Raw genomic sequence first — 115,343 nt, 5'->3', positions numbered from 1 at the left:
CGATAAACGCCGTGCACAGGTTTATCGCCAGCCATGCCCAACGGGTTTTTACCGCTTTGGCGACGGGCGCAAAGACATCTTCTTCGGCGCTCAGGCCCCCCATGCGACGCAGATCGGTGTCGGTTTCTTCGTAGACCACATCAACGATCTCATCGATGGTCAGGCGTCCCATCAGTTTGCCGGAAGGATCGATCACGGCGGCGCTGACCAGGTTGTCACGTTCAAAGGTGCGCGCCGCATTCTCAGAGATATCTTCCGGGGCAAAGGTCAGCGGATCGTCATCCATCACGTCGCTGACTTTACGCTGCGCGTCACTGAGCAGAATACGCGTCAGAGACAGCTCGCCGACCAGTATTTTATTCCGGTTCGTTACAAAGAGTTTGTCGGTGTTTTCCGGCATTTTTCCCAAACGGCGTAAATAGCGCTGCACTACCTCCAGCGTCACGTCCGGGCGCACGGTGATGACCTCGAACTCCATGATCGCCCCGACGCGATTCTTCTCGTAGTGCATAACCTGACGGACGCGGGCGCGCTCCTCTGGCGGCAGCGTCGCCAGCAGTCGCCCGGTGAGGTTACGCGGCAGGTGCTGAACGAGATAAATCTGTTCGTCAATGTCGAGGTATTGCAGCGCGTCCAACAGCGCGCGGTCGGTCATTTCATCAATCAGGTCATCCCAGACGTTTTCGGACGCTTCCAGCAGCACTTTGCCGCGTTTTTCATTCTCGACCAGCCGCCATAAGGCATGACGTTCTTCGGAAGGCAGCGCTTCAAGGGTATCCGCCAGGTCCGGCGGCGGCAGGTGAGCCACCAGCGCCCCTACCTCAGCAATATCGTCGGCCAGCGTACCGACATCATATTGCTCAGCCAGGGTGAGCTTGCCTGACAGGGCGGAAATAATCGCTTTATCGGTGGTGAGCAGCCAGATAAGACGCGCACGCTCTTCATCGCGCAGTCTGGCGCTGTTTTTGGTCATTGCGGACATTAATTATAAATCCATGAAATGAGATGCCATTAAGCATGGCGCGAGGTTATGTAAATAACAATAAACGGCGCCGCGAGTGGATAAAAAATCAGCATCATGCAGGGAATGGCAGGCCCGATAAGCGTCGCGCCATCGGGCAACCAGGCCGGATGCGGCTAATCCTTATCCGGCCTACAGGATCAGGCGGTACGCGCAACCGCATCGTGGGAGGCGGCGTCGCGTTCATCGCCGACCAGCTCACTCAACTGCCCGTTACGCATCTCCAGCAGGCGATCGGCGTGAATAAAGTAATGATCGTCATGACTGATCGCAAAGATGGTTTTGCCCATCTCCTGCATCAGCGGCAGCAGCACCTGATAAAATTCACGGCGGAAATGCGGGTCCTGATCGGCGGCCCATTCATCCAGCAGAATGATGTCACGCTCCTCCGCCAGCGCCAGCAGCAACGCCACGCGCTTTTTCTGCCCTTTCGACAGCTTCAGGTTCAGAATCCGGCCATCGCGTAGCTCCAGCTTGTGCGCCATTTTCAGTTGCTCAAGCCACTTTTCCACCAGTTCCGCTTTGGCCGGTTTGCCTTCCGGCCCCAGCAGTTGATCAAACAGCCAGACATCGGTAAACACAGCGGAAAAGAGTTTCCGGTAGTCCTCAGGACGCTCTGCGGAAAGCGTTTTGCCATCCAGTAAAATTTCGCCTGACTGAGGCTGGTACAGCCCCGTCAGCAGCATCGCCAGCGTCGATTTCCCGCTACCATTGCCGCCAATCAGAAACAGCAGTTCCCCGCGCTGGATGGTCAGGTTGATCGGCCCTACTGAAAACGCATTATCCTGATAATGGAAAACGACATTGCGTAACTCCAGCGTTTTCCAGTCAGGAAAGGCGTCAGGACGAGGAAATTCCGCTTTAAACGGCGCCAGCGAAAATTTATTCAGCTTGTTGAAAGCCACCTGCGCGGTGAGCAGCGTCGGCAACGCGCCAACCGCAGAGAGCAGCGGCGTGCGCAGGAACAGCAGCGTCAGCGAATAGATCGCCGCCACGTTGGTATCCGCCCAGCCCAGGCTGTTCGCCATCCAAAACACCAGACCAATCGCGCCCAGCATCATAATGTTTGACCAGTTAACGGCGCTCAGGTGGAACGTATCGGCGCGAATAATATGGTGGCGATACTCTTTCGCATCCGGGATATACGAATGGTTAAAGATATGTTCCGCGCGCTCACGGTTCAGGGTCAGCTCTTTGCGCCCTTCCAGCACCGTCTGAAAATCCTGATACAGCTTATCTTCCGTTTCGCGCAGCGTCGCCATGTGCTTATACACGCGCGCCACCAGCACAAACCCGCCCCAGATGGTGATTGCCATCCAGATTGCCGTCACCAGCAGCATTTTGGTGGATAACATCGCCAGATACGCGGCGGAACCCACCGTCAGGATGATCCCCTGAACCAGCTCCGGCAGGCGCACGAATGCGATCGTGATGTTGCGGATATCACTGGTTAACCCTGCCAGCAGCGAGGCGCTGCCCAGTTGTTCGATGCGCTCAACCTGCGTGTCCAGAATACGTTTGATAAATTCGCTGCGCAGGCGATAGACAAAATGGTGCCCTAACGCGGTTAAGGCCAGTTGGGAGCCCAGCGTCACCGCCATCAGTAAAAGCAGCAGCGCGAGAAATTCCGGCAGCACCATCAGCGTGGTATCCACCGTTTCGATGAGGCGCTGATTGATAAAGGCAATCAGACCAATCCCCAGCGCAGCGCTGGCGAGGCTGAGCGCCATCACGCTGATAAATGGCCAGCGATACTGCCGCCAGACAAGAAGAAGTAGTTCCATTCATACAACCCGGGCAAGGAATAACAGCCCGCAGTTTAAACATCTCAACGCCGACAGCAATAATAATTCTTATTTTTATTCTTTTTTACCCGCCTGGCGAAACGTCAGGTTGTAACGACAGTCCGCCGTCAGCGGATGAAAGCCCGCTTTAAGCGGTTGTATGCCGTGGTAAAACAGTCTCGATTCACCGCCCCAGACCACCACATCGCCGTGCTCCAGCAAAAGGCGTTTTAACGGATCGTTACGACTCAGGCCGCCAAACTGAAAAATGGCCGGAAGGCCCAAAGAAACCGACACAATCGGCGCGCGCAGATCCGGTTCGTCTTTATCCTGATGCAACGACAACTTTGAGCCGGGCGTATAGCGATTGATAAGACAGGCATCCGGCTGAAAATCAGCATAGCCCGCCGCGATCGCCGCGCGATGGCACAGGCTGGTAAAGACCTCAGGCAGCGGCGGCCAACGCCGCCCGGTTAACGGATCGACGGGAGAATAGAGATATCCGTGCTGATCCGTCGTCCAGCCGAGCTGACCGCAATTTGTCATCGCCACCGACATGGTATAGCCGCCGGGCGTTACCATCTGGCGAAATGGCGACTGCGCGGCGACCACCGCGATGGCCTCAATCAGCGATGGCGCCTCGCGAAAGGCGAAACGGCGCAAGATAACCGCGCCGGACGCCAGCGGCTCTTGCCAGGGTTCAGCATCCGCAAATAAGTCCAGCATCATTTATCCTCATGTCGCGCCTCTCGTTGCAGAAGCTGCGCCTTGCGCGCCACGCCCCAACGATAACCCGATAGCGCGCCGTCGCCGCGCACCACCCGATGGCACGGGATCACAATCGCCAGTTTATTTGCCCCGCAGGCGCTGGCAACGGCACGAACCGCCTTCGGCTTGCCAATTGCGCTGGCGATCTGCTGATAGCTGACGGTTTCCCCACAGGGAATCGTGCGCAGCGCCTGCCAGACCTGCTGCTGGAACGCGGTGCCCTGAATATCTAACGGCAGTGACAGCGGCATATCGCGTGCATTAATACTGGCGATAACCTGGCGCACGCGCTGCTGGAAAGGTCGATCAGCGGGTTCATCCTGCGCGGCGGGAAACAGTTCATGCAGGCTGGCAATAAGCCCGGCATCATCATCGCCCAGTAAAATCGCGCAGATTCCCCGCTCGCTCTCCGCAACCAGGCAGCGTCCCAGCGCACAATCCGCGAGGGCATAGCGAACGGGGAGATTATCGCCGCCCTTACGAAACTGCTTCGCCGTCATGCCGAGCGTCTCATCCGCTTTGCGATAGTAACTGCCGCTGTCGGGAAAACCGGCGTTCAGGATCGCTTGCGTTACCGTCTCTCCTTTCGCCAGCGCATCGCGCAGACGGCGGGCGCGCCAGGATTGCTGCCAGGCTTTTGGCGTCATTCCCGTCGTGGCTTTGAACAACCGATGCAGATGAAATGGGCTCATTGCCACCTGCTGCGCCAGGGCGTCCAGCGTGATGGGGGCATCCTGTTCCAGTAAACGACAGGCGTGCGTGATTTTATCCAGCTGATGCTGTCGGGCGTTGTCTTTGTCTGGCTGGCAGCGTTTGCAGGGGCGGAATCCTGCGGCCAGCGCCTGCTCCGCACTGGCAAAGAAACGAACGTTTTGCCGCAACGCGTGTTTTGCCCGACAGGACGGTCGGCAAAAGATGCCGGTGGTCTGTACCGCAAAAACAAACTGACCATCGGCGTCAGGATCGCGATCCAGCACCGACTGCCAGCGCGCATCGTCATTTATGCGTGAGAGATTTTTCATCATGGACTCCTTCATTAAGCATAGTGCTTAGTCTCAGTGTGTCCGTAAGTCAGCGCACGAAAACCCGAAATCTTGCTTTTTAATTTTTATCACTCACGAGGAAGCTTTTGAACTGCGGCGACATCCAGGTTTTAAAACCCTCGCCCTCTTTCATGATCATGTACACCGCCAGCCCTTCCCGGCGCACCACCTCTTTGGCCTTTTCCGTGCCGAGCACCATCAACCCGGTATCCCAGCCGTCCGCTTCCAGCGCCGTCGGAGCGATAACCGTCACGGAGACCAGATTGTGTTCTATGGGACGCCCGGTCTGCGGATCAATGACGTGAGACAGGCGCTTCCCGTCCAGTTCGTAATAGTTACGGTAGCTGCCGGAGGTACTGATGCCATGCCCGTTAATATCGACAATTGCCTGCACCGCGTTTTCTTGATCGGTCGGTTTTTGGATCGCCACACGCCAGGGCTGCCCCTGCGCATTCATGCCGCGACTGTTCAGGGCGCCGCCGACGGAGACCAGATAGCGGGCAATGCCTTCCTGTTCCATCAAGCGCGCCAGATGATCGGCCGCATACCCTTCCCCCACGGTTGAGAGATCGACAAACAGATCCGGCAGATCTTTTTGCAGATATTGTTGTCGCGCCTGATTGATAACCCGCAGATGTTGCAGCCCGGTCTTTGCTTTTGCGCTGTCAATCTGCGGCTGTGTGGGAACATGTATCGGCTGTTGCTCCGGGCCGAACCCCCACAGATTCACCAGCGGCCCCACGGTGATATCCATCGCGCCGTCGGTTTTCGCGCCAATGCGCAGCGCCGAGGTAATGATATCGGCCATTGCTTCGCTAACCGGCCAGGGAGAAAGACTTTGCGAATGGTTGAAGCGCATCAGCGCCGAGTCATTTTTGTACGTGGACAACAGCTGATCGTCGGCATCAAGCTGCGTCTGAATTCTGTTACGTAATTCCTCAGCACGGCTGGCGTCCACATCCACCACGCTGACCCGCCAGAAGGTGCCCATCGTTTTCCCTTCCAGTACGGTTGCAGCAGGTGACGCTGTATCAGCCGGTTTTGGGGCATCATCGCACCCCACAAAAAAGATCGTCGTGGCCAGCAGCGCTGCCCGACAAAAGGTCATTTCCATACGTGATTATCCTCATGCGAACGCGCGCAAGAGTACACCAAAAATCGCTATTTGTACGCCGTAAAAAACGCATTAAAAAAGGGCCCGCAGGCCCTTTAGTTGACATTGTCCGCAATCAGAACTGGTAAACCAGGCCCAGAGCAACGATGTCGTCAGTGCTGATACCCGCGTTACGGGTAAAGGTGTTGTCATCCAGCAGGTTGATTTTGTAATCAACGTAGGTAGACATGTTTTTGTTGAAGTAGTAGGTCGCGCCAACATCAACGTATTTCAGGATATCCTGATCGCCGTAGTTGGTGGTGCCGTTGGAGATGTCCTTACCTTTAGATTGCAGGTAAGCCACGGACGGACGCAGACCGAAGTCGAACTGGTACTGTGCAACCACTTCGAAGTTTTGCGCTTTATCAGCGAAGCCATAAGAGTCGCTACTGCCGTTCTGGGAAGAACCAAAGCGGGTTGCGTTGTAAGTCTGAGAGTACTGCGCTGCCAGGTAAACGTTGTTAGCGTCGTATTTCAGACCACCGGTATAAACGGTCGCACGATCGCCGCTGCCGTATACGCCAGCCGAATTCTGGTCAGCAGTACGTTTGGAAGAGGTGATTGCACCACCAACGCTGAAGCCTTCGCCGATATCATAGGTCAGAGATCCGCCGAAGCCGTCGCCGTTCTGTTTCAGCAGGCTACGACCATCCGCAACGTCGTTTTCACCGCTGGCGCTGCCGTTTTTACCCTGATACTGCAACGCAAAATTCAGACCTTCAACCAGACCGAAGAAGTCAGTATTACGGTAGGTTGCCAGGCCGTTAGCACGCTGCTGCATGAAGTTATCCGCACCGTAGGTGTCGCCGCCGAATTCCGGCAGAACGTCGGTCCAGGCCGTTACATCGTAGATTACGCCGTAGTTACGACCGTAGTCGAAGGAACCTGCATCGCCAAATTTCACACCAGCAAACGCCACACGGGTCCAGGAGTTGTTAGTGGTTTCAGCGTCGTTACCCTGAATCTGATATTCCCACTGACCGTAGCCGGTGATCTGATCGTTAACCTGGGTTTCGCCTTTGAAGCCGAGACGCATATAGGTCTGATCGCCGTCGTTGCCATCGTCATCAGAGAAATAGTGCAGACCGTCGACTTTACCGAACAGGTCCAATTTGTTGCCGTCTTTGTTATAAACTTCAGCCGCATTTGCTGCGCCTGCTACCAGCAGAGCCGGTACCAGGAGGGACAGTACTTTAACTTTCATGTTATTAACCCTCTGTTATATGCCTTTATTTGCTTTTTTATTGCCACTGCATACTGATTAACCCTCTTAACCAGTCGGCAATTTCATTCTCCGCAAAAATGCAGAATAATCCAACACGGATATGATACTAAAATCTTTAAAATGTTTCATTTATCGCCATAGGTGTTTCAAATTATTAATGGCATGGAACTTTTTTAAAAGCAAAAAATGGGACAAATAAGCACGAATCATCAAAACATATTTATTTTTCATTATAATTCAATGCATTATATTCATGAAAATCATAGCACTGAATGATAAAACAAAATCTTCACTCGCAACTAAAATAGTCAGCGCTATCATCATTAACTTTATTTATTACCGTCATTCATTTCTGAATGTCTGTTTACCCCTATTTCAACCGGATGCCTCGCATTCGGTTTTTTTTTACCCTTCTTTACACAACTTTTATCTTCTTGTGCTACCGGATTTAAATAATCACAACGGTTTACTACCCCCCTCGTGATAATCACCAGTCATGCCAACAAATAATTTCTTGTTATTTAGTGCTAAATTTTATTTCATTGTGTTTATATTTATACATCTGCGCCAACGCTGTACACGTTTTGCTTAGGGAAACGCCTTCGCGGCTCGGGCGGAAAAATGCAGCGTGTCTGATGAGCGAGAGTATGGAAATTCACACAGTACCCTTTATACTGCCCTTTCCTCTTTAGCGTTGTTTTAACAGGTCATAAACACGAATGAGTCAGTCTGATACAACGGTTTCTACCCGATTCTCCCTTCTGCCGGGAAGCATTACCCGTTTCTTCTTATTACTGATCATTGTGTTACTTGTAACGATGGGCGTGATGGTGCAAAGCGCGGTCAACGCCTGGCTGAAAGACAAGAGCTATCAGATTGTCGATATCACCCATGCTATTCATAAGCGCGTAGACACCTGGCGCTACGTGACCTGGCAAATCTATGACAACATTGCCGCGACGGCTAACCCATCCACGAGCGAGGGTTTGCAGGAAACGCGTCTGAAACAAGACGTCTACTACCTTGAAAAACCGCGCCGTAAGACCGAAGCGCTTATTTTTGGCTCGCATGACAGTTCAACGCTGGAAATGACCCAGCGGATTTCCACCTATCTCGATACGCTGTGGGGCGCGGAGAACGTGCCCTGGTCGATGTATTATCTGAACGGGCAGGACAACAGCCTGATTCTCATCTCCACCCTGCCGCTCAAGGATCTCTCCTCCGGCTTTAAAGAGTCCGCCATTGGCAATATTGTCGATTCCCGTCGGGCGGAGATGCTGCAACAGGCGAATGCGCTGGATGAACGCGAAAGCTTCTCTTCGTTACGTCGTCTGGCGTGGCAAAACGGCCATTACTTTACGCTGCGCACCACTTTTAATCAGCCGGGGCATCTGGCGACGGTTGTGGCGTTCGATTTGCCGATCAACGACCTGATCCCGCCGGGAATGCCGCTGGACAGCTTCCGCCTGGAACCCGACTCCTCAACCACGACGGTACGTAATACGGAGAAAGAGTCTCCAGACAGCGTCAGCATCAGCTTCAACAGCGCCAAAATTGAGATTTCTTCCGCGCTGAACTCAACCGATATGCGGCTGGTCTGGCAGGTTCCTTTCGGCACGCTATTGCTTGATACGCTGCAAAATATCCTGCTGCCGTTACTGTTGAATATCGGCCTGCTTGCGCTGGCGCTGTTTGGCTACACCACCTTCCGCCACCAGCCTGGCCGTTCAACGGAAGTGGCGACAAGCAATACCGCAAATAATGAACTGCGTATTCTGCGCGCGATTAATGAAGAGATCGTCTCCCTGCTGCCGCTGGGGCTGCTGGTGCATGACCAGGAGGCCAATCGCACCATCATCAGCAATAAAATCGCCGACCATTTGCTGCCGCATTTAAATCTGCAAAACATCACCAGCATGGCGGAGCAGCATCAGGGCATCATTCAGGCGACGATCAATAACGAGCTGTATGAAATTCGCCTGTTCCGCAGCCAGGTCGCCCCTCGCACGCAGATCTTTATTATTCGCGATCAGGTCCGGGAAGTGCTGGTGAACAAAAAGCTCAGGCAGGCGCAGCGTCTGTATGAGAAAAACCAGCAGGGCCGCGCCGCGTTTATGCAAAATATTGGCAATGCCCTGAAAGAACCCGTGCGGATACTGGCGATCAACGCCGCTGCCGCAGACACGCCGGAAAGCCAGAAGCTGGCGAACCAGGCGGATGTTCTGGTGCGTATGATAGATGAAATTCAGCTGGCGAATATTCTGGAGAATGATACCTGGAAAAGTGAGCCGACGCTGTTCTCCATTCAGGATCTGATTGACGAAGTGGTGCCGGACGTTCTGCCTGCGATTAAGCGTAAAGGTCTGCAACTGCTGATCAAAAACCACCTTAGCGCCAACGATGAACGCCGTGGCGACCGTGACGCCCTGCGCCGCATTCTGCTGTTGCTGATCCAGTACGCGGTCACAACCACGCAGATTGGGAAAATCACGCTGGAAGTCGATCAGGATGAGTCGGCTAAAGAACGCCTGACCTTCCGCATTCTGGATACCGGTGAAGGCGTGACGCTCAATGAGATCGACAATCTCCATTTCCCGTATATCAATGAAACGCAAAGCGACCGCTACGGGAAAGCGAATCCGTTAACCTTCTGGTTGTGCGATCAGCTGGCGCGTAAGCTCGGCGGGCATCTGAATATTAAAGCACGCGATGCGCTGGGGACGCGCTATACCGTACATGTTAAAATGACCCCGCATGACCAGCATGTAAATGATGAAGAGCGCTTGCTGGATGACGTTTGCGTAATGGTTGACGTCACCTCTAATGACGTGCGCAATATTGTGTTGCGTCAGCTGGAAAACTGGGGAGCCACCTGCATCACGCCGGATGATCGGCAAATAAGTCAAGAATATGATCTCTTTTTAACTGATAATCCGTCTAATCTTACTGCCTCCGGCTTGCTTTTAAGCGATGATGAGTCAGGCGTGCGGAAAATGGGTCCTGGCCAACTGCGCGTCAACTTTAATATGAGCAACGCTATGCAGGAAGCTGTACTACAACTGATAGAAGAGCAACTGGCGCAGGAAGAGATTCCAGAGTCGCCCCTCGGCGGAGATGAAAACGCCGAACTTCATGCCAGCGGTTATTACGCGCTCTTTGTAGACACAGTACCGGATGATGTTAAGAGGTTGTATACTGAGGCAGCGACCAGTGATTTCGCTGCGCTGGCGCAGACAGCTCACCGCCTGAAAGGCGTGTTTGCTATGCTTAATCTGGTACCCGGCAAGCAGTTATGTGAAACGCTGGAACATCTTATTCGTGAGAAAGATGCTCCAGGTATAGAAAAATACATCAGCGACATTGACAGCTACGTCAAGAGCTTGCTGTAGCAAGGTAGCCCAATACATGAACAATATGAACGTAATTATTGCCGATGACCATCCGATTGTACTGTTCGGTATTCGCAAATCACTTGAACAAATCGAGTGGGTGAATGTTGTCGGCGAGTTTGAAGATTCCACAGCACTGATCAACAACCTGCCTAAATTAGATGCGCATGTGTTGATTACCGACCTCTCCATGCCGGGAGATAAATACGGTGACGGGATTACCCTCATCAAATACATTAAACGTCATTTCCCGAGCCTGTCGATCATCGTTCTGACGATGAACAACAACCCGGCAATTCTGAGCGCGGTGCTGGATCTCGACATTGAGGGGATTGTGCTGAAACAAGGCGCGCCGACTGACTTGCCTAAAGCGCTGGCCGCGCTGCAAAAGGGCAAGAAGTTTACCCCGGAAAGCGTCTCCCGCCTGCTGGAGAAAATCAGCGCGGGCGGTTATGGCGACAAACGTCTGTCCCCGAAAGAGAGTGAAGTCCTGCGTCTGTTCGCAGAAGGTTTCCTGGTGACGGAAATCGCCAAGAAACTGAACCGCAGTATTAAGACCATCAGTAGCCAGAAAAAATCGGCGATGATGAAGCTGGGCGTCGAAAACGATATCGCGCTGCTGAATTACCTCTCTTCCGTCACGCTGAGCCCGGCGGACAAAGACTGATCAAACGTCAGGTGCCTGATGGCGTTGCGCTTATCAGGCCGACGTTGATGATTGCAGTAGGCCGGAGAAGGCGAAACCGCCATCCGGCCTTTTTTATGCCCGCGTCTTTCTCACCCGCTCCGCATACACCGCCAGCGTCTGCTTAAGCACATCTAACGTCACCGGCTTGGACAGGCAGCTATCCATACCGGACTCCAGACAACGCTGTTTCTCTTCCGCCAGCGCGTTAGCCGTGACGCCGACCACCGGCAGCGTCAACCCTAGCTGGCGAATGCGCTGCGTCAGGCGGTAGCCGTCCATATTCGGCATGTTGACGTCGCTCAGCACGATATCAATATGGTTTTTACTCAGCACGTTCAACGCATCGACGCCGTCATTCGCGGTCTTGCATTGATACCCCAGCGATCCCAACTGATCGGCCAGCAAACGACGGTTGATCGGATGATCGTCCACCACGAGGATCATCATGTCGTCATTCGTCGCGTCGGTTTTATCCGGCGCAGGCAGCGCCGTTGCAAGCGCGTCGTTATCAAGCTCAATACTGTAAATCCGCGCCAGCAGCGCAGGCAATTCATGCGGCGACGCCACGCTGTGTACCCACTCGCCCGGCGCTCTTTCCTGCGGAATACCAATATGGCGGCGACTGAAAACAACCGCCGCACGCCCCTGCCATGCCTGCTCCAGCACATCGTCCGTAATCAGAATATCTTCCGGCGCCGGTTTTTGCCCTTCGTAACGAAGCACATCGACACCGCTTCGCGCCAGGCTGGACTCAATAAAATGACACAGCGACGCGTTGCGTACCGCCAGCCAGCAACGCGTTTGAGCCAGCCCTTCGACGCCTTTTTTCTGCGGGTACTGCGCGCCATAAAGTGGAATGCGTAACGTAAACTGGCTGCCCATCCCGGGCTCTGAATCGACGGAGATATCCCCATCCATCATGCTGATCAGTTTTTCACAAATCGCCAGCCCCAGGCCGGTTCCCTGGAAATTACGCTGCACGCCGGTTCCCACCTGGAAGAAAGGATCGAACAAACGCACAACCTCTTTCGCCGGAATCCCCACGCCGGTATCGCGTACCTGAATACTGAGATAATCGCCATCACACTGCACATGCAGCACAATACAACCGGTATCGGTAAATTTGATGGCGTTACTCAGCAGGTTAGAAATCACCTGTTGCAGACGCATCGGGTCGCCGTTCAGCGCAACCGGTACATCCGGTTCAATAAAGCAGTACAGGCCAAGCTGTTTTCTCACCACCAGCGGTAAATAGTTGGCCGTAATATGGTTCATCACCTCACGCGGCGAGAACTCACGCGGTTCAATCTTCAACTGCTCGGATTCGATTTTTGAGAAGTCGAGAATATCGCTGATGATTTTCAGCAGCAGGCTGGAGGAGTTGTTCATCGCCGTAACCAGCCTGTCGACCCCTTTCGGCAACGCTTTGGTTTGCAGCAGATCGAGGTTACCGATAATCCCGTACAGCGGCGTGCGCAGCTCGTGGCTCACGGTCGCAAGGAACATTGATTTGGACTGGCTCGCCTGCTCCGCCGCCTGCGCCATCTCCTGCAACGACTCTTCCATTTTGACGCGCGCGCTCACATCCACCAGCACGCAAATCGCCACGTTTTCATTACGATAGCGCGAATGGACAAAGCTGATTTGCAGATTGGTATTGTTGCTGGTCAACACATCGACGAAGTTAACCTGCTGACCACAGATAATTTGCGTCAGCCTTTGCCGGTCCTCATGGGTGAGCATATTGAGGTAGGTATGCGCCAGTTCATTACTGAGAATATTGACCCCGTCAATGGTGCGCAGGATGCAGATCCCCACCGGCGCGGAAGCGACGATTTTCCGGTTAAACTGCTCATGCTCTTCCAGCCGCTGAGCATCGCTTTCCGCCGGAATAAAGATACGCCGTTCATACATACGCGCCAGCGTGAACAAGGCGGCGCCCACCAGCACATTCAGCAGAATGGCATTCAGAATCAGCATTCGAATATGCTCCAGCACCAGGTCGACCGGTACGGAGTAGACAATGCTGAGCGACGATGGCGGCAGACTTTTCTTCAGAACCAGCTCACGGAACCCTGGCGTGTAGCCAAACCAGGAGCGCTCCTGCATCCAGCGGGGTTCCGGCCTGATGTTGCTTTCCGGCCCGGTCAGCGAAATCAGCGGATGACCATTTTCATCGAGGATCGTCACCCCCATAGGCAAACTTCCCGGCGTGAAAAAGTTCTCCATCCGAATGGACTGCTCGACGCCCAGCAGCGCCTGCAAGCGGTTGGCCAGATAAACCGGCGTCAGGGCATAAAAATAGCCGATGCCGGGGCGCGGCCCCTGGCTAATCCAGAAAAGGTTATTCCCGCTCTCTTCCTGCGGGGCATTGCGGTACTTAACAATGCGCTCATGCAGCGTTTTCAGCGCATTATCACGTTCGACCGGCATATCGCGCAGGCCGAAATTCGCCATACAGAGATTGTCGCTGCCAATCAGGAAAACACGATTCAGATCGTAGGCCGCAGAAAAATTGTCGCGCCAGTAGCGCATAAACCAGGCCAGCGACTCCAGCGACCCGCGCCAGGCATTCCCCATCGCCGCACAGTCGGAGTCGGCAAACAGCGGCTCAAAATTGGGCACCACGGTTTTATCGTCGCGCGCCCGGCTGGACATCACGCCGTTTTCCGCCGTTAAGCGATTCTCGGCAATGTATTTAAGTTCTTTCATTACGTCAGACGTGCGCTGAATATAGCGCTGCGCCTGGTCGGAACTGAGATTGAATTCCTGACGGATTTCAGACTCTCTCTGATGCAGCGCATTGACGATGTAAAACACCGAAGCAAAAGCGATCAGCAGCCAGATCAGTAACGCCAACGCTCTGAACAGGTAGCGCGAAACTTTCAGGGTTGTACGAAAGGAAGCAAGGTATTTCAAAGGGGCGAAGCTCCGCCTCAGGCGATAAATAGAGTGTGGTTAAGGTAGCGGTAAATGCCCGGCGTCGCAATGCCCTCTCTTTGCGGGAATATGATATACCGCTGAGAAACCTGCGCCTCAACCCCCGATAATTGGCGTTTGCCTGATAAAGACCACACGGATGTCAGCATGCGCTACCTGAGACGGCTTTACCCGCGACGCTTACGCAATCAAATGATACTGATGGCTATCCTGATGGTCATCGTGCCGACGCTCTCTATTGGTTATATCGTAGAAACCGAAGGCCGATCAGCGGTCTTATCTGAAAAAGAGAAAAAATTATCGGCTGTCGTGCATCTGCTTGATGAAGCGCTGGGCGACAGCTTCACCCAGCAGGAAAATCTGCCGCGCGATGAGCGTATCCGCGCGCTGAATGCGCAGTTATCACCGGTCACTGAGCGTATCACCCGCGCGTTTCCGGGAATTGGCGCGGGCTATTACAATAAGGCGCTGGACGCCATTATCACCTACGCCCCTTCGGCACTGTATCAGAACAACGTCGGGGTCACTATCGCTCCCGATCATCCTGGCCGGGAGGTCATGAGTACCAACGCCCCGGTGGTATTTTCAGGCCGGCAGGTGCGCGGCGATATCCTCAACTCAATGATTCCGATAGCGCGGCATGGCGAGGTCATTGGTTATATCTGGGCGAATGAGTTGACCGAAGATATTCGCCGACAGGCCTGGAAAATGGATGTTCGTATTATTGCCGTTCTGGCGGCGGGGCTTATCAGCAGCCTGTTACTGATCATTCTCTTCTCACGCCGCCTGAGCGCCAATATCGATATCATTACTGAAGGCTTGCCTACTCTTGCGCAGAAAACGCCGGCCCAGTTACCCGATCTCCCCGGTGAACTGGGGCAAATCAGCCGCAGCGTCAACGCTCTGGCGCAGACACTGCGGGAAACTAAGACGCTGAACGATCTGATTATTGAGAACGCCGCCGATGGGGTTATCGCAATCGACAGACAAGGTAATGTCACCACGATGAATCCTGCCGCAGAGACCATCACGGGTTATACGCTGCATGAGCTGGCCGGGCGCCCCTACTCAACGCTGTTCGCCGATCCTCATTTCTCCAGCCCTGTGCTTGACACTCTGGAGAACGGCACTGAACATCTGGCTCAGGAAGTCAGCTTCCCCGCGCGTGACCGGACAATTGAACTCAGCGTCACCACCAGTCGTATTCATAACGCTGACGGTGAGTTGATTGGCGCGCTGGTGATGTTTTCCGATTTAACCGCCCGTAAAGAGGCGCAGCGCCGTCTGGCGCAAACGGAGAGACTCGCCACGCTGGGTGAACTGATGGCAGGCGTGGCGCATGAAGTGCGCAACCCGCTCACCGCCATCCGGGGTTATGTGCAGATTATTCGCCAGCAAATCAATCTGCCTGTACATCAGGAGTACCTGTCCGTCGTACTGAAAGAAATTGATTCTATTAATAAAGTCATCCAGCAACTGCTGGACTTCTCCCGACCGCGACAAAGTCAGTGGCAGCAGGTATCCATTAATACGCTGATCGAGGAGGCGTTGATCCTGGTGCAGACTTCCGGGGTGCAGGCGCGAATTAACTTCAATACGGAATTCAACGCCGCATTGCCCACGATCGTCGCCGATCGCGAACTGCTCAAACAGGTGCTCCTGAACATGCTTATCAACGCGGTGCAGGCGATAGGCGCGCGCGGCGAAATTCGTATCCGAACCTGGCGCTACACGACCACGCATCTGGCGATCGCCATTGAAGATAATGGCTGCGGTATTGACGTCGCTTTGCAGAAAAAAATCTTTGATCCGTTCTTCACCACCAAAGCGTCAGGAACCGGCCTCGGGCTGGCGTTAAGTCAGCGCATCATCAATGCGCATCAGGGCGACATATACGTTACCAGTATGCCCGGATGCGGCGCGACCTTTACCCTTATTTTACCGATTAACCCGCAGGAAACCTCGTCAGAATGAAAACTCGCTACCGTATTCTCATCGTTGATGACGAAGATAATGTTCGCCGTATGCTCGCCACCGCGTTTTCGCTGCAAGGGCATGAAACCCAGTGCGCCAGTAACGGTCAGACAGCGCTGCAACATTTTGCCGACACGCCGCCCGACGTGGTGCTGATGGACATCCGCATGCCGGAGATGAACGGCATTGAAGCGCTGAAAGTGATGCGCGCACAGCATCCACGGGTCCCCATTATTCTGATGACAGCCTACGCTGAAGTGGAAACCGCCGTAGAAGCACTGCGCAGCGGCGCATTTGATTATGTGATTAAACCGTTCGACCTCGATGAACTGAACTTATTGATTCAGCGGGCCTTGCAGCTTCAGGCCATGAAGCAGGAGATCCGCAGCCTGCATCAGGCGCTGAGCACCAGCTGGCAATGGGGACATATCCTGACCAACAGTCCGGGGATGATGGATATCTGCAAAGATACCGCGAAAATCGCGCTTTCCCAGGCCAACGTGCTCATTAGCGGCGAAAGCGGCACTGGAAAAGAGTTGATCGCCCGCGCCATTCACTATAACTCACGCCGGGCAAACGGCCCCTTCATCAAGATTAACTGTGCGGCGCTGCCGGAATCACTGCTGGAAAGCGAACTGTTCGGCCACGAAAAAGGGGCGTTTACCGGCGCACAAACGCGACGTCAGGGGCTGTTTGAGCGCGCTCATCAGGGAACGCTGCTGCTGGACGAAATAGGCGAAATGCCGCTGGTGTTACAGGCTAAGCTGCTGCGAATCCTCCAGGAGAGGGAGTTTGAACGCATTGGCGGGCATCAAACCATTCAGGTTGATATCCGCATTGTCGCCGCCACCAACCGGAATTTGCAGGAAATGGTGAAAGAAGGCACCTTCCGTGAAGATCTGTTTTATCGGCTGAATGTGATTCATCTGACGCTTCCTCCTTTGCGTGAGCGGCGGGAAGATATCCCCCTGTTGGCCAACCACTTTTTGCAGAAATTCAGCTCAGAAAACCAGCGGGATATTATTGAAATTGACCCTTCCGCTATGTCACTTCTCACCGCCTGGCCGTGGCCCGGTAATATCCGCGAATTATCCAATGTGATTGAGCGCGCGGTGGTGATGAACACCGGGGCGGTGATTTTTGCCGAAGACCTCCCTACCCAGTTCCGCCAGTCGGTGAGTCACGCCAGCGGAATAAAGCCAGCCCAACCCGGTGAACGGAACCTGAAAGAAGAGATTAAACGCGAAGAACGCCGAATCATTATGGAGGTTCTGGAGCAGCAGGAGGGAAACCGCACGCGCACCGCGTTAATGCTGGGCATCAGCCGACGCGCGTTGATGTACAAATTGCAGGAGTACGGCATCGATCCGGCAGGCCTCTGATACCAGAAGTTGCTATGCAGAATTTTGCACAGTGCGCAAAATTCTGCATAGCGCCTCACGCCCTCTCATCCCCCTTCCGTGAAAATTAATTTTTATATTCATCAGGTTAACCCTTCTCTTTTCGGTTTATTAATCCTGGCATCCCGCTTGCTATTCCTTTTGCGTACCCAAAATGGAGTATGCAAAAGGGAAACATAATGAAAACAAAACTGATTACCTTACAGAACGCCTCAGGCTTCTTTCGTGACGGCATGACCATCATGGTTGGCGGTTTTATGGGGGTAGGCACCCCGCCCCGCCTTGTTGAAGCCTTACTTGAATCCGGTGTCAGGGACCTGACGCTGATCGCCAACGATACCGCATTTGTCGATACCGGCATCGGCCCGCTTATCGTAAATGGCCGGGTGCGCAAGGTCATCGCCTCCCATATCGGCACCAACCCGGAAACGGGTCGGCGGATGATTGCCAAAGAGATGGAGGTTCAACTGGTTCCGCAAGGCACCCTGATTGAACAAATCCGCTGCGGCGGCGCCGGGCTGGGCGGTTTTCTGACCCCGACTGGCGTCGGCACCGTGGTTGAAGAGGGAAAGCAAACGCTTCAGCTCGATGGCAGAACCTGGCTGCTGGAGCGTCCACTGCGTGCAGATCTGGCGCTTATTCGCGCCCACTGCGCCGACCCGCTCGGCAACCTGACCTACCAGCTCAGTGCCCGTAATTTTAACCCCCTCATTGCTCTCGCCGCAGACATCACCCTGGTTGAGCCTGACGAACTGGTTGAAACAGGCGAGCTACTGCCTGACCAGATTGTCACCCCTGGCGCCGTTATCGACCACATCGTTATTCCACAGGAGAGCAAATAATGGATGCTAAACAACGTATTGCGCGCCGCGTGGCGCAAGAGCTGCATGATGGCGACGTGGTTAACCTGGGAATTGGTTTGCCGACGATGGTTGCAAACTACCTGCCGGATGACATTCACATCACCCTGCAATCTGAGAACGGCTTTCTGGGACTGGGGCCGGTCACGACGGCCCACCCGGATCTGGTGAACGCTGGCGGTCAACCCTGCGGCATTTTGCCCGGCGCGGCAATGTTCGACAGCGCCATGTCGTTCGCATTGATTCGCGGGGGCCATGTTGACGCCTGCGTACTCGGCGGGCTACAGGTGGATGAGCAGGCAAACCTCGCCAACTGGGTGGTTCCCGGCAAAATGGTCCCCGGCATGGGGGGCGCAATGGATCTGGTCACCGGCGCGCGCAAAGTGATCATTGCAATGGAACATTGCGCGAAAGACGGCTCGGCGAAAATTCTGCGCCAGTGCACCATGCCGCTCACCGCCCAGCACGCGGTGCATATGCTGGTTACCGAACTGGCTGTATTTCGCTTTATCGACAGCAAGATGTGGCTGACAGAAATCGCCGAAGGGTGTGATTTGGAAACCCTGCGGGCAAAAACTGAAGCGCACTTTGAGGTTGCGGCCGATCTGGTCATTCAGAGAGGTGACGCATGATTGGGCGTATTTCACGCTTTATGACGCGGGTCGTCAGCCGCTGGCTTCCTGATCCGCTGATCTTCGCAATGCTGTTAACCCTGCTGACGTTTGGGATCGCTCTCTGGCTGACGCCGCAAACGCCGGTCAGTATGGTGAGGTTCTGGGGCGATGGCTTCTGGAACCTGCTGGCTTTCGGTATGCAAATGGCGCTGATTATCGTGACGGGCCACGCCCTGGCCAGTTCCGGTCCGGTTAAAAGCCTGCTGCGTACCGCCGCTTCAGCCGCTAAGACGCCCGCTCAGGGCGTCATGCTGGTGACCTTCTTTGGCTCGGTCGCCTGCGTGATCAACTGGGGCTTTGGTCTGGTGGTCGGCGCAATGTTTGCCCGTGAAGTGGCCCGTCGCGTGCCGGGTTCCGATTATCCGCTGCTTATCGCCTGCGCCTATATCGGTTTTCTCACCTGGGGCGGCGGCTTCTCTGGCTCTATGCCCCTGCTGGCCGCAACGCCGGGCAACCCGGTAGAACACGTCGCGGGGTTGATTCCGGTTAGCGACACCCTGTTCACCGGGTTCAATATTTTCATCACGCTCGGCCTCATCGTGGTGATGCCGTTTATTACCCGAATGATGACGCCAAAACCCTCCGACGTGGTCAGCATCGATCCGAAATTGCTGCTGGAAGAAGCCGATTTTCAGAAGAAACTGCCGGCTGACGCGCCACCGTCGGAAAAACTGGAAGAGAGCCGCATTCTCGCGCTGATCATTGGCGCATTAGGGATTGCCTATCTGGGGCTCTACTTCGCCGAGAAGGGATTCAACATCACCATCAATACCGTCAATCTGATGTTTATGATCGCCGGTCTGCTGCTGCACAAAACGCCAATGGCCTACATGCGCGCCATCAGCGCCGCAGCGCGCAGTACCGCCGGTATTCTGGTGCAGTTCCCCTTCTACGCCGGGATCCAACTGATGATGGAACACTCCGGCCTCGGTGGCCTTATCACTGAATTCTTCATCAACGTCGCCAACAAAGACACCTTCCCGGTGATGACCTTTTTCAGCTCTGCGCTGATTAACTTTGCCGTGCCATCAGGCGGCGGCCACTGGGTTATCCAGGGACCATTCGTCATGCCTGCGGCTCAGGCGCTGGGGGCGGACCTCGGCAAGTCAGTCATGGCGATCGCCTACGGTGAGCAGTGGATGAATATGGCGCAGCCATTCTGGGCGCTGCCCGCCCTGGCAATCGCCGGACTCGGGGTACGCGACATTATGGGCTACTGCATCACCGCCCTGCTCTTCTCCGGGATCATTTTTGTCATCGGTTTGACCTTTTTCTGACGGCAACCACGCACTTTTAAGGAACAGAAGATGAAAAACTGTGTCATCGTCAGCGCGGCGCGTACCGCAATCGGCAGTTTTAACGGCGCACTGGCAACCACCAGCGCCATCGACCTTGGCGCCACCGTGATTAAAGCGGCGCTTGAACGCGCGCAGCTCGACCCGCAAAGGGTGGATGAAGTGATTATGGGCAATGTGCTACAGGCTGGTCTTGGGCAAAACCCGGCGCGTCAGGCACTGCTCAAAAGCGGCCTCGCAGAGACGGTCTGCGGCTTTACCGTTAACAAAGTATGCGGCTCCGGCCTCAAAAGCGTGGCGCTTGCCGCGCAGGCGATTCAGGCCGGACAGGCACAGGCGATTGTCGCAGGCGGTATGGAAAATATGAGCCAGGCGCCGTATCTGCTGGATGCCAAAGCCCGCTGGGGCTATCGCCTTGGCGACGGACAGCTCTCCGATGTGATCCTGCGCGACGGTCTGATCTGCGCCACTCACGGCTACCATATGGGGATCACGGCAGAAAACGTCGCCCGGGAATACGGCATCAGCCGGGAGATGCAGGATGAGCTGGCGCTGCTCTCACAGCGTAAAGCCGTTGCCGCTATTGATTCCGGCGCATTCCAGGCCGAAATTGTGCCGGTTAGCGTCACATCCCGTAAGAAAACCGTGGTGTTTGAGCGCGACGAGTTTCCGAAAGCCGATTCAACGGCGGAAGGTCTTGCTGCATTACGCCCGGCCTTCGACAAGGCGGGTACGGTAACGGCAGGAAACGCCTCTGGGATCAATGACGGCGCGGCAGCGCTGGTAGTGATGGAAGAATCCGCAGCGCTGGCGGCGGGCCTGACCCCACTGGCTCGTATCAAAGCCTACGCCAGCGGCGGCGTCGCCCCGGCGTTAATGGGGATGGGGCCGGTTCCCGCCACGCAGAAGGCGCTGCAACTGAGCGGTTTAACGCTTTCGGATATCGATCTGATCGAAGCCAACGAGGCGTTTGCCGCACAGTTCCTTGCCGTGGGTAAGACGCTCGGTTTTGATCCGCAGAAGGTGAACGTCAACGGTGGGGCTATCGCCCTGGGACATCCCATCGGCGCCAGCGGCGCGCGTATTCTGGTGACGCTGCTGCACGCCCTCTCTGCACGCGATAAAACGCTCGGGCTGGCCACGCTCTGCATCGGCGGCGGTCAGGGTATTGCGATGATAGTGGAAAGGATGAATTAAGGACTTGCGCCTTTGCCGGATGGCGGCCTGATAAGGCGTTTACGCCGCCATCCGGCAAAAAAAAGGAGGCGCAATGGCCTCCTTTCACACACAATTCACAATGCCGAATTACTCGTCAGCGTCATCCGCTGCGTCGTCATCGATTTCCGCTTCCGGGGCGATATCCTCGTCCCCTTCCGCTACGCTGCCGTCGATGGAGTCGAGTTCCTCATCATCCACCGGCTCAGCAACACGTTGCAGACCCACCACGTTTTCATCTTCCGCCGTGCGGATGAGGATTACGCCCTGGGTGTTACGGCCAACGACGCTGATTTCCGATACGCGGGTACGAACCAGCGTACCGGCATCGGTGATCATCATGATCTGGTCGGCATCATCCACCTGTACCGCGCCAACAACGGAACCGTTACGCTCGGTGACTTTAATGGAGATAACGCCCTGCGTGCCACGAGACTTGGTTGGGTATTCGCCTTCCGCCGTACGTTTACCGTAACCATTCTGCGTCACGGTCAGGATAGCGCCTTCACCACGCGGAATAATCAGGGAAACGACGCTGTCTTCGCCCGCCAGTTTGATGCCACGTACGCCGGTCGCGGTACGACCCATCGCACGAACGGCATCTTCTTTAAAGCGCACCACTTTACCGGCAGCGGAGAACAGCATGACTTCGTCGGAACCGGAGGTCAGATCCACGCCGATCAGCTCGTCGCCTTCGTTCAGGTTCACCGCGATGATACCGGCGGAACGCGGACGGCTGAACTCGGTCAGCGCCGTTTTCTTCACCGTACCGCTGGCGGTCGCCATAAAGACGTTAACGCCCTCTTCGTACTCGCGTACCGGCAGAATGGCGGTGATACGTTCATCGGCTTCCAGCGGCAGCAGGTTGACGATCGGACGGCCACGCGCGCCACGGCTCGCTTCCGGCAGCTGATAGACCTTCATCCAGTACAGACGGCCACGGCTGGAGAAGCAGAGAATCGTGTCGTGGGTGTTAGCCACCAGCAGACGGTCGATAAAGTCTTCTTCTTTTATACGCGCGGCAGATTTACCTTTCCCGCCACGACGTTGCGCTTCGTAATCGGTTAGCGGCTGATATTTGACGTAACCCTGGTGAGACAGCGTTACAACCACATCTTCCTGGCTAATCAGATCTTCGATATTAATATCGGCGCTGTTAGCGGTGATTTCAGTGCGACGCTCATCGCCAAACTGATCGCGGATCAGTTCCATCTCTTCGCGAATCACTTCCATCAGACGATCGGCGCTGCCCAGAATGTGCAGCAGCTCTGCGATCTGTTCCAGCAGCTCTTTGTACTCGTCGAGCAGTTTTTCATGCTCAAGGCCGGTCAGTTTCTGCAAGCGCAGATCCAGAATCGCCTGTGCCTGTTGTTCAGTCAGGTAATACTGACCATCACGCACGCCAAACTCCGGCTCCAGCCACTCAGGACGGGCAGCATCATCACCGGCGCGTTCCAGCATAGACGCCACGTTGCCCAGATCCCATGAACGGGAGATTAACGCCGCTTTTGCCTCTGCCGGCGTTGGCGCACGGCGGATCATCTCGATGATCGGATCGATGTTCGCCAGCGCAATCGCCAGCGCTTCAAGGATATGCGCGCGATCGCGGGCTTTACGCAGTTCGAAAATAGTACGGCGTGTCACCACTTCGCGACGGTGACGCACGAACGCGGAAATGATCTCTTTCAGGTTCATGATCTTCGGCTGGCCGTGGTGCAGCGCAACCATGTTGATACCGAAAGAAACCTGCAACTGGGTCTGGGAATAAAGGTTGTTAAGCACCACTTCCCCGACGGCATCGCGTTTCACTTCAATCACGATGCGCATCCCGTCTTTATCAGACTCGTCGCGCAGCGCGCTGATGCCTTCAACGCGTTTGTCTTTCACCAGTTCAGCGATTTTCTCGATCAGGCGCGCTTTGTTCACCTGGTACGGAATCTCATGAACGATGATGGTTTCGCGGCCGGTTTTCGCGTCAGCTTCCACTTCCGCGCGAGCGCGAATGTACACTTTCCCGCGACCGGTACGATAGGCTTCTTCAATACCGCGACGACCGTTGATGATCGCGGCGGTCGGGAAGTCCGGGCCAGGAATGTGTTCCATCAGCCCTTCAATGCTGATGTCTTCATCATCGATATACGCCAGGCAACCGTTGATCACTTCCTTCAGGTTGTGCGGCGGGATATTGGTGGCCATACCTACCGCGATACCGGACGAGCCGTTTACCAGCAGGTTAGGAATTTTGGTCGGCATGACGTCAGGAATTTTTTCCGTGCCGTCATAGTTGTCAACGAAATCCACCGTCTCTTTTTCGAGATCGGCCATCAGTTCATGGGCAATCTTCGCCAGACGGATTTCCGTATAACGCATTGCCGCGGCAGAGTCGCCGTCGATAGAACCAAAGTTGCCCTGACCATCCACCAGCATGTAACGCAGCGAGAAAGGCTGCGCCATACGGACGATAGTGTCGTACACCGCGGAATCACCATGAGGATGGTATTTACCGATTACGTCACCAACAACACGGGCAGATTTTTTATAGGCTTTATTCCAGTCATTGCCCAATACGTTCATGGCGTATAGTACGCGACGGTGTACCGGCTTCAGGCCATCTCGGACATCCGGCAGCGCACGGCCAACAATGACCGACATCGCATAATCCAGATAAGAGCTCTTCAGCTCTTCCTCAATGTTGACCGGTGTAATTTCTCTCGCAAGGTCGCTCATCTAACCGCTATCCCTCTACTGTATCCCGGATTCAAAGGTCGCAAATTATAACACAATCGCAATGAGACAGGTAAATGGAATGGTCTTCTACGGAGGCTTTATTCATCCCGTCGTGCTGATATACTCAGGCGACTTGCCAAATAAGGAGTAAAAGCGCCAATGAATGCCGAAAAACCCCCGGTGACGCATAACGTTGATCACGAAGAAATCGCCAAATTTGAAGCTGTCGCGTCACGCTGGTGGGATCTTGAGGGTGAATTTAAGCCTCTGCACCGCATTAACCCGCTGCGCCTGGGCTACATTGCCGAGCGTTCCGGCGGCCTGTTCGGCAAAAAGGTGCTCGACGTTGGCTGCGGCGGCGGCATTCTGGCTGAGAGCATGGCGCGTGAAGGTGCGACGGTAACGGGCCTGGATATGGGCTTTGAGCCTTTGCAGGTCGCGAAACTGCACGCGCTGGAAAGCGGTATTCAGGTTGATTACGTGCAGGAGACGGTTGAAGAGCACGCGGCGAAACATGCGCACCAGTACGATGTCGTGACCTGTATGGAGATGCTGGAGCACGTACCGGACCCGCAATCGGTCGTCAGGGCCTGTGCGCAATTAGTTAAACCGGGCGGTGAAGTCTTTTTCTCGACCCTTAATCGCAACGGCAAGTCGTGGCTGATGGCCGTGGTGGGGGCGGAGTATATTTTACGCATGGTGCCGAAAGGCACGCACGATGTGAAAAAATTTATTAAGCCTGCGGAGTTGCTGAACTGGGTCGATCAGACCGTGTTGAAAGAGCGTCACATGACCGGGCTGCACTACAATCCGATTACCAACACCTTCAAGCTCGGGCCGGGCGTTGATGTTAACTATATGGTTCACACTACCGCACAAGTTGACTAACTGCGTCTGTAGGCCGGATAAGGCGTTTATGCCGCTATCCGGCAATTTTGCCCGGGGCGCTGCGCTTGCCGGGCCTACAAACCATCGCCTACCAATCCTGAGTAGGATCGTCAGGGCAATTTTTGCGCCAGATCATAGGAACTTTTCCTGCCTTAGATGAAGAAATCAGCACTCGATCAAATTTTCATTTTTTTTTATGAATTATTGACATGCCCTCCAGGCCTTATAAGACGCGCACTTAGCGATTATCACCCTTTTGCAACCTCAATTTAACCTCAAAATCAACTCTTGTACTGAAAAGAATCCCTACTAGAATACTCACCATATAGCGTTTCATTTATCAGTTACCCCCTATATATAGTATTTATCCACAGACTTAGTCACAACGTGGCATTGTGGATAAACGGGGGATATTTTTTCTTTCACGGACAGGTAAAACCCACATGAATCAGAGTCTGCTGGTGACAAAGCGTGATGGTCGTACTGAACGCATCAATCTCGACAAAATCCATCGAGTTCTGGATTGGGCGGCAGAAGGACTGAATAACGTATCCATCTCCCAGGTTGAACTGCGTTCTCATATCCAGTTCTACGACGGTATCAAGACGTCCGATATCCATGAGACCATCATTAAGGCCGCTGCCGACCTGATCTCCCGCGATGCGCCGGATTATCAGTACCTGGCCGCGCGCCTGGCGATTTTCCACCTGCGTAAAAAGGCTTACGGCGAGTTCGAACCGCCAGCGCTTTACGATCATGTGGTGAAAATGGTTGAGCTGGGTAAATACGACAATCATCTGCTGGAAGACTACACGGAAGAAGAGTTCAAGCAGATGGATTCGTTCATCGTACACGACCGTGATATGACCTTCTCCTACGCTGCCGTTAAGCAGCTGGAAGGTAAATACCTGGTACAGAACCGTGTAACCGGCGAGATTTATGAAAGCGCGCAGTTCCTTTATATTCTGGTTGCCGCTTGCCTGTTCTCTAACTATCCGCGTGAAACCCGTCTCGACTACGTGAAACGTTTCTACGATGCGGTTTCTACATTCAAAATTTCTCTGCCGACGCCAATCATGTCCGGCGTGCGCACCCCGACTCGTCAGTTCAGCTCCTGCGTGCTGATCGAGTGCGGCGACAGCCTGGACTCCATTAACGCCACCTCCAGCGCGATCGTGAAATATGTTTCTCAGCGTGCCGGTATCGGCATCAACGCCGGTCGTATTCGCGCGCTGGGTAGCCCGATTCGCGGCGGCGAAGCGTTCCACACCGGCTGTATTCCGTTCTACAAACACTTCCAGACGGCGGTGAAATCCTGCTCTCAGGGCGGCGTGCGCGGCGGTGCGGCGACGCTGTTCTACCCGATGTGGCATCTGGAAGTGGAAAGCCTGCTGGTACTGAAGAACAACCGCGGCGTGGAAGGCAACCGCGTGCGTCACATGGACTACGGCGTACAGATCAACAAGCTGATGTACACCCGCCTGCTGAAAGGTGAAGACATCACCCTGTTCAGCCCGTCCGACGTTCCGGGTCTGTACGACGCTTTCTTCGCCGATCAGGACGAGTTCGAGCGTCTGTACACCAAATACGAAAAAGACGACAGCATTCGTAAGCAGCGCGTAAAAGCCGTGGATCTGTTCTCGCTAATGATGCAGGAACGCGCGTCAACTGGCCGTATCTACATTCAGAACGTGGATCACTGCAACACCCACAGCCCGTTTGATGCGCAGGTTGCGCCGGTACGCCAGTCCAACCTGTGCCTGGAAATCGCCCTGCCGACTAAACCGCTGATGGACGTTAACGACGAAAACGGTGAAATCGCGCTGTGTACGCTTTCCGCCTTCAACCTGGGCGCAATTAACAGCCTGGATGAGCTGGAAGAGCTGGCGGTGCTGGCGGTACGCGCGCTGGATGCGCTGCTGGATTACCAGGATTACCCTATTCCTGCGGCTAAACGCGGCGCAATGGGTCGCCGTACGCTGGGTATCGGCGTGATTAACTACGCTTACTATCTGGCGAAACACGGCGTGCGTTACTCTGACGGCAGCGCGAACAACCTGACGCACAAAACGTTTGAAGCCATTCAGTACTATCTGCTGAAGGCCTCTAACGAGCTGGCGAAAGAGCAAGGCGCATGCCCGTGGTTTAATGAAACCACTTACGCTCAGGGCATTCTGCCGATCGACACCTACAAAAAAGATCTGGATGCGATCGCCAACGAAGCGCTGCACTACAACTGGGAAGCGCTTCGTGAGTCCATCAAAACGCACGGTCTGCGTAACTCCACGCTTTCCGCCCTGATGCCGTCTGAGACCTCTTCGCAGATCTCCAACGCCACTAACGGTATTGAACCGCCGCGCGGCCATGTCAGCATCAAAGCGTCGAAAGATGGCGTACTGCGCCAGGTGGTGCCGGATTACGAAGGGCTGAAAGACCGCTATGAGCTGCTGTGGGAAATGCCGAGCAACGACGGCTACCTGCAACTGGTCGGTATCATGCAGAAATTCATCGACCAGGCGATTTCCGCCAACACCAACTACGATCCGACGCGCTTCCCGTCTGGTAAAGTACCGATGCAGCAATTGCTGAAAGATCTGCTCACCGCCTATAAATTTGGCGTGAAAACCCTGTACTATCACAACACCCGTGACGGTGCGGAAGATGCGCAGGACGATCTGGTGCCGTCTATTCAGGACGATGGCTGCGAAAGCGGCGCATGTAAGATCTAAGTTATTTTTGCCGGGTAGCGCTACGCTTACCCGGCCTACGGTTTTGTAGGCCCGGCAAACGAAGTGCCGCCGGGCGATACAATCTCAACAGGACTCACTTCAATGGCATACACCACTTTTTCACAGACGAAAAACGACCAACTCAAAGAGCCGATGTTCTTTGGCCAGCCGGTCAACGTGGCACGCTACGACCAGCAAAAATATGACATCTTCGAAAAACTGATCGAAAAACAACTCTCCTTCTTCTGGCGCCCGGAAGAAGTTGACGTTTCACGCGATCGTATCGATTTCCAGTCATTGCCGGAACACGAAAAACATATTTTCATCAGCAACCTGAAGTACCAGACGCTGCTGGACTCCATTCAGGGACGTAGCCCGAACGTGGCATTACTGCCGCTGATCTCCATCCCGGAGCTGGAAACCTGGGTAGAAACCTGGGCGTTTTCTGAGACGATCCACTCGCGCTCGTATACCCATATCATCCGCAACATCGTTAACGATCCGGCGGTGGTATTTGACGACATCGTCACCAACGAACAAATTCAGAAGCGCGCGGAAGGCATTTCTCACTACTACGATGAGCTGATTGAAATGACCAGCTACTGGCATCTGCTGGGGGAAGGTACGCACAACGTGAACGGCAAAACCGTCACCGTAAACCTGCGTGCGCTGAAAAAACAGCTCTACCTGTGCCTGATGAGCGTTAACGCGCTGGAAGCGATTCGTTTCTACGTCAGCTTCGCCTGCTCCTTCGCTTTCGCGGAACGTAAGCTGATGGAAGGTAACGCCAAAATCATCCGCCTGATTGCCCGCGACGAAGCGCTGCACCTGACCGGCACGCAGCATATGCTGAACCTGCTGCGTAGCGGCATAGACGATCCAGAAATGGCGGAAATCGCCGAAGAGAGCAAGCAGGCGTGCTATGACCTGTTTGTACAGGCCGCGCAGCAAGAAAAAGAGTGGGCGGATTACCTGTTCCGCGACGGTTCCATGATCGGCCTGAACAAAGATATTCTGTGCCAGTACGTCGAGTACATCACCAATATCCGTATGCAGGCGGTCGGCCTGGAGCTGCCGTTCCAGACGCGCTCCAACCCGATCCCGTGGATCAACACCTGGCTGGTTTCCGATAACGTCCAGGTGGCGCCGCAGGAAGTGGAAGTCAGTTCTTACCTGGTCGGCCAGATTGACTCGGAAGTTGATACCGACGATCTGAGTAATTTCCAGCTCTGATGGGACGCGTGACGCTACGTCTTTCCGGCACCGAAGTGCTGTGTCGGGAAGAACACCCTTCTCTGCTGGTGGCGCTTGAGGCGCATCAGGTTGAAGTGGAGTATCAGTGTCGTGCGGGCTATTGCGGCTCCTGCCGCTGCCGTCTGGTCGCAGGCCAGGTTGACTGGCTGACCGAACCGCTGGCTTTTATCAGCGAAGGGGAAATTTTGCCCTGCTGTTGCAGGGCAAAAGGCGATATTGAGATAGAGATGTAGCCTTGTCGGGTGGCGCTTACGCTTACCCGACCAGTTCACAGGCCGGGTAAGGCGAAGCCGCCACCCGGCTTTTTAGTGCTTATCCTTCAAAAACACCACCGCTTTATCCGGGAAATCGGTGAACAATCCATCCACACCCGCCTTGTTATACAGGATGTCATAAAGCTGATTAACATCCGTGGCGTAGTCAGGAAGCTGATCGGCGCGTACGGTGTAAGGGTGTACCACCATATTGTTCTGCTGCGCCTCTTTCACCATGCCGGTCAGCGTGATATGCCCGACCTTCGATTTTTCATCAATCAGCATATGGTAGTCCGGGCCGATCCCGTCAGCATAGCTGGCGATTTCTTTCATCGCGCCAGGCTTGAACATCCAGTCGTAGTTATAGTTAACCCAACTGCCGTCCGGCTGTTTTTGCTGAGTTTCATTCCAGTCGGTGTACGCAATCAACTGCACCAGATTGAGATCCATCCCCCTCTTCGGTTCCAGCTCATTCTTAATGCGCTTCAGCTCCGCGGCATCGAAACACTGCAAATAAACGTTATCTTTTTTACCGGTATAACCATACTTTTTCAGCACATCCAGCGTCTTAGCCGCAATATCCTTCCCTTCCTGATGATGGAACCACGGCGCTTTGATTTCTGGATAAATACCGATATTTTTTCCGGTCGAATGATTCAGCCCCTGAACAAACTCAATCTCTTCCTCAAAGGTATGCACGCGGAAATCTGATTTTCCCATCGGGAAACGGCCAGGGTAAGTCTGTACTTTCTTGCCGTTCTCAATATCAAAACCTTCGGTGAACTTCAGGGATTTAATTTCATCCAGTGTGAAATCAATGGCGTAGTAACGCCCGTCCTTGCGGGCGCGATTCGGAAAACGTTCGGCAACGTCGGTAACCCGGTCAAGGTAGTGGTCATGCAGGACGACCAGATGGTCGTCCTTCGTCATCACCAAATCCTGCTCCAGATAATCGGCACCCTGCGCATACGCCATCGCTTTCGCTGGCAGTGTGTGCTCCGGCAGATAGCCGCTGGCGCCACGGTGCGCAATCACGATTTTATCCGCAGCGATTGCCGCGCTGCTCACAACCATACCCGCCAGCATCAATGCCACGCTGAGATTTTTCAGTGTCGTCTTCATTCACTTAAGCTCCGTTGCGTTTCAACATCAGCTCTTCATGGTGGCGTTTTTCACCAATCATCACGATAATCAGCAGGATAACCGCCAGAACGCTGCCGCCGATCATCACCATGAAGCCGCCGTCCCAGCCGAAGAAGTCAACGGTATAGCCGACAATGGCGCTCGCCGCGACGGAACCGCCGAGATAACCAAACAGGCCGGTGAAGCCCGCCGCCGTACCTGCCGCTTTTTTCGGCGCCAGTTCCAGCGCGTGCAGACCAATCAGCATGACCGGGCCATAAATCAGGAAGCCGATAACGATCATACAGGCCATATCCACGGTCGGATTTCCTGGAGGGTTCAGCCAGTAAACAACTGTGGCAATGGTCACCAGCGTCATAAAGAACACGCCCGTTGCGCCACGGTTGCCACGGAACACTTTATCCGACATCCAGCCGCACAGCAGCGTACCCGGGATACCGGCATATTCGTACAAGAAATACGCCCAGGACGATTTATCCAGCGCAAAGTGTTTCACTTCTCTCAGGTAAGTCGGCGACCAGTCGAGGATGCCGTAACGCAGCAGGTAAACGAACACGTTCGCAATCGCGATGTACCACAACAGTTTGTTCGGCAGCACGTACTGCATAAAGATCTGTTTTGCAGTCAGCTCTTCTTCCGCTTTTTCGTTGTAATCATCCGGGTAGTCGTTTTTGTACTCTTCAATCGGCGGCAGACCGCAGGACTGCGGCGTATCGCGCATCAGCGCGAAAGCGAAAATCGCCACCAGGATCGCACCAAACGCCGGCATGTAGAGCGCGGCTTTCCAGTCATTAAACCAGGCCATCCCCAGCAGGAACAGCAGCGGAGGAATACCGCCGCCAACGTTATGCGCGCAGTTCCAGACGGAGACGATACCGCCACGTTCTTTCTGTGACCACCAGTGCACCATTGTACGACCGCACGGCGGCCACCCCATTCCCTGGAACCAGCCGCAGAGGAACAGCAGCACGAACATCACGGCAATGCTGGACGTGGCCCACGGCACAAAGCCCATAAACAACATCACGGCCGCCGCCAGAATCAACCCTGCGGGCAGGAAAACGCGCGGATTCGAGCGGTCGGAGACCGACCCCATGATAAATTTCGAAAAACCATAGGCGATGGAGATCCCGGACAGCGCAAAACCCAGATCGCCGCGCGAGAATCCCTGCTCTACCAGGTAAGGCATCGCCAGCGCAAAGTTCTTACGCACCAGATAGTAAGCGGCATAACCAAAGAAAATCCCCAGGAAAATCTGCCAGCGCAGCCGACGATATGTCGGATCAATCTCCGCTGCTGGCAAGCGCGTTTTATGTTGCGCAGGTTTAAAAATACTTAACATATGTAGCCTCCGTGGCCGTGTCTTATTAGAGGTAAACACCGCAGTTCGTTTAACTAACCAACCTCGCTGCTCCCAGTGTGGGCGCGATGTTAAGTAAAGATACCTGTCGTTAATGTGAATTACAGCACAGATTGTTACACATTTATGACAAATGTTCAGAAAAGCGCACGAAATCACGTTTCATTTTCGAATCATGAGCGATTATGCGCGAAATCAAACAAACCATGCTTTTTATGTGGCTAAATGATAAAAAACGAACTGTGAGGGATAACCATGAAAACTCGCGACTCGCAAACAAGTGACGTGATTATCATTGGTGGGGGAGCCACAGGCGCAGGGATCGCCCGAGACTGTGCGCTACGCGGATTGCGCGTTATCTTAGTTGAGCGCCACGATATCGCGACCGGCGCAACCGGCCGTAACCACGGCCTGCTGCATAGCGGCGCCCGCTATGCCGTTACCGACGTGGAATCTGCCCGCGAATGCATCAGCGAAAACCAGATTCTGAAACGGATCGCCCGCCACTGCGTTGAGCCAACGGACGGTCTGTTCATTACCTTGCCGGAAGACGAATTATCCTTCCAGGCCACCTTTATTCGCGCCTGCGAAGAGGCGGGCATTCGCGCCGAAGCGATTGATCCGCAACAGGCGCGGCTGATCGAACCGGCCGTCAATCCGCAGTTGATTGGCGCGGTGAAAGTGCCTGACGGCACTGTCGATCCCTTCCGGCTGACCTCCGCGAATATGCTGGATGCCAGAGAACATGGCGCAATCATTTTAACGGCGCATGAAGTCACCGGACTTATTCGCGAAGGCGCGACCATTTGCGGTGTGAACGTGCATAACCATCTCACAGGGGAAAGCCAATCGCTGCATGCGCCGGTCGTGGTGAATGCCGCAGGCATCTGGGGTCAGCGCATTGCGGAATACGCCGATCTGAGCATCCGCATGTTCCCGGCGAAAGGGTCGCTGCTGATTATGGATCATCGCATTAACCAGCATGTGATTAACCGCTGCCGCAAGCCGTCCGACGCCGATATTCTGGTGCCCGGCGATACCATCTCGCTCATCGGTACTACGTCGACCCACATTGATTACAACGAGATCGACAGCAACCGCGTCACTGCGGAAGAGGTTGATATTCTGCTGCGTGAAGGGGAAAAACTGGCGCCGGTGATGGCGAAAACGCGCATTTTGCGCGCCTACTCGGGCGTGCGTCCGCTGGTCGCCAGCGATGACGATCCGAGCGGTCGTAATGTCAGCCGCGGCATTGTGCTGTTTGACCATGCTGCACGCGACGGGCTGGACGGGTTTATCACCATTACGGGCGGTAAGCTGATGACCTACCGCCTGATGGCGGAATGGGCAACCGACGCGGTATGCCGAAAACTGGGCAACACTCGCCCCTGCGTCACCGCGCAAACCGCCCTTCCCGGCTCGCAGGAACCCACGGAAAACACGCTTAAACGCGTGATCTCGCTGCCCGCCCCGCTACGCGGTTCCGCCGTCTATCGTCACGGCGATCGTACTCCGGCCTGGCTCAGCGAAGGTCGCCAGCACCGCAGCCTGGTCTGTGAATGCGAAGCGGTCACCGCAGGCGAAGTGCAGTACGCCGTCGAAAATTTAACCGTCAACAGCCTGCTGGATCTGCGCCGCCGTACCCGCGTAGGCATGGGCACATGTCAGGGAGAACTGTGCGCCTGCCGCGCCGCCGGGCTGCTGCAACGTTTTAATGTCACTACCGCCGCTCAGTCTATCACTCAGCTTTCTGCGTTCCTCAATGAACGCTGGAAAGGCGTACAGCCTGTCGCCTGGGGAGACGCGCTGCGCGAAAGCGAGTTCACGCGCTGGGTTTATCAGGGATTGTGCGGTCTGGAGAAGGAGCACCAGGATGAAATTTGATACGGTCATTATGGGTGGCGGTCTCGCCGGATTACTGTGTGGCCTGGAATTGCAAAAACACGGTTTGCGCTGTGCGATCGTCACTCGCGGCCAAAGCGCGCTGCACTTCTCCTCCGGCTCGCTGGATCTACTCAGCACCCTGCCGGACGGTCAGCCCGTCACAAATATCACTGAAGGTCTGAATGCGTTACGCGAACAAGCGCCGACGCACCCTTACACCACAATTGGCGCGTCAACCGTTCTGGAACTGGCGCAGCAGGCGCAAGCGTTGCTGGAAGCGTCTGGCGCGCATTTACAGGGCGATGTACAACAGTCGCATCTGCGCGTTACGCCGTTGGGAACATTGCGCGCCACCTGGCTAAGCTCGCCGGAAGTGCCCGTCTGGCCGCTGGCCGCGCAACGCATTTGCGTCGTCGGCATCAGCGGTTTACTGGACTTTCAGGCGCACCTCGCGGCGGCGTCGCTGCGTCAGCACCATCTCACGGTAGAGACGGCAGAGATCGACCTGCCTGAACTGGACGTATTACGCGATAACCCGACGGAGTTTCGTGCGGTGAATATTGCGCGTTTGCTCGATAACGAAGAAAAATGGCCGTTGCTCCACGACGCGCTCTTACCGATAGCAAAAACCTGCGACATGATCATCATGCCCGCCTGTTTCGGCCTGGCGGATGACAGCCTCTGGCGCTGGCTCAATGAACGCCTGCCCTGCTCGCTGAATTTGCTGCCGACGCTGCCGCCTTCTGTGCCGGGCATTCGCCTGCACAATCGCTTGCAGCGCCAGTTTGTTCGTCAGGGCGGGATCTGGATGCCGGGCGACGAGGTGAAAAAAGTGACCTGCCGTAACGGCGTCGTGAGCGAAGTCTGGACCCGCAACCATGCCGACATTCCTCTGCGCCCGCGCTTTGCGGTACTCGCCAGCGGCAGCTTCTTCAGCAGCGGCCTGGTCGCCGAACGCGACGGCATTCGCGAACCCATTATGGGACTGGACGTTCAGCAAACAGCCACCCGCGCCGAATGGTATCAGCGTGATTTCTTTGATGCGCAACCCTGGCAGCAGTTTGGCGTCACGACCGATGATGCGCTGCGCCCCTCACTGGCGGGGCAGACCGTAGAAAATCTGTTTGCCATCGGCTCGGTGCTCGGCGGATTCGATCCGATAGCCCAGGGATGCGGAGGCGGCGTATGCGCGGTCAGCGCCTTACACGCCGCACGTCACATTGCAGAACGTGCAGGAGGTCAGCAATGAACGATACGAGTTTCGAGAGTTGTATCAAATGCACGGTGTGCACCACCGCCTGCCCGGTCAGCCGGGTGAATCCTGGCTACCCAGGCCCCAAACAGGCAGGGCCGGACGGCGAGCGCCTGCGCCTGAAAGACGGCGCGCTGTACGACGATGCGCTGAAATACTGCATTAACTGCAAACGCTGCGAAGTGGCCTGCCCGTCAGACGTTAAAATTGGCGATATCATCCAGCGTGCGCGCGCCAGGTATGACACTTCGCGCCCGTCGCTGCGCAACTTTATCTTAAGCCACACCGATTTAATGGGCAGCGTCTCTACGCCGTTCGCCCCGGTCGTCAATACCGCGACGTCGCTGAAACCGGTTCGTCAGTTGCTCGATTATGCGTTGAAGATCGACCATCGCCGTACGCTGCCGAAATACTCCTTCGGCACCTTCCGCCGCTGGTATCGCAGCGTTGCGGCACAGCAGGCGCAGTACAAAGATCAGGTCGCCTTCTTCCACGGCTGCTTCGTCAATTACAACCATCCGCAGCTTGGTAAGGATTTAATTAACGTCCTGAACGCAATGGGCACCGGCGTGCAGTTGTTAAGTAAAGAGAAGTGTTGTGGCGTGCCGCTGATCGCCAATGGTTTTACCGATAAAGCGCGCAAGCAGGCGGTGAGCAATGTGGCGTCGCTCAGAGAAGCGATTGGCGTAAAAGGCATTCCGGTTATCGCAACCTCATCAACCTGCACCTTTGCCCTGCGTGATGAATACCCGGAAGTGCTGGACGTGGATAACAGCGGGCTGCGTGAGCATATCGAACTCGCGACCCGCTGGCTGTGGCGTAAGATCGATGCAGGCCAGACGCTGCCGCTGAAAAAATTACCGCTGAAGGTGGTTTACCATACGCCGTGCCATATGGAGAAGATGGGCTGGACGCTCTATACGCTGGAGTTGCTGCGCCAGATCCCAGGTCTGGAACTGACCGTGCTGGACTCCCAGTGCTGTGGGATTGCCGGAACCTACGGTTTTAAAAAGGAAAACTACCCCACCTCGCAATCCATCGGCGCTCCGCTGTTCCGCCAGATTGAAGAGAGCGGCGCGGATATTGTGGTAACCGACTGTGAAACCTGTAAGTGGCAAATTGAGATGTCGACAAGCAAACGCTGCGAACATCCGATTACCCTGCTTGCCCAGGCATTAGGTTAAGCGCGTTAACGTCTTATCGGGCCTGCAAACCACGGCAGGCCCGATAAGCGCAGCGCCATCAGGCTACAGGGTTAACGACTCCACCACCTCAATCCAGCCATGTTCACTGGCAATATCCTGACCGTTTAACCACCGACGCACCATATTCAGCGCCATCATGGCGCAAACTTCCTGCCGCACCGCCAGACTGTAGCGGCTGGCGCTGAAATGCACGCGCAGGGCAAATGTCCCATCCGGCGTCGCCAGCGCGAAATTAAGATGGTCGTTTTCCAGCCCGGATACCGCCAGCGCCAGTCCGGCGTAGTGGTTGCTCCGTCGCTCTGTCGTCCAGTGCGCGGTCTGAGCCAGCGTCTCTTCCTGGGAAGGCACCACTTCGCTGGCAAGAATCGGCGCATTCGCACGGGAAAGCTGCAAAGCCAGCAGCCCGCTGGTGAACTGTTCGCTGAGCGTCAGGCTGAGCTGGCGCGTCTGCAAACAACGGGCGATTTGCGCAGGCAGTCCTTCCGTCCCTTCAAAAATCAGGTTCTGCCCTGCCACCCGCTTTACCTCCGGCCATAGCGCCAGCATCGCGTCCCGCTGCGCATCCGGGCCGGTGAGTTTCAGTTCAATAATCGGCATTGAAGAGCGATATCCCATCGTCACGCCCGCCGGTAGCGGCAGCGAATCGAGGCTCTGCGCCAGATCGCTTTCCGAACGTCCAAACGTAGTGAGTCGCAGACAAACCGGCGGTTCAGGAAGCGCAAAACGCGCACGCAGACGCGGCATAATTTCATGCTCGACCATCACCTTAAATTCAGACGGGACGCCAGGGGTAAAGAACATCAGGCAGCGATTTAGCTTCACCGCAAACCCACAGGCGGTGCCAACCGGGTTATTAATAAACTCGGCGCTGGCGGGCAGTTCTGCCTGCTTGCGGTTACTCGGCGCCATAACCCGCCCGCGCTCATGGAAAAAACGCTCCATCTCAGCCAGCCACGCGTCATGAAGCACCAGACCTTCACCTTTCGCCGTGGCGGCGGCCAGCGCGCTTAAATCATCGCTGGTCGGCCCCAGGCCGCCATTCACAATCAGCACATCAGCATGTTCGCTACGTTCGCGTAAAATGGCGACCAGCGCATCCAGATTATCTCCCACCGTATTTCGGCGTGATAACGGCAACCCCTGATTAAAGAAAAAATCGGCCAGCCAGGCGGCATTCGTGTCGACGATTTGCCCGTGCAACACTTCATCCCCGGTGGATAACATCTCCACGTTTAACATCGTGTTCTCCTGCTTCTATGATGAAAACACTATAACGCAAAGCCCGCTGGGGCGGAGTAAGAAACTCAGAGGAAACAAACCGGGAAAGAAGGCGATAGCATACAGGAAACGGCGCGACGGATGCCGCGCCCGAAAATCAGAAGCTGGCGTTAACGCCGACGTACGGGCCATCGGCAATCGCGTTGTCACGGTTACCGTCTTTACCCGCCAGGTTCAGATAGCGATAGCCCGCTTCAATGCTCAGCGGACGCATAATGGTAAAGCGCGCTCCGGCATTGGCTTCTTCATAGCTGTCGATGCCGCTGGACAGTGAATCTGGAGAGTAGTAATACTCGCCAAACAGACGGAAGCTGTCGCCGATTTTCCACTGTAACCCGCCGCCTACCGCCGCCGCATAGCCTTCATCGCCGTCGTTCGGATTGGTATAAACGCCTTTCCCGCCGACCGTTGCCAGCAGCGGCCCAACCGGAATATTCAGGCCGAGCCCCACGCCGGCAGCGTCGCCGTCGTCGTCGTTATGCATCCAGTTGCCGCTCAACGCCAGCCCGGTGGATTCAGTACCGAAACCTACGCCAACGTTGGTGTAATCTTTACCCGCCTGGCCGCTAATGCTCATCGCATTCGCCGATGCAGAAGCGAACAACAGTCCGGCAACGCCTAATAAAATGCTTTTTTTCATTTTCACCCTTTCCAGCAAAGAAATAAACAAAAGACCCCAAAACCGCAGGATTGTACTGCCAGGCGCAACAGAATCAATGAGCTAAAAAAGCGATCTAATAACATATTGTAACTAAACACTACCTTTCAGGTTTATTAAACGTTACAAGAAGAGGCGTTTAGCGCAGCAGTCATTGCCCGAGATCAATATTTCATTCACAAATATTTTCTACATTAGTTTCCGAAATTAAACGGAAATTAAACATTTTTTCTAACGATCGTCGGGAGATAAAGATGAGCAAAAAAGGACTCACCACCGCAGCAGGCGTGCCTGTCGCCCATAATAACAACGTTGCAACCGCAGGCCCGCGCGGCCCCATGCTGCTACAGGACATCTGGTTCCTGGAAAAACTGGCCCACTTCGATCGTGAAGTGATCCCTGAGCGCCGTATGCATGCCAAAGGCTCAGGCGCGTACGGCACCTTCACCGTCACGCACGATATTTCACGTTACACTCGCGCAAAAATCTTTTCGGAGCCCGGTAAAAAAACGGATCTGTTCCTGCGTTTTTCCACCGTGGCGGGAGAGCGCGGCGCGGCGGATGCCGAGCGCGATATTCGCGGGTTTGCGATCAAGTTTTACACTGAAGAGGGCAACTGGGATCTGGTGGGTAACAACACGCCCGTTTTCTATCTGCGCGATCCGCTGAAATTCCCGGATCTGAACCATGTCGTGAAGCGCGACCCACGCACCAACCTGCGCAATCCGACCTACAAATGGGACTTTTTCTCTCATCTGCCGGAATCGCTGCACCAGTTAACTATCGACTTTAGCGACCGGGGTTTGCCTTTCTCTTACCGTACTATGCACTGTTTCGGTAGCCACACATTCAGCTTTATCAACAGCGACAACGAACGTTTCTGGGTGAAATTCCACCTGAAATCGCAGCAGGGCATCGCCAACCTGATGGATGACGAAGCGAAACGCCTGGTGGCGGACGATCGCGAAAGCTCTCAGCGCGACCTGTACAACGCCATTGAACAGGGCAACTTCCCCCGCTGGAAATTCTACGTGCAGATCATGCCGGAAGCCGAAGCCTCGCAGGTGCCGTACAACCCGTTTGATCTGACCAAAGTATGGCCGCACGGCGATTACCCGCTGATTGAAGTCGGCGTGCTGGAACTGAACCGCAACCCGGAAAACTATTTCTCCGAAGTGGAACAGGTGGCGATGAATCCGGCGAACGTCGTGCCGGGGATTAGCTTCTCCCCTGACCGTATGTTGCAGGGGCGTCTCTTCTCCTATGGCGATGCGCACCGCTATCGTCTGGGCGTTAACCATCAGCAGATCCCGGTCAACGCCCCGCGCTGCCCGTTCCATAACTACCATCGTGACGGCGCGATGCGGGTGGACGGCAACAGCGGCAACGGCCCAACCTATGAGCCAAACAGCTTTGGCGTCTTCCAGGAACAGCCTGATTTCAGCGAACCGCCGCTCTCTGTCGAAGGCGCTGCCGCGCACTGGGATCACCGGGAAGATACGGACTACTTCAGCCAGCCGCGTAAGCTGTATGAGTTGCTGAGTGATGAAGAACATCAGCGTATGTTCGCGCGCATCGCCGGCGACATGAAAGATGTGCCGGAATTTATTCAGCAGCGTCAGATTGGCTTGTTTAGCGAAGTTCATCCTGACTATGGCGCGGGCGTCGCCGCTGCCCTGCGGGCGTTAAAAGAAGCGAAATAACCGTTTCCACGGGAGCTGCGGCTCCCGTGTTGCTTACATTACGGACGGTTAGCGCGCACCCACTCCTGCAATGCCCGGCGCGAAACTTTGATCCCGCCGTTTTTCAGCGCTGATGGCAACGTCAACCAGCGTACCGGCTGCTGAAAACGCGCCAGCTTGTCTTTCACCCATTCCGCGAGATCGACGTTCCCGGCCTGCGCGTCATATTCCACCACCGCCACCGGACGATGGCCGAACTCCCTGTCCTCTACCGGCACCACGAACGCCTGTAGAACATATGGATGCGCCGAGATAACGCGTTCCACCTCTTCCGGCTGAATGCCTTCCCCGCCGCTGAAGAACAGATTATCCAGCCGACCGGCAATCGTCAGCTTACCGTCGTTCAGTTCGCCGCGATCGCGGGTGGCGAACCAGCCTTCGCCGTTCACCAGCGGGATCAGCTTACCGTCGCGCCAGTAGCCTTCCGCCATGCTGGCAGCGCGCAGCCAGACTTCGTCATTCACGATTCGGACTTCCCGCCCCGGTAACGCCGCGCCGACATCGCCCAGGCCGTCGGCTTCTTTCGCGCACACCGTCGAGGCAAATTCCGTCAGGCCATAACCGCACCAGCAGCGAATACCCTGCGCGCGAGCCTGCTCCGTCAGTTCAACCGGGATAGCCGCGCCGCCCAGCAGTACCGCTTTCAACGTTACCGATGCCGGATTCTCCAGCAGCCGCCACAGCTGAGTGGGAACCAGGGACGCATGCGTACACCCTTGCAGCATTGCTTCCAGCGGCTGCTTCTCACGCACGGTCATTCGGGCGCCCGCAAACAACCAGCGCCACATAATACCCTGGCCGGAAACATGAAACAGCGGCAGCGATAACAGCCAGTCATCCCCATCGGCAAACGGCATCAGGGACAGCACCCCTTCCGCGCTGGCCAGATGCGCCTGGCAGGTATGCACTGCGGCTTTGGGTAATCCGGTTGAGCCAGAGGTCAGCGTCATTGAACTCAGCCGCGTCGGCTGCCAGTCTGCGGCGTGTTCGCCTGCCTCTTGCTGCATTTGCAGCGGTTGCAACGCCGGGAAGGTATTCTCCCCCTCCAGCAGCAAAGCAAACCGGAGCGTTAAGTCCGGCAGCAGCGCGTCGAGCAGCGGTTGTGGAAGCTGCGGGTTAACCGGCAGGACTCTTGCCCCGCATTGCAGTAAAGCCAGCCAGGCCAGCAGCGTTTGCGGGTGATTCCAGGCGCGCAGCATCACGCCGCAGCCTTCAGAGACACCCTGAGCGGCAAAACCGCTCGCCAGCGCGTCAATACGGGTACAGAGTGTGTGCCAGCTTAGCACTTCATCATTAAGGCGTAAGGCGGGCGCATCTCCCCGCACCTGCCGCCAGTGACGCCACGGCCAGTCATTAAAAGATGACGGCTGGAGGCCCGATACGCTTGCGCTATCGGGCATTTCCCGGAGGCTCATAGCAGCCGTTCCAGCGCATCGTCGCTAACACACGGCAAAGCGCTGCCCGGCCAGCGGCGCACCTGCTGGGTTTGCATCAGGCTTAGCGTATCCAGACCCGGAATGGTCTGCGGCGTCAGCCACGCGGCAATACGCGCCAGTTGCGTTAAGCCGAGGCTCGACTCGATGGAAGAGCTGATCACCGCCGTCAGTCCCAGCGTATGCGCGGCCTGTACCTGCTCGCGAACCTTTTCCAGGCTTCCGGTGAGCGTCGGTTTGATGACCACCGCGCTGACGCCCGCTTCCGCCGCAAAGACAAAATCGTCTTCACGCAGACTTTCATCCCAGGCAATCGCAATCCCGGTTTCACGCGCAAAAGCGCGGGAGTCGTCGCGGGTTTTACACGGTTCTTCGAGGAAGGCGATGCGGGCACGGTAGTCCGGGTTGACGTATTTCGCGAACTGCTGCGCTTTCAGCGGCGTCCAGGCGCGATTGGCATCCAGACGCAGATGCAGATCGGGAACCGCCTCCAGCAGCAGGTTGACCACCATTCCGTCGCGTACCGCTTCGTACAGACCGACTTTGATCTTGGCGACTTTCTCGCCATGCATATCAGCCAGTTGCAGCACCAGATCGTCTGGATCGCCCGTACACAGCGGCGCGGCGCGGTAATCCGCCGCCTCTGGCAACGTCCCCGCCGCCTCCGCCAGCGCACAACTAACGCCAAACGCCACGGAGGGCACTTCAGGCAACGTTGACTGGCCTTGCAGCCAGCCGTTAACCCAGTCCAGCAGCGCGGCCTGCGCCTCTTCCAGGGTTTCCTGGCTGAAACCCGGAAGCGGGGAGATCTCCCCCCACCCTTCGCGCTCGCCGTCGCACAGACGGACATACAGCCCGTCGCGAGTTTTTAACCGCCTGTCGCGCAGAACCACCCCCGCGTCCATGGGGATCTGCCAGCGGTACACCTGCGCGCTACGCATTACGGATTCCGTTTGAATTTGCTGAAATCAGGCTGACGTTTCTGGTTGAAAGCGTTACGGCCTTCCTGACCTTCTTCCGTCATGTAGAACAGCATCGTGGCGTTGCCCGCCAGCTCCTGTAGACCCGCCTGACCGTCGCAGTCGGCGTTCAGCGCGGCTTTCAGGCAGCGCAGCGCCATCGGGCTGTTCTGCAACATTTCGCGGCACCAGCGCACGGTCTCTTTTTCGAGGGAGTCCAGCGGTACGACGGTGTTGACCAGCCCCATATCCAGCGCCTGTTTAGCGTCGTACTGACGGCACAGGAACCAGATTTCACGCGCTTTTTTCTGCCCGACGATACGCGCCATATAGGAAGCGCCCCAGCCGCCGTCGAAGGAGCCGACTTTCGGGCCCGTCTGGCCGAAGATAGCGTTTTCCGCCGCGATGGTCAGGTCACACATCATGTGCAGTACGTGACCGCCGCCGATAGAGTACCCTGCGACCATCGCCACGACCGGTTTTGGGCAGGTACGGATCTGGCGCTGGAAATCCAGTACGTTCAGGTGATGCACGCCGGAATCATCCTGGTATCCGCCGTAGTCGCCGCGTACCTTCTGGTCGCCGCCCGCACAGAAGGCTTTCTCGCCTTCGCCGGTCAGAATAATAACGCCCACGTTGTCGTCATACCGGGCATCCGCCAGCGCCTGGATCATCTCTTTGACGGTCAAAGGACGGAATGCGTTGCGCACCTGTGGACGGTTAATGGTGATTTTTGCAATACCATCGGTGGATTTTTCATAACGAATGTCCGTGTAACCTTCGGAGCAGTCGTGCCATTCAACCGGTGCGTAAAGCATTGTTTCATCAGGATAGATCATAGTGTGTCCTTTAGTCAGAGACGCAGAATCTGAGCCAGACTGTCCACCACGCCTGCGGGATTTTCCCGATGCGCGTTGTGTCCGGCGTTACGAATCATATGGCAAGGTACAGACAACTCCGCCGCCAGCGCGCGGAATTTGCTGTCGCGTTCACCACATAAATAATAAAACGGAAATGTGCGCGCATTTAGCCGCGCGCGTAAATCAGGCTGTACGGCAAGCGAGGTTGCCTCCAGCATCGCCGCCAGCGTTTCGCCATTGTTCTGGCTGCGCAGCGCGACTAACGCCTCTCTTTGTGAAGCATCCAGCGAAGCGAAAACCGGTTGCTGATACCAGTCAGTAAACACGTCGCGCAGCGGTTCACGGCGAAAGCGCGCTGCCCAACGACCGTCAGACCGTCGGCGCGCGTCACGCTCAGCCTCGCGTTGCAGTCCCGGGTGACCGCCTTCAACCACCAGCCCGCAAAGACCCGGCAGAGTCTGGCACGCCGCCATCATCGCCACTCTGCCGCCGAGCGAGTAGCCGACCAGCCAGTATTTAAGTATGTTGTAACTAAATAATGTGTTACGCAATAAGTCGCACACATCAGCAAAGCCGCTGACACGAATATCGGCAGAATCGCCGTGACCAGGCAAGTCGATATACAGGCGCGAAAAGTCAGGAAACTGCTCACCGATCTGCTGCCATTCCCGGCAATCACCGGAAAATCCATGCAGGAAAACCAGCCAGGGAGACCCCGGCTGACCACCGTTCGCCTGCGCGCGCAGGATCATAGATGGCTCACCTGCGCCAGCAGCTGTTGCAGGGTTTGCGCCCCGTCGGTATCGTTCACGACCAGCTCAATCACCGTGGTTGTCGGCGTTCGCCAGGCGCCAGCCAGCGCCGCATCCAGCTCATCCCAGCTTTGCGGGCGGTGATATTTGAGGTTAAACATAGCCGCTGCGTGTTCAAAGTGGACGTTTTGCGGCATCAGGTAAAACCGCTCGCGCTCGCTCTGCGGTGTCGGCAACAAAGAGAAAATTTGTCCGCCGTTGTTATTCACCACAATCAGCACAAACGGCGCGGACACCTGGCGCAATAGCGCCAGTGCGTTGAGATCGTAGAGCGCAGACAGATCGCCGACGATAGCCAGCGTCGATTTCGCGCTGGCGCGCTGAACGCCCGCCGCCGTCGAGATCAAACCATCAATACCGCTGGCTCCCCGGTTGCTGTACACCGGGTAGCCCGCCGGTAGCTGCGACAGCGCGTCAATCAGGCGCACCACCAGGCTGTTGCCGACAAACAGTTGCCCTTGTTCCGGCAGATAGTCGCGAATGCGGTGCGCCAGTTGCGCTTCGCCGAACATATCGCGACGCGCGACAACCGCCTGCCACGCCTGCTCTGCCAGGCGCGGGATATCGACGCACCAGGGATGGCGTTTCTCCGCCGGATGCAGCTCCAGCCAGTCGGCGATTTTCGCCACCAGCCTGCGTCCGCGATGATGCGCCGGGTCCAGACGACCTTCGATATTATCAATAATCCAGTACTCTTCCGGCTCGCAGGCGGCCTGCCATTGCAGCAGGCGCTTTCCGGTCAGGCTGCTGCCGAGTTGCACCACAATTTGCGCCTGCTGAAGCTCAGTGACGGCCTTCGCATTACCCAGCCAGAGATCGGCGCACGGCAGCGGCTGCCCGGTTTGCGACAGCACGTCGCCAATCAGCGGCCAGCCCAGCGTCTGCGCCCAAAGCGCGACTTTCTTGCCCTCTTCCACGCTCATGCGCCCGGCCACCACTACGCCGCGTTTTTGCCGCCAGAAGAACCAGTCGCGCTGTTTGTCACTTTCCAGCCGACGCGCTTCGCGCAGCCAGGGTTTGTCATCCTGCCACCAGTCGCCAAGGCTCTGCTGCCAGGCAAGCCCCGTGTCGTCCATATCGCCATACAGCGGTTCCGCAAACGGGCAGTTGATGTGTACCGCGCCGGCATGCAGCGTCGCCAGGACGTTATCAAGGGTGGAGACCAGCCAGCGCGCGGAAATATCCTGCGTCGGGCGCGGCAAAGAGAGCGTCTGAGAAGGATGAGAAGCGAACATCCCGGCCTGACGAATCGCCTGATTCGCGCCGCAGTCAATCAGTTCCGGCGGACGGTCCGCAGTCAATAAAATCAGTTTTTCACCGGTAAGCCCCGCTTCAATCAGCGCCGGATAGAGATTTGCCACCGCCGTACCGGAAGTAACAATAACGGCAACGGGCTGCTTACTGACTTTCGCCAGCCCTAATGCCAGATGACCAAGACCACGCTCATCAAAGTGCGTGTGATGAATAAAGGCTGAATTTTCCGCTGCCGCCAGGGTTAAAGGCGTAGAGCGGGAGCCAGGGGCAATGCAAACATGCCTGACGCCGTGGCGAGTGAGTGCTTCCAGAATGACCGCCGCCCAGCGTCGGTTAAATGCGCTTACTGACATGAGATTGTCCGGTATCAATATTGCGACTCAGTATAAGGATCAGAAAAAATGGATTATTGATATGAGTCGGGAATATACACAAAATCATTCAGCAGACCGCCTGAAGGATGAGGTGTATGTGCGACTCATTAGCTTTCCATCTGTAATAACGTGCGTAGCCCGGCTGCTTTGTTGTCGATCTCTTGCCATTCCTGTTCCGGGTCAGACCCGCGCACAATGCCTGCCCCGGCATACAGACGAACAACGTTCGCCGCGACTTTCGCCGAGCGCAGCGTCACGCAGAATTCGCTTTGCTGTAAAGACAGATAACCCGCCGACCCGGCATACCACTCACGTTCAAACGGTTCATGTTGCTGAATAAACGCGCGCGCCCGTTCACGCGGAATCCCCGCGACGGCTGCCGTGGGCTGTAGCTGTAGCAAACAGAGCGTGTCGTCAGCCTGATTGAGCGCCGTCCAGATACAGCGGCGCAGATGCTGTACTTTGCGTAATCTGAGCACCTGCGGCGGCAAAACATCGAGCGAGTGGGTGCAGCTTTGCAGGCGCTGACAAATATCTTCCACCACCAGCATGTTTTCACGCTGGTTTTTATCATCCTTCATCAACCATTCGCCCAGTTGCCAGGCCTGATGGTCGTCGGGATGATTCGCCACCGTGCCGGCCAGCGCCTCGGTGCGCAATGCCGTTTCACGTCGCCGCCAAAGGCGTTCCGGCGACGAGCCAAGAAAGGCCCTTCCGGCGGAGAACGCCATAAAAAAATGGTAGCAGTTAAGGTTTAAACGGCGACTGGACGCCATCACGGCGGCGGCATTCACCGGATGGGAAAACTGCAAATCCGTCGCCCGCGCCAGCACCACTTTGTCGAGATCGTCTTCAGCGATAGTCTGCGTGGCAAGCTGAATCAGGCTGGTCCAGCCCGCTTTATCCGGCCAGTGCTGCTCGCCCGTCAGGTGCAGGCGCAGCGCCGGGATCGGCTTTACGCCCCTTAATGAAGAGAGAAACGCGATCGCCCGCCCGGCGTCTTCACGCAGTGAAACCGGGCTGTAGAGATACAGCCGCAGCGTTGCCACTGCGCCAGCGCGTCGCCATTCAAGACGCGGCAGCAGCAAATGCCCCTGCTGCGGTTCAAACGCATTCAGTCCCCAGATACGCAAATCGGATTGTGATTCATGCTGGCGGAGAAAGCGTTGCGCCTGTTCGAGAGAGGGGAACGTTTCAACGGCGCCGAGCACCGCGGCTTCTTCATCGCCGTTACGCTGTTGCCAGTAAAATTGCGGCCAGATGGCCTGACTGGCCAGCCAGCTTAATGCGTCAAACGCATCATTCAGAGGGAAAGGCACATCAACAATACGCATTCCTGGCGCCGCCGGTATCTCCTGCGATAACTGGCGCCGCAGATTTTCCAGCGCAGTAGTGATTGAATGCACGCGGACCTCTCCCTGTTAAAAACCTCACATTATACGGGGTACAGCGGAGAAAAAGCAGTACCCCCGTTTAGGGAGGAAATGCGATCCCGGTTACATTACCGCCGCGCCAGCAGTAGTCCCAGCACCAGGCCGACCGCCGCGCCTGCGCCAATCCCTTGCCAGGGTTTTTCATGCACGTAATCATCCGCTTTATAAACCGCCTGTTTTGCGCGGTAATAGTAGCTGTCAGACGCATGGCTGACGCGATTTTTTACCTCTTCAAGCGCCCGTTCTGCGCGTGCTTTTAACTCAACATATTTTTGATCGGCAGGATCGCCGGAGGAACGCAGCACCTCTTCCAGCGTTTCGCTCAGAAGTTCCAGGTCGTCATCAATACGTGAACCATAAGAATGAAAAGACATTATACTCTCCCTTTCGATTAACGTTCCCACTAACTATAGACAAAACCGGAACATCACACCTGGCTAACCTCACGCGCCATACCCATGTGCGGGATACCGTCTTCGTCATAAACGTCCGTCACCGGAACAAAACCGAATCGCGCATAGAAGGATTGCAGATGCGCCTGTGCGCCGAGGTAAAGCGCCTTCTCCGGCCAGTGTTGCTCGCAGGATGCCAGGGTCTGCGCCATAAGCTGTTGCCCCAGTTTTTCGCCGCGCAGCGCTTCGCTGACGATCACGCGCCCAATCACCACCGGCTCCAGTTCGTCGTCGCTTTTCAGAATCCTCGCATACGCTACCAGCTCATCGTTATGCCAGCCCAGGATATGACGGTTCTCCCCCACCAGGTCATCGCCGTCCACATCCAGATACGGACACTGTTGTTCAACCACAAATACCGCGCAGCGCAATTTCAGTAACGCATAGAGTTGCGGGACGGATAATTCAGAATGATGCAGGTCTTGCCAGTGAATCATGGTGCGCTCCTTTTACGTATTCGCTTTATACTAGCCAGAATATTTTTTAAACGTGTAATGAAATAATGGAATTAATTTTTTTAGGTACTTCTGCCGGCGTTCCTACCCGCACGCGTAATGTCACGGCAATATTACTGAATTTACAGCACCCGACGCAGGCGGGGCTATGGTTATTCGACTGCGGTGAAGGCACCCAGCACCAGATGCTCAACACCGCGTTCAACCCGGGTAAGCTCGATCGCATTTTCATCAGCCATCTGCATGGCGATCACCTTTTCGGTTTGCCCGGTCTGCTGTGCAGCCGTTCGATGGCGGGAAACGCACAGCCGCTGACGATTTACGGCCCCAAAGGCATTCGCGAGTTCACCGAAACCGCATTGCACCTTAGCGGCTCCTGGACTGATTATCCGCTGGAGATCGTTGAAATTACCGCCGGCGAAATTCTGGACGACGGTCTGCGCAAAGTGACCGCCTTTGCGCTTGAGCATCCGCTTGAATGCTATGGCTATCGGATTGAAGAGCATGACAAGCCCGGCGCGCTGGATGCCAGTGCGCTAAAAGCGGCAGGCGTGAAGCCCGGCCCGCTGTTTCAGGATCTGAAAGCGGGTAAAACCGTCACCCTGAACGATGGTCGCGTTATTAACGGCGCCGATTTTCTCGCGCCAGCCACGCCCGGGAAATCGGTGGCGATATTTGGCGACACCGCGCCATGCGCGTCGGCCATCACGCTGGCAAAAGGCGTGGACGTAATGGTACACGAAGCAACGCTGGATACCTCAATGGAAGAAAAAGCCAACAGCCGTGGGCACAGCTCCACCAGGCAGGCCGCGCAGCTGGCGCACGATGCCGACGTGGGCCAGCTCATCATTACTCACGTCAGCTCGCGTTACGACGACAGAGGCTGCCAACGCCTGCTGGCAGAATGTCAGGCGATCTTCCCCGCAACTGCGCTGGCTCACGATTTCGCCGTTTTCACGGTTTAACGCTCCATTTTTCTTCCTCAGTGCCGATAACAGAGAAAAGGCTGGCTTTCATATTGAGGATGCGATGGATAATTTCCAGAAAGATATTGATGACAGGGCTAACTTAACCCTGTCTAACCGCTTTGAATTGCTGTTATTCCGTCTCGGCACATCGCTGCATGAGCAGAAGTCGGAGCTATTTGGCATCAACGTATTCAAACTGCGCGAAATTGTGCCAATGCCCACATTTACGCGCCCTGCCGGAATGAAAGCCCCGCTTTTAGGTATGGTCAACATCCGCGATCAGGTGATCCCGGTCATCGACCTGCCCGCCGTGGCCGGGTGTAAACCGGAGAACGGGCTTAACATCCTGCTGATCACCGAATATGCGCGCAGCGTACAGGCATTTGCGGTGGAGTCCGTCGAGAATATTATGCGTCTGGACTGGCAGCAGGTGCATACCGCCGAGAAAGCGGTTAACGGCCGCTATATCACCAGCATTGCCTGTCTGGATGAAGACAAAGAGACCAACAACCTGGCGCTGGTGCTCGACGTAGAGCAAATTCTCTATGATATCGTGCCGTCAAATCACGACTTGCGCGCCACCAATTTGAAAACCAGCAAGTTCAACATCACGCCGGGTGCGGTGGCGATTGTGGCGGAAGATTCTAAAGTTGCCCGCGCCATGCTGGAGAAAGGGCTGAATGCGATGGAGATCCCGCATCAGATGCACGTTACCGGTCAGGATGCCTGGGAGAAAATCCAGCAACTGGCGAAAGAAGCGGAGGCGGAAGGCAAACCAATTAGCGAGAAAATCGCCCTGGTGCTGACCGACCTCGAAATGCCGGAGATGGACGGTTTCACCCTGACGCGTAAGATCAAAACCGACGAGCGCCTGAAGAAAATTCCGGTAGTGATCCACTCTTCCCTTTCCGGCAGCGCCAACGAAGATCATGTGCGTAAAGTTAAAGCGGATGGTTATGTCGCGAAGTTTGAAGTCAACGAACTGTCGTCGGTGATTCAGGAAGTAATGGAACGCGCCGCGCAAAACGTCAGCGGGCCGCTGGTCAGCCGTCAGTTGCTGAGTTAACGTCCTGACGTTCAGGGCATAAAAAAACCCGCCGTGGCGGGTTTTTTCGTTTCTGCTTTCGCTTACATCAGCGGCGTAGCTAACTGCACGATGCTAATCAGCGGTTGCGGGTAGATACCCAGCACCAGAACCAGCAGCGCGGAGATCAGAACCACAATACCGCCCGCGCTGTACTGCCAGTTAGACGGCGCATCACGGTTAAGCTGCTGCGGCGCGCTCAAATAGAGGCTTACCGCAACACGCAGGTAGTAGTAGAGACCAATCGCGGAACCGACCACCACCGCGGCAACCAGCCACCACAGACTGGCCTGCACACCGACCGCCAGGACATAGAACTTGCCGATAAAGCCCAGCGTCATCGGGATACCCGCCAGAGAGAGCATCATCACGGTCATCACCGCCGCGAGGATCGGACGATGCCAGAACAGACCACGGTAGGAGAACAGTGAATCGGCATCCGGGCCACGGAACGGGCTGGACATCAGGCTGACCACGCCGAACGCGCCGAGGCTGCTGAACAGATAACCGGCCAGATAGACGCCAACGGCTTCCATCGACATCTCGCCGCTTTGCAGGGCGATCAACGCCACCAGCAGATAGCCGAGGTGAGAGATAGAGGAGTAACCGAGCAGACGCTTAATGTTGGTCTGGCTCAGCGCCATCAGGTTACCGAAGATGATGGAGGCAAAGGCAATCACGCCCAGCACGATACGTACCGCTTCGCTGTCACCTACCGGCGCGTACAGGAACAGACGCATCACCACGCCGAAGATAGCGATTTTGCTCGCCGTCGCCAGGAAGGTGGAAACCGGCGCAGGCGCGCCCTGGTATACGTCTGGCGTCCACAGGTGGAACGGCACCAGCGAGAGTTTAAAGCCGAGACCAACAATCATCAGACCGAAGCCCGCCAGCAGCAGCGGTTCGTGCAGCATGCCGTCGCCGAGGCTCTTACCGAGCGCGACAAACGACAGGTTGCCAGACTGCGCGTACACCAGCGCCATACCGAACAGCAGGAAGGAAGACGCTGCGGCAGACAGAATGGTGTATTTGATACTGGCTTCCAGCGAGCGTTTCTGACGGAAGGCGTAACCAATCAGGCCAAACAGCGGCAGAGAGATCAGCTCAATACCGAGGAACAGCGCCGCCAGGTGGTTGGCGTTCGCCAGCAGAATACCGCCCAATGCGGCAATCAGCACCAGCAGGTAGAACTCTTCCTGGTTATCGTTATAGCCTTCAAGCCACGGATAGGCAAAGGTACAGGTGGCAAGACTCGCCAGCAGAACCAGCCCGGTGTAAAGCATGGCGAAACCGTCAACGCGCATCAGCGGGGTGACGTCCATCGCGCCCGCCTGGCCAACAAACCAGAGCGAAACCAGCGCGGCGTTAAGCCCAATGACCGACAGCGTGGCATTGAGGAAGTGATTGCGTCGCCACGCAATGGAGAGCATCACAACCACCACCGTCAAGCCGACGATCAGCAGCGGTAGCAGCGCAATCAGGTGTTGTGGAGTTATTGTCATGGCGATTTACGGCCTTGTAGTAGTAACGGAATTAACAAACCACTGCTGGATGTTGCTCATCGCAGAATGCGAGGTATCCAGAATCGGCTGCGGATAGAAGCCAAGCAGTACCAGAAGCACGACCAGCAACAGGATGATAAACAGCTCTCGCAGCGACATCCCTGGCATGTCCTGGCTGGCAATCTGGCTCTTCGCTTTACCGAAGTAAGCGCGATGCAGCATCGCCAGCGAGTAAACGGAAGCAAACACCAGACCAAAGGTTGAGATCACGGTAATGACCGGAACCACCTGGTAGCTACCGAACAGAATCATAAATTCGCCAACGAAGTTACCGGTGCCCGGCATACCGAGCGTCGCCACCGCGAAGAACATCGACAGCGCAGGCAACCATTTAATTTTGCTCCACAGACCGCCCATCATACGCATATCACGCGTATGCAGACGTTCGTACAGCTGACCACACAGGATGAACAGACCCGCTGCCGACAGACCGTGCGCAATCATCTGGATTACAGCGCCCTGGTACGCCAGCTGGCTGCCGGTGTAGATAGCAATCAGTACGAAGCCCATGTGCGAAACGGAAGTGTACGCAATCAGACGTTTAATGTCGTACTGGGTGAAGGCCATCCACGCGCCGTAGAAGATGCCAATCACACCCAGCCACATCGCAATCGGCGCAAACTCGGCGGAGGCGTTCGGGAACAGCGGCAGCGAGAAGCGCAGCAGACCGTAAGCCGCCGTTTTCAGCAAAATACCGGCGAGGTCAACGGAACCTGCGGTCGGCGCCTGGGAGTGCGCGTCTGGCAGCCAGCCGTGTAGCGGAACCACCGGCATTTTCACCGCAAACGCGATGAAGAAGCCCAGCATCAGCAGGTATTCCACCCCGTGCGACATCGGCGTTTTCAGCAGGTCTTCGTAGTTGAAGGTCCAGACGCCGGTCGCATTGTGGTGTACAAACACCAGCGCCAGGATGGCAATCAGCATCACCAGACCGCTCGCCTGGGTATAGATGAAGAACTTGGTAGCCGCCGTGATACGCGTTTTACCGTCAGAGGCTTTGTGCCCCCACAGCGCGATCAGGAAGTACATCGGCACCAGCATCATTTCCCAGAAGAAGAAGAACAGGAACATGTCGATGGCAAGGAACACGCCGATAACGCCGCCCAGAATCCACATCAGGTTCAGGTGGAAGAAGCCCTGATATTTTTCGATTTCATTCCAGGAGCAGAGTACCGCCAGAACGCCCAGCAGACCGGTCAGCACCACCATCAGCAGCGACAAACCGTCGATAGCCAGATGGATAGAGATGCCGAAGCGCGGGATCCACGGCAGAATGAACTCAGACTGCCACTGCGGAATGCCAGCGGCTTGCGTCAGTGAATAGCCGCCCTGCAACCACAGTTGCAGGCCAAGCGCCAGCGTCAGTCCCATGGTGATCAGCGCAATCCAGCGCGGCACCTTCACGCCGAAGCGTTCGGTCTGCCAGCACAGAAAGCCACCGATAAAGGGAATTAATATTAGCCAGGGTAGTAACATGGCGATCTTTATTCCTTGTTAAAGTCCCATCAGGACCTGATTTTCAACGAATTCTCACAACAGAAAATTCACTTCGGATTGCGGCCTTTTTTGCCCGGTGGCGCTAACGCTTACCGGGCCTACAGATTCCCGTAGGTCGGATAAGCGCCAGCGCCATCCGACATCAACCCACAATCCTCAAACTCAACGCAGTACCATCAACAGCGCCAGCACAACGACCGCACCGATGCTCATGGATGCCACATACCAGCGCAGATATCCGTTCTCGCTGAGCAGCAGGCCTTTACCTGCAAAGCGGGAAAGGATAGCCGGAACGTTCATCAGCGCATTGAGCGGGTCGCGTTTCAGCAGCCAGGCGACGCCGAGGAACGGCTTCACGAACACTTTGTCGTACAGCCAGTCGAAGCCCCAGGCGTTATACCACCAGGTGCCCAGCAGACGGCCCGGCGCACTGTTGGCGACAGAAGTCACCAGAGTACGTTTACCCAGCCACAGCCATGCGGCAATCAGGATGCCGACAATCGCAACCACGCCGGAGGCAATTTCCAGGGTCATCACACGACTATGCTCAAGCTCGGTCGTCTGCGGCAGCACCCCCTGCAACGGCGGCACAATCAGCGCGCCAACAAAGGTGGACAGTACCATCAGCACAATCAGCGGCAGGTGATGCGTAATCCCCTTCCCTGCATGAGCGTGAATTTGTTCTTTACCGTGGAACACGATGAAAATCATACGGAAGGTGTACAAGGAGGTCATGAACGCACCGACCAGACCTGCAACCATCAGATTGATATGACCATTCGCCATCGCGCCAGCCAGAATCTCATCCTTACTGAAGAAGCCGGCGGTAATCAGCGGCAGAGCCGACAGCGCCGCGCCACCCACCAGGAAGCAGAGATAAACCAGCGGAATAGACTTACGCAGGCCGCCCATCTTGAAGATGTTCTGTTCGTGGTGGCAGGCCAGAATCACCGAGCCGGACGCCAGGAACAGCAGCGCTTTAAAGAAGGCGTGCGTCATCAGGTGGAAAATCGCCGCATCCCACGCCTGGACGCCCAGCGCCAGGAACATGTAGCCAATCTGGCTCATGGTGGAGTAAGCGAGAACACGTTTGATGTCGGTCTGCACCAGCGCGGCGAAACCTGCCAGCACCAGCGTAATCGCCCCAACGATCCCCACCAGATGCAGCACTTCCGGCGTCATCAGGAACAGGCCGTGGGTACGGGCAATCAGGTAAACACCGGCGGTAACCATCGTCGCGGCGTGGATCAGCGCGGAGACAGGCGTCGGGCCCGCCATCGCGTCTGCAAGCCAGGTCTGCAACGGCAGCTGCGCAGATTTACCTACCGCGCCGCCCAGCAGCATCAGCGTCGCCCACATCAGCATGTTGTTGCCGTCGGCGAAGTGCGCTGGCGCCAGTTCCACCATTTCGCGGAAGTTCAGGGTGCCCAGTTCGTTGTACAGAATGAACAGCGCAAACGCGAGGAACACGTCGCCCACGCGGGTCACAACAAACGCTTTCATTGCCGCAGCGCCATTCTTCGGATCGGTGTAGTAGAAACCGATCAGCAGATAGGAGCACAGACCCACGCCTTCCCAGCCGAGGTACATCAACAGCAGGTTATCGGACAGCACCAGAATAACCATGCTGGCGATAAACAGGTTGGTGTAGGCGAAGAAGCGGGAGTATCCCTCTTCACCGCGCATATACCAGGAGGCGAACATGTGGATCAGGAAACCCACGCCGGTCACTACCGAGAGCATGGTCAGTGACAGGCCGTCCAGCACCAGGTTGAAACCGATGTTGAAATCACCCACCGACATCCACGTCCACAGCGGCTGGCTGAACGCCTGCTTGCCGTTAGCGAAGAAGTCAACGCCGACAAACGCCGTCACCAGCGCCGCCAGGCCAATGGAGCCGACGCCAACGGTCGCGGAAAGGTTTTCCGACCAGCGACCGCGAGAGAACGCCAGTAATACAAAGCCAATCAATGGCAGAATAATGGTTAAGGCAAGCATGTTCATCCACGCATCTCACTTACTGAATCGATGTTCAGGTTCTGGCGACGGCGATGAAGTTGCAGTAACAGCGCCAGGCCAATACTCGCCTCCGCAGCCGCAAGGCTGATGGCGAGAATGTACATCACCTGACCATCCGTCTGGCCCCAGTAGCTTCCGGCGACCACGAAGGCCAGCGCGGAGGCGTTAATCATGATTTCCAGTCCAATCAGCATAAACAGCAGATTGCGGCGGATAACCAGACCGGTTAAGCCCAGCACGAATAAAATCGCCGCGAGGATCAGTCCATGTTGTAAGGGGATCATGCGTGCTCCTCCGTTTTTCTTTTCGCGCTGTCACCAGGACGGTTGCTCAGCACTTCGCCCACACGCTCTTCGCGACCGACGTGGAAGGCAACAACCAGACCGGCCAGCAGCAGCATAGAGGCCAGTTCGACCGCCAGAACGTAAGGCCCAAACAGCGAGATACCGACCGCTTTGGCGCTAATTGGCGTACCGTCGATACCCTGGTCGTTGACGCCCAGAATGGCGTACACGATCACCACCAGCATGATGGCCGACAAAATCGCCGGGCCAATCCACACCTGCGGTTTCAGCCACTGGCGTTCCTGTTCGATTTCCGAACCGCCGAGGTTGAGCATCATGACCACGAACACGAACAGCACCATGATGGCGCCCGCATAAACGATAATTTCCAGCGCACCGGCAAAGTAAGCGCCCAGCGAGAAAAACACCCCGGAAATCGCCAGCAGCGAAATAATCAGATACAGCAGCGCGTGTACCGGATTGGTATGGGTGATGACTCGCAAGGTTGCGAGAATGGCGATCAGGCCACAGATATAAAAAGCGAACTCCATTGCCCTTCTCCTTACGGTAACAGGCTCTTGACGTCGATAGGCTTGGCTTCGTTCTCTGCTTCGCCCTTATCTTTGCCGTCGATTGCCATACCTGCCATCCGGTAGAAGTTATATTCCGGGTATTTGCCCGGACCGGAGATCAGCAGATCCTCTTTCTCATAAACCAGGTCCTGGCGCTTGTACTCACCCATTTCAAAATCGGGGGTGAGCTGAATGGCCGTCGTCGGACAGGCTTCTTCGCACAGGCCGCAGAAAATGCAGCGTGAGAAGTTGATACGGAAAAACTCAGGATACCAGCGACCATCTTTCATCTCTGCTTTTTGCAGAGAGATACAGCCTACCGGACAGGCTACCGCACACAGGTTACAGGCAACGCAACGCTCCTCGCCGTCCGGGTCGCGCGTCAGCACGATACGGCCACGGTAACGAGGCGGTAGATAGACCGGCTCTTCCGGGTACATCTGCGTTTCGCGTTTCGCGAACGCATGCAGGCCGATCATCCAGATACTGCGTACCTGGGTGCCGAAGCCTACTAACAATTCTTTTAAGGTCATGGTCTTTGTGCCCCTTATTGCGCCTGCCAGAGAATGACAGCCGCCGTTACCAGCAAGTTGATGAGCGTCAACGGCAGGCAGACTTTCCAGCCGAAGGACATTACCTGGTCATAACGAGGACGCGGTAACGACGCACGAATCAAAATGAACATCATCATAAAGAACGCGGTTTTCAGCGCGAACCAGATGAATGGCGGTAAGAACGGGCCATGCCAGCCACCGAAGAACAGCGTCACCATCAGTGCGGAGATAGTAACGATACCGATGTATTCCCCCACGAAGAACAGACCGAATTTCATACCGGAATATTCAATGTGGTAACCATCGGCCAGTTCCTGTTCGGCTTCCGGCTGGTCAAACGGATGACGGTGACACACCGCCACGCCCGCGATGGCAAAGGTGACAAAACCAAAGAACTGCGGAATAACGTTCCAGATATCAGCCTGGTTGTTGACGATGTCGGTCATATTAAATGAACCGGCCTGCGCCACCACGCCCATCAGGGAAAGCCCGAGGAACACTTCGTAGCTGAGCGTTTGTGCTGATGCACGCATCGCCCCCAGCAGCGAGTATTTGTTGTTGCTCGACCAACCGGCGAACAGCACCGCATACACCGCCAGGCCCGCCATCATCAGGAAGAACAGAATCCCGATGTTCAGGTCAGCGACAACCCAGGTCGGGCTAACCGGAACGATAGCGAACGCCAGCAGCAGCGAGGTAAAAGCGATCATCGGCGCCAGGGTAAAGATGACGCGATCCGAGAATTTCGGGATCCAGTCCTCTTTAAAGAACATTTTGATCATGTCCGCGACCAGCTGGAGCGAACCGCCCCAGCCAACGCGGTTTGGCCCATAACGGTTCTGGAACAGACCCAGCAGACGACGTTCGCCAAAGCTCATGAATGCCCCGCAGGTGACCACCACCAGCAGGATCACCACCGCTTTGAGAATGCTCAGCAGGATCTCGATCAGATCCGGTGTAATCCAACTCATTGTTGCGCCTCCTGCAGATTCTCAAGACGACCGCCCGCCAGAACCGGCGCGATGCCAGGCATACCCATCGGCAATCCGACCTGCCCTGCCGTTAAGCCTTCAGCGATTTCAACCGGCAGCGTTACCGTATTGCCGTCGTAGCTGAAGGAAACGCGCGTTCCCGCATTCACGCCCAACTTCGCGGCATCAGCCGGGTTGAGTTTGATGTACGGTTGCGGCATACGGCTCTGGAAGACCGGAGAACGCTGCGACATTTCGTCACTGCCAAACAGGTGATAGTACGGCGCGATACGCCACTGACCATCCTGTGCCTGGAAGCTGGCCGGAACGGTAGTGAAGTAATCAAGACCGTTTTCAGATGCTTCAATCAAACGCACGCCCGGATCGCCATGACGCAGTTTGCCGCCCACTTCATCCTGGAACTTGTTCCACGCCTGTGGGGAGTTCCAGCCTGGCGCCCAGGCAAACGGAATCTGCGAACGCGGCGCGCCCGGCTGGTTGTTCCCTTCCATTGAGAAGGCGAACATGGTGTCTTTATCCTGCGGCTGACGCGGCTCGTGAACGCTGATGTTAGCGCGCATCGCGGTACGACCGCTGTAACGGTGCGGCTCACGCGCCAGTTTCTGCCCGCGAATGCGGAAGGTCGCGTCCGGCGCGGCATCTTTAATGCCCGCCAGTTGCGGCATTGCGGCGATCGCGGCGTCAATAACGTGGTCCAGTTGCGTCCAGTCCACCTCGCGGTTCTGCACGGTGCTGTGCAGCGAGTGCAGCCAGCGCCAGCTTTCCAGCATCACGGTGTTGCTGTCGTAATAGGCCGGGTCATAAACCTGGAAGAAACGCTGCGCGCGGCCTTCGTTGTTGATGACCGTACCGTCGCTTTCCGCAAAACTTGCGGCGGAGAGCACCAGATGCGCATTCTCCATAATCGCCGTGCGCTGATGGTCAACCACCATCACCAGCGGCGCTTTTGCCAGCGCGGCATTTACGCGAACGGCGCTTGCATGACGGTGCAGATCGTTTTCCAGCACCACGACAGCGTCGGCACGACCGGTTTCCAGTTCGGTTAACGCGTCATCCAGCGAACCGCCGCCCATCATGCCCAGCCCCATGCTGTTGACCGAGCGAGCAATCATGGTGATGCCGACATCCGAACCACGGCCTTTCAGCGCTTTCGCCACGTTAGCGGCCGCCTGAATCACTTCCGCGCTACCGGCGTTGGTGCCGGAGATAATCAGTGGTTTCTTCGCACCTGCCAGCGCCTGAACGATGACGTCGATTTTGTTCTGCAAATCGCTGCTGATGCCGTCGACCACCGGTGCGCTGTCGTCCAGCGCATGAGCGATGGCAAAGCCTAAACGCGCCTGATCTTCCACCGGCGCACGGTAAGTCCATGCCGCGATATCGTCCAGACGGGTGTTGTCAACGTTGGTCACAAACAGCGGATGCTTAGCGCGCTGGCCGATGTTGAGGATGGCCGCAATCTGCCAGTCGGCCACTTTCTGGGCCGCCGCCATTTCACGCGCTTTGCCTTTCACCGCCTGGCGAACCGCCAGCGCAACGCGCGCGCCGGTCTGGGTAATATCTTCGCCCAGCACCAGTACTGCATCGTAAGATTCGATGTCACGCAGCGCCGGAGTATGAATGCCGCCTTCGCGCAGCACTTTCAGCGCCAGTTGCAGACGTTCCTGCTCGCCCTGAGCGATACCGGTATAGAAGTTATCCGCGCCCACCAGTTCACGCAGCGCGAAGTTGCTCTCAACGCTGGCGCGCGGAGAACCGATGCCGATCACCTTCTTCGACTGACGCAGAATATCCGCCGCGCCCTGCATCGCCTGCTCGGCGTTGAGGGTGATCAGGTCATCGCCACGACGCTGAATCGGCTGACGAGGCCTGTCTTTCAGGTTCACATAACCATAACCGAAACGACCACGGTCGCAGAGGAAGTAGTGGTTAACGGTCCCGTTGTAACGGTTCTCGATGCGACGCAGTTCGCCGTAGCGCTCGCCCGGGCTGGTGTTACAACCGATGGAGCACTGCTGGCAGATGCTTGGCGCAAACTGCATGTCCCACTTACGGTTATAACGCTCGGAGTGCGTTTTGTCGGTGAATACGCCGGTCGGGCAGATTTCTACCAGGTTGCCGGAGAATTCGCTTTCAAGCGTACCGTCTTCAGGACGACCGAAGTAGACGTTGTCATGCGCGCCATATACGCCCAGATCCGCGCCGTCTGCGTAGTCTTTGTAGTAACGCACGCAGCGGTAGCAGGCGATGCAGCGGTTCATTTCGTGAGAGATGAACGGCCCCAAATCCTGGTTGCGGTGAGTACGCTTAGTGAAACGGTAACGACGGAAGTTGTGGCCCGTCATCACGGTCATATCCTGAAGGTGGCAGTTACCGCCCTCTTCACAGACCGGACAATCGTGCGGGTGGTTGGTCATTAACCATTCCACCACGCTTTCGCGGAACTGTTTCGCTTCTTCGTCATCAATAGAAATAAAGGTGCCGTCGGTGGCAGGCGTCATACAAGACATCACCAGGCGACCACGCGTATCTTCCGCGTTTTGATATTGCTTCACCGCACACTGGCGGCAAGCACCGACGCTACCCAGCGCCGGGTGCCAGCAAAAGTACGGAATATCAAGGCCGAGGGACAGACATGCCTGTAGCAGGTTGTCTGCGCCGTTGACCTCATATTCTTTGCCGTCTACATGAATCGTAGCCATAGTCAGCATGCTTCCAGTTGGCTTAGTCAGGGACTAAGCGTTAATCGAATGACTTATCGCGATGCAGGGGTAAGCCCGCAATTACCAGCGCTCTTTCAGCAGGTTCGGCTGTATACCACCAATCACATGGGTATTGCTGAACGGCTGCTTGATGCCAGCTTCGAATTCTTCGCGGAAATATTTAATGGCGCTCTGCAACGGTTCGACCGCGCCTGGCGCATGCGCACAGAAGGTTTTACCCGGCCCGAGGAAACGACACAGTTGCTCAAGTGTCTCGATATCCCCAGGCTGGCCTTCGCCGCGTTCCAGCGCACGCAGAATTTTTACACTCCACGGCAGGCCGTCGCGGCACGGCGTACACCAGCCGCACGATTCGCGCGCAAAAAACTCTTCCAGGTTACGCACCAGCGACACCATGCCAATTTCGTGGTCAACGGCCATCGCCAGCGCCGTACCCAGACGGCTCCCCGCTTTACCGATGCTTTCAAATTCCATCGGCAGGTCGAGGTGCGCTTCGGTCAGGAAGTCGGTTCCCGCGCCGCCTGGCTGCCAGGCTTTGAATTTCAGGCCATCGCGCATACCACCGGCGTAATCTTCGAGGATCTCACGCGCGGTAGTGCCGAACGGCAGTTCCCACAGTCCCGGATTTTTCACGCGACCGGAGAAGCCCATCAGCTTGGTGCCTGCATCTTTGCTCTTCGAAATGTTCTGATACCACTCCACGCCGTTCGCGAGGATCGCCGGGACGTTACACAGCGTTTCCACGTTGTTGACGCAGGTCGGCTTGCCCCATACGCCGGAGCTTGCCGGGAACGGCGGCTTAGAGCGCGGGTTGGCGCGACGACCTTCGAGGGAGTTAATCAGCGCGGTTTCTTCACCGCAGATGTAACGCCCTGCCCCGGTGTGAACAAACAGTTCGAAGTCGAAACCGGTGCCCATGATGTTTTTGCCGAGCAGACCGGCTTCGGTCGCTTCCGCGATTGCGCGGCGCAGATGCACAGCCGCTTCGATGTATTCGCCACGCAGGAAGATGTAGCCACGGTACGCTTTCAGGGCAAAGGCGGAGATCAACATACCTTCCACCAGCAGGTGCGGCAGTTGCTCCATCAGCAGACGGTCTTTATAGGTGCCCGGCTCCATTTCATCGGCGTTACACAGCAGGTAACGGATGTTCATGGATTCATCTTTCGGCATCAGGCTCCACTTCAGACCGGTGGAAAAGCCCGCGCCGCCGCGCCCTTTCAGGCCAGCGTCTTTCACCTGATTGACGATCTCATCAGGAGACAGCCCGGTCAGCGCTTTACGCGCGCCTTCGTAGCCGTTTTTACTACGGTATTCGTCCAGCCATACCGGCTGCTTGTCATCGCGCAGACGCCAGGTCAGCGGATGCGTTTCGGGAGTACGGATAACGTTTTTCATTTATACCGCTCCAGTAGTTCGGGAATGGCTTCCGGGGTCAGATGGCTGTGAGTATCCTCATCAATCATCATGTTCGGCCCTTTGTCGCAGTTCCCCAGGCAACAGGTCGGCAGCAGCGTAAAGCGACCGTCAAAGGTCGTCTGCCCCGGCTTGATATTGAGTTTTTTCTCCAGCGCGGCCTGGATGCCCTGATAACCGGTGATATGGCACACCACGCTGTCACAGTAACGGATCACATGGCGACCGACCGGCTGGCGGAAGATCTGGCTGTAGAATGTGGCGACGCCTTCGACATCGCTCGCCGGAATACCCAGCACGTCGGCGATCGCGTAGATCGCGCCATCCGGCACCCAGCCACGCTGCTTCTGTACGATTTTCAGCGCTTCAATGGACGCCGCACGCGGGTCTTCGTAGTGGTGCTTCTCGTGCTCAATGGCTTCACGCTCTGCCGCACTCAGCTCAAAAGCCTCGGTTTGTGGTTGTTGATTCTCGTGCATAATTAGCGGTCCACATCTGACATAACAAAATCGATACTACCTAAATGAACGATCAGGTCAGACACCAGGCTGCCGCGCACCGCCACCGGAATCTGCTGCAAATGCGCATAGCTCGGGGTACGGATACGAGTACGGTAACTCATGGTGCTGCCATCGCTGGTCAGGTAGTAACTGTTAATACCCTTGGTCGCCTCTACCATCTGGAAGGATTCATTCGCAGGCATGACCGGGCCCCACGATACTTGCAGGAAGTGGGTGATCAGGGTTTCGATATGTTGCAGCGTGCGCTCTTTCGGCGGCGGCGTCGTCAGCGGGTGATCCGCTTTGAACGGGCCTTCCGGCATGTTATTGAGGCACTGCTCAAGGATGCGCAAACTCTGACGCAGCTCTTCGACTTTCAGCATCACGCGGGTATAGCAGTCGGACACGCCGCCGCCAACCGGGATTTCAAAGTCAAAGTTCTCGTAGCCAGAGTACGGACGTGATTTACGCACGTCGAAATCAATACCGGTCGCACGCAGCGCGGCACCTGTACAGCCCCAGTCCAGCGCTTCTTTCTTGCCGTAAGCGGCAACGCCCTGGGAACGCCCTTTCAGGATGGTGTTGCGCAGCGCCGCTTTCTCGTAGGAGTCCAGACGCTTCGGCATCCAGTCCAGGAAATCGCGCAGCAGGCGATCCCAGCCGCGCGGCAGGTCGTGCGCGACGCCGCCGATACGGAACCAGGCCGGGTGCATACGGAAACCGGTGATTGCTTCCACCACATCGTAAATTTTCTGACGGTCGGTAAAGGCGAAGAAGACCGGGGTCATCGCGCCGACGTCCTGAATAAACGTCGAGATGTACAGCAGGTGGCTGTTAATGCGGAACAGTTCGGAGAGCATAACGCGAATCACGTTTACGCGATCCGGTACGGTAATACCCGCCAGTTTTTCTACCGCCAGTACGTACGGCATTTCGTTGACGCAGCCGCCGAGGTATTCGATACGGTCGGTATACGGAATGTAGCTGTGCCAGGACTGGCGTTCGCCCATTTTCTCAGCGCCACGGTGGTGGTAGCCGATGTCAGGCACGCAGTCGACAATTTCTTCGCCGTCAAGCTGAAGAACGATACGGAATGCGCCGTGTGAGGACGGGTGGTTTGGACCGAGGTTGAGGAACATAAAGTCCTCGTTTTCGGTGCCGCGTTGCATCCCCCAGTCTTCCGGTTTGAAGGTCAGCGCTTCCATCTCCAGATCCTGCTTGGCTTTGGTCAGCTCAAACGGATCGAATTCGGTAGCGCGCGCCGGGTAGTCTTTACGCAGCGGATGCCCTTCCCAGGTCGGCGGCATCAGCAGACGCGTCAGGTGCGGGTGGCCGTCAAACGTGATGCCAAACATCTCCCAGGTTTCACGCTCGTACCAGTTGGCGTTCGGGAAGAGTTTGGTAAACGTCGGCACATGCAGGTCGTTTTCAGACAATGCCACCTTGAGCATGATGTCGCGATTGCGGTCTATTGAGATCAGGTGGTAGAAAACGGAAAAATCCGCAGCGGGTAATCCGTCGCGGTGCGTGCGCAGACGCTCGTCCATGCCGTGTAAGTCAAACAGCATGACGTAAGGTTTCGGCAGTTTCTTTAAGAAATCGCCAACTTCCAGTAATTGTTCACGCTTGACCCAAACAACGGGTACCCCGGTGCGGGTCGCCTGAACGGTAAAGGCATCCGGCCCAAAACGGTTGCGCAGTTCGCCAATGACCGGGTCATCCAGATGATCCCGGGTTTGCCATACAGCGTCTTGCGCGGTTAAGTCGGTCATATTGTTCACCATTGCAAATGGTCCGTGGTAGTCGGCAGTGCTTCGCGTTATTTATGTAGTGATAAGCGAAGTGAAGTCTGCTGCCGACAGGCGCAAATTAAATCTCGTCTGGTGTACGTAGATTCGTTACTGCAATGCGTTCGCCGCGTTTACGTTCGCGCTCTGACTGCATATTGGCGCGATAAACGCCCTGATCGCCAACCACCCAGGAGAGCGGACGACGTTCTTTGCCAATTGATTCCTGCAACAACATCAGCGCCTGCATGTACGCTTCGGGGCGCGGCGGGCAGCCCGGGATATACACATCTACCGGGATAAATTTATCAACGCCCTGCACAACCGAATAAATATCGTACATACCGCCAGAGTTAGCGCATGCCCCCATGGAAATCACCCATTTCGGTTCCAGCATCTGGTCATACAAACGCTGAATAACAGGCGCCATCTTGGTAAAGCATGTTCCCGCTACCACCATCAGGTCGGCCTGGCGCGGCGAAGCACGCAGTACTTCCGCGCCGAAGCGCGCCACGTCATGCACGGCGGTAAAAGAGGTCACCATCTCGACATAGCAGCAGGAAAGGCCGAAGTTATACGGCCAAATTGAATTCTTACGACCCCAGTTAACCATGTCATGCAGCGCGTGTTCGAGCTTGCCCATGTACACGCTTTTGTTGATTTCTTGCTCCAGGGGGTCGGTTACGATCTCCTGTTTTTGCAGGGGGTAACGGTCATTCTCACCGTTGGGATCTATGCGGGTGAGCGTATAATCCATCTTAATGCCTCGCGGTTAGCGTTGACGATTAGCGATACTGTTCGTTTCCGGGTTCATACGCTCGCGGCGTGAACGCGCGGGCGTCCAGTCCAGCGCGCCAATACGCACCAGATAAACCAGACCAGCCAGTAACACAAAAATAAAAATTGCAGCTTCCACAAAGCCTACCCAACCGCTTTCACGGATAGAGGTCGACCATGCGAACAGATACAGCGCTTCAACGTCGAAGATAACGAAGAACATGGCTACCAGGTAAAACTTGGCAGACAGGCGTAAGCGGGCGGAGCCGACCGAGTCGATACCTGATTCAAACGGGGTGTTTTTCGACCTCGCGCGCGCGCGACCGCCTAAAAACCAACCGCCGACGAGCATCAGGCAGCACAGGCCAATGGCAATAATAAGAAAGATAGCGAATGCCCAGTGATGAGCGATGATTTCAGTGGATGTTGACATACTCATTGCTTACTCATCAAAAGTAGCGCCAAATTCTCTGCTCTTTTCGGCAGATGAACGCCACATCGATTCATGGGGAGGAATAAAAAAAACCTTACAATCACTGTAGAAAATGATTAAACAGCTAATTGATGTGGTTTTTTACTCCTTTCTATAACCTTTTGTCAACTTTAACAAAAGTTCCCTCACATTAATTTACATCGACCCAACACCATTAACATTTAATGCCATTTTGACTGATTTCGATCGCATCACCAGCCCGAATTTAATGTTGTTGAATCGTGTCCGTTGTGAAGTAAATGAGATAATACACTCCTATTTTGACAGGATTTTACGCAGATGCCTCCCCCTAAATGGGAGTATTTTCTTGATCTGTGACACGCTTTTGTTAATCCGCCATAAAAAACAGCAACAATTTCTCTAGTTTTTTAACATGGAAACAAAACCAGACCGTCAGTGCCCATTTTTCATCCAAATTAACAGGTTAATGACTACTTACTGATTTTTTAGGCTTTTTCCCGCATTTACGTCCGAAACGCCGGTAAATTGTATAAAAAAAGAACCGCTGGATGTTTTTTCAGCATCAGCGGCCCTTTTTTACACTTACATTTTATAACGTTTTTTTTGTGACTGACTACTCAAAGTCACCTTCAACCATCAGCGAATCGTCTCCTCCTTCGGGAGTAAACTGACTGTATTGCCAGGGGTTTTGGTAACTGTCCATCGCCTGATAGATAACCTGCGCCAGTTCGTTCTGGCCTGATGGATCGCGACACAGTAAGTATTCCGTGTCTGGCAACGGCGGTAATCCATCCGCAGCGCCGAGCACGCGTAAATCCGGGCTCATCATCTCGACCGGTCGCGCGGTGATCCCCAGCCCGGCTTTTACGGCCGCGCGTACCGCCGCTAACGTTGAGGCCACATAGGCAAGGCGCCAGGGAATATTCGCCGCATTCAACGTCGCTAATACGATATCGCGGAACGGGCTGGGATCGTCTAACAACACCAGCGGGATCGGTTCTCCCTTCTGTAGCACATATTCCGCCGCGCAGTACCAGTGTGTCGGCGATGTACGCAGGTTCAGGAACTCGAAAGATCCCGGACGGTGCGTAGTAACAATCAAATCCACTTCCTGCGATTTCAGCATATCCACCATAAAGGCGTTACGTTTCACCCTCACATCCAGAGCAAGCTTCGGGTAAACCGAACTGATCCGATTGAGCAGGAAAGGCAATATCGTATCGGCGGATTCATCAGAAGCGCCAATTGTTAATACGCCCTGAAGATTGCTAAACATCAATGATGAGCACGCCTCATCATTAAAGCGCAGGATTTTTCTGGCGTAACCCAGAAGCTGAATACCGTGTTCAGTCAACAGCTTGTTACGACCATGACGGGCGAACAACTCCTTGCCCACAAGCTGCTCAAGACGCTGCATTTGCTGGCTCACCGCAGACTGAGTACGACATACCGCCGCCGCCGCAGCGGCGAACGTGTTCAGATCGGCAACAGCAACAAACGTTCTCAGCAGATCGAGGTCGAGGTTAATTATCGGACGATTTGCATTTATCATAATTTTTCACTTACTGGCGGGTCATACCATGCTGACCTGGTTAATGCTGTGTGTTCATAAACAAACAATTCCATTTGTAATGTGCTTCCCTCGCCGTTTCACTTGCGTAACCAAGTGAAAGTAAAAATGTATTTGGTGCTGCTAACAACCTCTTCTCCTTTCTTTTCGAATAATCCCAGAGGTCATTACCAGGGATATATCGAGGAGAAGACGCATACCTTTTTAGGTAACAACGGAATTCTGCTAAGGATAAACGTGTAATTTTGTAAATGTAAAAGAAGTTAACGGACATTTACCGACACAAAAAAAGCCTACTGAGCAACAAGTTAGTTATAGATGCTCGTCATAAAAATTAGCAGACAACGCAGACTGCGCACCATTTCCTGGGGCTTATCTTAACCCAAAACCACTATATTTATAAGCCTTAATACGAATAATCTGAAGCGTGATTATGTTATCTTAACTAAGAAAATTATGTATTATTAATCTCACCAGCAGGTGCTTTTTAAATATTAAATAATAATTAATTAAGATCGCCACTACTCATTAATTCTACTTAACAATAGATTTACACCCTAACGTTTACAGATCATGGCGATAACAGTAGTTTCGTAAAAGCATTCAGTATTTTCCTGATAATTGAGTTATGCTGACGCCGCTAACACTTTCCTCCCTGAGTTTAGACTATTTTTTAACAAAACATACAACCACACAAAAGCCCGATACTAAAAATAAAAAACCAATAAAATAAATAAAAGCAGTAATAAAAACTGCAAGAATGGCATTAAAGCAGGACTTAACAGCACAATCCCACACTAAGCCTGAGCAAAATCTTCTACTGCTGACCCTTCAAAACTCACCGCTGTGGGAGTACATTGTTCCGTGCTGACTTCCACGGCAGGGAGTGGCTATAACAGCTAAAAAGGTCAAGATTCATGTCCCCCATTGAAAAATCCAGCAAACTAGAAAATGTCTGTTATGACATCCGCGGCCCTGTTCTGAAAGAAGCGAAACGCCTGGAAGAAGAAGGCAATAAAGTTCTGAAACTGAACATCGGCAACCCCGCCCCTTTTGGGTTTGAAGCGCCTGATGAGATCCTGGTCGATGTCATCCGCAATTTACCAACGGCGCAGGGGTATTGCGATTCAAAGGGTCTGTATTCCGCACGCAAAGCGATCATGCAGCATTACCAGGCGCGCGGCATGCGCGACGTCACCGTAGAAGATATCTATATTGGTAACGGCGTATCCGAATTGATCGTGCAGGCAATGCAGGCGTTGCTGAACAGCGGGGACGAAATGCTGGTTCCCGCGCCGGATTACCCGCTGTGGACAGCGGCAGTCTCGCTCTCCAGCGGCAAAGCGGTACACTATCTTTGCGATGAATCTTCTGACTGGTTCCCGGATCTCGACGACATCCGCGCCAAAATCACGCCGCGTACCCGTGGCATTGTGATAATCAACCCGAATAACCCAACCGGCGCGGTTTACTCCAAAGAGTTGCTGATGGAGATCGTTGAGATTGCCCGTCAACATAATCTGATCATTTTCGCCGATGAGATTTACGACAAGATCCTCTACGACGACGCTGAGCATCATTCTATCGCCGCACTGGCGCCGGATTTGCTGACCATTACGTTCAACGGGCTATCCAAAACCTATCGCGTCGCCGGATTCCGCCAGGGCTGGATGGTGCTGAATGGGCCGAAAAAACACGCCAAAGGCTACATTGAAGGGCTGGAGATGCTGGCGTCAATGCGTCTGTGCGCCAACGTTCCGGCACAGCACGCGATCCAGACGGCGCTGGGCGGCTACCAGAGTATTAGCGAATTCATCATGCCGGGCGGGCGTTTGTATGAACAACGTAACCGCGCGTGGGAGCTGATTAACGATATTCCGGGCGTTTCCTGCGTGAAACCGCGCGGCGCACTGTATATGTTCCCGAAAATAGATGCGAAGCGCTTTAACATCCACGATGACCAGAAGATGGTGCTCGACTTCCTGTTGCAGGAAAAAGTGCTGCTGGTGCAGGGAACCGCGTTCAACTGGCCCTGGCCGGATCACTTCCGCATTGTAACGCTGCCTCGTATTGACGACATTGAAATGTCGCTGAGTAAATTCGGGCGCTTCCTGTCAGGATATCATCAGCTGTAACCGTAAACTGGCCGTCGGATGCAACGTGAGCAAGACGAGTATTTGCATCCGATGGCCTTCTCTGCGCACAATGACCCTCAGGTTGTCATCATGAAAAGGTCACTATGAAGCAGAGCCATTTTTTTGCCCACCTCTCCCGCCTGAAACTGATTAACCGCTGGCCATTGATGCGCAACGTGCGCACCGAAAACGTCTCCGAACACAGTTTGCAGGTGGCAATGGTCGCCCATGCGCTTGCCGCTATCAAAAATCGCAAATTCGGCGGTCAGGTCAATGCCGAGCGTATTGCGCTACTGGCGATGTACCACGATGCCTCTGAAGTGTTGACCGGCGATCTCCCGACCCCGGTGAAATACTTCAATTCGCAAATCGCGCAGGAATACAAAGCGATTGAGAAAATTGCCCAACAAAAACTGGTGGATATGGTTCCTGACGAACTGCGCGATATTTTTGCACCGCTGATCGACGAACATGCTTACAGCGAAGAAGAGAAATCAGTTGTGAAGCAAGCCGACGCGCTTTGCGCCTATCTGAAGTGTCTGGAAGAGTTATCGGCGGGCAATAATGAATTCCTGCTGGCAAAAACGCGACTGGAAAAAACCCTGGCGTCGCGCCGCAGCGAAGAGATGGACTATTTTATGGCGGTGTTTGTACCCAGTTTTCACCTCTCGCTGGATGAAATCAGCCAGGATTCGCCGCTATAAATCGTTTTGCCGGATGGCGCTATTCGCTTATCCGGCCTACAAATGTAGCAGTAGGTCGGATAAGACGTTTACGTCGCCATCCGGCAAAAAATCAAAACGGAAACAGCACCGGGATCATCACCACGCATACCGCCATAACGATTATCGTAAACGGCACCCCGATCTTAACAAAGTCGCTAAAACTGTAATTCCCCGGCCCCAGAACCAGCGTGTTTACCGGCGAGGAGACCGGCGTCATGAACGCCGCCGACGCCGCCATTGCCACCACCATCGCGAAAGGATACGGTGACACCCCCATCGACTTCGCTGCCGCAAGGGCTATCGGCGCCATCAGCACGGCGGTCGCGGTATTGGAAATAAACAGCCCGATGGTGGCGCACAGCACAAACAGACATGCCAGCATCATATAGGGGCCATAGCCGCCGCCGACATCCATCAATCCTTTAACGACCAGATCAACGCCGCCGGTCTTTTGCAACGCCAGCGCAAAAGGCATCATCCCGACAATCAGGATAATGCTCGGCCAGTGAATCGCTTTGTAGGAGCTTTCTGCATCAATACAGCGGAATTTCCCCATCAGCAGGCAAGCAATGATTGCTGCGATCGGGTTAGGGATCTCATCGGTCAACATCAGCGCAACCATCAGCACCAGACAGAAGATCGCATGCGGCGCCTGGCTGTGCGCCGGGGAGGCGTCGCTCACTTCCACAGGCATATTCAGCACCACGAAGTCACGGCCCTGCTTCGCCAGTTGACCAATCAGCTTCCAGTTTCCCACCACCAGAATAATGTCGCCCATTAACAGCGCTTCATCCGCAAGCGACCCTTCGATTGCTACGCCGTCACGCTTCAGACCGACGACATTCAGGCCATAGCGCGTACGAAAACCGATCTCGCGCACCGATTTGCCAATCAGTTCCGATTCGGGAATCAGGGAGATTTCCGCCATCCCCACGTCCAGCGCCTGATCGGAAAAATACTCGCCGCGTAAAACCATCGGCTCCAGCAGTTGCTCACTGCAAAATTCCCGGAGATCCACCTCTGCGGCAGACATATCGATCAGTAACACATCGCGGGCGCGAAATTCCGACACCCCATTGACGTTAACAATAACGCGCCGAAAGCGCCGCCAGCGTTCAACGCCGATAACGTTCGCGCCATAGCGCTCACGCAGCTTGAGGTCATCCAGACGCTGGCCGACCATCGGCGAACCTGGACGAATGGCAAGCCGACGAGCGCGACCGGTCAGACGGTACTCTTTGATTAAATCGCGAAAGGCGCGACGCTTCCAGCCATCACGCTGCTGCGACGCATCATCCCCTTTCAACATAAAGCGCATCACCAGCATGTAGATAATGCCAAGGAACAGCACCACCAGCCCAATCGGCGTGACGCTAAAGAAGCTAAAACCGTGCAGCCCTTCGCGCAGCAGTTCACTGTTCACCACCAGGTTGGGCGGCGTCGCCACCAGCGTCATCATGCCGCTGATAAGACCGGCAAAACTGAGCGGCATCATCAGGCGTGAAGGCGAGGTCTGCATACGCATAGAAACACTTAACACCACCGGGATGAAAATCGCGACCACGCCGGTTGAGCTCATAAACGCGCCAAGCCCGGCAACGGTGATCATCAGCAGCACCAGCATTTTGACTTCGCTGCTACCGGCCATTTTCACCAGCCAGGCGCCCATGACCGTCGCGACGCCGGTACGCACTAGTCCGTCGCCGATAATGAACAAGGCGGCAATCAGAACAACGTTAGGATCGCTGAAGCCGGAAAAGGCCTCTGAGATGCTCAATGTTCCACTCAGAACAAAGGCGACAATGACCAGCAAAGCAATCGCGTCCATGCGCACTTTGCCCGTCGCAAACAAGATAACGGCAATCGCCAGTAAGGAGAGAACCCATATCAATTCACCGTTCACAACATATCCTTGTTAAATGAGAGGGATGGACTGATTCTGCCATAAAAAAGCCCCAACAATGCGGGGCTAAATCATGTTCAGGTATTTCTAAGAACGACCACGTTTCCGTTGGGCTGTTTGGTCACGGAAATGTGCTCAAGGCTGCTCAGGGCAAAATCGACGTCCGCAATGCGGGGCGTGTCCTCAGGCGCATTGACCGCAATGACATGACACCCGGCGGCCAGCCCGGAGAGAATCCCGGCAGGCGCGTCTTCCACCACCGCGCATTCCTGCGGCGAGAGGCCGAGCAGTTGGGCGCCCAGCAGATAGGCATCCGGTTCCGGTTTGCCGCGTTTCACGCGCTCAGCGGTAACAAACACCTCTGGCGCAGGAAGGCCGGCCGCCTGATGGCGCGCCCGCGCAACCGGCATTGAGCCTGAAGTAACGATAGCCCAGGGGATACCGGCTTTATTGAGATGGTTCAGCAATTCGACCGCGCCCGGCAACGCCACAATCCCTGCCGTATCCGTCGCTTCTATCTGTTCCAGACGGGTAAACTCTGCGGCGATCTCCTCTTCCGGCTTTCCCGCCATGAAGTGTCGCAGAGAGGTGATAGCCTGCTTGCCATGAATAAAGCTCAGCACTTCATCATGCGTGAGGCCAAAACGATCGGCCCAGTTGCACCATGTCCGCTCTACAACGGGTAAGGAGTCAACCAACGTTCCATCCAGATCAAACAGAAAGCCTTTGCACTGCACGCTCACCCCCTCAGGCATTGATAATCTGATTAATTTCGTTCGAGCTCAGGTGATACTGGCGCGGGCAGGAGTGCCAGACATTCAGCATACGCTGGTATTTTTCCCACATCGGCGTCTGGGCATTAAAGCCATGCGTACCGGCATCAAAGTGGGTATAGCGCCCTTCCACGTTCACCATAAAGCGAACGTAGCCCAGATAACGCGCTTCGGTTGCGGCATCAAACCCGAGGAACGTCACGCGACGCTCGTCAATGGTCTGCGCGTCTTTCAGGTTAGTCCAGGACACATGTAAGGCGTGATACATCTCCATGATATCGATAATCGTGCGGCAGGTTTCTTCCTTCAGTTCGCCAAACTCACGATCCAGCTCACGCATCTGCAAGCCGTAGCCGCGTTCAATGATCGTTTGCAGACGGCGATAACGCTCGGCGTTGGTCGGGTCGAGCATGGTCATCATTTTGTACTGGTTAGACAAAATCAGACGTTGAGCGTTGGTCATTTCCATTTTGGGACTCCTGTATCACTCTACTGCGGTCAAAAAAAGAAGGCATTGGTATGCCTTCTTTTATATGCGTAATCAGGGGTCAATTACAAATCATCAAGGAAAGTTTTATCCAGTTGTTTGAAGGCGCGCTTAAGCGTGTCAGCTAATGCCTGGTAATCCGGCTTGCCTTCTACTGGCGACAACGCCTGCCCGGCTTCCTGCAATTTTCCCCGAACCTCATAGAACCAGTTCAGGATGGAAGGCGGGAGTGGCGTAACGGAGCGTTTTCCCAGCCACCACATGCCTTGCATCGGTAAACTGAGCGCAAACAGGGCTGTGGCAACCGCCGGGCCTAACTGACCGCCCAGCGCGATTTGCCAGCACAGCGTAAACACCGCGATCGGCGGCATAAAGCGAATGGCGTAACGCGTCATACGAATCACGCGGTTCTCAACAAAGACCGACGCAAGGCGCTTTTCCATCGGCCACGTCTTTGCGTAGTGCTGCCCCCGGCGAAACAAACTAAAAAAATTCACGGAGCGATTATCCGGTGTCGACATGGCTTTACCTCAACTTCACATATAAAAATTCAAAAATTTGTGCAAAACAACAACTACAAGGGACATCGTTCAAAACATTTTGTCATTGATACCCACTATCAGGTATCCTGTGTCGGCCTCTAAGGCCAGTAGTCCAAAATCATTGAGTCGTCAAATTTACATATAGTATGCCATTGGCTGAAAAATACGCAAAATGGCATAGACTCAAAGGTATTTCTTCCATCATGCCGAAAAAGATTATTGCGCATGATGTTAATCATAAACGTCAGCGTCATCATGCGTTACGCTCTATGGCTCACTGACGTTTTTTTAGCCACGTATCATAAATAGGTACTTCCATGTCGAGTAAGTTAGTACTGGTTCTGAACTGCGGTAGCTCCTCACTGAAATTTGCAATCATCGATGCAGCGAACGGTGAAGAATACCTTTCTGGTTTAGCCGAATGTTTCCATCTTCCTGAAGCACGTATCAAATGGAAAATGGACGGCAATAAACAAGAAGCGGCTTTAGGTGCAGGCGCCGCTCACAGTGAAGCGCTGAACTTTATTGTTAATACTATTCTGGCACAAAAACCAGAACTGTCTGCGCAGTTGACCGCAATTGGTCACCGTATCGTACACGGCGGCGAGAAGTATACCAGCTCCGTGGTCATTGATGACTCCGTTATCCAGGGCATCAAAGACGCTGCGCCGTTCGCTCCGCTGCACAACCCGGCTCACCTGATCGGGATTACTGAAGCGCTGAAATCCTTCCCGGAACTGAAAGAAAAGAACGTTGCAGTTTTCGACACCGCGTTCCATCAGACCATGCCGGAAGAGTCTTACCTGTATGCCCTGCCGTACAGCCTGTACAAAGAACACGGCGTACGTCGTTACGGTTTCCACGGCACCAGCCACTACTATGTGACTCAGGAAGCCGCAAAAATGCTGAACAAGCCGGTTGAAGAACTGAACATCATCACCTGCCATCTGGGCAACGGTGGTTCCGTTTCTGCAATCCGCAACGGCCAGTGCGTTGACACCTCTATGGGTCTGACCCCGCTGGAAGGTCTGGTGATGGGCACCCGTACCGGTGACATCGACCCGGCAATCATCTTCTTCCTGCATGACAACCTGGGCATGAACATCGATCAGATCAACAAAATGCTGACCAAAGAATCAGGTCTGTTGGGTCTGACCGAAGTCACCAGCGACTGCCGTTATGTTGAAGACAACTACACCGCTAAAGAAGATGCGAAACGTGCGATGGACGTATACTGCCACCGTCTGGCGAAATACATCGGCTCTTACACCGCGCTGATGGAAGGTCGTCTGGACGCAGTGGTCTTCACTGGCGGTATCGGTGAAAACGCGGCGATGGTGCGTGAGCTGTCTCTGGGCAAACTGGGCGTGCTGGGCTTTGAAGTCGATCACGAACGTAACCTGGCTGCCCGTTTCGGCAAATCTGGTTTCATCAACAAAGAAGGTACCCGTCCTGCGGTGGTTATCCCAACCAACGAAGAACTGGTTATCGCGCAAGACGCGAGCCGTCTGACTGCCTGATTTTACACCGCCAGCCTAGCTGGCGGTGCTGTTTTGTAACCCGCCTGAAACCGGCGGTAACGAAAGAGGATAAACCGTGTCCCGTATTATTATGCTGATCCCTACCGGAACCAGCGTCGGCCTGACCAGCGTCAGCCTTGGCGTCATCCGTGCTATGGAACGCAAAGGCGTTCGTCTGAGCGTCTTTAAGCCAATCGCCCAACCGCGCGCGGGTGGCAATGCGCCAGACCAGACTACCGCTATCGTTCGTGCAAACTCGTCTGTCCCGGCGGCTGAACCGCTGAAGATGAGCCACGTTGAATCTCTGCTGTCCAGCAATCAGAAAGATGTGCTGATGGAAGAGATCATCGCGAACTATCACGCGAACACCAAAGATGCGGAAGTGGTGCTGGTTGAAGGCCTGGTTCCGACGCGTAAACACCAGTTCGCTCAGTCTCTGAACTACGAAATCGCGAAAACGCTGAATGCGGAAATCGTCTTCGTGATGTCTCAGGGCACCGACACCCCGGAACAGCTGAATGAGCGTATCGAACTGACTCGCAGCAGCTTCGGCGGCGCGAAAAACACCAACATCACCGGCGTTATTGTTAACAAACTGAACGCACCGGTTGATGAGCAGGGCCGTACCCGCCCGGATCTGTCTGAGATTTTCGACGACTCTTCCAAAGCGAAAGTGGTGAAAGTCGATCCGGCTAAACTCCAGGAATCCAGCCCGCTGCCGGTTCTGGGCGCGGTGCCGTGGAGCTTCGATCTGATTGCAACCCGTGCAATCGACATGGCGCGTCACCTGAACGCTACCGTTGTGAACGAAGGCGATATCAACACCCGTCGCGTGAAGTCTGTCACGTTCTGCGCGCGCAGCATTCCGCACATGCTGGAGCACTTCCGTGCGGGTTCTCTGCTGGTGACTTCTGCTGACCGTCCTGACGTACTGGTTGCGGCTTGTCTGGCGGCAATGAACGGCGTGGAAATCGGCGCTCTGCTGCTGACCGGCGGCTACGAAATGGACGCGCGCATCTCTAAACTGTGCGAACGTGCTTTCGCAACCGGCCTGCCGGTATTCATGGTGAACACCAACACCTGGCAGACCTCTCTGAGCCTACAGAGCTTCAACCTGGAAGTTCCGGTTGATGACCATGAGCGTATCGAAAAAGTTCAGGAATACGTTGCTAACTACATCAACGCTGACTGGATTGAATCCCTGACCGCGACCTCTGAGCGCAGCCGTCGTCTGTCTCCGCCTGCATTCCGCTACCAGCTGACCGAGCTGGCGCGTAAAGCCGGTAAACGCGTCGTTCTGCCGGAAGGCGACGAACCGCGTACCGTTAAAGCGGCAGCCATCTGTGCTGAACGTGGCATCGCGACTTGCGTCCTGCTGGGTAACCCGGAAGAGATCAACCGCGTTGCCGCCTCTCAGGGCGTAGAACTGGGCGCAGGCATTGAAATCGTCGACCCGGAAGTGGTTCGCGAAAGCTATGTCGCTCGTCTGGTTGAGCTGCGTAAGAGCAAAGGCATGACCGAAACCGTCGCCCGCGAGCAGCTGGAAGACAACGTGGTTCTCGGTACGCTGATGCTGGAACAGGATGAAGTTGACGGTCTGGTTTCCGGTGCGGTTCACACCACGGCAAACACCATTCGTCCGCCGCTACAGCTGATCAAAACAGCGCCAGGCAGCTCTCTGGTCTCTTCCGTGTTCTTCATGCTGCTGCCAGAACAGGTTTACGTTTACGGCGACTGCGCGATCAACCCGGACCCGACGGCAGAACAGCTGGCTGAAATCGCCATCCAGTCTGCGGAATCCGCAATTGCCTTCGGCATCGAACCGCGCGTTGCAATGCTCTCCTACTCCACCGGCACCTCTGGCGCAGGCAGCGACGTAGAGAAAGTGCGTGAAGCGACCCGTCTGGCGCAGGAAAAACGCCCTGATCTGATGATCGACGGCCCGCTGCAATACGACGCCGCAGTCATGGCTGATGTTGCGAAATCCAAAGCGCCGAACTCTCCGGTTGCAGGTCGCGCGACCGTGTTCATCTTCCCGGATCTGAACACCGGTAACACCACCTATAAAGCGGTACAGCGTTCTGCCGACCTGATCTCCATCGGGCCGATGCTACAGGGTATGCGCAAGCCGGTGAACGACCTGTCCCGTGGCGCGCTGGTAGATGATATCGTCTACACCATCGCCCTGACCGCGATTCAGTCTTCACAGCAACAGCAGTAATCTGCTTTGTGTGCCGGATAGCGACGCTAAGGCGTCCTTATCCGGCCAGCACCTCATATCTAAGGTCTGGAAATAGCGATTATTTCCAGATTTTTTATGCCCGCCGAACCGGCATGAACGAAATCCGATTTTCCCGCTTAGCTGCGCTGTATCAATGAATAACTATTCCTCTGTTCGCATAATTATCTCTTTGCCTTGCAACAGGGATAGTGTGTTATGTCCGCAGTAACAGAATCGCAATCGCGGCCTGCCAAAAAATGGGCGATGCCCGATACGCTGGTGATTATTTTTTTCGTCGCCATTCTGACCAGTCTTGCCACCTGGTTTGTTCCCGTCGGAATGTTCGACAGCCAGGAAGTGCAGTATCAGGTTGACGGGCAGACGAAAACCCGCAAAGTGGTCGATCCCCACTCTTTTCGTATTCTCACCAACGAAGCCGGTGAAGCGCAGTATCATCGCGTCCAGCTCTTTACAACCGGCGATGAAAGACCCGGCTTAATGAATTTCCCGTTCGAAGGATTAACCTCCGGTTCTAAATTCGGCACGGCCGTCGGCATCATCATGTTTATGCTGGTGATCGGCGGCGCGTTCGGCATCGTCATGCGCACAGGCACCATTGATAACGGTATTCTGGCGCTGATACGCCATACGCGCGGCAATGAGGTGCTGTTTATCCCGGTGCTGTTCATCCTCTTCTCACTGGGCGGCGCGGTTTTTGGCATGGGGGAAGAGGCCGTCGCCTTTGCGATTATTATCGCACCGCTGATGGTGCGCCTGGGCTATGACAGCATTACCACCGTACTGGTCACCTATATCGCCACCCAGATTGGTTTTGCCAGTTCATGGATGAACCCCTTTTGCGTCGTGGTCGCGCAGGGGATTGCGGGCGTACCGGTCCTTTCCGGCTCAGGCTTGCGCATTGTTGTGTGGTTCGTTTCCACGCTGATTGGTCTTCTTTTTACCCTGACCTATGCCGCGCGGGTGAAAAAGAATCCCCATCTGTCGCGCGTCCATGAATCCGATCGCTATTTCCGTGAGAAGCAGGACGAAATCGCCCAACGTCCTTTCACAGCAGGCGACTGGCTGGTGCTGATTGTGCTGACCGGAGTGATGATTTGGGTTATCTGGGGAGTGATTGTTCACGCGTGGTTTATTCCTGAGATTGCCAGCCAGTTCTTCACGATGGGCGTGGTCATCGGCATCATTGGGGTTATTTTCCGCCTCAACGGTATGACGGTGAACATCATGGCCTCCTCGTTCACCGAAGGCGCCAGAATGATGATTGCCCCGGCCCTGCTGGTCGGCTTCGCCAAAGGTATTTTATTGCTCGTGGGCAATGGCGAGGCGGGCGACGCCAGCGTGTTAAATACCCTGTTGAACAGTATTGCTCACGGTATTAGCGGTCTGAACAACGCTGTCGCTGCATGGTTTATGCTGCTGTTTCAGGCCGTATTCAATTTCTTTGTCACCTCCGGTTCCGGTCAGGCGGCGTTAACGATGCCGCTTCTGGCTCCGTTAGGCGATCTGGTAGGCGTAAACCGTCAGGTTACGGTACTGGCCTTCCAGTTTGGCGATGGCTTCAGTCACATCATCTATCCAACGTCCGCATCGTTAATGGCGACATTAGGCGTGTGCCGGGTCGATTTTCGCAACTGGCTGAAGGTTGGCGCGACGCTGCTGGGGTTGCTGTTTATCATGTCCAGCGTGGTGGTTATCGGCGCGCAGTTGATGGGATACCATTGATCAAAAATGCCGGATGGCGACGCTGGCGCGTCTTATCCGGCCTACGAGTCAGGTTATTGTAGGCCGGATAAGCGGTAGCGCCATCCGGCAACAACACATCATTATTACAGCAGCGTTTTCGCCGCTTCCACAATGGCCTCTGCGGTCAAACCATACTCCTTCTGCAAGAAATCCTGCGTTCCGACCTGACCATAACGCTCTTTAACGCCGACGCGGCGCATGGGCACCGGGCACGTTTCAACCAGCACTTCAGCCACGGCCGACCCAAGTCCATTATGAATGCTGTGGTTCTCACAGGTGACGATTCGCCCGGTTTTCTCCGCGTAATTTTTTACCAGCATGCGGTCGATGGGCTTGAGGGTAAACATATCGATAACCGCCGCGTTCACGCCATCCTGCTCCAGCTGGCGCGCCGCCTCCAGCGCCTCGGCAACCATAATGCCGTTGGCAATCAGCGTGATATCACTGCCTTCACGCAGAACATTCCCTTTACCGATGGTGAACGTCGATCCCGGCGCATAAATGCTCGGGGCCTGTTTGCGGATAGTTCGAACCCAGTAAAAACCCTCAAGATCGATAAGCTGGCGCAAAATATCCTTAAACATGACGGCATCGGTCACTTCCAGCACGACCGAGTGCGCCAGCCCACGCACAATACCCATATCTTCAAAAGACATATGGGTGCCGCCGTTATGGCAGGCAGTCACGCCGGCATCCGACGCGATCACCTTGACGTTGTTGCGCTGGTAATCGAGCGACATAAACAGCTGATCAAAACAGCGACGGCTGGCAAAGGCGGTGAAGGTATGGACAAACGGTTTGCGTCCGGTGAGCGATAGCCCTGCCGCAGTGCCGATCACATTGGCTTCCATAATGCCGCAGTTGATCACATGCTGAGGATAATCCCTCGCAACGCCGTCCATCGCCATAGAACTCATGAGATCCGCCTCAAGTGCGATAATCTGGCTTCCGGCCTCTATCTGCTCCGCCACAAATCCGGCGTACACTTTACGCATTTCCATGCTCTCTTTTTGTCCCGCGGGTGCAACCTTAATCATGCGCGGCCTCCAGTTGGCGAATCGTCTCGTTAAGCGCCTTTTTCATCTCATCGGTCAGACGCAGGTGATGGGAGTTGCTTAATTGCTCCAGGTAGGGCACGCCCTGTCCTTTAATACTGTCGAGGATCACCACGCGTGGACGGGCACCCGCCGCCGGAACCGGCTGAACGACCTCCAGCAGCCGGGCAATGTCATCGCCTTTCACGGTGACAACATCAAAACCGAAAGCGCAGAATTTCCCTTCCAGATCGAACGGGCAAATAATCTCATCCAGTTCGCCGTCCAGCTGTTGCTTGTTCCAGTCGATAAACACCGTCAGGTTGTTCAGGCGATGATGGGCGATAAACTGAAACGCTTCCCAGCACTGCCCTTCATTCAGCTCGCCGTCGCCGACGATACAAAATACCCGATTCGGGCGCCCGGCAAGTTTGTGCGACAGCGCCATCCCCCCGGCAATCGAGATCCCCTGCCCCAATGAACCGGTCGTCGCATCCACGCCGCGCGTTTTTAACCTGTCTGGATGACTCGGCAGACGGGTGCCGTTCTGGTTAAGCGTGTTCAGTTCTTCTGTCGGAAAGTAACCTTTAATCGCCAGCGTGCTGTAGAGCGCCGGGCCAGCATGACCTTTAGACAGCACAAAGTAATCGCGCTCCGGCCAGTCAGGGTCGGCCGGGTCAATCTTCATCACCGCGCCGTACAGCACCGCCAGCGTCTCCACCACCGACATGCTGCCGCCGTAGTGGCCAAAGCCAAGCTGCGTCAATGACTTAAGAGTGGCAACGCGAATATCGCGCGCCAGTTGAGTAACTTCATTCACATTCATAATTTGGCTCCGGTATTCTCCTGCGTGTTACCCCCCGCAGATTTGTTTTTCGCAAACACGTTGTACGCCACCAGCAGCACGAACAACGCCACAACAAGCCCTGTGATGGCAAGCGGCGACAAGTAGCGCGCCAGATTGCCCAGCACAATCCCCACTGCGCCGAAATCAGCGTCTGAGAAGGTCGTATTCGCAAAGCCGATCGCCCCCAGCACGGGCAGCAGCAGAACGGGCAGGAAAGTGATCAACAGACCGTTGGCAAATGCGCCGATCATCGCACCGCGACGCCCGCCAGTGGCATTACCAAATACGCCAGCCGTCGCACCGGTAAAGAAGTGCGGCACCACGCCCGGCAGGATCAGCACCAGCTTCATCTGTCCGAGCAGGAACAGACCGACCAAGCCGCCGAGGAAGCTAAACAGGAAGCCAATCAGCACCGCGTTAGGCGCATACGGATAGACGACCGGGCAGTCCAGCGCCGGACGGGCGTTCGGCACCAGTTTTTCTGAGAATCCGGTAAAGGCCGGTACGATTTCCGCCAGAATCAGACGTACGCCCTGTAGGATGATGAACACACCCGCCGCAAAGGTGATCGCCATAATGATGGCGTAGACCAGGTAGTTCTGACCGCCGCTGAAGGTGCTCTCGACATATTCACGCCCCGCGCTCACCGCCATGATCAGATAGATAATCATCATGGTCAGAGAGATAGAGATCGAACTGTCGCGCAGGAAGCTTAAGTTTTTAGGCAGGTTCATCTCTTCGGTAGAGCGGGAACCTTTACCGCAAAGGCTGCCGATCCAGCCGGACAGCACATAACCCAGCGTGCCGAAGTGACCAAACGCGATATCATCAGTGCCGGTGATACGCTTCATATAGCGCTGCGCCAGCGCCGGGAAAAAGGCCATCACCAGCCCCAGAATCAGCGATCCGGTAAAGACGAGACCAACGCCGTCAAAACCGGCAACCGTCAGGATTACACCGATCATACAGGCCATATAAAACGTATGGTGTCCTGTCAGAAAGATGTATTTCAGACGGGTAAAACGGGCGACCACAATATTTGCCACCATGCCAAAGGCCATGATCAGCGCCGTAGACGCCCCGTATTTTTCCAGAGCGATGGAAACAATCGCTTCGTTATTTGGAATAATCCCCTGGATATTAAACGCATGTTCAAACATTCCGCCGAGTGGATTTAAAGACCCGACCAGTACCGTTGCGCCGCCGCCCAGTACAATAAAACCTAAAATAGTTTTAATCGTGCCTTTCACCACATCGGAAAACGCTTTTTTCTGCGCGACAAGGCCAATTAAGGCAATTAACCCCACCAGCACCGAGGGCACTTTTAAGATATCAACAACAAAATTCAGCGTTTCAAGGATAAACATATCCGCCTCGCTTGCAATAAGGTTATTGTTTGGCGAACCAGGCGCGCAGCTGCGCTTCAAGTTCATTAATATCGATAATGTTATTAATCACCACCAGTTGACTTTCCGGCACGCTGGCGCTGGCGGCAATATCTTTCGCCATGACAAACAGATCCGCAGCGCCAGGCGTCGCCGAGGAGAGATCGGAATGCTCAACATCGGCATCAATTTCAAGCTTCCTGAGCACTTTTTTAATATTCATTTCGACCATAAAACTACTGCCCAGGCCAGAACCGCAAATAGCCATAATTTTCATTATCATCACCTTCTTTTAAGTAGAGTACGCCCGCATCACGCAGGCGCGTAATGTGTCAGGTAATTCGGAATGCGTAATTAAATTAGAAACGTGCGATTATTGTTTTTATTTCCTCCAGCGACTTCGCCTGATGTAATTTATCCATATCGTCATCGCTGGAAAATAACTCTGCCAGCGCCGAAATCATTTCAATATGGCTGTGTTTGTCGGGTGCCGCGAGCATCACGATGATATCCACCGGATCGAACTCGCCCGCCCCAAATGAGACACCCTGCTCCAGCTTTAACAACGACAAGCCTAATCCCTTTGCTCCCTCTTCCGGTCGCGCATGCGGCATCGCCAGACCCGGCGCCAGAACGTAATACGCGCCCAGCTTATGATGCTGCTCAACAATCGCCGTCACATATTCAGGTGTGATAACACCAGCATCCAGCAGCGGTCTGGCGCATATTTCCAGCGCCTGCGGCCAGTTTTCCACTCTCGCCTGCCGCATGATGGTTGCATCAGTTAGCCAGTGATTGAGCACATATCCTCCTCGCGTGATTGCCAGATATGAGCAAACTTTATTCAAGCGCTGAAACCTTATCTGTGATCATATTCACAAAGATAGCGCTATCAAAAGTTATCAGTCAGATATGTGATAGCGCTATCAAAATACAATCAACGCGTGAAATCACAGCCTTAAACCGGATTTAAGGCGTATACTGCTATTCCCGTGAAGCGATGAATGACAATAAAAAAACATCTCAATACGTTGTAATTGCGCAGGAATCTGTATGTCTATAACTCGAAAACGGCGTAGTACTGGTAAGGTGACCATCGCCGATGTTGCTCAGCTTGCCGGTGTCGGCACCATGACCGTGTCCCGTGCGTTACGCACGCCTGAGCAAGTTTCCGATAAACTCCGGGAAAAAATCGAAGCCGCAGTGAATGAACTCGGTTACATGCCCAATCTTGCCGCAAGCGCGCTGGCTTCCGCCTCGTCACGGACCATCGCGATGGTCGTCCCGAACCTCACGGAAGCCGGTTGTTCAGAAATGTTTGCCGGACTTCAGCAAGTTTTACAGCCTGCGGGATACCAGATTATGCTGGCGGAGTCCCTTCACCATCTCGAACAGGAAGAGAAACTGCTGGAGACGCTGCTGGCCTCCAACATCGCCGCCGCCATCTTACTCAGCGTCGAGCACAGCGACACGGTGCGTCACTGGTTAAAAAACGCGTCGATTCCGGTGATGGAAATTGGCGCCATTCGTACCGATCCGATTGATATGAATATCGGTATCGATAACGTCGCGGCAATGTACGAACTGACCGAAATGCTCATTCAGCGCGGTTATCAGAATATTGGCCTGCTTTGCGCCAATCAGGAGCAGTGGATCTTTCAACAGCATTTGCAGGGCTGGTACAAGGCGATGTTGCGCCACCATATGTCGCCCAATCGCGTGATTAACGCCGCCCTGCCGCCAAACTTTTCCACCGGCGCCTCGCAGCTTCCCGAATTTATTCTGGCGTGGCCCGAGCTGGACGCGCTGGTGTGCGTATCCGATGAGCTGGCTTGCGGTGCGTTATATGAGTGCCAGCGCAGACGGATCAAGGTCCCTGACGATCTGGCGGTGGTAGGATTCGGCGACAGCGATGTGAGCCGGGTTTGTCAGCCGCCGTTAACGACAATGGCCGTACCGCATCGTAAGATAGGCCTTGAAGCCGGACGCGCGCTGCTGGAACGTCTGAAGGATGGCAACTGGAGCGATCGGAAACAGATCGCCTCCAGTTTATGCTTGCGGGATAGCTGTTAGAGACCTTATTCCGTCTCTTCTTGCTTCTCTTGCTTTGCCGATTCATTGTTGGCATTGCGGGTCATCCACAACGCCAGCGCTTTCAATGAGTCCGGGGTGAACTCATCGCAACGCGCCGTAATTTCTTCCGGCGTCAGCCAGCAGACTTCGCTGATCTCTTCTTCCTGAAGCGCGAATGGTCCATGAGAAACGCAGCTAAATAATCCGCCCCAGACACGGCAATTATCATCTTCAAAATAGAACTGACCGTGCTCAGCAAACGGCACGCCTGCGATACCCAGTTCTTCTTCCGCTTCACGTCGTGCAGACTCCAGCAGTTGCTCATCGGCCTGCACCACCCCACCTGCGGTGGCATCTAACATGCCGGGCAAAAAGTCTTTTGTCTCAGTACGGCGTTGAACCAGAATTTTGCCCATACCATCATGCACGACGATATACGTTGCACGATGACGTAAGCGCTGCGCTCGCATTTGCTCCCGGCTGGATTGCGCAATGACTTCGTTCTCTTCATTCACAATATCCACCCATTCAGTACTTGCCAAACGACGCTGTTCCACCATCAGGAAACCTTCTTTTTCTGGCGCTCTTACGGCGCATTTACAATTGTGGGGTAAATTACGGATTAATCGCGACCTGCGCAATGATACTTTGATCATTGAGTGCGATTACGCTCAAAACATTATCATCCAGAATGCCGTAGCTTGCTGCAAACCCACCTTTCGGGATGCTGACTGAGCCTGGATTAAAGTGATACAGTTCGCCGCGTTTTTCAGCGACCGGCAGATGAGTATGCCCATAAGCAAGAACGTCGCCCGCATTTAACGCGGGTACATTATCCGCCCCGAACAGGTGTCCGTGGGTCAGGAAGATGCGCCGGTTTTCCAGCAGCACTTGCTGCCACGGCGCGGTTATCGGGAAATGGAGCAGCATCTGATCCACTTCGCTGTCACAGTTTCCCCGTACCGCAATAATACGCGCCGCCTGCTCGTTCAGGCGTTCTGCCACCTGCGCCGGTGCGTAGCCTTCCGGCAGCGCGTTACGCGGCCCGTGATAAAGCACATCACCCAGTATCACCAGCCATTGCGCGCCACTTTGCGCAAACCGTTCAAGTACGCGCTCTGTCGCAGGTAACGAACCATGAATGTCCGATGCAAACATCAGTTTCATCACTCACTCCTCGTCATAAAAAACCGCTCTATGATACTGGATTATACGCGGATTATCAGCCTGAACGCTTTGCGGAAAGCGCAATAAAACGTTGAACGGAGGCGCGCTGCCACTGGAATGCTGCATATTCCGCCAGTGCCTCAGGAATCTCGTCGCCGTTCAGTACGAGGCGGTTAAGCATGAGCGCCAAATCGGTATCCGCAATACACCATTCGCCAAATAAATTCGGCTTACCGTGAGCGAGCAAACCACTGGCCGTCGCCACCAGTTTTGCCGCGCTCTCTTTCCCCGCTTCGCTCAACGGGCCTTTCCTGGCCGCCGCAAAGACCACATCCGTCGAACGTTCCTCGCGAATGGGCATTAAATCACTGCGTAACCACGCCTGAATCTGGCGCGCGCGGGCGCGTTTTTGCAGATCGTGCGGGTAGATGCGCTCCCACTGCGGCGGCGCAAAGCGATCTTCCAGATACTCGGTAATCGCCGACGACTCGCTAAGCTCAAAGCCATCGATTTCCAGCACCGGGACGCGGCGCGTTAACGCGTAGCCCTGCCATGAGGGCTGCAAATGCTCGCCGCTGCTCAGGTCAACGGTTTTGAGGCTAAAAGGCAGTCCTTTCTCCTGCAAGGCAACATAAACGGATAAGACGTAAGGAGAGAAAAAGTTAGCGTCTGACCAAAGCGTAATCTCGGGTTTGCTCATAATGTCCTCTTCGTTCTTTGGGCTTTCTCTCAAAATATAGAGTCTTTCGCATACTGTCACCTGATGAAAACTCATACTGAGCCCGGCAACAGAACGCGCAAGACTGCGGCCTTAGCAGAAGCCTGAGAGTCAGAGCGGATAACGCGGCCGGGTTCTCGTGTATCATGCAAAGGTTCAACCATGGAGGACGCCTGCAATGTCACAACCTGACGCTATTATTCGTATAAAAAACCTTCGTCTGCGCACGTTTATCGGTATCAAAGAGGAAGAGATCCTCAACCGCCAGGATATTGTTATTAACGTTGCCATTCACTATCCGGCGGAAAAAGCCCGCGTAAGCGAGGACATCAACGACGCGCTGAATTACCGCACCATCACAAAAAACATTATTCAGCATGTGGAGAGCAACCGATTCTCGCTGTTAGAAAAATTAACTCAGGATGTGCTCGACATCGCACGCGAACATCACTGGGTCACTTATGCTGAAGTAGAGATCGACAAACTTCATGCGCTGCGTTATGCCGATTCCGTCTCCATGACGCTCAGCTGGCGACGTTAAGCGCTATCCGGGAGGAAACATGCAGATTCTGATTACCGGCGGTACTGGCCTGATAGGACGCCACCTGATTCCCCGTCTGCTGGAGCTGGGGCATCAGGTGACGGTCGTCACACGGAGTCCCGATAAGGCGCGTCAGCTTCTCGACTCCCGGGTTGCGCTGTGGAAAGGGCTGGAGGACAGGCAGAACCTCAACGACATAGACGCCGTGGTCAACCTTGCTGGCGAGCCTATCGCCGACAAACGCTGGACCGCGCAGCAAAAAGAGCGTTTGTGTCAAAGCCGCTGGTCCATCACGCAAAAGCTGGCGGATTTGATCAACGCCAGCGAGACGCCCCCGGCCGCGTTAATTTCCGGGTCTGCCGCAGGCTATTACGGCGATCTGGGCGAAGTTGTCGTAACGGAAGAAGAGCCGCCGCATAACGAATTTACCCATAAGTTATGCGCGCGTTGGGAGCAGATTGCCTGTAGCGCGCAAAGTGATAAAACGCGCGTTTGTCTGCTACGCACCGGCGTCGTCCTGGCGCCGGAAGGCGGCATTCTGGCCAAAATGATCCCGCCGTTTCGCCTGGGGCTGGGAGGGCCAATTGGCAATGGGCGTCAGTATCTGGCCTGGATCCATATCGATGATATGGTAAACGGTATTCTCTGGCTGCTGGATAACGACCTGCGCGGTCCGTTCAATATGGTCTCGCCTTATCCGGTTCGTAATGAACAGTTCGCCCATGCGCTGGGCCATGCGCTGAACCGCCCCGCAATCCTGCGCGTTCCCGCGACCGTCATCCGCCTGTTAATGGGGGAATCATCGGTACTGGTGCTGGGCGGACAGCGCGCATTGCCAAAAAGACTGGAGGCGGCGGGGTTTTCATTTCGCTGGTACGATTTAGAAGAAGCGCTGGCCGATGTGATCCGTTAAACCATTCACCTGGTCACTGTAGCCATTCCGGTGGTAAGGTAGTATGCCTGACTTCTGGAATGGCGATTTTATGGCGATAATAACCACCTCCCGATTGACCCTCTCCCTTTTTCAACCTACTGACTGGTCCTTTTTTCTCGCACTGCGTGAAAACCCTGACATCATGCGTTATATGGCTGATATCACGCCGGAAAAAGACACTCGCCTGCTGTTCGCCCGTCGCCTCGTCTCAAAGCATACCTTCGTCATCCGCCTGCATAACAGCGATAAGCCTTTGGGCGACATTGGCTTACAAATTAGCCACCATTATCCGCAGGAAGCCGATATCGGCTATACGGTGCTCCCGGAAGCGCAAGGGAGAGGGATCGCCACAGAAGCCTTATATGCCGTCTGCGATTACGCCTTTACGCATACCAGCGTGAAAGCGATAAACGCCTATGTGCTGGCAGAGAATCACGCGTCTGTGCGCGTGCTGGAAAAGCGTGGTTTTACGCGGACTCAGGTGCTGGAAAACGCCTATGAGGTGAACGGCATCCGGTATGACGAATGGGTATACCGTCTGGAAAGCAAAATGGGGCGATAATCGCCGGATGGCGGCGATGCCTTATCCGGCCTACGTGTCGGCCCGGTAAGCACAGCGCCACCGGGCAAAATTGTTTCTCTGAGCGACGGATAAACCGCTACTTCAGCGAACCTTTCAGGAACTGTTGCAAACGCGGGCTTTGCGGGTTGCCGAATACCTGCTCTGGATCGCCTTCTTCTTCGATTTTCCCCTGATGCAGGAAAATCACATGAGTGGAAACATGGCGGGCAAACCCCATTTCATGCGTCACCACCACCATCGTTTTCCCCTCTTCCGCTAACTGCTGCATGATACGCAAGACTTCGCCTACCAGTTCGGGGTCAAGCGCCGATGTCGGCTCATCAAACAGCAGCACCTCAGGTTCCATCGCCAACGCGCGGGCAATTGAGACGCGCTGCTGCTGACCACCGGAGAGGTGTACCGGGTATTTTCCCTGCGCACGTTCATCAATACCGACTTTCGCCAGGTATTTCACCGCACGCTCGCGCGCTTCATGTTTGCTTAATCCCAGCACCTGAATCGGCGCTTCCATAACGTTCTCCAGCACCGTCATGTGGCTCCAGAGATTGAAGTGCTGAAATACCATCGTCAGGCGCGTACGCAGCAGCCGCAGCTGGTTTTTATCGGCGACCTTTAGCTGGCCGTCTTTATCACGCACCAGGGAAATATTCTGGCCGCTCACCACAATCGACCCTTCGCTCGGTTTTTCGAGGAAGTTAATACAGCGCAGAAAGGTACTCTTACCGGAGCCAGACGATCCGATAATACTGATCACATCTCCGGCGTTAGCCTGTAGCGATACCCCTTTCAGCACCTCATGTTCGCCGTAGCGCTTGTGCAAATCGATAACGTTTAATTTATTCTCAGACATCGTATTCTCAGTGCGTTGAAGAAGGTTTCACGTGCTGGAGCCAGCGCTTTTCCGCTTTACGGAACAGGCTAATCAGGACATACGAAATAATCAAATACAGCACAGCGGCAATGCCGAATGCGGTAAACGGTTGATAGGTTGCCGAGTTAATATCACGGGCGATTTTCAGCAAATCCGGCACCGTCGCGGTAAACGCCAGCGCGGTTGAGTGCAGCATCAGGATCACTTCGTTACTGTATGCTGGCAGCGCGATACGCAGCGCGGAAGGTAAAATAATACAGCGATACATTTTGAACGATGAGAAGCCATACGCCCGCGCCGCTTCAATTTCCCCGTGCGGTACTGAACGGATGGCGCCAGCGAAAATCTCCGTGGTATAGGCGCAGGTATTCAGCGTCAACGCCAGAACGGTACAGTTAAGACCGCTACGGAAAAACGCGTTGAGGAGATCGGTTCCTTTCACGATCTCCAGCGTGTACATCCCGGAATAGAACACCAGCAGTTGCACATACAGCGGCGTACCGCGAAAAACATAGGTAAACAACCAGATGGGGAACTGGATAAATTTGTTGCTGGAAACGCGGCCAATCGCCAAAAACAGCGCCAGAATGCCGCCCATCACCACCGAGGAGATCAGCAGCCACAGCGTAATAGCCACGCCGGTAAAGCGATAGCCATCGCTCCAGAGCAGGGATTTCCAGTACTCCTGAATAATCTCGATCACAGGTCAGCCCTCTTCACACCCACGGAGTAGCGGCGCTCGAGGAACAGCAGCACACCATTGGAAACCGTTGTAAATACCAGATAAATCAGCCCGCACACTACGGCGAAATAGAATGGCTCCCAGGTGCTCTTGCCGGCCAGCTGCGTGGCTTTGACCACATCTTCCAGCCCGAGCAGCGAAACCAGCGCCGTCGCTTTGAGGATAACCTGCCAGTTATTACCAATCCCCGGTAAGGCGTAGCGCATCATCGCCGGGAACATAATCCGCCGGAATATTTGCGAACCGGTGAAACCGAATGCCGTCGCCGCTTCAATATGCCCTTTGGGCACCGCCATAAACGCGCCACGGAAAGTTTCCGTAAAGTACGCGCCATAGATAAAACCCAGGGTGATAATACCGGCGACCATCGGATCAATATCAATCTGCCCTATTCCCATCGCGTCGGTCACCGCATTGAGCGCGATTTGCAACCCGTAGAAAATCAGCAGCATTAAAACCAGATCCGGCACCCCGCGAATCAGGGTGGTATAGCCTTCGAAAATAAGTCCCGTCACCCGGTTTTGCGAAAGTTTCGCGCCCGCGCCGACAAGACCGATCAGCACGGCCAGCACAACTGAGCTGAGGGCCAGCTCAAGCGTGACAAGCGCGCCCTGAAAAATAACACCTGAAAACCCGTACAACATGCTGCCTGTCCTGTCGTGTGTGGTGAGTAAGACGCCTCTTTTGATCTCAGTCGAACCGTTAAATGCCGGATGGAGGCTTTGCCTTATCCGACCTACAAAATCTCTGTAGGCCTGATAAGCGCAGCGCCATCAGGCATAAAATCAGCGCGTCAAAAATCTGCGGGCGTTATCTGCACCAGCGGCGATTAACCGCCGTAAACATCAAAATCAAAGTACTTTTTCGCCAGCTTCTCGTAAGTACCGTCAGCACGCATTTCCGCAAATGCTTTGTTCAGGGCTTCGCGCAGTTCGTTATCCTCTTTGCGCAGCCCCATACCCGTACCCACACCGAACAGTTTCTCGTCTTTCACCGACGGGCCGCCGAATTTGTAATCTTTGCCTACAGGCTGCTTCAGGAAGCCTTCGCTGGCTGCGACTTCATCCTGGAAAGCGGCATCGATACGCCCTGCCGTCAGGTCGGAATAGATATTGTCCTGACCCTGGTAAGAGACGATTTCAATGCCTTTCGGCGCCCAGTGCTCATTACCAAACGTTTCCTGCGTGGTGCCCTGCAATACGCCAACACGCTTGCCTTTCAGGGACTCAACGGTCGGCTGGATATCAGAATCTTTGGCGACGACCAGGCGAGAGTCTGCTGCATAGAATTTGTCGGTAAACGCGATTTCCTGCTGACGCTTTTCGGTGATGGAAAGCGAGGACATGATGGCATCGATTTTCTTCGCTTTTAACGACGGGATCAGCGCATCCAGCGGGTTTTCCACGAAGGTACATTGTGTATTAATACGTTTGCACAGCTCTTTGGCCAGATCGATATCAAAACCGACCAATTCACCCTGTGCATTTTTCGATTCAAAAGGGGCATAAGTCGGATCGGTACCGATACGAACTTTTTGCGGAATGGCTGCAAATGCTGCGGTAGCACTGGAGAAAGCCAGGACCAGAGAAAGAGACAACACCAGTTTTTTCATAACTATCCTCAACAGACTGTCTTTTATAGGGGATCTTTACAGGACCAGGTGCAGTTATCGTGCCATTAATCGGGCCGACAAGGCAAAGCATTCTACCCTGTCAGCCGGTTTATTTTGCATGAAAAGCGCTTAAGTATGCATTCATGCTCATTTTGACAGCGACAAACGCACCATGATGGTGCAAATCTCTCATCACGCACCGTGATGGTTAACCAAAACGGTGCGCAACACTCCCCGCAGCAACCTGTCAGTCGCCGTAGACGTTAAAGTCAAAGTACTTTTTCGCCATCTTGTCGTAGGTGCCGTCAGCACGCAGATCGCTCAGCGCTTTATCAAACGCCGCTTTCAGCTCGGTATCGTCTTTACGCAAGCCAACCCCGGTGCCGTCGCCAAAGTACTTTTTATCTTTCACGGAAGGACCGGCAAACGCATAGTCCTTGCCCGCAGGCTGTTTGAGGAACCCTTCGCTGGCCGCAACTTCATCCTGCAATGCAGCATCAAGACGGCCCGCCGTCAGGTCGGAATAGATGAGATCCTGGTTCGCGTAGGCCACAACATCCACGCCTTTGCTGCGCCAGTTATCATTCGCATAGGCTTCCTGAGTGGAGCCTTGCAGTACGCCAACGTGCTTGCCCTTCAGCGAGTCAATCGTCGGCTGGACAGATGAGCCTTTCGCGGCAATCAGGCGCGAGTCGGCGGCATACAGTTTGTCGGAGAAGGCAATCTCCTGCTGGCGTTTCTCGGTAATGGAGAGCGATGAAATGATGGCATCGATTTTCTTCGCTTTCAGGGAAGGAATCAGCGCGTCAAAATCGCTGCCGACCCAGGTGCATTTGATCTGCATACGTTTGCACATCTCATTGCCCAGATCGATATCAAAACCGACAAAATCCCCTTTGGCATCTTTCGATGAGAAAGGCGCATATGTCGCGTCTGTACCAATACGAACCGTCTGCGGTAGCGCTGCGTAGCTGGCCGCCGTTGCGGAAAGTCCTACCAGCAAAGACAAAGCGAGAACTGTCTTCTTCATACATAACCCTCAAGTGGCGTAATTTTATTATGTTTTGCATTGTGTTGTGTGTTTGCAGACTTTTTCATGCAGGTCTTATGCCATTTTCACGTCGGCGTCCCTATTTGACGTTAAATATGTTAATAAAACGTTGCAATATTGTCCTGATGTTGAAGATAGCAGGTATGACGGTTGAACCGCAGCGTTTCGGTCGCTTTTAGCGAATTAAATGTTGAGGATATGATCGCGGTTACAAAATTGCCCTGAAACAGGGCAATTTGTGCAAAAACGCACTGTGAACGGGCAGCGTTATGCGCCCTGCCAACGGGTGAAAAGATCGTGCGGCAACGTGATATCAAACTGATCCAGAACACGATTAACCGTCTGATTAATCACATCATCCAGCGTTTGCGGGCAATGATAAAACGCGGGAACCGGTGGCATAATAACGGCGCCAATTTCAGCCGCCTGAGTCATGAGGCGCAGGTGTCCTAAATGCAGCGGCGTTTCCCGCACGCACAACACCAGCGGGCGGCGTTCTTTCAGGACAACATCCGCCGCACGGGTGAGAAGTCCGTCAGTATAGCTGTGTACAATACCGGAGAGCGTTTTGATCGAGCACGGTAAAATCACCATCCCCGCCGTCTGAAAGGAGCCAGAAGAGATACTGGCGGCAATATCGCGCGCATCATGGGTGACATCGGCCAGAGCCTGTACCTCCCGCAAGGAAAATTCGGTTTCCAGCGCAAGCGTCTGACGCGCTGCCGGACTCATCACCAGGTGGGTCTCCACATCCGCCACGTCACGCAAAACCTGCAACAAGCGCACGCCATAAATCGCGCCGCTGGCGCCGCTAATCCCTACAATGAGTCGTTTCATGATTTTTGCCCTTTCTTGCGTCTGGGCTGACTTTGCAGGATTTTACGGGGCGTTGCAAGCAAGGGCGCGGATTGCGCGCCCTTGCCGGGAGGAGAGATTAACCTTCGTTATGCATTTCCAGGTTTTCCACTTCGTTCTGACGCTGCATCGCTTTGACATCGTCGTTACGCAGGGAATCCAGATAATCGAGATACTGCTGGTCAACGTCTTTCGTGACATACACGCCGTTAAAGACCGAACATTCAAACTGCTGAATATCCGGGTTCTCAGCGCGAACAGCTTCAATCAGATCGTTCAGATCCTGGAAGATAAGCCCATCGGCACCGATGATCTGGCGAATTTCATCCACTTCACGACCATGAGCAATCAGCTCATTTGCCGTCGGCATATCGATACCGTAAACGTTCGGGAAGCGAATTTCCGGCGCCGCAGAAGCCAGATAGACCTTCTTCGCGCCGGCTTCACGGGCCATCTCAATAATCTGTTCAGAGGTGGTGCCGCGCACGATGGAGTCATCCACTAGCAGGACGTTCTTATCGCGGAATTCAGCGCGGTTGGCGTTCAGCTTGCGACGCACGGACTTACGGCGCAACTGCTGGCCCGGCATGATAAACGTCCGGCCAACGTAACGGTTTTTCACAAAGCCCTGGCGGTACGGTTTACCCAGAATGCGGGCGATTTCCAGCGCGATATCGCAGGAGGTTTCTGGAATCGGGATCACCACGTCGATATCCAGATCTTCCCATTCACGGGCAATTTTTTCGCCCAACTTCGTCCCCATATTCACGCGGGCGCTGTAGACGGAAATTTTGTCGATGAACGAGTCCGGGCGCGCAAAGTAGACGTATTCGAACAGGCACGGATTGCTGACCGGGTTATCCGCGCACTGGCGGGTAAACAACTGGCCTTTTTCGGTGATGTACACCGCTTCGCCCGGCGCCACATCGCGCAGGAATTCGAAGCCCAGCGTATCAAGCGCCACGCTTTCGGACGCAACCATATATTCAGTGCGGCCATCGCCAATGTCGCGCTTGCCCAGCACCAGCGGGCGGATGCCGTTCGGATCGCGGAAAGCCACCATACCGTGCCCGATAATCATCGCCACGCAGGCATACGCGCCGCGAATCTGGCGGTTGGTCGCGGCAATGGCGGCAAAGATGTTATCGGCTTCCAGTGGGTAATGACGGAAGTTATCCAGCTCGCTGGCAAAAATATTGAGCAGGATTTCAGAATCTGACGTGGTGTTGATGTGACGACGTTTTTCTTCAAACAGCTTTTTACGCAGCTCATGCGCGTTGGTCAGGTTGCCGTTATGAGCAAGCGTGATGCCATACGGCGAGTTGACGTAAAAAGGTTGAGCTTCGGAGGCGCTGGAGCTGCCAGCCGTTGGGTAACGCACATGCCCGATGCCCATATTGCCCTGCATACGCTGCATATGGCGAGCTTCAAAAACATCGCTCACCAGTCCGTTTGCCTTACGCAAGCGGAAGCAGTTGTTGGCATCAATGGTGATGATGCCAGCGGCATCCTGACCACGATGCTGGAGCACCGTTAACGCGTCATAAATCGACTGGTTTACCGGCATAACACCGGCGATACCGACAATACCGCACATACGTCTTTTCCTCGTTAAGCCACATCTCAGAACCGTTACGTTCTGGGCAAGAAACTTGACGAGCTTTGCAGATAGTCAAAGAACCATCTGATGATGAAACTGAACTGCGGGATAAGCTGCGACTTGCTCCAGTCTTCGCTTTTCGACAGGCCGGTAAACGTATCGAGAAAGAACAGAATGGCGGCGACGATTAACGCTCCTCGCAGCGCGCCAAAACAGATCCCCAACACCCTGTCAGTACCCGACAGGCCGGTTTTCTCCACCAGCTGACCTATCACAAAGTTCACGATAGCGCCGACGATAAGCGTCGCGATAAACAGTATCGCGATAGCAATCCCATTTCGAACCAGTTCGTCTTCAAAGCCCGTAAACCAGACAGACAGGTAAGTGTAGTAATGGCTGGCGACAAAGAAAGCACAACCCCATGTCACCAACGATAACGCTTCACGAACAAAGCCACGGATCAGGCTAACCAGACAGGAAAAACCAATCACCGCGATAATGGCGTAATCAATCCAGACCATATGTGTCCCACGATTTTACGCCCTGTCGTCCTGTTCGGGGCGCATTCTAACAGAAAAAGAAAACGTTTGCGTAGGGATTTCCTTCCCGTGCGTAAATAAAAATGGCGCTGAAAAAATATTCAACGCCATCAAATTTTTTGCCTCTTCGGGCATTGCCGGATGGCGGTGCAAGCACCTTATCCGGCCTGGAAAACAGTGCACCGTAGGCCTGATAAGACGCGCAGCGTCGCCATCAGGCAGCAGTGGCTTAGTTCGGGCTGTAACCCATCACCACGCCACTCAAACCGGAGATCTGCTGTAACTCGCCAAGAGAATTTTTCAGCTTGTCTCTTGAGGCGTCAGGCCCGACGAGGATACGGGTTATTTTACCCTGTACCGGCGTTGACGGAGAAGTATATACCCGGAAGCCCGCGCCACGAAGTTTACCCACTATCTCATTGACCTTATCGGCATTTTTCAACGCCCCCAACTGCACAACGTACGCTTTACCCGTTGGCGCGGGTTTTTCTTCAGCAGCAGGTTTCGGCTCAGGCGCCGGTGTCGGCGTTGCCGCTACCGGTTGCTGCGGCTTCGGCTGTGGTTTCGGTTTTTCAACCGGTTTCGGCTTCGGCGGCTCAACAGGTGCGGGGACAGGATCGAAACTGGCGTTGTTTTCCGCAGCAAAACGGGAAGGGTCCAGAGACGGCGCTGCCGCATCTCCGGCACGCACCTCCTCAGCAGCGCCTTCAGGCGGCTGGGTCGGCAACGCCTGTGTTGCGGCTGGCATCATATCAGGCTCATCGCGATCGCCAGGCTTTGGCACCAGCGGGATCGCCGCAAACTCATCCTGATAGTGTTTTTTCTGCCCGTCGAGCAGCCCGGGAAGCACAATCACCCCGAGAGCGACCAGCACGATTGTGCCAACTAAACGATTCTGAAACTTACTCGCCACCGCTTCTCCCCGCGTCCATCACTTCCATGACATGTGCAACCGTGTGAAATGATCCACACACCAGCACGGTATCTTCTGGTTTCGCCTCTGCCAGCGCGGCATGCCACGCCAGCGCGACACTGTCATAGACAGTGCCTTTGCCCAGATGTTCCAGCAATTGCTCCGCCGTCGCGCCGCGAGGCCCTTCCAGCGGCGCGCAATACCAGTCGTCGACCACGCTTTTCAGCCAGGCTAATGTCCCTGCGATATCTTTATCATGTAGCATACCGATAACGGCAAGTATACGCCCGTTTTTCGGCAACATTTTCAGGCGTTCTGTCAGATATTCCGCAGCATGGGGATTATGTGCGACATCCAGAATCACCCGTGGCGATTCGCTCACTATCTGGAAACGACCGGGCAAAATCGCCCGGGCAATACCGTCACGAATCGCCTGCTCGCTGATGTTCAGCCCGCTGGCGCGCAGTGTCGCCAGCGCGGTGGCGGCGTTAGGCTGAGGCACCTGCGGCAGCGGAAGATTCGCCAGCGTACCTTCGCCGTCCGTAAACGACCAGCCGTCGCCCGTCACATCATAATGCCAGTCCACGCCGCGACGCTGTAACTGCGCCCCGGTTTCCTGCGCCACATCGGCGATGGTATACGGCATTTCCGGTTCGCCGACGATAGCCGGTTTTTCCGCCCGGAAGATCCCCGCCTTCTCACGCCCGATACTTTCGCGGTCCGGCCCCAGCCAGTCGGTATGATCCAACGCAATGCTGGTCACTACCGCAACATCCGCATCAACAATATTGGTCGCGTCCAGACGTCCGCCCAGCCCGACTTCCAGAATCACCACGTCAAGCTGAGCCTGCTTAAACAGCCACAGCGCCGACAGCGTGCCGTATTCAAAGTAGGTCAGAGAAATGTCTTCGCGCGCGGCCTCAATCTCGGCGAACGAGGCGGTATGAGCAGACTCCGGCAACTCATTCCCCTGCACGCGAACGCGCTCGGTGTAGCGCACCAGATGCGGAGAACTGTAGACGCCCACTTTATAGCCCGCCGCCGTCAGCACAGACTCCAGCGTGCGGCAGGTCGTTCCTTTACCGTTAGTACCCGCCACCGTAAAGACAAACGGCGCGGGTTTCAGCACGCCCAGACGCGCCGCAACCCGGCTTACGCGTTCCAGGCCCAAATCGATAGTTTTACTGTGCAGGTTTTCCAGATAAGAAAGCCACGCTGCCAGGGGCGACGCGGCTTGGGGAATGCGTTTATTGTCCATGATGCCTGTAAATTTATTACGTTGAGAAAAGCAAAAGGCAGCGCCAGCTGGCCCTGCCCTTTTGTACTCGTCGTCTTTCAAGCTGCAGGTGTGTTGGCTGCTCTCGCTCACCCGAATCACTTGCCTGTGCAAGCTCATCGGGATTCGCTCTCTTGCCACCTTCCTGCAACTCGAAATCCATAGAGTAAATTATCAGGCCTCGGGTTCCTGATCGGGTACCGGCGGCACCACCTCGCCTTCGCGCGGCGCATCCGGGTTCGGCGCCGGAAGATTCATCAGCTTCGCCAGAACGCTTGCCAGTTTCAGGCGCATTTCCGGGCGGCGGACGATCATATCGATAGCGCCTTTTTCAATCAGAAACTCACTGCGCTGGAATCCCGGCGGCAGTTTCTCACGTACGGTTTGTTCAATAACACGCGGGCCCGCAAAACCGATTAACGCTTTCGGTTCTGCAATGTTGAGATCGCCGAGCATCGCAAAACTTGCGGAAACGCCGCCCATTGTCGGATCGGTCAACACGGAGATATACGGCAGACCACGCTCCTGCATTTTCGCCAGCGCAGCGGAGGTTTTCGCCATCTGCATCAGCGACATCAGCGCTTCCTGCATACGCGCGCCGCCGGAAGCGGAGAAGCAGATCAGCGGGCAGTTATCTTCCAGCGCCTGCTCAACGGCACGGACAAAACGCGCGCCGACCACAGACCCCATAGAACCGCCCATAAAGGAGAACTCAAACGCCGCCGCGACAATCGGCATATCGTGGAGCGTACCTTTCATCACCACCAGCGCGTCTTTCTCGCCGGTTTCCTTCTGCGCGGAAGCCAGACGATCTTTATACTTCTTGGAGTCGCGGAACTTCAGTACATCTTTCGGCTCAAGTTCGCTGCCCAGTTCCACAAGGCTTCCTTCATCTAACAGGCTATGCAGGCGATTGCGCGCCGACATGCGCATATGATGGTCACACTTCGGACAGACCTCAAGATTACGTTCCAGCTCAGCACGGTATAAAACCTGACCGCAGCTATCACACTTGGTCCACACCCCTTCAGGAATGCTTGCCTTGCGGGTGGGAGTAATGTTGCTTTTAATTCGTTCAATCCAGCTCATTAGTGACCTTTCTGCCTGAACCTTAGTCGTCAGCTTTGTTATCAGGAGCGCATAATGCCATTTTTGCCCCCAACAGACTATGAATGTTGCACATTAAAACATAACAGCCCGAAACTTTGGATAAAAAAGTGGTCGAACCGCTGAGTTACTTTCTATTTTGCGGCACGCGACGCAGCGCGCTTATGGCGAATGATTTCAACCACGCCTGGCAATATCGACACCACAATAATCCCTACGATCAGTAACTTAAGGTTATCCTGAATCATAGGGATCGTACCGAAGAAATACCCCGCATATGTGAAGAGCAGCACCCATAAAAGCGCGCCAATGACGTTATACGCGGCAAAATGGCGATAAGACATATGTCCCATACCCGCAACAAACGGCGCAAAGGTTCTGACAATCGGGACAAAACGGGCCAGAATAATGGTTTTTCCGCCATGCTTTTCATAAAACTGGTGCGTCTTATCAAGGTAACTGCGACGGAAAATTTTTGAATTCGGGTTACTGAATAACCGTTCACCAAACAATCTGCCGATCGTGTAGTTCACCGCGTCGCCGACAATCGCGGCGATCAGCATTAACATCACCATAATATGTACGTTGAGATCGTTGGTTTCCAGCGACGCCAACGCGCCCGCCACAAACAGCAACGAATCCCCCGGCAGAAACGGCGTCACCACCAGTCCGGTTTCACAAAACAGGATCAGGAACAGAATGGCATATACCCAGACGCCGTATTCCGCGACCAGCTCCGCCAGGTGCACGTCAATGTGCAGGATAAAATCAATCAGAAAATAAATCAGGTCCATATTGATGCCTTATACGACTCAAATTAGTCCGCCAGAAACAGCGGGCCCAGTGGCGTTTTGGGAAGGTCAAACCGTTCCGGGTAATCAACCGCAACCAGATACAACCCTTCCGCTTTCGCCGTTGCTGCTGAAAGCCGCCTGTCCTTCGCCGCCAGCAACTCTGCTATCCAGCTCTCCGGCTGGTTGTGGGCGCCTACTTCCATCAGGCTACCGACAATATTCCTGACCATATGATGTACAAAGGCATTGGCTTTGATATCGACCACCACATATGCACCGTGACGCGTCACGTTAATGTGCATCACGTTTCGCCACGGCGTACGCGACTGGCACTGTACCGCGCGAAACGAGGTAAAATCATTTTCACCAATCAGACACTGTGCCGCCCGGTGCATACGTTCTGCGTCCAGCGGCTCATAAAAGTGCGTAACCCCATGACCTAAAATCGCCGGACGCAACCGATGATTGTAGATGATATAGCGATAACGGCGAGCCGTTGCGCTAAACCGGGCGTGAAAATCCTCAGGTACAGCTTTAACCCAACGAACCGCGATGTCACCAGGTAAATTCGCATTTACACCCAGCGTCCACGCCGCGTCTTTACGCAACGCGGTGGTTTCAAAATGCACCACCTGCCCCGTTCCGTGTACGCCAGCGTCTGTCCGCCCGGCGCAAAACACGTTAACAGGTTCGTTGGCAACCTGAGAAAGCGCCTTTTCCAGCTTTTCCTGAACGCTGCGCACTTCGTTCTGGCGTTGCCAGCCATAATATTTGCTGCCGTCGTACTCAATGCCCAGCGCAATTTTATAAACTGGCGGTTGTTCCACTGCTGACATCAGTACAGGTACTCCTGCACCAGTTTTTCCGCGGTCTTAACCGCCATCAGCGCGCCGCCAAAGCGAACGTTATCGGCCACCGACCAGAACTGAACCTGCTCCGGCATGCCATAGTCGTTACGCACACAGCCGACAGAAAGCTGCGGATTGCCTGACGCATCGCCCACCTGAGTCGGGAAGTCAGTCTCTTCAGACAGCACAATATCTTCGCCGCGAGAAAAGGCATCGCGCGCCTCTTCCGCCGCCAGCGGGCGCAGCGCTTCAAAACTGACCATTTGCGCATGGCCATAAAATACTGGCGACTGAATGCAACTGGCGGAAATCATCAGCCCATCGTCCTGCAAAATCTTACGCACTTCGTCAACGATACGGCGTTCTTCGCGCACGCTGCCTTCACTGTCCGGCAGGAGCGGCAGCATGTTAAACGCCAGTTGGCGACCAAAGAAATCATCTTCGTCGATAGGGATACCGTTGAGCAGTTTCGCGCTCTGACCGGCCAGCGCATCCACCGCTTTTTTCCCGTGCGCCGAGGCAGAAAGCAGGCTGGTGACGCTAATGCGCGACAGACCGCCTTCATCAATCAGCGGCTTCAGCGAGGCCAGCAACTGGCTGGTCAGGCTGTTGGCTACGGCGATCACATTGCGGTTGCGGTAATCGGCCAGCACAGACGGGTTCACTTCCGGCACCACTAATGGCACATCCGATTCCAGGGCAAACAGGCCGCTGCTGTCGATCACCAGACAGCCCGCATTGGTGGCTTCCTCAACCCATGCGGCAGAGGCTTCAGCGCCAGCGACAAAAAACGCCAGTTGCGCCTGCGTCCAGTCAAAATCAGCGACATCCTGCACAATGACCGACTTGCCGCTATAGCGCAGATGTTCGCCCGCACTTTCATTACGCGCCAGCGCATAAATCTCACCGACCGGGAACTGACGTTCAGCCAGCGTTTCGAGCAGGGCTTCGCCTACGGCGCCTGTTGCGCCCAGGATGGCAATGTTCCAGCCTTCAGACATGGTGGTTTACTCCAGAAATAGCAAAGCTCCCCGCGCTATGCAGGGAGCGACAAAAAGAATGTTAATGGGCCGGATGATGAACGGCGTTGAAACCGAGCTTATACAGCAGCGTGGCGGCACTGGCATCGTCGCACATCACGTACAAGGAAGACCATTCACGGCGCTCAAGGTAATTCTTACGCAGCTTATCAAACTCGCCCGGAATTCCGGCGACTTTACGCAGTGGCGCATCATCGCGGCGCACATCATACACCAAATGTACCAGCCTTTTCAGCGTCGGCTGATCCAGCGGGCCATGCAGCGTAATACGTCCAAACTCCGGCGCGGGTAGCAGCGTATCCAGCGCCACTTTTTGCCCCCGTCCGATAAACGTACTATAGGCTTCAAAGACCTGCGTGGTGCCGCGCGCCTTACCTTCCAGGGTATAACCGGCAATGTGCGATGTGCCGATATCAATTTTTTCCAGCAGCGCCACGTTGAGATCGGGCTCCCCTTCCCAGACATCAAGCACCACGCTCAGCGACTGCCCGGCATTCAGGCGCGCCAGCAGCGCGGTGTTATCCACCACCGGGCCGCGACAGGCGTTAATCAGAATCGTCCCCGGCTTCAGCCGCCCGATCAGCGCCTCATCCGCCAGGTGCAGCGTCTTGTAAGGCCCCTCTTTATACAACGGCGTGTGGAACGTCAGAATATCCGCTTCCTGGACCAGCTCATCCAGCGAGCGGAAATCACCTTCATCGCCCCGGTCCGCACGCGGCGGATCGCACAGCAAAGTACGAATGCCCAACGCTTCCAGCCTCGCCTGCAAGCGAGCGCCAACATTACCTACGCCGACAATCCCCACGGTACGGTCGCTTAAAGCAAAGCCGTCACGCTCCGCCAGCATCAGTAAAGCGGAAAAGACATATTCAACAACAGCGATGGCATTGCAGCCAGGCGCCGCTGAAAACCCCACGCCAGCCTGCTTAAGCCATGCCTCATCCACATGATCGGTCCCGGCGGTTGCGGTACCGACAAATTTGATGGATTTCCCCCCAAGCAGCGCTTCATTCACTTTGGTGACTGAACGCACCATTAACGCATCCGCATCATCAAGTTCTGCAACGGGAATGGGGCGACCGGGAACCGCTTTGACCTCGCCCAGACGGCTAAATAATTCGCGGGCATAAGGCATATTTTCATCAACGAGGATTTTCACGTCTGCGTACCTGTTTGAGAACGAGAGTTAACCGGGCAAGTGTGCCATAATCTGGCCGCCAGGCATACTTTGCTAAGATTTATGGTTTAAGGATAAGTGATGATGCAACCCATTTCCGGTACTCCCGCACGCCCTCCCGGTGAAGGTCAGACTGCGCCTTCCGTTGCCGGAGAACAGCCGCTATCCACCCAGCAGCGCACGGTGCTGGAACGCCTGATTACGCGTCTGATTTCACTGACGCAACAGCAAAGCGCGGAAGTCTGGGCCGGAATGAAACACGATCTGGGCGTAAAAAGCGACACGCCGTTGCTGTCGCGTCACTTCCCCGCCGCAGAACAAAATCTCACGCAACGCCTGAGCGTCGCTCAGCAGAACCACGCGAATCGTCAGGTACTCTCGCAGTTGACGGAATTATTGAGCCAGGGGAACAATCGCCAGGCCGTCAGTGATTTTATTCGCCAACAGTACGGTCAGACGGCGCTCAGCCAGTTAACGCCCGAGCAGTTAAAAAATGTGCTGACGCTACTGCAACAGGGGCAACTTTCCATTCCTCAGCCTCAACAACGTCCGCCAACCGACAGACCGTTATTGCCTGCCGAGCATAATACGCTCAACCAACTGGTGACGAAGCTGGCCGCCGCGACGGGCGAATCAGGCAAACTTATCTGGCAGTCCATGCTGGAACTTTCCGGTGTGAAAAACGGCGAGCTGATCCCCGCAAAACAGTTCACGCACCTGGTCACCTGGCTGCAAGCGCGCCAGACCCTCAGCAACCAGAGCGCGCCTACCCTACAGACGCTACAGGCGGCGCTAAAACTGCCGCTGGAGCCGAATGAATTCACGGCGTTAAGAGATTACGCCCAGCAGACATATCAGGCGTTGCCGCATACAATTCTGACAACCGCTCAGGTTCAGGATCTGCTGAACCAGGTCTTTCTACGCCGCGTTGCGCGCGAAAGAGAGTTAACCGAGCCGCATCACATTCAGCCGATATTCAGCCCGTTCGCCCCGATGATTGAAACCATCAAATCCGTAACGGCGCGACCGGGGCTGATCTTTATCGCACTGGCGGTTGCCTTCATTCTGTTCTGGCTGGTGTCTTAACCCCGGCGAAACGACAGCAGCGTCACCACAATCCCCACGACGGCAGAAATCGCCCCGGCGAGGAATACGGAAGAGTAGCCGCATGAGGTGGCTAACAGCCCGGCCAGCGGGCCGGTAATGCCGTAGGAGATGTCCTGAAACGCGGCATAGCCGCCAAGTGCCGTACCGCGTACCTGAGAAGGTACGCGCTTCACCACTTCAACACCCAGCGCCGGGAAGATGAGCGAGCACCCAGCCCCGGTTAACGCCGCACCCAATAGCGCAATCCAGGCCACTGGCGCCAGCCAAAGCAGCACCAGCCCTGCCGTTTCGACCAACAGGGACGCAACCGCCACCTTCACGCCGCCAAAGCGATCCGGCATCCAGCCAAACAGCACGCGCATCAGCACGAAAGCGCCGCCAAACGCGGTCAACGTAAAACCGGCCATCGCCCAGCCTTTACTGGCGAAATAGAGTGAAATGAAGGTGCCGATAACGGCGAAACCAACCCCCTGTAGCGCCAGCCCCAGGCCCGGCTTCCAGATGAGGCCGACGACGCTCCACAGCGACGGACGTTCGCCCGCGTGCGCAGGTACTTTACGCACGGTGCCATTAAATGCCCATGCCAGCAGCGGCAGCGCCATTGTTGTTCCTGCCAGCGCCGCAAAACCGTAATGGCTGTGAATCAGTAAACCAAGCGGCGCACCGGCAGCCAGCGCGCCGTAAATCGCCATGCCATTCCACGACATCACTTTACCGGAGCGCGAAGGCCCTACCAGCCCCATCCCCCAGGTCAGGGTTCCGGTCAGTAGCTGGCTTTCGCCAAAACCCAGGATCAGTCGCCCGACGATCAGCAACGCGAATTTTACAGGTACAGAAACAGGTAACAACGCCGCCAACAGCCACGCGCCCCCCGCCAGCGCGCAGGCCAACATCCCCTGTAGCGCGGAACGTTTAGCACCATATTGATCGGCCAGTCGCCCAGCGTAACCACGGGTCAATACCGTTGCAAGGAATTGAATGCCCACCGCGATGCCGACCATCGTGTTGCCATAGCCCAGCTCATGGTGAACAAAAAGAGGGATTACAGGTAACGGTAAACCGACCGTCATATAGGTCAGAAAAACCGCAAAAGCGATACGAAAAAGCGAAAAATTCGCAGAAGGTGTTTTTTCTTTTTGGGATACAGCTGTCATGCGTTACTCCAGAATGCAGAGTAAGGCGAGGAAATGCCACGCCCCCTCCACCTGACCATCAGGATTAAGGTGCGTTGGATAACGTTAAACGCTTACGCATTATCATGGGGATAATGTTGAGCGTGAAGTCTGCCTGTGAGTCGCTAAACTTGTCAACCTTGAAGTCTCAGGAAGTTGTATCAAAACGAAGACTTGTCATCGAACAGAAAGGGAAAGACGGCATCGATTCCCTTTGTCCTGAACAGCCCTGTCACCTGTATACGTTGCCCCGGCGTCAGTAGCCTGAATATCATATCCCAGATCTCTTTGGGTTCCACTTCCTGGTCGAAGGTATTCTCCAGCGTTAGCACTGCCTCATTTTCGTTCAAATAAGGACGGAGGTAGAGAGGAAAAACAGAAATATGGTACTCCTCAGCTTTCGATTTAGCACGCTTACGTTTGACACTCTCTTTCCCCTCACTGTACTTATTCAAACGTTCACGAACCGCAGGCACACTTCCTGGAAACCCCGGTAATGCAAGACACTCCTTAACCGTGAACCACTCTTTTGCCATCAGTTTCTTTCCTTTTCCCTGATGAAATAAAAATATTTTTTCTTTTGCGCGAAACTTCAGGTTTATTCTGGCAATATTCTTATAATGAAAAAGAAAGTAACGTTCTTTTTGTCGCGCTAATTTATAGCCTGAAAAATATCGGCGCCGATAACACATCTTCTTAGGATTACAGAATGGAACACAAAAGCCAAGACTGGCATCGTGCAGATATTAAAAGTGCACTGGAAAAAAGAGGAATTACGCTCAGAGATCTTTCACGAGCAGCTGGATTATCTCCCGACTCGTTACGCAATGTATTTACCCGCCATTGGCCCAGAGCAGAGCTGATCATTGCGGTGGCGCTGGAGACCACACCAGATGTGATTTGGCCTTCGCGCTACATTTCTGGTCATGAGGAACCACATCAGCGTTCAGAAGAATAAAACACTATAAATCCAGAAGTATTTTTCAGGTCAATATTATTTGGCGTATTAAATACAATCACATTATTTATAATACTTTTTTATAGCACATATTACCTATATAGCCCATTATGACAGTGATAATTAATTAACGGATCACGTAATAACACCCAAAGGATATAATATGGTCTGGGATATAAGAACAGCAACAAACTATGCAAAGCATCACGCTCATACACACTCAATCAAAAAATGTGCTGAATATACACGAAAGGCAATCCGTGCCGGAGGCATAGATATAGAGCAGCAAAACCACAATATACGATATACAGGAGGAACTAATGCGATTTATTCTCCCATTAATCCTTTTACTGTTATCCGCATGTAATGTTCACAATGATACAAGTAGTCGTAACATGGTGAGTCAATTCTACCCCCAGTACATGGCAATATACGCCAGCGATAACGATAAGAGCCTTATCAATTACACCAATCCTATTTATGAAAAATATGTTTCAACTGAAATTATTCGCAGATTAAAGAAAATTGACGATTATTATGAGCAGGAAATCGTGGCGTCAGACTACTTTATGTACGTGCAGGACTACGCGCCGGAATGGATCGCTAAATTCCACGCAGGAACAGCCAGTGCTTTTTTGGGAGGTGAAAAAGTGGATGTATGGCTTGGCGATTCCGATACCCGCCTTATCCATTTAATGGTGTATACTCGCCGGGAAAATGGCCAATGGAAAATTTATCGGGTACGCGATCTTACCCACCAGTTTGAACACCCGATCTACGATGCAGGCGCTATTGCCCGCGCCAGGGCGTGGTCGGCAAAAGTCGCGCAGGAATACGAAAACAAGCAATAAAAAAGGGAGCCATTATCGGCTCCCCTGTAGGCCTGATAAGCGAAGCGCCATCAGGCAAACGTTGATGTCGGATAGCGGCGTAAACGCCTTATCCACCCAACGTCTTCAGATTTACGCTTTCAGCTTACGCATAACCAGCGTCGCGTTGGTGCCGCCAAAGCCGAAGCTGTTGGACATGACGGTCGTCAGTTCGCGATCGGTGGCTTCGGTTACGATGTTCAGACCTGCCGCTTGCTCGTCCATCTCTTCAATGTTGATGCTCGGCGCGATAAAGCCGTGTTCCAGCATCAGCAGCGAATAGATAGCTTCCTGCACGCCAGCCGCACCCAGAGAGTGACCGGTCATCGCTTTGGTCGCGGAGATAGCCGGGCTCTTATCGCCAAAGACTTCACGAATTGCGCCCAGCTCTTTCACGTCGCCTACCGGCGTAGAAGTACCGTGGGAGTTCAGGTAGTCAATCGGAGTGTCAACGCCGTGCATCGCCATCTGCATGCAGCGCACTGCGCCTTCGCCTGACGGTGCAACCATGTCAGCGCCATCGGACGTTGCGCCATAACCGACGATTTCTGCATAGATGTGCGCGCCGCGCGCCAGAGCATGTTCCAGTTCTTCAACCACAACCATACCGCCGCCGCCCGCGATAACGAAACCATCACGGTTCGCATCATAGGTACGGGAAGCTTTAGACGGATCGTCGTTGTATTTGGTGGACAGTGCGCCCATCGCGTCGAATTCACACGCCATTTCCCAGCACAGCTCTTCGCCGCCGCCGGCAAAGACGATGTCCTGTTTGCCCAGTTGAATCTGTTCAACCGCGTTGCCGATGCAGTGCGCAGAGGTCGCGCAAGCAGAGCTGATGGAGTAGTTCACGCCGTGGATTTTAAACGGCGTAGCGAGGCAGGCAGAAACGCCGGAGGCCATCGCTTTGGTCACTACATACGGGCCAACGGCTTTCAGACCACGCGGGCTACGCATGGCATCTGCGCCAAAGACCTGGAATTTCGGGGAGCCGCCGCCGGAACCTGCAATCAGGCCAACGCGCGGGTTATTCTGGTAAGTTTCTACAGAGAGACCCGCATCAGCAATCGCCTGCTCCATAGAAAGGTAAGCATAGATGGATGCGTCGCTCATAAAGCGCACTACTTTGCGGTCAATGAGGCCAGTGGTATCCAGTTTGACGTTACCCCAAACATGGCTACGCATGCCGGAGTCCTTCAGCTCCTGAGAGAAAGTGATCCCTGAACGTCCTTCACGCAGAGATGCCAGGACTTCCTGCTGGTTATTACCGATGCTGGAAACGATGCCCAGGCCAGTAATCACTGCACGTTTCATTCAATACCTCTGTAAGTCGCACTATTTTAAGATTCGACTCGCACAATAGCGTACACTTGTACGCCGAACAAGTCCGATCAGCCAATTAATATGGAAATTTGCGCCTCCGGGCGCACATCGCTAAGATCGTGACACTGCCTGTCAGACGAGTAACTTACGTGAAACAATACGCTATACAACCTGCCAACCTTGAATTCAACGCTGAGGGTACACCTGTTTCCCGAGATTTCGATGACGTCTACTTTTCCAATGATAATGGGCTGGAAGAGACGCGTTATGTTTTTCTCGGCGGCAATCAGCTTGAGGAGCGTTTTCCGCTGCACCCTCGCCCATTATTCGTGGTGGCGGAAAGCGGTTTCGGCACTGGCCTTAACTTCCTGACGCTCTGGCAGGCGTTCTCGCAGTTTCGCGACGCTCACCCTGAGGCTACGCTACAAAGATTACATTTTATCAGTTTTGAAAAATTTCCCCTGACGCAGGCCGACCTCGCTTTAGCCCATCAACACTGGCCGGAGCTTGCCCCCTGGGCACAGCAGCTACACGCGCAGTGGCCGCTGCCGCTGGCCGGGTGTCATCGTCTGATTCTTGATGACGGTCGTGTGACGCTGGATCTCTGGTTCGGCGATATTAATGAGCTGACGGGGAAACTGGATGAATCTCTGAACCAGAAAGTGGACGCCTGGTTTCTGGATGGTTTTGCCCCCGCGAAAAACCCTGACATGTGGACGCAGAATCTGTTTTCCACCATGGCGCGACTGGCTCGCCCCGGCGGAACGCTGGCGACGTTTACCTCTGCGGGATTCGTGCGCCGGGGGTTGCAGGAGGCAGGGTTCACGATGCAAAAACGCAAAGGTTTTGGCCGCAAGCGTGAAATGCTTTGCGGCGTCATGGCGCACGCGCTGACGTCCCCCTCCCCGACGCCGTGGTTCACCCGCAGCGGCAGCGCCAAACGAGACGTCGCAATCATCGGCGGCGGCATCGCCAGCGCGCTGCTGTCGCTGGCGCTTCTGCGCCGCGGCTGGCTGGTAACGCTTTATTGTTCAGATGAGCAGCCCGCGCAAGGCGCATCCGGCAATCGCCAGGGGGCGCTTTATCCCCTGCTCAGCAAACACGATGCGGCGATTAACCTCTTTTTCCCGAGCGCGTTTACGTTCGCGCGGCGTCTGTATGACGCGCTGCCAGTGACTTTCGACCATGACTGGTGCGGCGTCACGCAACTGGGCTGGGACGAAAAGAGCCAGCATAAAATCGATCAGATGCTGTCGCTGGCGTTGCCCGATGCGCTCGCAGTGGCTGTAGATCCAGACCAGGCGCAGCAGGAAACAGGCGTGGCGACACACTGTCGCGGAATAACGTATCCGGCTGGCGGCTGGCTGTGCCCCGCACAGTTAACCGCTGCGCTGCTGGCGCTGGCGGCCACACAAGGGCTACGGAGGCATTATACACACACGCTCACCGCCTTTTCGCGCCAGGCCACAGGCTGGCAGTTGCAATTTGCAGAGGGTAAGGCAGTCGAACATGAGGTGGTCGTGCTGGCAAACGGGCATCAGATTAACCACGTTGACCAGACGCGTCCGTTACCGGTCTATTCGGTGGCTGGTCAGGTAAGCCATATCCCGACGACGCCTGCGCTTTCCGCATTACGCCAGGTGCTGTGCTACGACGGATACCTCACGCCGCAAAACCCTGCCACTCATCAGCACTGCATTGGCGCCAGTTACCATCGCGGCAGTGAGGAAACCGCCTATCGTGAAGACGATCAGCAGCAGAATCGCCAGCGCTTGATCGACTGCTTCCCGAATGCCGCATGGGCAAAAGAGGTTGATGTCAGCGAAAAAGCGGCGCGCTGTGGCGTACGCTGCGCCACGCGCGATCATCTGCCGATGGTCGGAAATGTGCCGGACTATGATGCAACGCTCGCACAATACGCCGCTCTTGCCAGACAGAAAGACGCCGCCGAACGCGCGCCGGTTTATCCTGATTTGTTTATGCTGGGAGCGCTCGGATCGCGCGGGTTGTGTTCAGCCCCGCTCTGCGCGGAAATTCTCGCGGCGCAAATGAGTGAAGAGCCCATTCCGATGGATGCTAACACGCTGGCGGCGTTAAACCCGAATCGTCTGTGGGTACGGAAGTTATTGAAGGGAAAAGCGGTGAAATAAGTCCATCAGCCGGATGAACGTTAACGCCATCCGGCAAGGTGAAAATGCCGGATGGCGACGCATCCGGCCTACGCGTTAATGGCCTTCTGGAACAGGTTATCCCACATTTCTTTCACTAACGCCTGGTCACGCGGCGACAACTCGCCTGCGCCAATCGCTTTTTCCAGGCTGCCGGTGACGTTGGCATACACCGCTTCTGCGGAATGGTCATCACCGCCTTCCAGTTCTGCAACTGCTAACGTCAGGTGGCCACGCAGATATCCGCTGGCAAACAGCTCGTCATCGCTTGCGTGCTCTACCATATCGTCGATTAATGCCAGAATGCGTGATTCAAACTCCGCGATCATCTTCTTTCCTCATTGTAAACGTGGCGTCGGCCTCAGTTGAGCGCTTCCGGCCACGGGAACTGTTCCGCCGTAATGTCAGGCGTGTGATAATAATTCTGTAACGCTTTAATAAACCGGGCCGGGCGTTCAGGAATGCCTTTTTCCAGGTACTCCATCACCTGGGCATGAACCCGGCGCTGAAATACCACGCGATCCGGTTCGAAGTCCCCTTCCAGGTTGTCGCAACTGACGTTAAACGGATAACCCGCCGCCACGCAAAACAGCCAGTCAAAGGCCTGCGGTTTCACTTCCACGTCTTCAAACTGGCTTTGGGTTTGCGCATCACGCCCATCCGGGCAATACCAGTAACCAAAATCCACCAGCTCACGACGCGCCTTTCCGGCAATACACCAGTGCGAAATCTCATGCAGCGCGCTGGCGTAAAAGCCGTGCGCAAAAACAATCCGGTGGTACGGCACGTCCGCATCAGCAGGAAGATAGACCGGTTCGTCATCGCCTTTAATCAGACGGGTATTAAAATCGTCGGCAAAGCAGCCGTTAAAAATATCAATTAGCTGTTGGTAATGATGCGTACTGTTCATTAGTTCATCCCCAGCAAGTGGAGAATCTCCTGTCCGTGGTTATCATAAAGTAGTTTGGCGCTCATCACCGCAGAGACGATGACAATCATCGGGCGAATGAGCTTCTGTCCTTTGCTTAACACCAGTCGCGAGCCCATACGAGCGCCCAGAAACTGGCCAATCAGCATCACGAAACCTGTCGCCCAAATGACTTTACCGCCAATAGCGAACAGCAACAGGCCGCCAATATTCGAGGTGGCATTCAACACTTTGGCATGGGCGGTGGATTTCGCCAGGTTGTACCCGCACAGCGTCACAAACGCCAGCGCGTAAAACGATCCGGCAGCCGGGCCGAAGAAGCCATCGTAGAATCCGACGCAGCCCCCGGCGACCAGCGCGAAAGGCAGGCCATAAAGCCGACGCTGACGATCCTCTTCGCCGAGTTTCGGCATCAACAGGAAGTAAAGGCCAATACAAATAACCAGCACCGGTAAAATCTGCCGCAAAATGCTCGCCTGGACATATTGCACCAGTAACGCGCCGCTCATTGAGCCAATGAACGTCATCAGAATATTGAGTTTCTGATCGGCAAGATTGACCACTTTGCGACGAATGAAATAGATTGACGCGGAGAGTGAGCCGCCGCAGGCCTGCAATTTATTGGTCGCCAGCGCCTGTGCTGGCGACATGCCTGCCGCCATTAATGCAGGGATCGTTAATAAGCCGCCTCCCCCCGCCAGCGAATCAATAAATCCAGCCAGCATTGCCACGAAAAAAAGAACAATCAATAACAGCGGGGACACCATAAACAGATTTAAAAAATTGTCCATTAGAGTACATGCTCATCCAGTAGCGCCTGGCAGGAAGGCGGCAACGGTGGCGGTGTCTTCTTCTCAGGCTTTGTTGTTCCAAGTTCAGGAGGTTCAAACCAACTTTGTAGTTCTGCGCCGCATCCATCGCCAGGCGGAGGCAAAGGCTGATCTTCGCACTCCAGGCTGTCGGCAGGGCAACGTAATCGTACATGCATATGCGCACGATGCTGGAACCAGGGTCGCACTTTACGCAACCAGTCACGGTCGGTTCCGGCATCCAGGCATAACTGCTGTTTAATGGCAGGATTAACAAAAATACGCGTGACGTCGTTATCTTCCGCCGCCAGTTTGATCAGGCTGGAAATTTCCGGCTTCCACAGCGAAGGCACCACATGTTTGCCGTCGCGGGAGACCAGGTCAATTGCCTGAGGTCGCAGTAGCTGCGCCTGCGTCCAGCGTGTTTTCGGCAGTTGCAGAAAAATATCAACATCGAGCCCGGTCTGGTGGCTGGCATGTCCGCCGTTGAACCGCCCGCCCGCAGGCATCCCCATATCGCCGATCAACACCGTTCCAAACCCAAGATTGCTGACCTGAGTGCTCAGTCGTTGAATAAACATCACGAGATCGGGATGACCAAAATAGCGGCGCTGATCGGTACGCATCACCTGATAGTGTTCGGACTGCACGGGAAGCGTGTCTGCCCCAACAATGCAGCCATTCGAAAAGCCGCCGATGGATTGCGCACTTCCGGGAACAGGATGCGTAATTTTCTGCCAGGGCGTCGCCGCCAGGCTGGCGCTGCTGACCAGAAGAGCCAGCAACGCGAGTGCCGTTTTTTTCATTGATTACCAGCGTGGAATATCAGTCTTTACATCCGCATTTTGCGCGCGCTGACGCAGAAGGTGATCCATCAGCACGATCGCCAGCATGGCCTCAGCGATCGGCACGGCGCGGATCCCAACGCACGGATCGTGACGCCCTTTGGTGATCATCTCGACTTCTTCACCAAAGCGGTTAATCGTACGTCCCGGCACCGTAATACTGGAAGTGGGTTTCAGCGCCATATGTGCAACAATTTGTTGCCCGCTGCTGATACCGCCGAGAATACCGCCCGCATGGTTGCTCAGGAAGCCCTCTTTGGTAATTTCATCGCGATTCTGGCTGCCTCGCAACGCGACCACATCAAACCCATCGCCAATCTCCACGCCTTTTACCGCGTTGATGCTCATCAGCGCATGAGCGATGTCCGCATCCAGACGGTCAAAGACCGGTTCGCCAAGCCCGGCCGGAACGCCGTTTGCCACGACGGTCACTTTTGCCCCAATCGAATCGCCCTCTTTCTTCAGGGCGCGCATCAGTTCATCCAGCGCGTCGATTTTATCTGGATCAGGACAGAAAAACGGGTTTTGTTCAACCTGCTGCCAGTCTTTGATTTCAAGCGGAATATCGCCCATCTGGGTCAGACACCCCTGAATGACGATGCCGTGTTTCTCCGCCAGATATTTTTTAGCAATCGCGCCAGCCGCGACGCGCATCGCCGTTTCACGGGCGGAAGAACGACCGCCGCCACGGTAATCGCGCAGACCGTATTTCTGCTCGTAGGTATAGTCGGCATGGCCCGGGCGGAAAACGTCCTTAATGGCGCTGTAATCCTGTGAACGCTGATCGGTATTTTCAATCAACAGGCCAATGCTGGTGCCCGTCGTCACGCCTTCAAAGACGCCGGAGAGAATTTTCACCTGGTCCGGTTCACGACGCTGGGTCGTGTAACGCGAGGTTCCCGGACGGCGTCTGTCGAGATCGTGTTGCAAGTCGGCTTCCGTTAGCGGAATGCCCGGCGGAACGCCATCAACGATACAACCGAGCGCCAGCCCGTGTGATTCACCAAAAGTCGTTACGCGAAAGAGTTGTCCAAGTGTATTTCCTGCCATCACGGCTCCGTTATCGTTGTTGTGTTGTTGACCGTTGATTAATCTTTATAGATGCTGAAATGCTCGCGAGCCGCAATGAGCTGCGCTTTCGTCAGCATAAAGACGCCGTCGCCGCCGTTATCGAACTCCAGCCAGGTAAACGGTACATCGGGATATTGTTCTATCAGATGTACCATGCTGTTTCCGACTTCACAAATCAGAATACCGTCATCGGACAAGTAGTCCGGCGCGTTGCCCAGAATACGGCGGGTCAGTTTTAAACCGTCAGTGCCGGACGCCAGGCCCAGTTCAGGTTCATGACGATATTCATTCGGCAGATCGGACATATCTTCCGCATCAACGTACGGCGGGTTCGTCACAATCAGGTCATACTGCACTTTCGGCAGATCGCGGAACAGATCGGAGCGAATCGGCGTGACATGGTTGAGCAGACCGTGCTCTTCAATGTTGTGTTCGGTTACGGCTAACGCGTCGCTGGAGATATCAACGGCATCCACTTCCGCCTCCGGGAAAGCATAAGCACAGGCGATAGCGATACATCCGCTGCCGGTACACATATCCAGAATGTGGTGCGGCTGCTCGCTGATAAGCCCCGCGAAGCGGTTGTTGATCAGTTCGCCAATCGGCGAACGTGGCACTAATACGCGTTCATCAACATAGAATTCATGGCCGCAGAACCAGGCTTTATTGGTCAGGTAGGCCACCGGAATACGCTCGTTGACACGACGAATAACCCGTTCAACAATGCGGTGACGTTCGCTGGACGTCAGGCGCGCGGTGCGCATGTCTTCTGGAATATCCAGCGGCAGATAAAGTGACGGCAGTACCAGCTGTACGGCCTCATCCCACGGGTTGTCCGTGCCGTGACCATACCAGATATTCGCCGCGCTAAACCGGCTTACCGCCCAGCGCAACATGTCCTGAATGGTATGCAGCTCACTCACTGCTTCATCGACGAAAATTTTATCCACGTATTCCTCCAGGGCATGCTCGCATTAAATTCGGCGGCTAGTTTGCCACGAAGACGGCGATAAATCAGCACTCACGCGGCGCCAGAACGTGAAAATTGTGTTTTGGCTGAACGAATGTCCCCTGAGTCGGGTAAACTAACGCAAAATAAAAGATGAGACGTTCGAATGAAAAAGAAAACATCGCTCAGCGAGGAGGACCAGGCGTTGTTCCGGCAGTTAATGACCGGCACCCGCCAGATTAAGCAGGACACCATTGTCCACCGACCGCAACGTAAAAAAATCACAGAAGTCCCGGTCAAGCGTCTGATACAGGAGCAGGCTGATGCCAGCCACTATTTCTCCGATGAATTTCAACCGTTATTGAATACGGACGGCCCGGTGAAATATGTACGTGCCGACGTCAGCCATTTCGAGCTGAAGAAAATGCGTCGGGGCGACTATTCGCCGGAGTTGTTCCTGGATTTGCACGGTCTGACGCAACAACAGGCCAAACAAGAGCTGGGGGCGCTGATTGCCGCCTGTCGCCGCGAGCATGTCTTTTGCGCCTGTGTGATGCACGGCCACGGAAAGCATATTCTTAAGCAACAAACGCCGTTATGGCTGGCGCAACATCCGCACGTTATGGCCTTCCATCAGGCGCCAAAAGAGTACGGCGGGGACGCTGCGCTGTTGGTATTGATTGAAGTAGAAGAGTGGTTGCCGCCGGAGCTTCCCTGACAATGCCGGTTGCCGGATGGCGGCGCAAGCGCCTTATCCGGCCTACGGGGTCAGT

At 54.9% G+C, this 115,343-nt stretch carries 102 protein-coding genes and 1 pseudogene (1 of these 103 only partly in view); 33 read left to right on the top strand and 70 right to left on the bottom strand.

Features of this window, described 5'->3' with window-relative positions:
* From mgtE to OGV82_RS12375, 6 genes are all read right to left on the bottom strand, one after another.
* On the bottom strand, positions 1 to 982 hold the 5' portion of the coding sequence (gene mgtE, locus OGV82_RS12400) for a magnesium transporter (RefSeq protein WP_049009135.1). It extends 455 nt beyond the left edge of the window; 982 of the gene's 1,437 nt are visible here — the first part of the coding sequence; the start codon lies at positions 980 to 982; its stop codon lies off the left edge, out of view.
* A gap of 179 nt (positions 983 to 1,161) precedes the next feature.
* Positions 1,162 to 2,805 carry a multidrug ABC transporter permease/ATP-binding protein gene (locus OGV82_RS12395; RefSeq protein ID WP_101744031.1) on the bottom strand — a complete coding sequence of 548 codons (1,644 nt, stop codon included), beginning with the start codon at positions 2,803 to 2,805 and terminating at the stop codon, positions 1,162 to 1,164.
* A 75-nt stretch (positions 2,806 to 2,880) separates the two neighbouring features.
* Positions 2,881 to 3,531: a DNA oxidative demethylase AlkB gene (gene alkB / locus OGV82_RS12390; protein WP_101744032.1), complete on the bottom strand. Its 651-nt coding sequence runs from the start codon at positions 3,529 to 3,531 to the stop codon at positions 2,881 to 2,883.
* Positions 3,531 to 4,595: a bifunctional DNA-binding transcriptional regulator/O6-methylguanine-DNA methyltransferase Ada gene (gene ada, locus OGV82_RS12385; RefSeq protein WP_101744033.1), complete on the bottom strand. Its 1,065-nt coding sequence runs from the start codon at positions 4,593 to 4,595 to the stop codon at positions 3,531 to 3,533. The genes alkB and ada overlap by 1 nt, the downstream gene beginning before the upstream one ends.
* A 79-nt stretch (positions 4,596 to 4,674) precedes the next feature.
* The gene (gene apbE, locus OGV82_RS12380) at positions 4,675 to 5,730 is read right to left on the bottom strand and encodes an FAD:protein FMN transferase ApbE (RefSeq protein WP_101744034.1); all 1,056 of its coding nucleotides are present in this window, start codon (positions 5,728 to 5,730) and stop codon (positions 4,675 to 4,677) included.
* Between the two features lie 115 nt (positions 5,731 to 5,845).
* Entirely contained in the window at positions 5,846 to 6,973 is a 1,128-nt protein-coding gene (locus OGV82_RS12375) for a porin OmpC (protein WP_115609081.1), read from the bottom strand.
* A gap of 740 nt (positions 6,974 to 7,713) precedes the next feature.
* On the opposite strand from OGV82_RS12375, the gene rcsD reads away from it, so the two are divergent.
* Positions 7,714 to 10,383 (top strand): phosphotransferase RcsD, encoded by a 2,670-nt coding sequence (rcsD, locus tag OGV82_RS12370; protein ID WP_286462725.1) that lies wholly within the window; start codon positions 7,714 to 7,716, stop codon positions 10,381 to 10,383.
* 16 nt (positions 10,384 to 10,399) lie between these two features.
* Entirely contained in the window at positions 10,400 to 11,050 is a 651-nt protein-coding gene (gene rcsB, locus OGV82_RS12365; protein ID WP_001061917.1) for a response regulator transcription factor RcsB, read from the top strand.
* 93 nt (positions 11,051 to 11,143) lie between these two features.
* Here the strand turns inward: rcsB and rcsC are convergent, their stop codons facing one another.
* A complete protein-coding gene (rcsC, locus tag OGV82_RS12360; RefSeq protein WP_012131533.1) occupies positions 11,144 to 13,990 on the bottom strand; it encodes a two-component system sensor histidine kinase RcsC in 2,847 nt (948 codons plus the stop codon).
* 168 nt (positions 13,991 to 14,158) lie between these two features.
* Here rcsC and atoS point away from each other — a divergent pair, with 168 nt between their 5' ends.
* From atoS to OGV82_RS12330, 6 genes are all read left to right on the top strand, one after another.
* Positions 14,159 to 15,985: a two-component system sensor histidine kinase AtoS gene (gene atoS, locus OGV82_RS12355; protein ID WP_058667734.1), complete on the top strand. Its 1,827-nt coding sequence runs from the start codon at positions 14,159 to 14,161 to the stop codon at positions 15,983 to 15,985.
* Positions 15,982 to 17,367, top strand: coding sequence for an acetoacetate metabolism transcriptional regulator AtoC (atoC, locus tag OGV82_RS12350; protein WP_101744037.1), 1,386 nt, complete (start codon positions 15,982 to 15,984; stop codon positions 17,365 to 17,367). The genes atoS and atoC overlap by 4 nt, the downstream gene beginning before the upstream one ends.
* A gap of 197 nt (positions 17,368 to 17,564) precedes the next feature.
* Entirely contained in the window at positions 17,565 to 18,227 is a 663-nt protein-coding gene (gene atoD, locus OGV82_RS12345; RefSeq protein WP_047462390.1) for an acetate CoA-transferase subunit alpha, read from the top strand.
* Entirely contained in the window at positions 18,227 to 18,877 is a 651-nt protein-coding gene (locus OGV82_RS12340; RefSeq protein ID WP_047462387.1) for a 3-oxoacid CoA-transferase subunit B, read from the top strand. Before atoD ends, OGV82_RS12340 begins: the two co-directional genes overlap by 1 nt.
* Complete coding sequence (locus OGV82_RS12335) at positions 18,874 to 20,196, top strand: TIGR00366 family protein (protein ID WP_012131527.1); 1,323 nt, start codon at positions 18,874 to 18,876, stop codon at positions 20,194 to 20,196. Before OGV82_RS12340 ends, OGV82_RS12335 begins: the two co-directional genes overlap by 4 nt.
* 30 nt (positions 20,197 to 20,226) lie before the next feature.
* On the top strand, positions 20,227 to 21,411 hold the full coding sequence (locus OGV82_RS12330; RefSeq protein WP_047462384.1) for an acetyl-CoA C-acetyltransferase: 1,185 nt from the start codon (positions 20,227 to 20,229) through the stop codon (positions 21,409 to 21,411).
* A 108-nt stretch (positions 21,412 to 21,519) separates the two neighbouring features.
* On the opposite strand, the gene gyrA is transcribed toward OGV82_RS12330, so the two are convergent.
* A complete protein-coding gene (gene gyrA / locus OGV82_RS12325; RefSeq protein ID WP_047462381.1) occupies positions 21,520 to 24,156 on the bottom strand; it encodes a DNA topoisomerase (ATP-hydrolyzing) subunit A in 2,637 nt (878 codons plus the stop codon).
* Between the two features lie 159 nt (positions 24,157 to 24,315).
* Here gyrA and ubiG point away from each other — a divergent pair, with 159 nt between their 5' ends.
* The 4 genes from ubiG (at position 24,316) to yfaE (ending at position 29,260) form a co-directional block, all read left to right on the top strand.
* Entirely contained in the window at positions 24,316 to 25,044 is a 729-nt protein-coding gene (ubiG, locus tag OGV82_RS12320) for a bifunctional 2-polyprenyl-6-hydroxyphenol methylase/3-demethylubiquinol 3-O-methyltransferase UbiG (protein WP_012131523.1), read from the top strand.
* 443 nt (positions 25,045 to 25,487) lie between these two features.
* Positions 25,488 to 27,773 (top strand): class 1a ribonucleoside-diphosphate reductase subunit alpha, encoded by a 2,286-nt coding sequence (gene nrdA / locus OGV82_RS12315; protein WP_012131522.1) that lies wholly within the window; start codon positions 25,488 to 25,490, stop codon positions 27,771 to 27,773.
* A 102-nt stretch (positions 27,774 to 27,875) separates the two neighbouring features.
* Complete coding sequence (nrdB, locus tag OGV82_RS12310) at positions 27,876 to 29,006, top strand: class Ia ribonucleoside-diphosphate reductase subunit beta (protein ID WP_012131521.1); 1,131 nt, start codon at positions 27,876 to 27,878, stop codon at positions 29,004 to 29,006.
* On the top strand, positions 29,006 to 29,260 hold the full coding sequence (gene yfaE, locus OGV82_RS12305; RefSeq protein WP_012131520.1) for a class I ribonucleotide reductase maintenance protein YfaE: 255 nt from the start codon (positions 29,006 to 29,008) through the stop codon (positions 29,258 to 29,260). The genes nrdB and yfaE overlap by 1 nt, the downstream gene beginning before the upstream one ends.
* Positions 29,261 to 29,332: 72 nt before the next feature.
* Here the strand turns inward: yfaE and glpQ are convergent, their stop codons facing one another.
* Together glpQ and glpT are read right to left on the bottom strand one after the other, a co-directional pair.
* Complete coding sequence (gene glpQ / locus OGV82_RS12300) at positions 29,333 to 30,403, bottom strand: glycerophosphodiester phosphodiesterase (protein WP_047462378.1); 1,071 nt, start codon at positions 30,401 to 30,403, stop codon at positions 29,333 to 29,335.
* A 4-nt stretch (positions 30,404 to 30,407) separates the two neighbouring features.
* Positions 30,408 to 31,766: a glycerol-3-phosphate transporter gene (glpT, locus tag OGV82_RS12295; protein ID WP_047462375.1), complete on the bottom strand. Its 1,359-nt coding sequence runs from the start codon at positions 31,764 to 31,766 to the stop codon at positions 30,408 to 30,410.
* Positions 31,767 to 32,039: 273 nt separating this feature from the next.
* Here glpT and glpA point away from each other — a divergent pair, with 273 nt between their 5' ends.
* From glpA to glpC, 3 genes are read left to right on the top strand one after another with little or no spacing between them, the layout of a single operon-like run.
* Positions 32,040 to 33,668, top strand: a complete 1,629-nt coding sequence (glpA, locus tag OGV82_RS12290; protein ID WP_101744038.1) for an anaerobic glycerol-3-phosphate dehydrogenase subunit A — start codon at positions 32,040 to 32,042, stop codon at positions 33,666 to 33,668.
* Complete coding sequence (glpB, locus tag OGV82_RS12285) at positions 33,658 to 34,917, top strand: glycerol-3-phosphate dehydrogenase subunit GlpB (RefSeq protein ID WP_047462373.1); 1,260 nt, start codon at positions 33,658 to 33,660, stop codon at positions 34,915 to 34,917. Before glpA ends, glpB begins: the two co-directional genes overlap by 11 nt.
* The gene (gene glpC, locus OGV82_RS12280; RefSeq protein WP_047462370.1) at positions 34,914 to 36,104 is read left to right on the top strand and encodes an anaerobic glycerol-3-phosphate dehydrogenase subunit GlpC; all 1,191 of its coding nucleotides are present in this window, start codon (positions 34,914 to 34,916) and stop codon (positions 36,102 to 36,104) included. Before glpB ends, glpC begins: the two co-directional genes overlap by 4 nt.
* Before the next feature lie 63 nt (positions 36,105 to 36,167).
* Here glpC and OGV82_RS12275 read toward each other — a convergent pair whose 3' ends face one another.
* Positions 36,168 to 37,364 carry a nicotinamide mononucleotide deamidase-related protein YfaY gene (locus tag OGV82_RS12275; protein ID WP_012131514.1) on the bottom strand — a complete coding sequence of 399 codons (1,197 nt, stop codon included), beginning with the start codon at positions 37,362 to 37,364 and terminating at the stop codon, positions 36,168 to 36,170.
* 136 nt (positions 37,365 to 37,500) lie between these two features.
* Positions 37,501 to 38,043 (bottom strand): YfaZ family protein, encoded by a 543-nt coding sequence (locus tag OGV82_RS12270; protein WP_047462367.1) that lies wholly within the window; start codon positions 38,041 to 38,043, stop codon positions 37,501 to 37,503.
* 272 nt (positions 38,044 to 38,315) lie between these two features.
* Between OGV82_RS12270 and OGV82_RS12265 the strand changes: the two genes are divergently transcribed.
* Entirely contained in the window at positions 38,316 to 39,764 is a 1,449-nt protein-coding gene (locus OGV82_RS12265) for a catalase (RefSeq protein ID WP_101744039.1), read from the top strand.
* A gap of 38 nt (positions 39,765 to 39,802) precedes the next feature.
* On the opposite strand, the gene menE is transcribed toward OGV82_RS12265, so the two are convergent.
* The 8 genes from menE to OGV82_RS12225 all read right to left on the bottom strand — a co-directional run bounded on the left by menE (position 39,803) and on the right by OGV82_RS12225 (position 47,817).
* Entirely contained in the window at positions 39,803 to 41,218 is a 1,416-nt protein-coding gene (gene menE, locus OGV82_RS12260) for an o-succinylbenzoate--CoA ligase (protein WP_101744040.1), read from the bottom strand.
* A complete protein-coding gene (menC, locus tag OGV82_RS12255; RefSeq protein ID WP_047462362.1) occupies positions 41,215 to 42,177 on the bottom strand; it encodes an o-succinylbenzoate synthase in 963 nt (320 codons plus the stop codon). Before menC ends, menE begins: the two co-directional genes overlap by 4 nt.
* Complete coding sequence (menB, locus tag OGV82_RS12250) at positions 42,177 to 43,034, bottom strand: 1,4-dihydroxy-2-naphthoyl-CoA synthase (protein ID WP_012131509.1); 858 nt, start codon at positions 43,032 to 43,034, stop codon at positions 42,177 to 42,179. Before menB ends, menC begins: the two co-directional genes overlap by 1 nt.
* Positions 43,035 to 43,048: 14 nt before the next feature.
* Positions 43,049 to 43,807, bottom strand: coding sequence for a 2-succinyl-6-hydroxy-2,4-cyclohexadiene-1-carboxylate synthase (menH, locus tag OGV82_RS12245; RefSeq protein ID WP_047462359.1), 759 nt, complete (start codon positions 43,805 to 43,807; stop codon positions 43,049 to 43,051).
* Entirely contained in the window at positions 43,804 to 45,474 is a 1,671-nt protein-coding gene (gene menD, locus OGV82_RS12240) for a 2-succinyl-5-enolpyruvyl-6-hydroxy-3-cyclohexene-1-carboxylic-acid synthase (RefSeq protein ID WP_047462356.1), read from the bottom strand. Before menD ends, menH begins: the two co-directional genes overlap by 4 nt.
* A 128-nt stretch (positions 45,475 to 45,602) precedes the next feature.
* A complete protein-coding gene (gene menF, locus OGV82_RS12235) occupies positions 45,603 to 46,901 on the bottom strand; it encodes an isochorismate synthase MenF (protein ID WP_047462353.1) in 1,299 nt (432 codons plus the stop codon).
* A 95-nt stretch (positions 46,902 to 46,996) separates the two neighbouring features.
* Positions 46,997 to 47,302, bottom strand: a complete 306-nt coding sequence (gene elaB, locus OGV82_RS12230; protein ID WP_012131505.1) for a stress response protein ElaB — start codon at positions 47,300 to 47,302, stop codon at positions 46,997 to 46,999.
* 53 nt (positions 47,303 to 47,355) lie between these two features.
* On the bottom strand, positions 47,356 to 47,817 hold the full coding sequence (locus OGV82_RS12225) for a GNAT family N-acetyltransferase (RefSeq protein WP_047462350.1): 462 nt from the start codon (positions 47,815 to 47,817) through the stop codon (positions 47,356 to 47,358).
* A gap of 65 nt (positions 47,818 to 47,882) precedes the next feature.
* On the opposite strand from OGV82_RS12225, the gene rbn reads away from it, so the two are divergent.
* Both rbn and OGV82_RS12215 read left to right on the top strand, forming a co-directional pair.
* Positions 47,883 to 48,800, top strand: coding sequence for a ribonuclease BN (gene rbn / locus OGV82_RS12220; RefSeq protein ID WP_047462347.1), 918 nt, complete (start codon positions 47,883 to 47,885; stop codon positions 48,798 to 48,800).
* Positions 48,801 to 48,864: 64 nt separating this feature from the next.
* Positions 48,865 to 49,869, top strand: a complete 1,005-nt coding sequence (locus tag OGV82_RS12215) for a chemotaxis protein (RefSeq protein WP_012131502.1) — start codon at positions 48,865 to 48,867, stop codon at positions 49,867 to 49,869.
* 62 nt (positions 49,870 to 49,931) lie between these two features.
* Here the strand turns inward: OGV82_RS12215 and nuoN are convergent, their stop codons facing one another.
* From nuoN to lrhA, 14 genes are all read right to left on the bottom strand, one after another.
* Complete coding sequence (gene nuoN / locus OGV82_RS12210) at positions 49,932 to 51,389, bottom strand: NADH-quinone oxidoreductase subunit NuoN (protein ID WP_012131501.1); 1,458 nt, start codon at positions 51,387 to 51,389, stop codon at positions 49,932 to 49,934.
* Positions 51,390 to 51,395: 6 nt separating this feature from the next.
* The gene (nuoM, locus tag OGV82_RS12205; RefSeq protein ID WP_012131500.1) at positions 51,396 to 52,925 is read right to left on the bottom strand and encodes an NADH-quinone oxidoreductase subunit M; all 1,530 of its coding nucleotides are present in this window, start codon (positions 52,923 to 52,925) and stop codon (positions 51,396 to 51,398) included.
* A gap of 183 nt (positions 52,926 to 53,108) precedes the next feature.
* Complete coding sequence (gene nuoL, locus OGV82_RS12200) at positions 53,109 to 54,950, bottom strand: NADH-quinone oxidoreductase subunit L (protein ID WP_012131499.1); 1,842 nt, start codon at positions 54,948 to 54,950, stop codon at positions 53,109 to 53,111.
* Positions 54,947 to 55,249 (bottom strand): NADH-quinone oxidoreductase subunit NuoK, encoded by a 303-nt coding sequence (gene nuoK, locus OGV82_RS12195; RefSeq protein WP_000612644.1) that lies wholly within the window; start codon positions 55,247 to 55,249, stop codon positions 54,947 to 54,949. Before nuoK ends, nuoL begins: the two co-directional genes overlap by 4 nt.
* Positions 55,246 to 55,800 (bottom strand): NADH-quinone oxidoreductase subunit J, encoded by a 555-nt coding sequence (gene nuoJ, locus OGV82_RS12190; protein ID WP_012131498.1) that lies wholly within the window; start codon positions 55,798 to 55,800, stop codon positions 55,246 to 55,248. The genes nuoK and nuoJ overlap by 4 nt, the downstream gene beginning before the upstream one ends.
* 11 nt (positions 55,801 to 55,811) lie before the next feature.
* Positions 55,812 to 56,354 (bottom strand): NADH-quinone oxidoreductase subunit NuoI, encoded by a 543-nt coding sequence (gene nuoI, locus OGV82_RS12185; protein ID WP_012131497.1) that lies wholly within the window; start codon positions 56,352 to 56,354, stop codon positions 55,812 to 55,814.
* 14 nt (positions 56,355 to 56,368) lie between these two features.
* Positions 56,369 to 57,346 carry an NADH-quinone oxidoreductase subunit NuoH gene (gene nuoH, locus OGV82_RS12180; protein ID WP_012131496.1) on the bottom strand — a complete coding sequence of 326 codons (978 nt, stop codon included), beginning with the start codon at positions 57,344 to 57,346 and terminating at the stop codon, positions 56,369 to 56,371.
* Positions 57,343 to 60,069: an NADH-quinone oxidoreductase subunit NuoG gene (gene nuoG / locus OGV82_RS12175; RefSeq protein ID WP_047463972.1), complete on the bottom strand. Its 2,727-nt coding sequence runs from the start codon at positions 60,067 to 60,069 to the stop codon at positions 57,343 to 57,345. The genes nuoH and nuoG overlap by 4 nt, the downstream gene beginning before the upstream one ends.
* An 81-nt stretch (positions 60,070 to 60,150) precedes the next feature.
* On the bottom strand, positions 60,151 to 61,488 hold the full coding sequence (gene nuoF, locus OGV82_RS12170) for an NADH-quinone oxidoreductase subunit NuoF (protein WP_012131494.1): 1,338 nt from the start codon (positions 61,486 to 61,488) through the stop codon (positions 60,151 to 60,153).
* Complete coding sequence (gene nuoE / locus OGV82_RS12165) at positions 61,485 to 61,985, bottom strand: NADH-quinone oxidoreductase subunit NuoE (RefSeq protein WP_012131493.1); 501 nt, start codon at positions 61,983 to 61,985, stop codon at positions 61,485 to 61,487. Before nuoE ends, nuoF begins: the two co-directional genes overlap by 4 nt.
* A 2-nt stretch (positions 61,986 to 61,987) precedes the next feature.
* Positions 61,988 to 63,790: an NADH-quinone oxidoreductase subunit C/D gene (gene nuoC, locus OGV82_RS12160; RefSeq protein ID WP_012131492.1), complete on the bottom strand. Its 1,803-nt coding sequence runs from the start codon at positions 63,788 to 63,790 to the stop codon at positions 61,988 to 61,990.
* 85 nt (positions 63,791 to 63,875) lie between these two features.
* Positions 63,876 to 64,550 (bottom strand): NADH-quinone oxidoreductase subunit NuoB, encoded by a 675-nt coding sequence (gene nuoB, locus OGV82_RS12155; protein ID WP_012131491.1) that lies wholly within the window; start codon positions 64,548 to 64,550, stop codon positions 63,876 to 63,878.
* Positions 64,551 to 64,565: 15 nt separating this feature from the next.
* A complete protein-coding gene (nuoA, locus tag OGV82_RS12150) occupies positions 64,566 to 65,009 on the bottom strand; it encodes an NADH-quinone oxidoreductase subunit NuoA (RefSeq protein WP_012131490.1) in 444 nt (147 codons plus the stop codon).
* Between the two features lie 628 nt (positions 65,010 to 65,637).
* A complete protein-coding gene (gene lrhA, locus OGV82_RS12145) occupies positions 65,638 to 66,576 on the bottom strand; it encodes a transcriptional regulator LrhA (RefSeq protein ID WP_012131489.1) in 939 nt (312 codons plus the stop codon).
* A gap of 935 nt (positions 66,577 to 67,511) precedes the next feature.
* Here lrhA and alaA point away from each other — a divergent pair.
* Positions 67,512 to 68,729, top strand: coding sequence for an alanine transaminase AlaA (alaA, locus tag OGV82_RS12140; protein WP_012131487.1), 1,218 nt, complete (start codon positions 67,512 to 67,514; stop codon positions 68,727 to 68,729).
* Between the two features lie 104 nt (positions 68,730 to 68,833).
* The gene (yfbR, locus tag OGV82_RS12135; RefSeq protein ID WP_012131486.1) at positions 68,834 to 69,433 is read left to right on the top strand and encodes a 5'-deoxynucleotidase; all 600 of its coding nucleotides are present in this window, start codon (positions 68,834 to 68,836) and stop codon (positions 69,431 to 69,433) included.
* Positions 69,434 to 69,524: 91 nt separating this feature from the next.
* On the opposite strand, the gene OGV82_RS12130 is transcribed toward yfbR, so the two are convergent.
* The 4 genes from OGV82_RS12130 to yfbV form a co-directional block, all read right to left on the bottom strand.
* The gene (locus OGV82_RS12130; RefSeq protein WP_012131485.1) at positions 69,525 to 71,357 is read right to left on the bottom strand and encodes an SLC13 family permease; all 1,833 of its coding nucleotides are present in this window, start codon (positions 71,355 to 71,357) and stop codon (positions 69,525 to 69,527) included.
* A gap of 77 nt (positions 71,358 to 71,434) precedes the next feature.
* Positions 71,435 to 72,112 (bottom strand): sugar phosphatase, encoded by a 678-nt coding sequence (locus OGV82_RS12125; RefSeq protein ID WP_012131484.1) that lies wholly within the window; start codon positions 72,110 to 72,112, stop codon positions 71,435 to 71,437.
* Entirely contained in the window at positions 72,105 to 72,599 is a 495-nt protein-coding gene (locus OGV82_RS12120; RefSeq protein ID WP_012131483.1) for a YfbU family protein, read from the bottom strand. The genes OGV82_RS12125 and OGV82_RS12120 overlap by 8 nt, the downstream gene beginning before the upstream one ends.
* Positions 72,600 to 72,682: 83 nt before the next feature.
* Positions 72,683 to 73,138: a terminus macrodomain insulation protein YfbV gene (gene yfbV / locus OGV82_RS12115; RefSeq protein ID WP_047462341.1), complete on the bottom strand. Its 456-nt coding sequence runs from the start codon at positions 73,136 to 73,138 to the stop codon at positions 72,683 to 72,685.
* 338 nt (positions 73,139 to 73,476) lie between these two features.
* On the opposite strand from yfbV, the gene ackA reads away from it, so the two are divergent.
* The 3 genes from ackA to yfcC all read left to right on the top strand — a co-directional run bounded on the left by ackA (position 73,477) and on the right by yfcC (position 78,643).
* Complete coding sequence (gene ackA, locus OGV82_RS12110) at positions 73,477 to 74,679, top strand: acetate kinase (RefSeq protein WP_012131481.1); 1,203 nt, start codon at positions 73,477 to 73,479, stop codon at positions 74,677 to 74,679.
* 76 nt (positions 74,680 to 74,755) lie between these two features.
* Entirely contained in the window at positions 74,756 to 76,900 is a 2,145-nt protein-coding gene (pta, locus tag OGV82_RS12105; RefSeq protein ID WP_024130156.1) for a phosphate acetyltransferase, read from the top strand.
* Positions 76,901 to 77,116: 216 nt separating this feature from the next.
* Positions 77,117 to 78,643 (top strand): putative basic amino acid antiporter YfcC, encoded by a 1,527-nt coding sequence (yfcC, locus tag OGV82_RS12100; RefSeq protein ID WP_286462724.1) that lies wholly within the window; start codon positions 77,117 to 77,119, stop codon positions 78,641 to 78,643.
* Positions 78,644 to 78,747: 104 nt separating this feature from the next.
* Here yfcC and OGV82_RS12095 read toward each other — a convergent pair whose 3' ends face one another.
* From OGV82_RS12095 to OGV82_RS12075, 5 genes are all read right to left on the bottom strand, one after another.
* Entirely contained in the window at positions 78,748 to 79,701 is a 954-nt protein-coding gene (locus tag OGV82_RS12095; RefSeq protein WP_047462336.1) for a transketolase family protein, read from the bottom strand.
* Positions 79,694 to 80,524 carry a transketolase gene (locus tag OGV82_RS12090; RefSeq protein WP_047462333.1) on the bottom strand — a complete coding sequence of 277 codons (831 nt, stop codon included), beginning with the start codon at positions 80,522 to 80,524 and terminating at the stop codon, positions 79,694 to 79,696. The genes OGV82_RS12095 and OGV82_RS12090 overlap by 8 nt, the downstream gene beginning before the upstream one ends.
* Positions 80,521 to 81,912, bottom strand: coding sequence for a PTS ascorbate transporter subunit IIC (locus tag OGV82_RS12085; protein ID WP_012131474.1), 1,392 nt, complete (start codon positions 81,910 to 81,912; stop codon positions 80,521 to 80,523). The genes OGV82_RS12090 and OGV82_RS12085 overlap by 4 nt, the downstream gene beginning before the upstream one ends.
* 22 nt (positions 81,913 to 81,934) lie before the next feature.
* Positions 81,935 to 82,207 carry a PTS sugar transporter subunit IIB gene (locus tag OGV82_RS12080; protein ID WP_024130155.1) on the bottom strand — a complete coding sequence of 91 codons (273 nt, stop codon included), beginning with the start codon at positions 82,205 to 82,207 and terminating at the stop codon, positions 81,935 to 81,937.
* Between the two features lie 82 nt (positions 82,208 to 82,289).
* On the bottom strand, positions 82,290 to 82,733 hold the full coding sequence (locus OGV82_RS12075; RefSeq protein ID WP_024130154.1) for a PTS sugar transporter subunit IIA: 444 nt from the start codon (positions 82,731 to 82,733) through the stop codon (positions 82,290 to 82,292).
* Between the two features lie 250 nt (positions 82,734 to 82,983).
* Between OGV82_RS12075 and OGV82_RS12070 the strand changes: the two genes are divergently transcribed.
* The gene (locus OGV82_RS12070; protein ID WP_012131471.1) at positions 82,984 to 84,003 is read left to right on the top strand and encodes a LacI family DNA-binding transcriptional regulator; all 1,020 of its coding nucleotides are present in this window, start codon (positions 82,984 to 82,986) and stop codon (positions 84,001 to 84,003) included.
* A gap of 5 nt (positions 84,004 to 84,008) precedes the next feature.
* Here OGV82_RS12070 and yfcD read toward each other — a convergent pair whose 3' ends face one another.
* The 3 genes from yfcD to yfcF are packed head-to-tail and all read right to left on the bottom strand — an operon-like array spanning position 84,009 to position 85,870.
* Positions 84,009 to 84,563 carry an NUDIX hydrolase YfcD gene (gene yfcD / locus OGV82_RS12065; protein ID WP_012131470.1) on the bottom strand — a complete coding sequence of 185 codons (555 nt, stop codon included), beginning with the start codon at positions 84,561 to 84,563 and terminating at the stop codon, positions 84,009 to 84,011.
* Positions 84,564 to 84,618: 55 nt separating this feature from the next.
* On the bottom strand, positions 84,619 to 85,170 hold the full coding sequence (gene yfcE / locus OGV82_RS12060; RefSeq protein WP_047462326.1) for a phosphodiesterase: 552 nt from the start codon (positions 85,168 to 85,170) through the stop codon (positions 84,619 to 84,621).
* Between the two features lie 55 nt (positions 85,171 to 85,225).
* Positions 85,226 to 85,870 carry a glutathione transferase gene (gene yfcF / locus OGV82_RS12055; protein WP_047462323.1) on the bottom strand — a complete coding sequence of 215 codons (645 nt, stop codon included), beginning with the start codon at positions 85,868 to 85,870 and terminating at the stop codon, positions 85,226 to 85,228.
* A gap of 196 nt (positions 85,871 to 86,066) precedes the next feature.
* Between yfcF and folX the strand changes: the two genes are divergently transcribed.
* From folX to OGV82_RS12040, 3 genes are all read left to right on the top strand, one after another.
* Complete coding sequence (gene folX, locus OGV82_RS12050; protein WP_012131467.1) at positions 86,067 to 86,429, top strand: dihydroneopterin triphosphate 2'-epimerase; 363 nt, start codon at positions 86,067 to 86,069, stop codon at positions 86,427 to 86,429.
* 19 nt (positions 86,430 to 86,448) lie between these two features.
* Complete coding sequence (locus OGV82_RS12045; RefSeq protein WP_047462321.1) at positions 86,449 to 87,342, top strand: TIGR01777 family oxidoreductase; 894 nt, start codon at positions 86,449 to 86,451, stop codon at positions 87,340 to 87,342.
* A gap of 70 nt (positions 87,343 to 87,412) precedes the next feature.
* Positions 87,413 to 87,925 (top strand): GNAT family N-acetyltransferase, encoded by a 513-nt coding sequence (locus OGV82_RS12040; protein WP_047463968.1) that lies wholly within the window; start codon positions 87,413 to 87,415, stop codon positions 87,923 to 87,925.
* A gap of 97 nt (positions 87,926 to 88,022) precedes the next feature.
* Here the strand turns inward: OGV82_RS12040 and hisP are convergent, their stop codons facing one another.
* From hisP to pdxB, 15 genes and pseudogenes are all read right to left on the bottom strand, one after another.
* Positions 88,023 to 88,796, bottom strand: coding sequence for a histidine ABC transporter ATP-binding protein HisP (hisP, locus tag OGV82_RS12035; protein WP_049008687.1), 774 nt, complete (start codon positions 88,794 to 88,796; stop codon positions 88,023 to 88,025).
* Positions 88,797 to 88,803: 7 nt separating this feature from the next.
* Positions 88,804 to 89,520 (bottom strand): histidine ABC transporter permease HisM, encoded by a 717-nt coding sequence (gene hisM / locus OGV82_RS12030; protein WP_012131463.1) that lies wholly within the window; start codon positions 89,518 to 89,520, stop codon positions 88,804 to 88,806.
* Positions 89,517 to 90,203: a histidine ABC transporter permease HisQ gene (locus OGV82_RS12025; RefSeq protein WP_012131462.1), complete on the bottom strand. Its 687-nt coding sequence runs from the start codon at positions 90,201 to 90,203 to the stop codon at positions 89,517 to 89,519. The genes hisM and OGV82_RS12025 overlap by 4 nt, the downstream gene beginning before the upstream one ends.
* A 185-nt stretch (positions 90,204 to 90,388) precedes the next feature.
* Positions 90,389 to 91,171: a histidine ABC transporter substrate-binding protein HisJ gene (gene hisJ / locus OGV82_RS12020; RefSeq protein ID WP_012131461.1), complete on the bottom strand. Its 783-nt coding sequence runs from the start codon at positions 91,169 to 91,171 to the stop codon at positions 90,389 to 90,391.
* Between the two features lie 247 nt (positions 91,172 to 91,418).
* Positions 91,419 to 92,201: a lysine/arginine/ornithine ABC transporter substrate-binding protein ArgT gene (gene argT / locus OGV82_RS12015; RefSeq protein WP_012131460.1), complete on the bottom strand. Its 783-nt coding sequence runs from the start codon at positions 92,199 to 92,201 to the stop codon at positions 91,419 to 91,421.
* Positions 92,202 to 92,489: 288 nt separating this feature from the next.
* Positions 92,490 to 93,065 (bottom strand): annotated as a pseudogene (locus OGV82_RS12010) (UbiX family flavin prenyltransferase); the annotation flags it as partial.
* A gap of 91 nt (positions 93,066 to 93,156) precedes the next feature.
* A complete protein-coding gene (purF, locus tag OGV82_RS12005; RefSeq protein ID WP_047462315.1) occupies positions 93,157 to 94,674 on the bottom strand; it encodes an amidophosphoribosyltransferase in 1,518 nt (505 codons plus the stop codon).
* A 35-nt stretch (positions 94,675 to 94,709) separates the two neighbouring features.
* Positions 94,710 to 95,198 carry a colicin V production protein gene (cvpA, locus tag OGV82_RS12000; protein ID WP_012131456.1) on the bottom strand — a complete coding sequence of 163 codons (489 nt, stop codon included), beginning with the start codon at positions 95,196 to 95,198 and terminating at the stop codon, positions 94,710 to 94,712.
* Between the two features lie 247 nt (positions 95,199 to 95,445).
* Positions 95,446 to 96,129, bottom strand: a complete 684-nt coding sequence (gene dedD / locus OGV82_RS11995) for a cell division protein DedD (protein WP_012131455.1) — start codon at positions 96,127 to 96,129, stop codon at positions 95,446 to 95,448.
* Positions 96,119 to 97,387, bottom strand: coding sequence for a bifunctional tetrahydrofolate synthase/dihydrofolate synthase (gene folC, locus OGV82_RS11990; RefSeq protein ID WP_047462313.1), 1,269 nt, complete (start codon positions 97,385 to 97,387; stop codon positions 96,119 to 96,121). The genes dedD and folC overlap by 11 nt, the downstream gene beginning before the upstream one ends.
* Before the next feature lie 192 nt (positions 97,388 to 97,579).
* A complete protein-coding gene (accD, locus tag OGV82_RS11985; RefSeq protein WP_012131453.1) occupies positions 97,580 to 98,494 on the bottom strand; it encodes an acetyl-CoA carboxylase, carboxyltransferase subunit beta in 915 nt (304 codons plus the stop codon).
* Positions 98,495 to 98,646: 152 nt separating this feature from the next.
* Entirely contained in the window at positions 98,647 to 99,306 is a 660-nt protein-coding gene (locus OGV82_RS11980) for a DedA family protein (RefSeq protein WP_012131452.1), read from the bottom strand.
* A gap of 23 nt (positions 99,307 to 99,329) precedes the next feature.
* Positions 99,330 to 100,142 carry a tRNA pseudouridine(38-40) synthase TruA gene (gene truA, locus OGV82_RS11975; RefSeq protein WP_012131451.1) on the bottom strand — a complete coding sequence of 271 codons (813 nt, stop codon included), beginning with the start codon at positions 100,140 to 100,142 and terminating at the stop codon, positions 99,330 to 99,332.
* Entirely contained in the window at positions 100,142 to 101,155 is a 1,014-nt protein-coding gene (locus OGV82_RS11970; RefSeq protein WP_047462309.1) for an aspartate-semialdehyde dehydrogenase, read from the bottom strand. Before OGV82_RS11970 ends, truA begins: the two co-directional genes overlap by 1 nt.
* Before the next feature lie 61 nt (positions 101,156 to 101,216).
* Positions 101,217 to 102,353: a 4-phosphoerythronate dehydrogenase PdxB gene (pdxB, locus tag OGV82_RS11965; RefSeq protein WP_047462307.1), complete on the bottom strand. Its 1,137-nt coding sequence runs from the start codon at positions 102,351 to 102,353 to the stop codon at positions 101,217 to 101,219.
* A gap of 102 nt (positions 102,354 to 102,455) precedes the next feature.
* On the opposite strand from pdxB, the gene flk reads away from it, so the two are divergent.
* Entirely contained in the window at positions 102,456 to 103,457 is a 1,002-nt protein-coding gene (flk, locus tag OGV82_RS11960; protein WP_047463966.1) for a flagella biosynthesis regulator Flk, read from the top strand.
* On the opposite strand, the gene OGV82_RS11955 is transcribed toward flk, so the two are convergent.
* Positions 103,454 to 104,632: an MFS transporter gene (locus tag OGV82_RS11955; protein ID WP_047462305.1), complete on the bottom strand. Its 1,179-nt coding sequence runs from the start codon at positions 104,630 to 104,632 to the stop codon at positions 103,454 to 103,456. The genes flk and OGV82_RS11955 overlap by 4 nt on opposite strands.
* 179 nt (positions 104,633 to 104,811) lie before the next feature.
* Positions 104,812 to 105,186: a MerR family transcriptional regulator gene (locus tag OGV82_RS11950; protein WP_047462303.1), complete on the bottom strand. Its 375-nt coding sequence runs from the start codon at positions 105,184 to 105,186 to the stop codon at positions 104,812 to 104,814.
* A gap of 173 nt (positions 105,187 to 105,359) precedes the next feature.
* Between OGV82_RS11950 and OGV82_RS11945 the strand changes: the two genes are divergently transcribed.
* From OGV82_RS11945 to OGV82_RS11935, 3 genes are all read left to right on the top strand, one after another.
* Positions 105,360 to 105,608, top strand: a complete 249-nt coding sequence (locus OGV82_RS11945; protein ID WP_047462299.1) for a helix-turn-helix domain-containing protein — start codon at positions 105,360 to 105,362, stop codon at positions 105,606 to 105,608.
* Between the two features lie 163 nt (positions 105,609 to 105,771).
* On the top strand, positions 105,772 to 105,975 hold the full coding sequence (locus OGV82_RS11940) for a hypothetical protein (RefSeq protein ID WP_286462723.1): 204 nt from the start codon (positions 105,772 to 105,774) through the stop codon (positions 105,973 to 105,975).
* Positions 105,929 to 106,459: a YqhG/Tai3 family protein gene (locus OGV82_RS11935; protein WP_047462296.1), complete on the top strand. Its 531-nt coding sequence runs from the start codon at positions 105,929 to 105,931 to the stop codon at positions 106,457 to 106,459. The genes OGV82_RS11940 and OGV82_RS11935 overlap by 47 nt, the downstream gene beginning before the upstream one ends.
* 111 nt (positions 106,460 to 106,570) lie before the next feature.
* On the opposite strand, the gene fabB is transcribed toward OGV82_RS11935, so the two are convergent.
* On the bottom strand, positions 106,571 to 107,791 hold the full coding sequence (gene fabB, locus OGV82_RS11930) for a beta-ketoacyl-ACP synthase I (protein WP_047462293.1): 1,221 nt from the start codon (positions 107,789 to 107,791) through the stop codon (positions 106,571 to 106,573).
* Positions 107,792 to 107,949: 158 nt separating this feature from the next.
* Between fabB and mnmC the strand changes: the two genes are divergently transcribed.
* The gene (mnmC, locus tag OGV82_RS11925; protein WP_047462289.1) at positions 107,950 to 109,950 is read left to right on the top strand and encodes a bifunctional tRNA (5-methylaminomethyl-2-thiouridine)(34)-methyltransferase MnmC2/FAD-dependent 5-carboxymethylaminomethyl-2-thiouridine(34) oxidoreductase MnmC1; all 2,001 of its coding nucleotides are present in this window, start codon (positions 107,950 to 107,952) and stop codon (positions 109,948 to 109,950) included.
* A 68-nt stretch (positions 109,951 to 110,018) separates the two neighbouring features.
* Here mnmC and OGV82_RS11920 read toward each other — a convergent pair whose 3' ends face one another.
* The 6 genes from OGV82_RS11920 to prmB are packed head-to-tail and all read right to left on the bottom strand — an operon-like array spanning position 110,019 to position 114,571.
* Positions 110,019 to 110,297, bottom strand: coding sequence for a YfcL family protein (locus OGV82_RS11920; protein ID WP_047462286.1), 279 nt, complete (start codon positions 110,295 to 110,297; stop codon positions 110,019 to 110,021).
* Between the two features lie 32 nt (positions 110,298 to 110,329).
* A complete protein-coding gene (locus OGV82_RS11915; RefSeq protein WP_012131442.1) occupies positions 110,330 to 110,878 on the bottom strand; it encodes an elongation factor P hydroxylase in 549 nt (182 codons plus the stop codon).
* Entirely contained in the window at positions 110,878 to 111,687 is an 810-nt protein-coding gene (locus OGV82_RS11910) for a sulfite exporter TauE/SafE family protein (protein ID WP_012131441.1), read from the bottom strand. Before OGV82_RS11910 ends, OGV82_RS11915 begins: the two co-directional genes overlap by 1 nt.
* On the bottom strand, positions 111,687 to 112,511 hold the full coding sequence (mepA, locus tag OGV82_RS11905; protein ID WP_101744043.1) for a penicillin-insensitive murein endopeptidase: 825 nt from the start codon (positions 112,509 to 112,511) through the stop codon (positions 111,687 to 111,689). Before mepA ends, OGV82_RS11910 begins: the two co-directional genes overlap by 1 nt.
* A gap of 3 nt (positions 112,512 to 112,514) precedes the next feature.
* Entirely contained in the window at positions 112,515 to 113,600 is a 1,086-nt protein-coding gene (aroC, locus tag OGV82_RS11900) for a chorismate synthase (protein WP_012131439.1), read from the bottom strand.
* A gap of 38 nt (positions 113,601 to 113,638) precedes the next feature.
* Positions 113,639 to 114,571 carry a 50S ribosomal protein L3 N(5)-glutamine methyltransferase gene (gene prmB / locus OGV82_RS11895; RefSeq protein ID WP_012131438.1) on the bottom strand — a complete coding sequence of 311 codons (933 nt, stop codon included), beginning with the start codon at positions 114,569 to 114,571 and terminating at the stop codon, positions 113,639 to 113,641.
* 165 nt (positions 114,572 to 114,736) lie between these two features.
* Here prmB and smrB point away from each other — a divergent pair, with 165 nt between their 5' ends.
* Complete coding sequence (gene smrB / locus OGV82_RS11890) at positions 114,737 to 115,288, top strand: endonuclease SmrB (RefSeq protein WP_012131437.1); 552 nt, start codon at positions 114,737 to 114,739, stop codon at positions 115,286 to 115,288.
* Positions 115,289 to 115,343: the final 55 nt, after the last annotated feature.

Origin of the sequence: Citrobacter sp. CK191 (assembly GCF_030333435.1) — a bacterium.
In the GTDB taxonomy this organism is placed as follows: Bacteria; Pseudomonadota; Gammaproteobacteria; order Enterobacterales; family Enterobacteriaceae; genus Citrobacter_B; species Citrobacter_B koseri.
This window is presented reverse-complemented; position numbering and strand designations above follow the sequence as displayed.

Coding starts and splice junctions, on each gene's coding strand:
- yfbR (WP_012131486.1), top strand. CDS start 68,834: ATGAAGCAGAGCCATTTTTTTGCCCACCTCTCCCGCCTGAAACTGATT.
- nrdB (WP_012131521.1), top strand. CDS start 27,876: ATGGCATACACCACTTTTTCACAGACGAAAAACGACCAACTCAAAGAG.
- ackA (WP_012131481.1), top strand. CDS start 73,477: ATGTCGAGTAAGTTAGTACTGGTTCTGAACTGCGGTAGCTCCTCACTG.
- glpA (WP_101744038.1), top strand. CDS start 32,040: ATGAAAACTCGCGACTCGCAAACAAGTGACGTGATTATCATTGGTGGG.
- nuoB (WP_012131491.1), bottom strand. CDS start 64,550: ATGGATTATACGCTCACCCGCATAGATCCCAACGGTGAGAATGACCGT.
- OGV82_RS11955 (WP_047462305.1), bottom strand. CDS start 104,632: ATGACAGCTGTATCCCAAAAAGAAAAAACACCTTCTGCGAATTTTTCG.
- OGV82_RS12395 (WP_101744031.1), bottom strand. CDS start 2,805: ATGGAACTACTTCTTCTTGTCTGGCGGCAGTATCGCTGGCCATTTATC.
- nuoC (WP_012131492.1), bottom strand. CDS start 63,790: ATGGTGAACAATATGACCGACTTAACCGCGCAAGACGCTGTATGGCAA.
- truA (WP_012131451.1), bottom strand. CDS start 100,142: ATGTCAGCAGTGGAACAACCGCCAGTTTATAAAATTGCGCTGGGCATT.
- alaA (WP_012131487.1), top strand. CDS start 67,512: ATGTCCCCCATTGAAAAATCCAGCAAACTAGAAAATGTCTGTTATGAC.
- folX (WP_012131467.1), top strand. CDS start 86,067: ATGTCACAACCTGACGCTATTATTCGTATAAAAAACCTTCGTCTGCGC.
- OGV82_RS12270 (WP_047462367.1), bottom strand. CDS start 38,043: ATGAAAAAAAGCATTTTATTAGGCGTTGCCGGACTGTTGTTCGCTTCT.
- hisJ (WP_012131461.1), bottom strand. CDS start 91,171: ATGAAAAAACTGGTGTTGTCTCTTTCTCTGGTCCTGGCTTTCTCCAGT.
- OGV82_RS12045 (WP_047462321.1), top strand. CDS start 86,449: ATGCAGATTCTGATTACCGGCGGTACTGGCCTGATAGGACGCCACCTG.
- OGV82_RS12340 (WP_047462387.1), top strand. CDS start 18,227: ATGGATGCTAAACAACGTATTGCGCGCCGCGTGGCGCAAGAGCTGCAT.
- nuoI (WP_012131497.1), bottom strand. CDS start 56,354: ATGACCTTAAAAGAATTGTTAGTAGGCTTCGGCACCCAGGTACGCAGT.
- argT (WP_012131460.1), bottom strand. CDS start 92,201: ATGAAGAAGACAGTTCTCGCTTTGTCTTTGCTGGTAGGACTTTCCGCA.
- OGV82_RS12070 (WP_012131471.1), top strand. CDS start 82,984: ATGTCTATAACTCGAAAACGGCGTAGTACTGGTAAGGTGACCATCGCC.
- yfcF (WP_047462323.1), bottom strand. CDS start 85,870: ATGAGCAAACCCGAGATTACGCTTTGGTCAGACGCTAACTTTTTCTCT.
- OGV82_RS12120 (WP_012131483.1), bottom strand. CDS start 72,599: ATGGAAATGACCAACGCTCAACGTCTGATTTTGTCTAACCAGTACAAA.
- lrhA (WP_012131489.1), bottom strand. CDS start 66,576: ATGATAAATGCAAATCGTCCGATAATTAACCTCGACCTCGATCTGCTG.
- atoD (WP_047462390.1), top strand. CDS start 17,565: ATGAAAACAAAACTGATTACCTTACAGAACGCCTCAGGCTTCTTTCGT.
- nuoG (WP_047463972.1), bottom strand. CDS start 60,069: ATGGCTACGATTCATGTAGACGGCAAAGAATATGAGGTCAACGGCGCA.
- OGV82_RS12265 (WP_101744039.1), top strand. CDS start 38,316: ATGAGCAAAAAAGGACTCACCACCGCAGCAGGCGTGCCTGTCGCCCAT.
- OGV82_RS11940 (WP_286462723.1), top strand. CDS start 105,772: ATGGTCTGGGATATAAGAACAGCAACAAACTATGCAAAGCATCACGCT.
- ada (WP_101744033.1), bottom strand. CDS start 4,595: ATGAAAAATCTCTCACGCATAAATGACGATGCGCGCTGGCAGTCGGTG.
- fabB (WP_047462293.1), bottom strand. CDS start 107,791: ATGAAACGTGCAGTGATTACTGGCCTGGGCATCGTTTCCAGCATCGGT.
- menE (WP_101744040.1), bottom strand. CDS start 41,218: ATGAGCCTCCGGGAAATGCCCGATAGCGCAAGCGTATCGGGCCTCCAG.
- OGV82_RS12125 (WP_012131484.1), bottom strand. CDS start 72,112: ATGCCTGAGGGGGTGAGCGTGCAGTGCAAAGGCTTTCTGTTTGATCTG.
- flk (WP_047463966.1), top strand. CDS start 102,456: ATGCAACCCATTTCCGGTACTCCCGCACGCCCTCCCGGTGAAGGTCAG.
- atoC (WP_101744037.1), top strand. CDS start 15,982: ATGAAAACTCGCTACCGTATTCTCATCGTTGATGACGAAGATAATGTT.
- alkB (WP_101744032.1), bottom strand. CDS start 3,531: ATGCTGGACTTATTTGCGGATGCTGAACCCTGGCAAGAGCCGCTGGCG.
- aroC (WP_012131439.1), bottom strand. CDS start 113,600: ATGGCAGGAAATACACTTGGACAACTCTTTCGCGTAACGACTTTTGGT.
- nuoE (WP_012131493.1), bottom strand. CDS start 61,985: ATGCACGAGAATCAACAACCACAAACCGAGGCTTTTGAGCTGAGTGCG.
- rcsD (WP_286462725.1), top strand. CDS start 7,714: ATGAGTCAGTCTGATACAACGGTTTCTACCCGATTCTCCCTTCTGCCG.
- OGV82_RS12225 (WP_047462350.1), bottom strand. CDS start 47,817: ATGATTCACTGGCAAGACCTGCATCATTCTGAATTATCCGTCCCGCAA.
- yfaE (WP_012131520.1), top strand. CDS start 29,006: ATGGGACGCGTGACGCTACGTCTTTCCGGCACCGAAGTGCTGTGTCGG.
- mepA (WP_101744043.1), bottom strand. CDS start 112,511: ATGAAAAAAACGGCACTCGCGTTGCTGGCTCTTCTGGTCAGCAGCGCC.
- OGV82_RS12090 (WP_047462333.1), bottom strand. CDS start 80,524: ATGAATGTGAATGAAGTTACTCAACTGGCGCGCGATATTCGCGTTGCC.
- OGV82_RS11945 (WP_047462299.1), top strand. CDS start 105,360: ATGGAACACAAAAGCCAAGACTGGCATCGTGCAGATATTAAAAGTGCA.
- smrB (WP_012131437.1), top strand. CDS start 114,737: ATGAAAAAGAAAACATCGCTCAGCGAGGAGGACCAGGCGTTGTTCCGG.
- OGV82_RS12375 (WP_115609081.1), bottom strand. CDS start 6,973: ATGAAAGTTAAAGTACTGTCCCTCCTGGTACCGGCTCTGCTGGTAGCA.
- gyrA (WP_047462381.1), bottom strand. CDS start 24,156: ATGAGCGACCTTGCGAGAGAAATTACACCGGTCAACATTGAGGAAGAG.
- rcsB (WP_001061917.1), top strand. CDS start 10,400: ATGAACAATATGAACGTAATTATTGCCGATGACCATCCGATTGTACTG.
- OGV82_RS12080 (WP_024130155.1), bottom strand. CDS start 82,207: ATGAAAATTATGGCTATTTGCGGTTCTGGCCTGGGCAGTAGTTTTATG.
- yfbV (WP_047462341.1), bottom strand. CDS start 73,138: ATGTCGACACCGGATAATCGCTCCGTGAATTTTTTTAGTTTGTTTCGC.
- nuoM (WP_012131500.1), bottom strand. CDS start 52,925: ATGTTACTACCCTGGCTAATATTAATTCCCTTTATCGGTGGCTTTCTG.
- cvpA (WP_012131456.1), bottom strand. CDS start 95,198: ATGGTCTGGATTGATTACGCCATTATCGCGGTGATTGGTTTTTCCTGT.
- hisP (WP_049008687.1), bottom strand. CDS start 88,796: ATGTCTGAGAATAAATTAAACGTTATCGATTTGCACAAGCGCTACGGC.
- OGV82_RS12275 (WP_012131514.1), bottom strand. CDS start 37,364: ATGTTAAACGTGGAGATGTTATCCACCGGGGATGAAGTGTTGCACGGG.
- yfcE (WP_047462326.1), bottom strand. CDS start 85,170: ATGAAACTGATGTTTGCATCGGACATTCATGGTTCGTTACCTGCGACA.
- accD (WP_012131453.1), bottom strand. CDS start 98,494: ATGAGCTGGATTGAACGAATTAAAAGCAACATTACTCCCACCCGCAAG.
- OGV82_RS11920 (WP_047462286.1), bottom strand. CDS start 110,297: ATGATCGCGGAGTTTGAATCACGCATTCTGGCATTAATCGACGATATG.
- nuoK (WP_000612644.1), bottom strand. CDS start 55,249: ATGATCCCCTTACAACATGGACTGATCCTCGCGGCGATTTTATTCGTG.
- ubiG (WP_012131523.1), top strand. CDS start 24,316: ATGAATGCCGAAAAACCCCCGGTGACGCATAACGTTGATCACGAAGAA.
- yfcD (WP_012131470.1), bottom strand. CDS start 84,563: ATGGTGGAACAGCGTCGTTTGGCAAGTACTGAATGGGTGGATATTGTG.
- OGV82_RS11980 (WP_012131452.1), bottom strand. CDS start 99,306: ATGGACCTGATTTATTTTCTGATTGATTTTATCCTGCACATTGACGTG.
- nrdA (WP_012131522.1), top strand. CDS start 25,488: ATGAATCAGAGTCTGCTGGTGACAAAGCGTGATGGTCGTACTGAACGC.
- menH (WP_047462359.1), bottom strand. CDS start 43,807: ATGATCCTGCGCGCGCAGGCGAACGGTGGTCAGCCGGGGTCTCCCTGG.
- OGV82_RS11910 (WP_012131441.1), bottom strand. CDS start 111,687: ATGGACAATTTTTTAAATCTGTTTATGGTGTCCCCGCTGTTATTGATT.
- nuoA (WP_012131490.1), bottom strand. CDS start 65,009: ATGAGTATGTCAACATCCACTGAAATCATCGCTCATCACTGGGCATTC.
- purF (WP_047462315.1), bottom strand. CDS start 94,674: ATGTGCGGTATTGTCGGTATCGCCGGTGTTATGCCGGTAAACCAGTCG.
- nuoJ (WP_012131498.1), bottom strand. CDS start 55,800: ATGGAGTTCGCTTTTTATATCTGTGGCCTGATCGCCATTCTCGCAACC.
- OGV82_RS12330 (WP_047462384.1), top strand. CDS start 20,227: ATGAAAAACTGTGTCATCGTCAGCGCGGCGCGTACCGCAATCGGCAGT.
- OGV82_RS11970 (WP_047462309.1), bottom strand. CDS start 101,155: ATGTCTGAAGGCTGGAACATTGCCATCCTGGGCGCAACAGGCGCCGTA.
- glpC (WP_047462370.1), top strand. CDS start 34,914: ATGAACGATACGAGTTTCGAGAGTTGTATCAAATGCACGGTGTGCACC.
- menB (WP_012131509.1), bottom strand. CDS start 43,034: ATGATCTATCCTGATGAAACAATGCTTTACGCACCGGTTGAATGGCAC.
- rbn (WP_047462347.1), top strand. CDS start 47,883: ATGGAATTAATTTTTTTAGGTACTTCTGCCGGCGTTCCTACCCGCACG.
- nuoH (WP_012131496.1), bottom strand. CDS start 57,346: ATGAGTTGGATTACACCGGATCTGATCGAGATCCTGCTGAGCATTCTC.
- apbE (WP_101744034.1), bottom strand. CDS start 5,730: ATGGAAATGACCTTTTGTCGGGCAGCGCTGCTGGCCACGACGATCTTT.
- glpB (WP_047462373.1), top strand. CDS start 33,658: ATGAAATTTGATACGGTCATTATGGGTGGCGGTCTCGCCGGATTACTG.
- glpT (WP_047462375.1), bottom strand. CDS start 31,766: ATGTTAAGTATTTTTAAACCTGCGCAACATAAAACGCGCTTGCCAGCA.
- OGV82_RS12025 (WP_012131462.1), bottom strand. CDS start 90,203: ATGTTGTACGGGTTTTCAGGTGTTATTTTTCAGGGCGCGCTTGTCACG.
- folC (WP_047462313.1), bottom strand. CDS start 97,387: ATGGACAATAAACGCATTCCCCAAGCCGCGTCGCCCCTGGCAGCGTGG.
- menD (WP_047462356.1), bottom strand. CDS start 45,474: ATGTCAGTAAGCGCATTTAACCGACGCTGGGCGGCGGTCATTCTGGAA.
- nuoN (WP_012131501.1), bottom strand. CDS start 51,389: ATGACAATAACTCCACAACACCTGATTGCGCTGCTACCGCTGCTGATC.
- OGV82_RS11950 (WP_047462303.1), bottom strand. CDS start 105,186: ATGGCAAAAGAGTGGTTCACGGTTAAGGAGTGTCTTGCATTACCGGGG.
- yfcC (WP_286462724.1), top strand. CDS start 77,117: ATGTCCGCAGTAACAGAATCGCAATCGCGGCCTGCCAAAAAATGGGCG.
- atoS (WP_058667734.1), top strand. CDS start 14,159: ATGCGCTACCTGAGACGGCTTTACCCGCGACGCTTACGCAATCAAATG.
- nuoL (WP_012131499.1), bottom strand. CDS start 54,950: ATGAACATGCTTGCCTTAACCATTATTCTGCCATTGATTGGCTTTGTA.
- OGV82_RS12335 (WP_012131527.1), top strand. CDS start 18,874: ATGATTGGGCGTATTTCACGCTTTATGACGCGGGTCGTCAGCCGCTGG.
- glpQ (WP_047462378.1), bottom strand. CDS start 30,403: ATGAAGACGACACTGAAAAATCTCAGCGTGGCATTGATGCTGGCGGGT.
- OGV82_RS12040 (WP_047463968.1), top strand. CDS start 87,413: ATGGCGATAATAACCACCTCCCGATTGACCCTCTCCCTTTTTCAACCT.
- nuoF (WP_012131494.1), bottom strand. CDS start 61,488: ATGAAAAACGTTATCCGTACTCCCGAAACGCATCCGCTGACCTGGCGT.
- OGV82_RS12215 (WP_012131502.1), top strand. CDS start 48,865: ATGGATAATTTCCAGAAAGATATTGATGACAGGGCTAACTTAACCCTG.
- elaB (WP_012131505.1), bottom strand. CDS start 47,302: ATGTCTTTTCATTCTTATGGTTCACGTATTGATGACGACCTGGAACTT.
- OGV82_RS12095 (WP_047462336.1), bottom strand. CDS start 79,701: ATGATTAAGGTTGCACCCGCGGGACAAAAAGAGAGCATGGAAATGCGT.
- OGV82_RS11935 (WP_047462296.1), top strand. CDS start 105,929: ATGCGATTTATTCTCCCATTAATCCTTTTACTGTTATCCGCATGTAAT.
- menC (WP_047462362.1), bottom strand. CDS start 42,177: ATGCGTAGCGCGCAGGTGTACCGCTGGCAGATCCCCATGGACGCGGGG.
- OGV82_RS12085 (WP_012131474.1), bottom strand. CDS start 81,912: ATGTTTATCCTTGAAACGCTGAATTTTGTTGTTGATATCTTAAAAGTG.
- OGV82_RS11915 (WP_012131442.1), bottom strand. CDS start 110,878: ATGAACAGTACGCATCATTACCAACAGCTAATTGATATTTTTAACGGC.